Here is a 115343-nt window from a genome sequence, read left to right on the forward strand (position 1 = left end):
GCGGCCAGAAGCGCTGCCTCGTGGCCGCCCGTCGCCTCGCAGACCAGAAGCGCTCCGGCCGGGTCCGGCATCACCTCGGCAAGGGCCCGGCGCAACGCTTTGGGGGTGTTGTCGAGGCAGCGCGTCCGGCCGCTCAGGGTATCGAACAGGATGATGCTGTCCTTGCCGACATCGCAGCCAAGGACGCGCAGGTCGTTGGATTGGTTGGCCATCGGGATTATGCTCCGTCGTGCTTGCGATTGTCTGCGGGCGTTAAACCCTGGCAACACATCAAGCGATTGCGGAAAGCGGACGGGCGACCCGGATGACGGCGGGTGTCTTCACCCGATTGCGAGACGGCCGGCCCATCCGCGCCGGGTCCGGAGCGGCCGCCCCGGACCCGGCATCGCCATCTGCGGCGACACAACAATCCTAACCAACTTCAAACAGACAATTGCGAGGAGGCCGTCAGGCCGACGCGGCAATCCATAGGGCCCTTGTTGCCAATCGCCGACGTCGACATGCGCTGCGAGTGAGCGCAAAAACCCCGCCGGATCGCTCCGGCGGGGTCTCTCTGTCTGCCGTGTTGCAGGGGCCGCTAGCGCCGCTGCGAGATCGACACGTAGTCGCGCTTCGGGGCGCCGGTGTAGAGCTGGCGCGGCCGGCCGATCTTCTGGGACGGATCCTCGACCATCTCCTTCCACTGGGCGATCCAGCCGACGGTCCGGGCGAGCGCAAAGAGCACCGTGAACATGGTGGTCGGGAAGCCGAGCGCGCGGAGCGTGATGCCGGAATAGAAGTCGATGTTCGGGTAGAGCTTCTTGGAGACGAAATACTCGTCGCTGAGGGCGATCTTTTCCAGCTCCATGGCGACTTCCAGCAGCGGATCGTCCTTGACGCCGAGCTCGCCCAGCACCTCGTGGGTGGTCTTCTGCATGATCCGGGCGCGCGGGTCGTAGTTCTTGTAGACCCGGTGGCCGAAGCCCATCAGGCGGAACGGATCGTTCTTGTCCTTGGCCCGCTTGATGTATTCCGGAATGCGGTCGACCGAGCCGATCTCGGCCAGCATGTTGAGCGCCGCCTCGTTGGCGCCGCCATGGGCCGGGCCCCACAGGCACGCAATGCCGGCCGCGATGCAGGCGAACGGGTTGGCGCCCGACGAGCCGGCGAGCCGCACCGTCGAGGTCGAGGCGTTCTGCTCGTGGTCGGCATGGAGGATGAAGATGCGGTCCATCGCCCGCGCCAGCACCGGATTGACCTTGTACTCCTCGCACGGGACGGCAAAGCACATGTGCAGGAAGTTGGCGGCGTAATCGAGGTCGTTGCGCGGATAGATGAAGGGCTGGCCGATGGAATATTTGTAGGCCATCGCCGCGATCGTCGGCATCTTCGCGATCATCCGAAGCGAGGCGACCATGCGCTGGTGCGGATCGGCGATGTCGAGCGAGTCATGGTAGAAGGCCGAAAGCGCGCCGACCGTGCCGACCATGACCGCCATCGGATGGGCGTCGCGGCGGAAGCCGGAGAAGAACCGCGACATCTGCTCGTGGATCATCGTGTGGTAGGTGATCCGGTGGACGAAGTTCTCCTTCTGCGCGAAGGTCGGCAGTTCGCCGTAGAGCAGCAGGTAGCAGGCCTCCAAAAAATCGCCCTGGTCGGCGAGCTGCTCGATCGGATAGCCGCGATAGAGCAGCGTGCCCTCGTCGCCGTCGATATAGGTGATCTCAGAGGAGCAGGCCCCGGTGGAGGTGAAGCCCGGGTCGTAGGTGAAGCAACGGGTGTCTTTGTAGAGATTGGTAATGTCTATGACATCCGGGCCGATCGAGCCCTCATGGATCGGCAGGGAATACTCGTTCTCGCCGAGCGTAAGTTTTGCTTGTTTTTCGTTCATTCACACAATCCCTTCGTCAAAAACCCGGCCGTCGGGCGCATGGCGTCGGCGGTCAACCCCAACCGGCCGTCGCCGGACGCGCACATGCGGGCACAGCTTGTCGGGAATGCGTATCCGATTTGACATAATGCCGCAAGCACGGGGGCGCCGTGCTTTCGCATATGCGAAAAAGACAAACTGAAGGGCGTGCCCGGATTTCTGCGATGTTTTGTGGCGTTTTGGTGTCTCAGGCCGCCTGATCTCGCAGGCGCAGAAGGCTCTCCTCCTTGCCGAGCACGGCAAGCACGTCGAAGATGCCCGGCGAGGTGCCGCGGCCCGTCAGCGCCGCCCGCAAGGGCTGGGCGACCTTGCCGAGTTTCAGCTCTTCGCGTTCGGCAAAGGCGCGCACGACCGCCTCGCAGCCCTCCGCGCTCCACGGCTCGACGCTTTCCAGTTCCGGCACCAGCCCGGCAAGCACGTCGCGGGCCTCGTCGGAGAGGATTTTCGCTGCTTTGTCGTCGAGGTCGAGCGGCCGCTCCGCGAAGAGGAACTGGGAGCCGTCAATGAGTTCCAGGAGCGTCTTTGCGCGCTCCTTGAGGCCGGGCATAGCCGCCAGCAACTGCGCCTTCGTCGCCTCGTCGAGCTTTGCCGCGAGCGCCGGCCCGCCCTCCAGATGGGGGAGGAGATCGACGATAGCGTTCAGCAGGTCGCCGTCATCGGTGGTGCGCATGTAGTGGCCGTTGAGGTTTTCCAGCTTGGCGAAATCGAACCGCGCCGGCGACTTGCCGATGGCCTCCAGTCCGAACCAGGAGACCATCTCCTCGGTCGAGAAGATCTCGTCGTCGCCATGGCTCCAGCCGAGCCGGGCGAGATAGTTGCGCATCGCCGCCGGCAGATAGCCCATCTCGCGATAGGCATCGACGCCGAGCGCGCCGTGGCGCTTGGAAAGTTTCGCCCCGTCCGGCCCGTGGATCAGCGGGATGTGTGCGAATTCCGGTACGTCCCAGCCCATCGCCCTGTAGATCAGTGTCTGGCGCGCGGCATTGGTCAAATGGTCGTCGCCGCGGATGATGTGGGTGATCTCCATGTCGTGGTCGTCGACGACGACGGAGAGCATGTAGGTCGGCGAGCCGTCCGACCTCAGGACGACGAAATCGTCGAGGTCCTTGTTCGGGAAGGTCACCCGGCCCTGGACGTGGTCCTCGACCACCGTGTCGCCGTCGAGCGGCGCCTTGATGCGCACAACGAACGGCGCGTCGGCCGGCGCCTCGCTCGCATCCCGGTCGCGCCAGCGCCCGTCATAGCGCGGCGGCCGGCCCTCGGCGCGGGCCTTCTCGCGCATTTCCGCCAGCTCTTCCGGTGTGGTGTAGCAGCGATAGGCATGGCCCGATGCGATCAGCGCCTCGGCGACCTCCCGGTGCCGGTCGGCGCGCTCATATTGCGAGATCGCCTCGCCATCCCAGTCGATGCCGAGCCAGGTGAGACCGTCGAGGATCGCCGCGACCGCCGCATCCGTGGAGCGCTCGCGGTCCGTGTCTTCGATCCTGAGCAGCATCCGGCCGCCATTCGCCTTGGCATAAAGCCAGTTGAAGAGCGCCGTGCGGGCGCCGCCGATATGCAGGAAGCCGGTCGGCGAGGGGGCGAAGCGGGTGATGACGGGCGAAACCATGAATTGCGTGCCTTTGCCGGTTCAACGGGAATCCGGCTCTGCGCCGGCGGCGATGGTGTAGCATGGCCCGATCGCGGACTGAAGACGAGCCGGACGGGGATGTCGGAGCGGCACGAACGCGGAGAAACGGACGAGCAAAAGACCGGCCGGGGCGCAGCAGACGTCCGGCGGCGGCGGAGACTCGGCCGTTATCGCGGGCCGGGCCGACCCCTTTGGCGCGGCCGGATTGCGGCGCGGTTGGACGTCGCAAGGCTCTGGCTCGGCGCACGGTTCCTGAATGAGATCGAGGCGGGCCGGGGGTTCTTGTGGCTGCCGGTCGGCATGGCCGTCGGCATTGGCATCTATTTCTCGCTGCCGCGCGAGCCGATGCTCTTTGCGCTCGCCGGCCTCGCTCTCGCCGCGGTGCTCGTCGCCCGCCGCCTCAGGGAAAGGCCTTTCGGGTTTCCGATCGCCGCACTCATTGCCGCCATGGCGGCCGGCCTCGTCATCGCCAAGGCGCGCACGGAGCTGGTCGCCGCGCCCCGGCTCGACCGGGAGATGACCGCCACGGTCATCGGCTGGGTGGAGGAGGCGGAGGAGGCAAGCGGCGGCCTGCGGCTCCTCATCCGGGTCTCCTCGATTTCCGATGTCTCCAGCCCCGACCAGCCGGACCGGGTGCGGATGTCGGTCCGCCATACCGGAGACATTCGGCTGCGCGCCGGCGATGGCGTCTCGGTGCGCGGCCGCCTTCGCCCGCCGCGCGGGCCCCCGATCCCCGGCGGCTACGATTTCGCACGGGCGCAGTATTTCGCAGGCATCGGCGCCACCGGCTTTGCCTATGGCGCCCCGAAACCGGCGGGGCCGGGGCTCGGCCCGCCGCCCTGGGACCTGAAGGCGAGGGCAATCCTCAACGGTGCGCGCGGCGCGGTCGCCGCCCGCATCCGCGACGTCCTTTCCGGCGATACCGGGGCCGTTGCCAGCGCGCTCATCGTCGGTCAGCGCCGCGGCATTTCGGAGGAGACGACCGAGGCGCTCCGGACCGCGGGGCTCGCCCACATCCTCGCCATCTCGGGCCTCCATATGGCGCTCGTCGCCGGCACCGTTTTCGGCGTGGTGCGCGGGCTCCTGGCGCTCTTTCCCGGGATCGCGCTCCGCCACCCGGTGCGCCAATGGGCGGCCCTGACGGCGCTTGGGGCCGGCGCCGTTTATCTAGGCCTGTCGGGGGCCGGAATCGCCACCCAGCGCGCCTTCGTCATGGCGGCGATCGTCTTTGCCGCGATCCTTGCCGGACGGCCGGCGTTGACCATGCGATCGGTGGCCGTCGCCGCGCTCATCGTCATGGTCTTGGCGCCGGAGGTCGTCGTCGGGCCCAGCTTCCAGATGTCCTTTGCCGCCGTCGTCGCCTTGATCGCCGCCTACGAGACCCTGTCGGAACGGCGCAATGCGACTGCCTTCGAGCGGCGCGGGATCGCCGGCCTCGCGTTAAAGACCCTCGGTTTTTATGTCGGCGGGCTGGCGCTCACCTCACTGATCGCCGGCCTTGCGACGGCACCCTATGCCGTCTTTCATTTCCAGAGGCTGGCGCCGCTCGGGCTCGTCGCCAATCTCGCCGCCATGCCGCTGGTCGCCTTCGTGGTGATGCCGCTCGGCGTCCTGTCGCTGATCGCCATCCCGTTCGGGCTCGACCCGCTCGTCCTGCCGGCCATGGGCTGGGGCATCGACCGGGTCATCGGCATCGCCGATTGGGTGGCGGCGGCCACCGGAACCGGATCGATCGTCGGCCGGGTGCCCGGCGTCGCCGTCCTTTCCGCAACGGCCGGCCTTCTCTGGCTGGCGCTCTGGAAGACCCGGCTCCGCCTCTTCGGCCTTGCCGGCATTGGCCTCGGGATGGCGCTGGCGCCCCTTGCCGCAACTCCGCACCTTCTCATTTCCGACGACGGCCGGCTGGTGGCGCTCCGCGGTCCCGGCGGAACCCTCCGCTTCGCGCCGGATACCAGGAACGATTTTGTGGTCGGCACCTGGCTGCGCGCCGACGGCGATCCGCGCCCAGTGGACGATCCGTCGCTCGTCGCAGGTGTTCTCTGCGACGACCTCGGCTGTGTTCTGGAAGGGGCAGAGAGGCAGGTCGGAATTTCGGGCAGGGGGCCGCCGACAAAGGAAGCCGCAGAACGATCCGGAGCACCGGCGTCGAATTGGGGTCAGGAGGCAACAGAACGGCAATACCCCAATGGCACCGGCCCACCAGAGGGTAGCCTCGCGGCGAATGACACGGGGGAAAGAGCCACCGCAAACGGCTCGGACTTGGCGCCGCAGCATCCGGAAACGACTGCCCCCGCCCGGCCGCCGCCGTCCGCTGTGACCGACCTTGCCGCCATCGTCGCCAAGGACCGTGCCCGCCAATTCTGGCGCATCGCTTTGGTGCGCCGGTCCCTCGCCTTTGCCGAGGACTGCCACGCCGCGGACATCATCATTGCGTCCTTCGCGGCGCCGAAAGACTGCGCCAGGCACGCCCTCGTCTTCGACCGGGCTGCACTTGCCCGCACCGGCGCGACCGCGATTACCTTCACCGGCGACGGGGACGCGCCCATCAGCATAGAGACGGCACTGTCAAAACTCCGCCGTCCCTGGCATCCGCCGGCACCACCTGAGCGGCGCTGACCGATGCCCGAAGCTCAGTAGCTCCGGAACAGGCCGACGAGCCTGCCCTGGATGCGCACCCGGTCGGGTCCGAAGATGCGGGTTTCATAGGCCGGATTGGCGGCCTCCAGGGCAATGGACGCGCCCTTGCGCCGCAGCCGTTTCAGAGTCGCTTCCTCCTCGTCGACGAGGGCGACGATGATGTCGCCGCTATTGGCCGTGTCGGCGCGCCGGATCACCACCGTGTCGCCGTCCAGGATGCCGGCCTCGATCATGGAGTCGCCTCGCACTTCCAGCGCGTAGTGCTCCCCGGCCCCGAGAAGGTCGGCCGGGACCGGAACGGAATGGGTGCGGTGCTGGATCGCCTCGATCGGGGTGCCGGCGGCGATGCGGCCCATCACGGGAATGGTGACCGAGCGGGCGTCGCTGTCGCCGGCCGGCTTGGCTGCGGCGGGCGCGCGACCCAGCGAGCCCTCGATGACGCTTGGATGAAAGCCTTTGCCGCGGCCGCTGGAAGCGAGACTGGGGGCGACCGACTCCGGCAGCTTGATGACTTCCAGCGCCCGCGCCCGGTTGGGCAGCCGGCGGATGAAGCCGCGTTCTTCCAGCGCCGTGATCAGCCTGTGGATGCCCGATTTGGAGCGAAGGTCGAGCGCCTCCTTCATTTCGTCGAACGACGGCGGGACCCCGGATTCCTTCAAACGTTCGTGAATGAACATCAACAGCTCGTACTGTTTCGGCGTCAGCATCGGTCGAACTCCGCAAGGTCCAAAGCGTGGTACAAACCACGAACGAAACATACACGTTCTATATGTGTTCCGCAACGGTTAAAAAATCGCTGATCTCGGGGAATTGCCCGAAAAGACGGTGTGTTCGGGCATCGCTCGCGGGCATTCGCGGGCAAGGGGATTCGCTTGCCCGTCAACGGCGACCGGCGCCTGGTGATGCAATTGGACGACAGTGCGGCGGCAAGCGCGCCCGAACCTGCAAACTTATTGCATTCAGAAACGAATTCCTTACACAGTTGCGGCTCGCTGGTGGGCGGCGGAAATCAGACGAATCGAGGCAGACAGACGGATGGCAAAGACGGTCCTGCGCAACATCGGAACGGCCGGGCTCCTGGTTGGAATCTTCACCATGGTCCCCGGCGGGCCGGTCCATGCCCAGAGCTTCCTCGACCGCCTGTTCAACCCGAAATATTACAAGGAAGACCGACAGAAGCCGGAGCCGGAGCGCAAGAAGGTGAAGGTGCGGATCAGTTCGCCGCGCTACTACACCTACAAGCCGGACAGCCAGCAGCTTTTTTCCTTTTCGGAACTGACGAAGGTGCCGGAGCGCGCGCCGGCACCGCTGGCGACCCTGCCGGAAGGGCCGGCGGCCGCGCCGGCGCTCCCCGGCGACGAAGCGTTGTCACTCCCGCCCGAGACGTCCGCGCCCGTCGAGACGGAAGCATCGGCCGTTCCGACCGAGGACATGGCCGCCCCGGAAGCGAATGCCGAGGACCTGACGGAAGCCGCGATTGACGACGCCGGTGATGCCGCTTTGCCGGAGACGACCGAGACCATCGGTGCGGCGGATGGCGTTGAAACGGCGCCGCTGCCGGACGTCGAGGCGGACGCTGCCGACACCATTTCCGAGGACGTGCCGGCGGCCGAGGCCGCCGATGCCGCGCCCGTCGACATGAGCGATCCGGGTGTCGCGCTCCTTGCCGCCGCCGCCGCTCTGAGGGGCGACGACGCCGCGTCCGGCGAGACCGTCGCGGCGCCGGCGGCCGTCGCGGAAGCCGATCCGGCGGCCGAAATCGGTCCCGCTGCCGATGCGGACGCCGCTGGCGAAACGCCGCTCGCCGCCGAGCTTGAGCCGGCCGCAACGCAGGCTGGCCCCGTTGCCGATGCCACCCCCACCGGGAGCGACGGCGTCGATACGGAACCGACCGGCTCGACCGTGACCGCAGCACCGGTCGAGACCGCGTCCCCGGCGATCGCCGAAGCGGTCCGTCCGGCCGACTTCGATGCCGCGCGTCCGCTGCTTGCCGACTTCAAGCTGCGTACGCTGCCGGAAGTGGCCAAGGCCATGAAGGCGCACTACGCCGAGGCTGAGCATTTCCTCTGGGTCGACGCGGACGGCGTCAACGAGAAGGCCGAGGCCGCGCTCGCGGCGCTGGCCAAGGCCGACCGCTTCGGCCTGCTGCCGGACGACTATGCGGTCGAGCTTCCGAACCTTGCGGAAAACGCCGACGAAGAAGCGCGCGAGCGCGAGTTGCTGCGCTTTGAATTCGCGCTGACCTCCAAGGTCCTGCTCTATGTGCTGGACGCCGAACGCGGCCGGGTCGACCCCAACCGCATCTCCGGCTACCACGACCTGCCGCGCAAGAAAGTCGACCTTGAAGCCGCGCTTGCGGACATCGAGGGAAGCGATGACGTCTCGACGGCAATCGCCTCGCACCACCCGGACAACGACACGTTCCGGGCGATGGTCGAAAAGCTCGCCGCCCTTCGTGCCGCCGACGAGGCGACGCGCGTCGAGATCGACCCGACCCTGCTCCTGAAGCCGGGTCAGTCGAGCGAGGAAGTCGCCAACATCGTCGCCGCGATCAAGGCTGAGGGTTCCGAGGAGCTTGCCGAAAATCACGCCGCGACGCTCGCCGCCTATGACGGCGGGCCGGACTACACGCCGGAGCTCGTCGCCCTCGTCAAGGACTACCAGAAGGAGCGCAAGCTGACGGTCGACGGCATCGTCGGGCCGAGCACCGTGCGCTCGCTGGTCGGCGTCAGCAATGCGGCCAAGATCGAGAAGATCGAGCTGGCGATGGAGCGTCTGCGCTGGCTGCCGGAGGCCTTCGGCCGCCGCCACGTCTTCATCAACCAGGCCGCCTTCACCGCCACCTACAGCGAGGAAGGCCGCGACCCGCTGACGATGCGCGTCGTCGTCGGCAAGAAGTCGAACCAGACCAGCTTCTTCACCGACAAGATCGAGACGGTGGAATACAACCCCTATTGGGGCGTGCCGCTGTCGATCATCGTCAACGAGATGGTGCCGAAGCTGAACAAGGACCCGTCCTATCTCGACCGCGCCGGCTACGAGGTCTCCACCGTTGGCGGGCGTGCGGTATCGTCGGCTTCGGTCGACTGGTACGCGGTCGCGACCCAGTCCCAGTCGATCAATGTGCGCCAGCGGCCGGGTTCCAGCAACGCACTCGGGGCGGTCAAGATCCTGTTCCCGAACAAGCACCACATCTACATGCACGACACGCCGGCCAAGAGCCTCTTCAAGCATGACCGCCGGGCCTTCAGCCATGGCTGCATCCGCTTGCAGCATCCGCGGCTGATGGCCGCCGCCGTACTCGGCAAGTCGCAGGACTATGTGTCGAGCCGCATCGCTCCGGGCGTCAACGAAAGCGAGAGCGTGCGCGGCGACATCCCGGTCTATGTGGCCTATTTCACGGCCTGGCCGAAGGCGGGCGGCGACATGGGCTATTATTTCGACGTCTATGACCGCGACCTCTACCTGCAGAAGGCGCTTGCCCGCACCCACGAGGAGCGCGACGCCAACGGCTGATCCGGCCGGAACGGTCGATTGAAAAAAGGCGCGGCCCGCCTCGTGGTGGCCGCGCCTTTTGCGTTTCGGGGGAGCCGAATCAGTCCAGCCAGCAGGTCGGCGCCTTGCCGCGCTGCTGCTGGACGATGCCGAGCGAGCGCCGTGTCTTGAAACCGATGAGCCCGTCGGCGCCGCCGACGTCGTGGCCGGCCTTTTCCATCGATAGCTGGAGCTGGCGGACCTTGCCGCGGGTGGTGGTGCGGATCGGGTGCCAGTTGCCGACGAAGCCGACATCGTTGCCGTAGCGGTCGGCGAGATGGCCGACGAAGAGGGCATAGACGTCGGATTCGTTGTACTCCTTGAGGACGTAGAAATTGTCGGTGGCGATGAAGGCCGGCCCAAAGCGCCCGGCCGGCATCAGGAGGTAGCCGGGCAGCTTCAGTTCGAAAGCCGGAAAGTCGCGGCCCTTGACCCGCTTGATCCCCTCGCGCACCCACTTTGCGATCGGCTGGCCGCGGTCGGGTCCCTCGCGCGAGCAGGAAATGTCCGCCGGAACCGTCACCTCATAGCCCCAGTCGCGGCCCGGCACCCAGCCATGGTCCTTCAGGTAGTTGGCGATGGAGGCAAGGACGTCGGGCGCCGAGCGCCAGATGTCGCGCTTGCCGTCGCCGTCGAAGTCGACGGCGTATTTCAGGAAGCTGGTCGGGAGGAACTGCGGCTGGCCGAGGGCGCCGCCCCAGGAGCTTCTCATCTCGCGGCGACTGATATGCCCGTCATCGAGGATCTTTAAAGCGGCCACCGTCTCCTTTTTGAAGAAATCCGGGCGCTGGCCCATGAAGGCGCGGGTGGCAACGACCCTCAGCGCATCCTTCGGGATGCTGGCGCTGCCGTAACCGGATTCCCGCGCCCAGATGGCGAGCACGATGCGCCGCGGCACGCCGAAGCGGCGCTCCACCGCATCGAGGGTGCCCTTGTGGCGGGCCATCAGCGAGCGGCCGCTGCGCACGAGCGCCGTGAAGCGATTGTCGGAGAAGTAGCGGGCCGGGGCGCGGAATTCGGCCTGGTAGTTGACCTTGGGCGGCCCGCCGCCGCCGGGGCGCGTGAGGCCCGGGAGCGAGGTGTCGGGGGTAAGGCCGGACAGTTCGCGGCTGAGCGTTCCGCTGGAGACCCCCGCGGCGCGGGCGGCCGGAACGATCTCACGCTCCAGGAACTTCCGGAACTGGGCGTCATAGGCGCCGGCCGTCGCGTGAGGCGCGGCGAAGGCGAGGCCCATAAAGGTGGCGGCGCCGATGGCGATCAAACGCGAGAGGCGGGGGGATGTTTGGTGCAAGAAAGGCTCCCTTCGGCAGGCCCGGTGGCGCGGCGGATGTTTCGCGAAAGGATAGAGCAACAGCTCGCGCCGTTGAACCGGCAGCGAACCGGTCGGCCGACATCGACGGACATGCCAGCGGGCAGGGACAGGAAGCGCGGGAGGGAAGGGTGCCGACCGGGATAATCCTCAGAATAATCCGAGGGGTCCCCCGGCCGGCAAGCCAGCGCCAAAGGGGGGTGAGAGGACGCCGGCATTCCTGACCGGCTTCCGGCGGCGGTTTGACCGCGACAACCGCACCGGGCGGCAACCGCAGGACAACACCGGCCGGAAGGCCCGGTGCCGCGGAATCTGAAAAAACCGCGGGAATTTTTCACTCAATATACCGCGATGCGGGAAAAGCAAAGATCAAAAGTAGTTCATGCCGGTCCGATGTGGAAAAACCCTGCGAATTTGAATTAAATTAGAAGAAGCTGATTATTATTGTACCGAATCTCGTACTAAACACTTGTTCTGTGGGTTGCGTCGACTGGACTTTGCTTTTTCAAATTGCAGAAATGAAACGGCCCACGGGTTTCCAAGGCCGTTCCCGGCCGGATAGCGGCGCGCGATTCGGCACTGTTTCAAAAAATCGACGCCGGCATGGGTGACATTTCGGGTCCGGCCACCACCGGCAGCCGCAGCGATACCGAATCGGTGCCCGATACCGTAAGAAGACCAAAGATCTTTTTCGGGGAGAGGGCCATGTCCGTCGCCATTTACGGTATCAAGAACTGCAGCACCATGAAGAAGGCGTTCGACTGGCTGGACGCCAACGATATCGATTACGTCTTCCACGATTACAAGAAGGAAGGCGCCGGACAGGCGGCGTTGCAGCGCTGGTGTGCGGCGGCGGGCTGGGAGAAGGTCCTCAACCGTGCCGGCATGACCTTCCGCAAGCTGCCCGACGAGGCCAAGGCCGATCTCGATGAGGCAAAGGCCATCGCGCTGATGCTGGAAAAGCCGTCGATGATCAAGCGCCCGGTTCTTGAGACGGAGGCCACCATCGAACTCGGCTTCAAGCCCGAACGCTACGCGGCGATCTTCGGCAAATAGGCGGCCCCCGGCGCGGGTCGCACAGGTCGCTTTCGGCCATCTCCTTCAGAAGCAATTTTTCTCGCCTCGGCCTGGACGCCCGGGAGGCGGGTGCCGTTGCGCGTGCCGCCGGGAGCCTTTCCGCAAATGCGCGCGGCTAACCCGACGTTTCCCGGGCTCTCTGCTCGCCGCTGGATGCACAGCGCCGAACATATCTCGATATATCTTGACATACGATATATCGGGACTTATATCGGAACCCATGAGAAACCATCGAAACTCCGGCGGCAGAGGCCGCCATTTCACCCAGAACCATCAACACGAGGGCTGCGTGCCCCACGAGCATGCCCACGAACACGGCCATGGCCGAGGCCACGGCGGCGGGCGCGGAAACGGCCGCGGCCGGCTGTTCGACTATGGCGAGCTGCGGCTGCTGGTGCTGGCCATGATCGACGAGACGCCGCGCCACGGCTACGAGCTGATCAAGGCCATCGAGGAGCGCTTCGCCGGCAGCTATTCGCCGAGTCCGGGCGTCATCTACCCGACGCTCGCCTGGCTCGACGACATGGGCTACGCCGACATCGAGGCGGCCGAGGGCGGTCGCAAGCGCTACCACATCACCGAAGAGGGCGCGGCGTTCCTGACCGCCAACCGCGCCGCGGCCGAGGCCCTGATGTCCCGCACGGCCGACGGCCATGGCGGCCGGCATGCCGGCGCTCCGGCGCCGGTGGTCCGCGCCATGGAAAACCTGAAGACCGCGCTGCGCCTGAGGCTGCGCGAAGGGCCGGTCGATCCGGAAGCGGCAAAGGCGATGGCCGCCGCCATCGATCGGGCCGCATCCGAGGTGGAGAACGCGGAATGACCGGAACCTTACAGAACGCTGAGACCGCCCGCGTGCCCGGCGTCCACCGCGTCGCCGACATCGCGACGGAGCGGGCGAGCCGTTACCTGCAGCAGCTCGCCAAGCACTTCGGGCACAAGCTGCCGGTGACCTTCGACGAAACCACCGGGTCGATCGCCTTTGCCGGCGGCACCTGTGCGATGGCCGCCGACGAGCGGGCGCTCACCCTTTACGTGGTCGCGCCCGATGCGGAGGGAGCCGACAGGCTCGCCGACGTCATGGAACGCCATCTCGTCCGCTTCGCCTTTCGCGAGGAGATGGAGATCGCCTGGCGCGCCGCCTGAGGCAAATCGGAAATCTTGAGATAAGGGAGCAGACGCCGGGGCCGACCGCCCCGGCGTTCTGTTTTTCCGGCGTCCTAGAAAAGGTCTTCGATGTCGAAGACGGTGCCGCCGATATTGACGTGTTCGACGCCGATCAGGAGATCGCTGCCGAGATGGCCGACATCGTCGGTGATCCGCGCATTGCCGTCGCCAAGATCGGTGACGGTGTAGCGGTCGGGATCGCCGCCATAGCCCGCTGTGTCAGTGCCGCTGCCGCCGACGAGGCGGTCGTTGCCGCGCCCGCCGCAGAGCCAGTCGTCGCCGCCGCCGCCGAACAGCCGGTCGTCGCCGGTGCCGCCGAGCAGCCGGTCATTGTGGCGGTTTCCGGAGAGCAGATCGTCGCCGCCGCCTCCGAGAAGGAAGTCGCGGCCGTTGCCGCCCTTCAGCGTGTCGTCGTGGCGCCCGCCGTCGAGGGTGTCGCTGCCGACATGGCCGAGCAACTGGTCGCGGCCGCCGTCGCCGTACAGCGCGTCGCCGCCGCGCCCGCCGAGCAGGGTATCGTTCCCCGGGCCGCCATGCGCCTCGTCCGACCCGGTGCCGCCGCCGAGCTTGTCGTTGCCCTTTGCGCCGGTGAGCGTGTCGTTGCCGCCCCGGCCGAAGAGGACGTCGGAGCCGCTGCCGCCGTCGAGGTCGTTGGCCTCGTTGCGGTCATCGGTAAACGAGCCCGGCGTCTGGTAGTTGGCGAAATGCTCCAGATATTCGGTGAGCCGGGTATTGTAGGCGTCGCTGCCGACGTCGGTGCCGCCGGATTCGATGAAGTCCTTGAGCCCGCCGGTGCCGAGCAAATGCGATGCGGCGATCATGCCGCTCTTGGTCAGCGCGACGCCGTTGAGGGTCTGGCCCGCATAGATGTCGAGGCCGAAATACTCGATCCGGTCCCACAGCAGCGAAAACCACTCCTGCGCGGCCGCGTTCTGTGCCGCGGGCGTGGCGAGGAATTCGGCGCGGCTGTCGATGCCGTCCTTGCCGGTGAAGCCGCCGGAAAAGTCGTTGTTGTAGGCGTTGCCGTCGGCGGACACATAGCCGAGGTCGATCAGCGCCGCCTCGCCGAACTGGTAGGCGCCGAGATAGCCGTAGCTGTTGACCGCCGAATAGTTGTTGCTGGATTCGCGTTCCCGCATCGCCAGCATGAAGTCGCCGTAACTGCCTGCAGCACCCATCGAAGATCCCCCGTTCCAAACGCCGGATAGCGGAGACTCTAGGGCAGGGCACATGTCCGGCGGATTAACAGCGCCGGCATCAAGGCCGCGATTGCCGACAGTTTTTCGTGCAGCGTTAATGCCGGGTTAAGCAAGCCGCTGCCGGCGCTGGGGCCGCACGTAAAGACCGGCCGCATGGGGTGGCCGGTCTTTCTCGTCCGGACGATCGGGGATGATCTAGCGCCGGATGACGATCTGGGTGTTGCGCATGCCGTGCTGGCGAATGAGCTGGTAGAGGCGGCGCGCATTGGCCGGGTGCAGGCGCACGCAGCCATGGGAGGCGGGGCGCCCGAGCCGGCGGATGGCGTTGGTACCGTGGATCGCATAGCCGCCGCGGAAGAACACCGAATGGGGCATCGGCGAATTGTGGTACTTCGACGAATAGTGCATCCGCTTCAGCACCTTCGGCCGGTAGGTGCCGGTCGGCGTGCGATAGCCGCGCCGCGCGGTGGAGACAGGCCAGGAATAGGTCTGCCGACCGTTGACGATGACGCGCATTTTCTGCTGCGAAAGATCGATCCTGGCAACGACCGAGGCACTGGAAATGCCCGGGGTCAGCGTGAGAAACAAAAGGGACACAACGGTCAGCAGAATGCGCTTCATAAGACTTCTCCACCCGACGCGACTACTTGGGGGTAATCGCAAGACCTGCCACTCTGCCTAAGAATTGCCATATTTTAGAATGGCTTTCAATAAACTGTCCGTGATTTGGCTTTGGCAGTTGCAGAACGGGGTTAATCGCTCTGGCGGATATCGGTTTTTCCGATGATCTCGGGGCGGATCCGGGAGCGCCTTGCGGGACCGGAAACCTCACCGGTCCCGGCTGCGGGCGCAGTCGACGCAGAGCGTTGCCGACGGGTCGATCTCCAGCCGGCGTTCCACGATGTCCTCGCCGCAGGAAAGACAGTAGCCGTAGTCGCCCCGGCCGAGCCGGTCGAGCGCGGCAGCGATGCGCGAGAGCTCGGCGGCGCGCTGGCGCTCGTTGGCCGCGGCCATCGCCTGGTGCTGCAGGGCGTCCATGCGCGACAGCCGGCCGACGCTCTGCTGGTCGAGTTCCACCGTGCCGCGGCTCTCAGCCGAGGTATCGGAAAGGCCCTGTAATTCGTCGCGCCGGGCAATCAGGAGCGCGCGAAAGTGCTCCAGCCTGTCGTCGTCCATGGCGTCCTCCCTGCCGTCTTTTGGTCTCGAACGAATGGCTGCCAGCCTTGCCGGTTCGCGGCCCCGCGGCAAGGGCTGGCGGCAGGGCTCGGCGGCGGGCCGTCTAAATCGCCCCAGCCCGGGTCGCTTTTCGCGACCGGGAATGCTATCGGCTTGACGCATGTGTTGTTCGCGGGGTGGGGTGAAGTCATGACCATGTTGATCATCGGCCTGGTGGCCTTTCTGGGCGTCCATCTGGTGCCGTCGATGCCGGCGCTGAAGGGCCGCCTGACGGGAACGCTGGGCGATAACGGCTATCGCGCCGTCCATGCGGTCATCGCCCTTGTCGGCTTGGTGCTGATCGTCTGGGGCTATGGCGAGGCGCGGGCCGCCGGCGTGCCGGTGCTCTACGACCCGCCGCTGTTCCTGCGCCACCTCGTGCATCTCCTGATGCTGCCGGTGTTCATTCTTCTGATCAGCGCCTACGCCCATGGTCGCATCACCAGGGCCGTGCGCCACCCGATGGTGCTGGCGGTCAAGCTCTGGGCCTTCGCCCATCTGCTGGTCAATGGCGACCTTGCCTCCGTCGTCCTCTTCGGCTCGTTCCTTGCCTGGGGCGTCATCGCCCGCATTTCGCTGGCGCGGCGCGAGCGGGCGGGACTGGTGACCGTCACCGGCGGCCCGGTGCGCAACGACATCATCGCCATCGTCGGCGGCCTCGTCCTCTACGGCATCTTCGTCATGAAGGCGCATAGCTGGCTGATCGGCGTCCCCGTCTTCTAGGGCTTCGGGCGGGAGCTGCCGACCGGCGGCCGGTCGCCGCCTTTCTGCAACACTTCCCCGGCAACGATGGCGGAAGGGGATTCTTCGGCGCCGCGCCTTGCGCGCCGCCTTGTTCTCGTCCAAAAGGCCGGCCAATGCGTCAGTCGTGCCGCATCTGCGGCCGGTTTCGGGCGCGCGCCCGGGATGCCCATAGCGGCGCCCGTCGCGGCGCCAAAGACGGTTTGCGAGAAAACGGTCAACCGGCTAATGTGGCGCCGCTTTTTCGGGTTCTTGAGTGCACGGGCCGGCAGGTCACGGGGCGGAGGAATATGTCCGACATCTTTCGCGAAGTTGATGAAGAGCTTCGCCACGAAAACTACAAGCGTCTTTGGGACAAATACGGCCTCTATGTCGTCGCCGTCGCCGTTCTCATCGTCGTCGGCACTGCCGGCTATCGCGGCTGGGAGGCCTGGGAGGCCTCGCGCTCCCGAGAAGCGGGCGACCGCTTCGTCTCCGCGCTGGAAGCGGCCGATCAGGGCCAGGCGACGACGGCAGAGGAAGCCCTCAACGGGATCGCCGCCGACGCCCCCTCCGGCTACGCCGCGCTTGCCGAGATGCGCGCCGCATCGCTCGCCGCCGAGACCGACAATATCGAGCAGGCGATCACCTCATTCCGGGCGATCGCCGACAACAGCTCGCTGGCCAAGCCACTGCGCGATGCCGCGCGCATCCGCGCCGGCTATCTGATGGTCGACACGGCGAGCTACGACGACCTCAAGACCTATCTCGCGCCGATGGCCGCGACCGGCGAGCCGTGGCGCCATTCGGCCCGCGAGATCATCGGCCTTGCCGCCTACAAGGCCGACGACGTCGCCGCGGCGAAGGAGAATTTCGAGGAGATCGTCGCCGACCGCGCCGCGCCCCAGGAACTGCGCCAGCGCGCCGAGATCATGCTCGGCCTGATCGGATCGCGCTCGGGCGCGGCGACCGCGGACAGCGCCCCATCTACGGAGAGTTCACCGGCGGCTGACAGCGCACCGGCGACCGACAATGCGGCGGGCGACGAGAGCGCCGATGCGGCCAGCCCCCCGACCCCGCAACAAGGCACCGACGGCAAGGATCAGTAAGCATGGCATCAACGACCCGTCGCGGCCTTCTCGCCGCCTCCCTCGTCCTTGCGCTCGGCACGGTCGCCGGCTGTTCCAGCCTGGAGGACCTCAATCCCTTCCACGAGAAGGAGGAAATCCTTCCCGGCGAGCGCCACACCCTGTTCGAGGGGGCCGACCCGGTAAAGAACGTGTCCAACGGCACCGCCTCGATCGGCGGTGCGCGTGACCTCTCCCAGTGGCCCCAGTCGGGCGGCGATGCCGCCAACAATCCGGGCAACGTCGCCGTTGCCGGCGGCGGCGGCCGGGCCTGGCGGGTCAAGGCCGGCTCGAAGGGCCTGGTCAGCGGCTTCGGCTCACTGACGAGCGAATCCTTACGCGTTGCTGCGCGGCCCATCGTCTATGGCGGTCGCATCTTCACCTACGATCCCAACGGCCAGGTGACGGCCCTGTCGACCGGCGGCGGCCGCGCCTGGAGCGTCTCGGTCCGTCCGGAAGGCGAGGACGACAACGCGGCCGGCGGCGGGCTGGCGGCCGATTCCGGCCGTATCTATGCGGCCACCGCCTTCGGCCAGGTCGTCGCCCTCGATGCCGGCTCCGGCCAGGTGCTGTGGCGGGCGGGGCTCGCCGCGCCGGCGCGCAGCGCCCCGGCGGCGGTCGGCGGCAAGGTCTTCGTCGTCACCCAGACCAACCAGCTCTACGCCCTCAACCAGGCCGACGGCGAGGAGCTGTGGACCTATCGCGGCATTCCCAACACCGGCGGCGTGCTGTCGTCGGCGAGCCCGGCCGTGTCCGGCGACACCGCAATCTTCCCCTCGATCTCCGGCGAAGTGATCGCGATGTCGATCGCCAAGGGCGAGCCGAAATGGACCGATGCCGTCTCCCGGTCCTACCGCATCCATTCGATGTCGGGCCTCTCCGACGTCTCGGCGAGCCCGGTGATCGCCGGCGGCACGGTCTATACGACCGGCATTGCCGGGCGCATCGTCGCGCTGAACCTGTCTGACGGCTCGCGCATCTGGGAGCAGGGGGTCGGCAGCGTGCACACGCCGGTGGTCTCCGGCAACGCGGTCTTCCTCGTCGACCTTGAGGACCGGGCCGTGGCGCTCGACCGCTCCAGCGGCAAGCTGATCTGGGCAACGCAACTGCCGCGCGGCGACGACAAGGACGACCTGAAGATCTGGGCCGGGCCTGTCCTCGCCGGTGGCCGGCTGTGGTTCGCCTCCAATGGCAAGAAGCTGGTCGCCGTCAACGCCACCAACGGCAGCATCGCCGCCACGACCGATATCGGCGAGCCGACCTACATTTCGCCGATTGCGGCGAACGGAACGATCTTCGTGCTTTCCGGCGACGGCACGCTGACCGCGTTCCGATAGAGCCGGAGGGCCGGGACCGCATCATGGTCGCCACAGTCGCTATCGTCGGGCGGCCCAATGTGGGCAAGTCGACGCTCTTCAACCGGCTCGTCGGAAAACGCCTGGCTCTGGTCGACGACCGCCCGGGCGTGACCCGTGACCGCCGCGAGGGCAGGGCAAGGCTCGGCGATCTCACCTTCACCGTCGTCGACACGGCGGGGCTGGAAGAGTCCGATGCCGACAGCCTGACCGGCCGCATGCGCGCCCAGACCGAGGAGGCGGTGAAGGCCGCGGACCTCGTCCTCTTCATGATCGACGCTCGCGCCGGCATCACGCCGCTCGACAAGCATTTCTCCCAGTTCCTGCGCGGCTTCGAGACGCCCGTCACCCTCGTTGCCAACAAGGCCGAGGGCCGGGCCGGTGAGGCCGGGCTCTACGACGCCTTCTCCCTCGGCCATGGCGAGCCGGTGGCGCTGTCGGCGGAGCACGGCGAGGGGATGGCCGATCTGTTCGACGCGCTCGACGAGGCCTTCCGCAACATCGGCATCGACACCGCGCCGGCCACGACGGAGGCCGACGAAGCGGTCGTGGAGGTCGACGTCAGCGACGACGACGAGGGCACCGAGCCGGCGATCGATCCGAAAAGGCCGCTCCGGGTCGCCATCGTCGGGCGCCCGAACGCCGGCAAGTCGACCCTCATCAACGAGATGATCGGCGAGGAGCGGCTGCTGACCGGTCCGGAGGCCGGCATCACCCGCGATTCCATCTCCGTCGACTGGAGCTGGAAGGGCCGCAACATCAAGCTTTTCGACACCGCCGGCATCCGCCGCAAGGCGCGGGTGCAGGAGAAACTGGAAAAGCTCTCCGTCGCCGATGCGCTGAGGGCGATCCGTTTTGCCGAGGTCGTGGTCCTGCTGCTCGACGCCATGAAGCCGTTCGAGAAGCAGGACCTGTCCATCGCCGACCTCGTCGCCCGCGAGGGCCGCGCCGTCGTCATCGCCGTCAACAAGTGGGACCTGGTGGAAGAGCCGCAGCCGGTGCTGAAAGAGCTTCGCACCGAATGCGAGCGGCTGCTGCCGCAGCTTCGCGGCGTGCCGCTGGTGCCGATCTCCGGCATGACCGGAAAGGGCATCGACAAGCTGATGAAGGCCGTCGCCGACGCCTACGAGGTCTGGAACCGGCGCGTTTCCACGGCAAAGCTCAATCGCTGGCTGGAGATCGCCACCGCCCAGCATCCGCCCCCGGCCGTCTCCGGCCGCCGCATCCGCCTGCGCTACATGACGCAGGCCAAGGCCCGGCCGCCCCATTTCGTCGCCTTCTGCTCGCGGCCGGAGTCCCTTCCGGACGCCTACACCCGCTACATGGTCAACAGCCTGCGCGACGCCTTCAAGCTGCCCGGCATCCCGGTCCGCCTGACGCTCAGGAAGGGCGACAACCCCTATGCGTCCAAGAAGAAGAAACGGTCGTAACAGGCTGTTTTAAATAACGTTCCGGCCGTCATTGCGAGCGAGCGCAGCGAGCGCGGCAATCCAGGGCCACGCGCTCCGAGCCAGTGGTTCTGGATCGGCGCCTGAGCCTCCCGATGCTTACGTCATGGGACACATTCACCCGCCAAAAACCCCGCCGTCACCCCGGCCTCCGAGCCGGGGCCTATTGCCCATCTCCATGCGGTATGCCGTCGGTTGACGGAAAACGGCATGTGACCAGACGTCGGCCGAGCCAAGGCCCGATGCGGGCTCCTGCGTTGACAGGGGCAATGGGTCCCGGCTCTCCGCTTCGCTCCGGCCGGGATGACGACGGAGAGCGTGGCGGTCCGCGGAGCCAGTTCCCAAACGCCGTTCTGGATCGCTTCGCTGCGCTCGCGATGACGGCTGAGTGCCGTCACTTATTCTCAATCATAGGCAGAAGCGGTGACTCGCCCGGTTCAAAATCCGATCACAGGTGCCGCGTCGTCCGGCGTCGGCATGCCCGGCGTCAGGAAGGTGCTGGTCGGGTAGTCGTAGATCTTGCCGGTGACGTCGATCGACGGCGAGACGAGGTTGAGGATCGCCGGGGCCAGCTCGCTCGGATGCGGCAGGGTCTCGGGGTCCTCGCCGGGCATGGCGCGGGCGCGCATGCCGGTCCGGACCGGGCCGGGATTGAAGAGGTTGACGCGGGTCGGCGAGTTGCGGGTCTCTTCCGCATAGGTGCGCGCGAGCGCTTCCAGCGCCGCCTTGGAGGCCGAATAGACGCCCCAGAACGCCCGGCACTTGTGGGCGGCGCCCGACGTCAGGAAGGCGAGCCGCGCGGCCTCGGACCGCTTGAACAGCGGATCGAACGAGCGGATCAGCCGCCAGTTGGCGGTGACGTTGACGTTGAACGTCTGCTCCCAGGCCTTGATCTCGATATGGCCGAGCGGGGCGAGTTCGCCGAGGAGCCCGGCATTGCCGACGAGGATGTCGAGCTTGCCCCAGCGCTCGTAGATGGTGGCGCCGAGCCGGTCGAGGGCGTCATAGTCGGTGAGGTCGAGGGGCACCAGCGTCGCGGAATTGCCGGCGGCCCGGATCTCGTCGTCGAGATCGGTGAGGCCGCCCTCGGTGCGGGCAACGGCAATGACGTGGGCGCCGGCCTCGGCCAGCGCCCTGGCGGTGAAATAGCCGATACCGCGCGAGGCGCCGGTAACGACCGCGATCTTGTCGGCAAAAGGCTTGGTCATATTCTGAAGGGTCCGAAAATCTTGTGGTCCGGTCAGCCGGCTTCGGCGAGAAGCGAAAGCTGGCGGACCGTGGTGTTGTTGGAACGATCCGTGAGCCGGGTCGGATAGTCGCCCGTGAAGCAGGCATCGCAGAATTGCGGCTGCTCCGCATTGCGTTTTGTCTCGCCGACGGCGCGATAGAGCCCGTCGATGGTCAGGAACGCCAGGCTGTCGACCTTGATGTAGTCGGCCATCTCCTCGATCGACATGCGCGAGGCGAGCAGCTTGCTCTTTTCCGGCGTGTCGACGCCGTAGAAGCAGGAATTCATGGTCGGCGGGCTGGCGATCCGCATATGCACCTCGCCGGCGCCGGCCTCGCGCACCATCTGCACGATCTTCAGCGACGTGGTGCCGCGGACGATGGAATCGTCGACGAGGACGACGCGCTTGCCTTCGAGCATCTTGCGGTTGGCGTTGTGCTTCAGCTTTACGCCGAGGTGACGGATGTGGTCCGACGGCTCGATGAAGGTGCGGCCCACATAGTGATTGCGGATGATGCCGAGCTCGAAGGGAATGCCGGCCTCCTGGGCGTAGCCGATAGCGGCCGGCGTCCCGGAATCCGGCACCGGGATGACGAGGTCGGCGGGCATGCCGGATTCGCGGGCAAGTTCGGCGCCGATGCTCTTTCGGACCGAATAGACGTTGGTGCCTTCGACGATGGAATCGGGCCGGGAGAAATAGACATACTCGAAGATGCAGAAGCGCGGCTTCTGCTCGATGAACGGCCGGATGCTCTCCAGCCCGCCTTCCTCGGTGATGATGACCATCTCGCCAGGCTCGATGTCGCGCACGAAGCGGGCGCCGATGATGTCGAGCGCGCAGGTTTCCGAGGACAGGACATAGGCGCCGTCGAGGTCGCCGAGGACCAGCGGGCGCACGCCGAGCGGGTCGCGGCAGCCGATCATCTTCTTTTCCGACAGCGCGACGATGGCATAGGCGCCCTCGAGCTGGCGCAGCGCATCGACGAAGCGCTCGACCAGATGGCCCTTGTCGCTGGTGGCGGTGAGGTGGATCAGCGTCTCTGTGTCGGAGGTGGACTGGAAGATCGAGCCGCGCTTCTGCAGCATGCGTTGCAGGGTCAGCGCATTGGTGATGTTGCCGTTATGGGCAACCGCAAAGCCGCCGGCGGCGAATTCGGCGAACAGCGGCTGGACGTTGCGCAGCACCGGCGCGCCGGTGGTGGAATAGCGGGTATGGCCGATCGCCTTATCGCCGGGCAGCCGCTCGATCACCGAGGCCTTGGTGAAATGGTCGCCGACGAGGCCGATATGGCGCTCGGTGTGGAACTGCTGGCCGTCGAAGGAGACGACGCCGGCGGCCTCCTGGCCGCGGTGCTGCAGGGCGTGCAGGCCGAGTGCGGTGAGGGCGGTGGCGTCCGGGTTGCCGAAAACGCCGAAGACGCCGCACTCCTCGTGCAGCTTGTCGTCGTCGAAGGGATTGGTGGACAGTTCCATAGGATCTGGACCGCTCATGGCGTCTCCAAAAAGCCCGACGCCGGCGGAGCGGCCGGCGTCTTTTGCGATGCTGTGTTACTGCGCGGTGCCGTCGGTCGACTGGATCAGTTGGTCGAGGCCCTGGCGCTCGTTATTGCGATAGTTCGCGTCCTGGTCCGCCTCGGCGCCTTCGGCGGCCGGGGTCGTGCTGGTAGTGCGTCCGCGGTTGCGCAGGCGGTCGAGCAGCTTGCGCTCCGGGTCTTCCGGCAGCGCCGCGATCAGCTTCTGGCCGATCGAGTTCAGCAGCGGCATTGACTTGGCGCTCGCCACCCAGCGCGGCTGGGTCTCCGGCGGCACCGCCCAGTTGAAGAACAGCATGGCGACGACGACCAGGAGGAGGCCGCGCACCGCGCCGAAGACGAAACCGAGGGTGCGGTCGAGCGCTCCGATGCGGCTGTCGAGGACGTAGTCGGAGACACGCATGGTGATATAGGACACGACGATCAGCGTGACCAGGAAGATCGCCGCGCCGGCGGCGACCTGGGCGACCATGTCGTGGTTGATATACTGCTTGGCGAAGGGCACGAGCTGTTTATAGAACAGGATCGCGACGACGAAGGCGATCGCCCAGGACGCGATCGACAGTACCTCGCGCACGAAGCCGCGGATCATCGCCAGCAGCGCCGAGATCAGCATCACAAAGATAAGCAGTCCGTCGAAAATGGTGATCGGCATCGTTCGTCGGTCTCCGATGCGCGGGTCCCAGAAGGCGGGACGGGCGCCCGTTCAATCATCCAGATCCTGGCCGGCCGGAAGCGCGTTCCTCGCGCCGTCGCGGACGGGTGGACCGTCAGCCCTGTCGCCTGCCGTGACCACCCGTGCGACCAGGTCGGCGAGATCGTCGACCCCGGTCAGGGCGGCACCGCTGGCAGTGTCGGCATCCGGTTTCGTTGCCGCCGCCGCCACGGCGCGGGCAAAGCCGAGCTTGCGCGCTTCCTTCAGGCGGGCGGTGGCATGCGCAACCGGCCGGACGGCGCCGGACAATGCGACTTCGCCGAAATAGACGGTCTCGGAGGCAAGAGCAACCCCGCTTGCCGAGGAGATCAGCGCCGCGGCAACGGCAAGGTCGGCCGCCGGTTCGTTGATCCTGAGGCCGCCGGCAACTGCCAGATAGACGTCGTGGGTGCCGATCCGGAGCCCGCAGCGCGCCTCCAGGACGGCAAGGATCATGGAAAGCCGGCCGGAATCCCAGCCGACGACCGTGCGCCGCGGATTGCCGAGGGGCGAGGGGGCAACGAGCGCCTGGATCTCAACGAGGAGCGGCCGCGTGCCCTCCATGCCGGCAAAGACGGCGGCGCCCGGCGTCTCGCCATGCCGGTCGCCGAGGAAGAGTTCGGAGGGATTCGGCACCTCGTTGAGGCCGGAACTGGTCATCTCGAAGACGCCGATCTCGTCGGTCGGCCCGAACCGGTTCTTGACGGAGCGGAGGATCCGGAACTGGTGGGCCCCGTCGCCCTCGAAATAAAGGACGGCGTCGACGAGGTGCTCGACGACGCGCGGGCCGGCGATCTGGCCGTCCTTGGTGACGTGGCCGACGAGGACGACGGCAGCGCCCGAGTTCTTGGCGTAGCGCACCAGCGCCTGGGCCGAGGCGCGCACCTGGGTGACCGTACCCGGCGCCGATTCCACCGTGTCGGTCCACAGCGTCTGGATCGAATCGACGATGACGAGGGCCGGCGTCGGCGCATCCTTCAGGGTGGCCAGGATGTCCTCGATATTGGTTTCCGCAGCAAGCTGCACCGGCGCGCCGGCAAGGCCGAGCCGCTCGGCCCGCAGCCGCACCTGGGCGATCGCCTCCTCGCCGGAGATGTAGATGACGGGGGAGCCGGCCGAGGCGAGGGCGGCGCAGGCCTGGAGCAACAGCGTCGACTTGCCGATGCCCGGATCGCCGCCGATGAGGAGGGCAGAGCCGCGCACGAACCCGCCGCCGGTGACCCGGTCGAGTTCGGCGATCCCGGCGGTAATCCGCGGCGCCTCGGCCTCGGTTCCGGCAAGCGGGACCAGCGGGACGACCCGCCCGCGGCCGGAGGCGCCCTTCTTCGGCCCGGCGCCGATGCCGCCGCTCTCCGATTCCTCGACGATCGTGTTCCACTCGCCGCAGGCCTCGCAGCGCCCGGCCCAGCGCGCGGTGACGTTGCCGCAGTTCTGGCAGACATAGCTGAGGGAGCGACGGGCCAACGCGCCTAGCCCTTGCCGCCGAGATAGGAGCGGCGGTAGCGCCGGCCGAGCCCGGTGAGAAGCTCGTAGCCGATGGTCTCGGCCCGCTCCGCGACCTCGTCGACGGGAACGTTCGGTCCGAACATTTCTATCCAGGCGCCGCGACGGGCGATGCTCTCCGGAATGCCGGTGACGTCGACGGCGATGAGGTCCATGGAGACCCGGCCGATGAGCGGCGCATCGAAGCCGGAAAGGTGGACGCGGGCGCCAGGGGCGGCGTCGGTGGAGCCGGCGCGGCGGTGGTAGCCGTCGGCATAGCCGACCGCGACGACGGCGATGCGCGACGGGCGCTTCAGCGTCTCCATGGCGCCGTAGCCGACCGTCTCGCCGGCATTGCCGTTGCGGATCTGGATGATGCGCGCTTCCAGCGTCACCACTGGGCGCATCGGGTTGTCGATGCCGGCAATCGCCTGGCCGCCATAGAGCGCGATGCCGGGGCGCAGCAGGTCGAAATGGGCGCCCGGTTGCCCAAGGACGCCGGCGGAGTTGGCGAGCGAGGCCTTGAGGCCCGGAAACAGCGACCGGATCTCCGAAAAGCGCGTGATCTGCAACGCCGTCAGCTCATGGCCCGGCGCATCGGCACAGGCGAGGTGGCTGATGACGATCTTCGCGCCCATTGCCTCCACGCGCGCCGGATCGCCGGCAAGCGCCCGCGCCTCGTCAAGCGTCAGGCCGAGCCGGTTCATGCCGGTGTCCACATGTATGCCGCAGGGAACGGGGCTGCCGGAGGCGCGGCAGAAGGCTTCCCATTCGCCGATCTCCTCCATGCTGCCGAGGACGGGCCGAATGCCGGCCGCCGCAAGGGCCGGGCCGTTCTTCTCGAAAAGCCCGCCGAGGAGATAGATGGCCGCCTCCGGCGCGACCGCGCGGGCGCGAAGGCCCTCGTCAGGCAGGGCGACGAAGAAGGTCTTGGCGCCGGCGGCTCCGAGCGTTTCCACCGCGCGCTCAAGGCCGATGCCGTAGCCGTCACCCTTGACGACGCCGGCGCATTCCGCTCCGGGGGCTTTTGCGGCCAGCAGCCGCCAGTTGGCGGCGAGGGCGTCGAGGTCGATGGTCAGCCGGCCGCCGGCAAGGTCGTTTGTCGTTTCGGCGTAATTCAAGGGACTAGTCCATGCGGGCCGGCAGGTGGTCGTCGACCATGAGGTTGGAGAAGCGGGTGACGTCGGCGTCGAACTGCAGCTTGATGGTACCGGTGGGGCCGTGGCGCTGCTTGCCGATGATCAGTTCGGCGGTGCCTGCGACTTCCTCCATTTCAGCCTGCCACTTGAAGAACTCCTCGGTGCCTTCCTTAGGCATCTTGTTCTTCAGATAGTACTCCTCGCGAAAGACGAACATGACCACGTCGGCGTCCTGCTCGATCGAGCCCGATTCGCGAAGGTCGGCGAGCTGCGGGCGCTTGTCGTCGCGCGCCTCGACCTGGCGCGAGAGCTGGGAAAGCGCCAGGATCGGCACGTTCAGCTCCTTGGCGAGCGCCTTCAGATTGGTGGTGATTTCGGTGATCTCCTGCACCCGGTTTTCCGAGGCGCGGCGGCTGGAGCCCTGGAGGAGCTGCAGGTAGTCGATGATGATGAAGTCGAGGCCGCGCTGGCGCTTCAGTCGGCGCGCCCGGGCGGCGAGCTGGGCAACGTTGAGGCCGCCGGTCTGGTCGATATGCAGCGGCACCGACTGAATCTCGCGGCTGACGGCGGCGAGCTGGGCGAACTGGTCCTCGTCGATCGCGCCGCGGCGGATCTGGGAGGAGGGGATGCCAGCCTGTTCCGCCAGAATACGGGTGGCGAGCTGTTCCGACGACATTTCCAGCGAGAAGAAGCCGACGACGCCGCCGTCGACGGTCGTGTAGGTGCCGTCCGCCTGCTCCTCGCCGCGATAGGCTCTGGCGACATTGTAGGCGATGTTGGTGGCGAGCGAGGTCTTGCCCATGGCCGGGCGGCCGGCAAGGATGATGAGGTCCGAGGACTGCAGGCCGCCGATCAGCCGGTCGAGGTCGTCGAGGCCGGTGGCAAGGCCGGACAGGTGCCCGTCGCGCTGATAGGCGGCGGCGGCCATGTCGATGGCGGCCGCAAGCGCATCGGTGAAGGTGCTGAAGCCGCCGTCGAACTTGCCGGTCTCGGCGAGCTCGAAGAGCCGCCGTTCGGCCTCCTCGATCTGGGCATTCGGCGGCATGTCGACCGGCGCATCGAACGCCGTGTTGACCATCTCCTCGCCGATGCGGATGAGGTTGCGCCTTGTGGCGAGGTCGGCGATGGAGCGGGCGTAGTCGACGGCGTTGATGACGGTGGTGGCGTCGGCAACGAGGCGCAGGAGATACTGGGTGACCGGCAGCTCACCGATCCGGTGATCGGCCGGAAAGAAGGTCTTGACGGTGATCGGCGAGGCGACCTTGCCGGCGCGGATCAGTTCGGCGACGCGGGTGTAGATTTCCCGGTGCGGCTCCAGGAAGAAATGGCGCACCTCCAGGAAGCTGGAGATGCGGTCGAACGTCTCGTTGTTGACGAGGATCGCACCCAGCAACTGGCGTTCCGCCTCCACATTGTGCGGGGCGACGCGCTGGGTCGGCAGATTGTCGATCGAACGGGCGGTCGAGGCCATGGATGTCCTTCCTTCACACCTCCGTTCGATAGCGCGAATTGGCCCCGGAAAGGACTCGTGCGCATGCGCCAGACAGGGTTATCGCCGGTATCCACAGACGCCAAAGAATCGCAGCGCGAATCCGCATCCGGGCGGGCCCGATCCTTGACTCGGGATTGTCGGTGACAGGCCGCAGAGTCTATCCGATTCGCGGTGAGATTATGTCGCCGTCGGGGTGGCCGGCAGCGGCCTATTCACCGGCAAGGTTGACCGGCAGGCGCTGGTTCTCGCGGGCCCTCAGCTCGTCGACCCGCTGCTCCATATAGCGCCGGGTCAGCGGCAGCACCGTCTGGTCCTTCACCAATTGGATCTGGAACACCATCAGGTCCTGGTAGCGGAACGCGCATTCGGAGCCGGCGAGGTAGAATTCCCACATCCGGCAAAACCGCTCGTCGTAGATCTTGGCGGCCTTGTCCCATTGCTGCATGAAGCGCCGGCGCCATTCCTTCAGGGTCTCGGCGTAGTGCAGGCGCAGGATCTCCACGTCGCTGACCTTGAAGCCGGAGCGCTCGATCACCGGAATGACCTCCGACAGCGCCGGGATGTAGCCGCCCGGGAAGATATATTTGCGGATCCAGGCATTGGTGTAGGACGGCCCGTCGAAGCGGCCGATGGAATGGAGCACGAAGACGCCGTCATCGGCGAGGAGATCGAAGCACTTGGCGAAATATTCCCGGTAGTGGTTGGTGCCCACATGTTCGAACATGCCGACCGAGACGATGCGGTCGAACGTTTCCGTCAGCTTGCGGTAGTCCTGCAGGCGGAAGTCGACATGGTCGGCGGCGCCGTGCTCCTCGGCGCGCCGGCGCGAGACCCGGTGCTGCTCCTCCGACAGGGTGACGCCGGTGACCTCTCCCTGGGCGATCTCGGCGAGATAGAGCCCGAGGCCGCCCCAGCCGGAGCCGATGTCGAGCACGCTGTTGCCGTGATCGAGGGCGAGCTTGGCCGCCAGCCGCCGCTTCTTGTCGAGCTGGGCCTCTTCCAGGCTGGTCTCGGGAGAGGAAAAATAGGCACAGGAATACTGCCAGTCCTCGTCGAGGAAGAGCTCATAGAGCCTGCCGTCGAGGTCATAGTGGTGGGCGACGTTCTCGCGCGCCTTGGTGAAGGTGTTCATCTGGCGCAGCCGCCGCGTGGCGTATTCCAGAGCGCCCTGCAGGCGGGCGAGCGTCGTCGGCCCGGCCTGTTGCATGTTCGACATGACGAGGGCGAGGAAGTCGTAGAGGGAGCCGACTTCCATCACCAGCGTGCCGTCCATATAGGCCTCGCCGATGCGCAGTTCCGGATTGAAGACGAAGGCCTTGTAGGCCGAAGGGTGGGTGAGGCGGATGCGGACAAGCTCGCCGGTGTTGTCCCCGAAGCGGTGGAGGGCGCCCGCCGCGTCGATCACTTCCAGTCGCCCGAACCGGACGACGTAGTCCAAGGCAGCCTTCACCAACCGGAACATGGGCCCCTCCGGTATCCAACGCATCATCTTTGAATCCCCGACATCACACACCCCGTCGCCGCTCCCGCAAGCGTCGCCGGGTCCACTGTAGTCGTTCTAGAACGTGTCACCTGGCAAAAATATAGGGCAAACCTGTATACAGCGGCAAGCCGGCTTCCGACGAAAGGCGGCCCCGAGGCGACGTCGAGGCGATGTCGCCGGGCAGCGGATGCGACGCTATCGGGTCGGGAAAAGGCGGTTTTCGCGGACGGTGCACGACCTCGGCGCCGGCAATGAAAAACGCCGCGCCGGAGGGCCGGCGCGGCGTTCGATTCCGGAACGGAAAGGGAAGAAAGGCTTAGTCCTCGCGGGCCTCTTCCTCGTCCGAAGCTGCCGGCTCTTCGGCCTCGGCAGCCTCGTCGGCGCCTTCCTCGTCCTCGTCCTCATCCTCGACGTCGAGCACGAAGCCCTCGTCGCGCTGGGTCAGGTCCTCGCCGCGGGCCTGGCGTTCGGCCTCGTCGGTGGAGCGGGCGACGTTCATGGTCACCGTGACCTCGACTTCCGGGTGCAGCGCGACAACCACTTCATGCATGCCGATGGTCTTGATCGGCTGGTTGAGGTCGACCTGGCTGCGCCCGATCGTAAAGCCGCCGGCATCGAGCACTTCGGCGACGTCGCGGGTCGACACCGAGCCGTAGAGCTGGCCGGTCTCGCCGGCCTGGCGAATGGCGACGAAGGTGAGGCCGTTGAGCTTTGCAGCGACCGCCTCGGCTTCCTGCTTGCGCTCAAGGTTGCGCGCCTCAAGCTGGGCGCGCTGCGCCTCGAAGCGCTTCTGGTTCGCCTCGGTGGCGCGCAGGGCCTTGCCCTGGGGCAGCAGGAAATTGCGGGCATAGCCCGGGCGGACCTTCACCGTGTCGCCCATCTGGCCGAGCTTGGCGATGCGTTCCAACAGGATGACTTGCATTGGGTTTCTCCTTGCCATCTGTCCCGCGCGGGAAACCGTTTCCCGTCGCGGTTAGAGGCGGGCGCCACCGGGCGCGCCGCCCCAAAGGGAGGTCGGACGATGACCGTCCGTCCTCTTTACTTGATCACGTAGGGCAGAAGCCCGAGGAAGCGGGCCCGCTTGATCGCCTTGGACAGCTCGCGCTGCTTGCGCGCGGAGACCGCGGTGATGCGGCTCGGCACGATCTTGCCGCGCTCAGAGACGTAGCGCTGCAGGAGCTTGATGTCCTTGTAGTCGATCTTCGGCGCATTGGCGCCGGAGAACGGGCAGGTCTTGCGGCGACGGAAGAACGGACGCCGGGTCGGAAGTTGTGCGATGTCAACCATGGTCTGTTCTCCTTACTGCTCGCCGCCGCGCGGGCCGCGATCATCGTCACGGCGCGGTCCGCGATCGTCGTCGCGGCGCGGCCGGTCGCCACGATCGCCTCGGTCCGGACGGTCGCCGCGCTCGGGACGGTCCCGGCGCCGGCGGTCGTCGCGGTCACGCTTCTGCATCATCGCCGAGGGGCCTTCCTCGAACTCTTCAACGCGCACGGTGAGATAGCGCAGGACGTCCTCGTTGAGGCGCATCTGGCGCTCCATCTCGGCGATGGCAGCGTGCGGCGCCTCGATGTTCATCATCGCGTAGTGCGCCTTGCGGTTCTTGTTGATGCGGTAGGCGAGATTGCGGATGCCCCAGTTCTCGACCTTCTTGATGCTGCCGCCATTCTCCTCGATCAGCGTCTTGTACTGGTCGACGAGCTGTTCGGCCTGCTGCCCGGAGATGTCCTGCCGGGCGAGGAACACATGTTCGTAAAGTGGCATGAAGCCGCCTTTCCTTTGCTGCGCAGCCCGGCGCCAAGCCCCTTCGAAGCCTCCAGGAAAGGCTCGATGGTCACCTTCGAGAGCGGGAACACGGGAAGCCGGATCGCTTGATCGATCCTGCCGGCATGACACCGGACCTTCCGTTCAGCCCCCGGCCGAGCGGCTGTTTGAAGCGTGAGCGATATACCCCAATGTTGAGGAAAAGCAAGGCGAAACTGTCGCGGATCGTCGTTTTCGCCGCCGCCGGCCTTGACAGCGCCGGATTGGGCCGTCACTTGACCTGCCAGAATTAACGACAAACAACGACACCGATAAACGGGCAGTCTCAGGAACCCCATGGCAGTTGCATTCACATTTCCCGGCCAGGGCAGCCAGGCCGTCGGCATGGGCAAGGCGCTGGCCGAGGCCTTTCCCGAAGCACGCGCGGTCTTTGAGGAAATCGACGAGGCGCTCGGCGAAAACCTCACCGACATCATGTGGAACGGTCCGGACGACCGGCTGACCCTGACGGCGAACGCCCAGCCGGCGCTGATGGCCGTCAGCCTCGCCGCGATGCGCGCGCTCGAAGCCCGCGGCGTCACCGTCGCCGGCAACGCGTCTTATGTTGCCGGCCATTCGCTCGGCGAATATTCCGCGCTCGCCGCCGCCGGCAGCCTCGGCATCGCCGACACCGCCCGCCTGCTGCGTATCCGCGGCCGGGCCATGCAGGACGCGGTGCCGGTCGGCGAGGGCGCCATGGCGGCCGTCCTCGGCCTCGACCTTGAGGTTCTGAAAGAGGTCGCCGAGCAGGCCTGCCAGGGCGAGGTCTGTTCCGTCGCCAACGACAATGCGCCGGGCCAGGTGGTTATCTCGGGCCGCAAGGCCGCGGTGGAGCGGGCCGCCGACATCGCCAAGGGCAAGGGCGCCAAGCGCGCCATGCTGCTGCCGGTGAGCGCGCCGTTCCATTGCCCGCTGATGGCCCCGGCCGCCGACGTGATGGCCGAGGCGCTCGCCGGCGTGGAGATCGCCGCGCCTGCCGTGCCGCTCGTCGCCAATGTCGTTGCCGGTCCGATCAGCGACCCGGCGGAGATCCGCACCCGGCTCGTCGACCAGGTCACCGGCTCGGTGCGCTGGCGCGAGTCGATCGGCTGGCTCGCCGACAACAGCGTCACCACCCTGGTCGAGATCGGCTCCGGCAAGGTCCTGACCGGCCTTGCCAAGCGCATCGCCAAGGGCGTCGAGGCGATCGCCGTCAACACGCCGGAAGACCTGGAAGCGCTCGCCGAAAAGCTGGCCTGACGCAACTATACTATAAAGAGGACGATCCGATGTTCGATCTGACGGGCAAATATGCATTGGTCACCGGCGCCACCGGTGGCATCGGCGGCGCCACCGCGCGCGCCCTCCATGCCCAGGGCGCGACCGTGGCGATCTCCGGCACCCGCGCCGAGCGGCTCGAGGGGCTCGCCCACGAGCTCGGCGAGCGGGTGCATGTGGTCGCCTGCGACCTTTCCGACCGCGCCGCGGTCGATGCCCTCGTTCCCAAGGCCGAGGACCTGATGGGCCGGCTCGACATCCTCGTCAACAATGCCGGCATCACCCGCGACAACCTTTTCATGCGGATGAAGGACGACGAGTGGGACCAGGTTCTGGAGGTCAACCTGACCGCCAGCTTCCGGCTCACCCGGGCCGCCATCAAGGGTATGATGAAGCGCCGCTACGGCCGCATCGTCGGCATCACCTCCGTCGTCGGCGTCACCGGCAATGCCGGCCAGGGCAACTACGCCGCGACCAAGGCGGGCCTCATCGGCATGTCGAAATCGCTCGCCCAGGAGGTCGCCAGCCGCGGCATTACCGTCAACACGATCGCCCCTGGCTTCATCGAAACGCCGATGACCGATGCGCTGAATGAAAAGCAGCGCGAAGCGATTCTGGGAGGCGTTCCCGCCGGCCGTCTCGGCAGCGGTGCCGACATCGCCTCCGCGGTGGTCTATCTGGCCAGCGACGAAGCCTCTTACGTGACCGGCCAGACACTTCATGTGAATGGCGGTATGGCCATGATTTAAAAGGAAAAACGCCTGCGACGCAAAGCCACTTCCGGAATGCTCCGGGTGGTCTTTCGGCGTCTGGTCAAGCATAGGAAAGTGTGTTACCAACCGCCACGTCAAATGACGGCGTTTTGGTCAGTGAGCGCCGAAAAGCAGCCGATCTGAAGGTCGAAAGCTTCCGGCTCCGATCAACGGATGATCCTCCAGGGAAACCAGGATCGTATTGCGCGCACGGGATTATCCCGTCGACCCAGGAACCGTGAAAGAGACTAGGGACTATTGAAATGAGCGAAATCGCTGAGCGGGTGAAGAAGATTGTCGTCGAGCACCTTGGTGTCGATGCCGAGAAGGTCACTGAGAATGCAAGCTTCATCGACGATCTCGGGGCCGACAGCCTGGATACGGTCGAGCTCGTGATGGCCTTCGAAGAGGAATTCGGCGTCGAAATTCCGGACGATGCCGCCGAGACCATCCTGACCGTCGGCGATGCCGTCAGCTTCCTGGAGAAGAACACCGCCTAAATACGCGGTTTTTCTCTCTCGGAATGGTTGTTGAAACAAGCTGTCGGTAGTTCGTATGAGGCGAGTCGTCGTCACCGGAATCGGAATGGTCACGCCGCTTGGCTGTGGCGTGGATGTCACCTGGGACCGCATTTTGGCCGGCAAGAGCGGCGCCGTGCGGGTCGAGCATTTCGAGGTGTCGGATCTGCCTTGCCAGGTGGCCTGTCTCGTGCCCCGTGGCGACGGATCCGACGGTACGTTCAACCCGGACGACTGGATGGAGCCGAAGGAACAGCGCAAGGTCGATGATTTCATCGTCTATGCGATGGCGGCGGCGGATCAGGCAATCGCGGACTCCGGCTGGTCGCCGAAGGCCTATGAGGACCAGATCCGCACCGGCGTCCTGATCGGCTCCGGCATCGGCGGCCTCAAGGGCATCGAGGACGGCGCCTTCACGGTTCGCGATCGCGGCCCGCGTCGGCTGTCGCCGTTCTTCATTCCCGGCCGGCTGATCAACCTAGCCTCGGGCTACGTCTCCATCCGCCATCAGTTGAAGGGCCCGAACCACGCCGTGGTGACGGCCTGCTCGACGGGCGCGCACGCCATCGGCGATGCGTCCCGGCTGATCGGCCTCGGCGATGCCGAGGTGATGGTGGCGGGCGGCACGGAATCCCCGGTCTGCCGGCTTGCGATGGCGGGCTTTTCGTCCTGCCGGGCGCTGACCACCGGCTTCAACGACCGGCCGCTGGAGGCCTCCCGGCCCTATGACCGGGACCGCGACGGTTTCGTCATGGGCGAGGGCGCCGGCGTCGTCGTGCTTGAGGAATACGAGCACGCCAAGGCACGCGGCGCCAAGATCTACGGCGAGATCATCGGCTACGGCATGTCGGGCGACGCCTACCACATCACGGCGCCGGCCGAGGACGGCGACGGCGCCTATCGCTGCATGAAGGCGGCGATCGAGCGCGCCGGCGTGACGCCGCACGACATCGACTACGTCAACGCCCACGGCACCTCCACGCCGCTCGGTGACGAGATCGAGCTCGGCGCAATCCACCGCCTGGTCGGCGACGCCGCGGACGGCATCACCATGACGTCGACGAAGTCGGCGACCGGCCACCTGCTCGGCGCCGCCGGCGCGGTCGAGGCGATCTTCTCGCTGCTGGCCATGCGCGACAGCGTCGTGCCGCCGACCATCAACCTGGAGAACCCGTCGGTCGAGACCAAGATCGATCTCGTTCCCAAGGTCAAGAAGTCGATGAATGTCGACGTCGCCCTGTCAAATTCCTTCGGTTTCGGCGGCACCAACGCCTCGCTGATCTTCAGGAAGGTCGCGTGAGGGGCGGCGGCGCGACCCGGCATTCGCCCTTTTGCCATATTCGTTCCGGAGTCTTTTTCGCGTGACCGGCTGAACGCCGCGCGGCCGGACAAGGCCGGCGCCAAGGAGGATCCTGCAGGCCATGTCTGACAATCCGGAAACCGGCCATCGCCTCAATCCGCGGAGCCCGCGCGAGGCGATCCAGCCCGAGCCGGCCCCGCCGCCGCCGGGCCGCTCCCGCCACGTCCGCAATCCGGTGGTCATGCTCCTCAACCTGGTGATGACCATCCTCGTCGTCGGCATCGTCATCGGCGGCGCCTTCCTCTACTGGGGCAAGCTGCAGTTCGACGAGCCGGGACCGCTCACCCAGGACAAGACCATCATCGTGCCCCAGGGCGCGACGCTCGATTCCATCACCGGGTCGCTGGAGCGCCAGGGCGTGATCTCCGAAGGCTGGGTGTTCTCCACCGGCGTGCGCATCTACAAGAATGCGGCGAAGCTGAAGGCGGGCGAGTATCTGTTCAAGGCCCGCTCCAGCATGCAGGACGTGATGAACACCATGGTGGAGGGCAAGGCCATCCTCCACGGCGTCACCATTCCCGAAGGCTTCACCAGCGAGCAGGTCGTCGCCCGGCTGAATGCCAACGACATCCTGATCGGCGACCTGACGGCGATCCCGCCGGAGGGCTCGCTCCTGCCGGACACCTACAAGTTCAACCGCGGCACGACGCGCCAGCAGGTCCTCGATCGCATGAAGAATGCACATGATCGGGCGCTCGACGAGATCTGGAACCGGCGCGCGGACGACCTGCCGATCGAGACGCCGGAGGAACTCGTCATCCTCGCCTCGATCGTGGAAAAGGAGACCGGCCGCGCCGACGAGCGCAGCCGGGTCGCCGGCGTCTTCATCAACCGGCTGAAGCGCGGCATGCGCCTGGAATCCGATCCGACGATCCTCTACGGCCTGCATGGCGGCTCGGCCTGGCAGGAATCGCGGACCATCCTGCGCAGCGAACTCAACAAGCCGAACGCCTACAACACCTACCAGATCAACGGCCTGCCGCCGGGTCCGATCGCCAATCCGGGCCGCGCCGCCATGGAGGCCGTCGCCAATCCCTCGCGCACCGACGAGATCTTCTTCGTTGCCGACGGCACCGGCGGCCACCAGTTCTCTTCGACGCTTGAGCAGCACAACCGCAATGTCGCGCGCTGGCGCGAGGTTGAGAAGAAGCGCCGCGAGGAGGCCGAAAAGGCCGCCGCGGAAAAGGCGGCGGAAGACGCGGCGGGCGAGGCAACGGACGGCACCGGAAACGGTGAGGCACCGGCCGCCAACTGACGCGCATCGCGGCGCCCTTGCGATGCGCCGCCGATACCGTCCCAACAGGAGGGCGGCGAAGGCCGCAACACCCCATGGCGCTTGCCAGCATGACCGGGTTTTCCCGGGTCGACGGAACCCATGCCGATGCCCGCTGGACGTGGGAGCTGCGCTCGGTCAACGGCAAGGGCCTCGACGTGCGCCTGCGCGTTCCGCACGGCCGGGAAAGCGTCGATCCCGTGGTTCGGGCGCTGGCGCGTGAGCACCTGACCCGCGGCAACCTCAACGCCACCCTCTCCATCACCCACGACCTGCCACGCACCACCATCCAGCTCAATGAAGAGGTGCTGGACGACGTGCTGGCGATCGCGGCAAAGGTCGCCGAACGCATCGACGCGACGGCGCCGAGCGTCGACGGTCTGCTGGCTCTTCGCGGCGTGCTGGAATTCACCGAAAACGAGGAAACGGACGAGCAGCGGGCGGCGTTCGACGCCGCGCTCGTCGCCGGCTTCGAACGGGCGCTGACCGACCTGGTCGCGGCCCGCGCCGACGAGGGCCGGGCCCTTGCCGAGATCGCCGGGCGCCAGATCGACGAGATCGAGCGGCTGACGGCGGCGGCCGAGGCCTGCCCGGAGCGTAGCGTGGAGGCGATCCGCAAGCGCATCGCCGAACAGATCGCCGTGCTGACCGAGGCCTCCGGAGACCTCGATCCCCAGCGGCTGCACCAGGAGGCGGTGTTCATCGCCAACAAGGCCGACATCCGCGAGGAGCTTGACCGGCTGACGGCCCATGTGGCCGCCGCCCGTTCCCTGCTTGCCGACGGCAAGGTGGTCGGCCGCAAGCTCGACTTCCTCGCCCAGGAATTCAACCGCGAGGTCAACACGCTCTGCTCCAAGTCGAACTCGGTGGAGCTGACCGCCATCGGCCTCGACCTGAAGGCGGTCGTCGACCAGTTGCGCGAGCAGATCCAGAACATCGAATAGGCGACAAGGCGGCGGGGGGAGTCATGGGGACGACGACCAATATCGAACGGCGCGGGGTGATGCTTGTGCTCTCCTCGCCGTCCGGCGCCGGCAAGTCGTCAATCGCCCGCTCGCTGCTGTCGTCGGGCAAGGACGCCGGAGGGCCTGAAGTGACGCTCTCCGTCTCGGTGACCACGCGCCCGCGCCGCGGCAGCGAGGTCGACGGCGTCCACTACCATTTCCTCTCCAAACGCGATTTTGCCGTCATGCGCGATCGTGACGAACTGCTGGAATGGGCAGAGGTCCACGGCAATTTCTACGGCACGCCGCGCGGGCCCGTGGAGGAGGCGCTCGCCGCCGGCCGCGACGTCCTCTTCGACATCGACTGGCAGGGCACCCTGCAGCTCTACGAGAAGGCGCGCGACGACATCGTCAGCATCTTCATCCTGCCGCCCTCCATGGCCGAGCTGAAGTCGCGGCTGGAGCGGCGGGCCGAGGACAGCCCGGAGGTGATCGAACGCCGCCTCGCCAATGCCCGCACCGAGATCGCCCACTGGCAGGAATACGACTACGTCATCGTCAACGACGACCTCGACCGCGCGCTCGCCGACGTCCGCGCCATCCTCGCGGCGGGAAGGCTGAAGCGCGAGCGGCGTCCCGGGTTAGAGGCTTTTGTAAAGACGCTGGTGGAGTAGCGTTTCTGCTCGCTCACGGTGGCGTTGTGGGGTTGCCGTCATTGCGAGCGAGCGAAGCGAGCGTGGCAATCCAGAGCGGCACGCTCCGGGCCAGTGGCTCTGGATCGCCGCGTCGCCTGCGGCTCCTCGCGATGACGCGGAAATTTCTGACGGCATGTCCATTTTTCGTCATTGCGAGCGCAGCGAAGCAATCCAGCATCCGGCGCTTGCATGATGTCGGGAGTCGACGGTTGACGCTCCTCTCCCTGCTACACCCTCGGTCGTCATCCCGGCCTTGAGCCGGGACCCATTGCCTCTTTCCGCACGGTATGTCGGTTATTGGTGGGGAAGGGCAGTAGCCGCGGACGGGCCGCACCCAGGTCGATGCGGGCTACCATGCGGAAAGGGGCAATGGGTCCCGGGTCTGCGCTTCGCTCCGCCCGGGATGACGACGGAGGGGGTGGCGAGCAACGGAGTGAGGCCTCAAGTGCCGCTCTGGATCGCCGCGTCGTCTACCCAGGCTCGCGTCACGCGCCGCTCCCCGTCCTTCGGACCCTCGCGATGATGGACGTTCCTACGCGGCCCCGCTTTCCCGCTCCGGCCTCTATTCCCCGACCGTCAAGACAAGCCGCCCGGACACCTTGCCGGCCCGCAACTCGTCCAGGCACGCATTGGCATCCGACAGCGCGCGCAGCGTCACCGGGATCGCCTCGACATGGCCGCCGCGTACGAGGTCCAGCATGCGCCGCGCCTGGTCGAGAGTGCCGGCGTAGGAGCCGGCGATGGTGATGGCGCGCAAGGGGAACATCGGGATCGGCAGCGAGAACGAGCCGCCGATGAGGCCGGCGACGACCACCGTGCCGCCCTTGAGGACGACGCTCTGGGCGAAGTTGAGCGAGCCTTCCGCGCCGGCAAAGTCCACCGATCCGTAGATCCCGCCGGTCGCCTTGAGAAAAGCCTTGCGGGAATCGGGCGCGGACGGATCGAAGGCGGCCGCGGCGCCGGCCGCCATCGCCGCCTCGCGCTTGGCCGGATCGATGTCGGCCACATAGGGCGCCGTGCCGTAGAGCGCCCTGGCAAAGGAGACGCCCATCATGCCGACGCCGCCGAGGCCGACGATGAGGAGGGGCCCCCGCGCGGCCTCGCGGCCGAGCCGCTCCATGGCGGAAAACGCGGTGAGGCCGGAGCACATATAGGTGCCGGCGATCTCCGGCGGGATGCCGTCGGCCGCAAGCAGGTAGCGCGGATGCGGCACCACCACATGGGTGGCATAGCCGCCGTCGACCTGGATGCCGATCTGCTGCGGGCGGTCGCAGATGTGCTCCTCGCCAGCGCGGCAGGCCGGGCAGTCGTTGCAGCCGATGAAGGGATAGATGACGTAATGGTCGCCGATGGAAACGCCCTCGACCTCAGGGCCGATGGCCGCGACCGATCCCTCGATCTCGTGGCCGAGGGTGAAGGGCAGGGCGCGTCCTCCCTTGACGTCGAGCGTGCGGCCGTTGCCGAGCTCGAAATGGCCCTCGTGCAGGTGCAGGTCGGAGTGGCAGACGCCGCAATGGCGCACGGCAACGACGACTTCCGTGCCCTGCGGCTCCGGCATCGCTGCGCTGGTCTCTTCCAGCGGCTTGCCGTAGTCGATCATGGATTGGCGTTTCATTCCCTCTGAGCCCCGTTGTTTCTTGGACCGTTATGGCGTTGCCGTATTGAGCCCGCCGGCTCCCTCCTTTTCAAGGGCTCTTGCAAGGGCGATGAAGCCGGCAACGGGAATCTCCTCCGCCCGCGCCGTCGGATCGAGGCCGGCCGCGGCGATCAGGCCCGCGGCATCGGCGGCAAGGGACTTGAGGCTGGAGCGCAGCATCTTGCGGCGCTGGCCGAAGGCGGCGGCCGTCACCCGTTCCAGGAGCTTCGGCGACACGTCCTCGGCATCGGACCGCGGGACGAGATGGACCACCGAGGAGACGACCTTCGGCGGCGGGGTGAAGGCGCGCGCCGGGATGTCGAAGAGAAGCCGCGCCTCGGTACGCCAGCCGGCCATGACCGACAGTCGGCCGTAGGTCTTGCTGCCGGGGGCAGCGACGATGCGCTCGGCCACCTCGCGCTGGAACATCAGCGTCGCGGAGCGCCAGAAGGGCGGCCAGGTCTCGGACTGCAGCCAGCCGATGAAGAGCGGGGTCGCGATATTGTAGGGAAGGTTGGCGACGAGGACCGCCGGCCCGTTGAGATGCGCCTTCCAGTCGACCTTGAGGGCGTCCTCGGCGAGCACCTGAAGCCGGTCCGGATAGGCGGCGGAGATCTCGGCAAGCGCCGGCAGGCAGCGCTCGTCGCGCTCCACCGCCAGCACCCGTTTCGCGCCTTCGGCAAGCAGCGCCCGGGTCAGGCCGCCGGGGCCGGGGCCGACCTCGACGGCGGTGACGTCCTCAAGCGGGCCCGCGGCGCGGGCAATCCGGGACGTCAGGTTAAGATCGAGCAGGAAATTCTGGCCGAGCGACTTGCGGGCGCCGAGGTCGTGGGCACGGATGACCTCGCGCAGCGGCGGCAGGTCGTCGATCTGCCCCATCAGGCAGGCGCGCGCGCATCGGCCCGGGCAAGGCGCCCGGCAAGCCTCAGCGACCGCGTCAGGCTGAGCGCCCGCGCCTTACCGGTACCGGCGATGTCAAAGGCGGTGCCGTGGTCCGGCGAGGTGCGCACGAAGGGCAGCCCGAGGGTGACGTTGACGGTCTCGTCGAAGGCGATCGTCTTGACCGGGATCAGCGCCTGGTCGTGGTACATGGCCAGCACCGCATCATAGCCGCGCCTTGCCTCCGGATGGAACAGGGTATCGGCGGAGAGCGGCCCGACGGCGTTGATGCGCTTCCTGACCAGATTGGCGATCGCCGGTGCGATGATGTCCGCTTCTTCCGTCCCGATAGAGCCGGATTCGCCCGCATGGGGGTTGAGGCCGGCGACCGCGATCCTCGGGGCGGCGATGGAAAACCGGCGGATCAGCTCGTTGGCGACCTTCTCGCCGATATCGGTGATCAGCTTCGTCGTCAGCACCTCCGGCACCCTGGCGAGCGGCACATGGACGGTGATCGGCACGGTGCGCAGTTCGGGACCTGCCAGCATCATCACCGGGCTCCACGGCCCGCCATCCCAGATATCGGCGAGGACGCCGAGGAACTCGGTATGGCCGGGATGGATGAAGCCGGCGTCGTAAAGGGTCTTCTTGTGGATCGGATTGGTGACGACGGCGCTGGCAAGGCCTGCCCGGCAATCCTTCACCGCGCGCTCGATCGCCTCGATGACGGCGGGCGCATCGCCCGGATCGGGCGCGCCCGGTTCCGCCTTCACGGCCGCTTCCAGCTGGACAACGGGCAGCGCCTCATTGAACACCATGGCGGCGTCCTCGGGCGTCGTTTCGCGCACCGGCACGTCGAGGCCGAGCCTGTCGGCACGGCGGCGGATGGCGTCGAAGCCGGCCAAAAGGTAAAACGGCGGCACGGCGCGCTGGCGGCGGGCGGCCCAGGCCATCAGCGTGATGTCGAGGCCGACGCCGGCCGGCTCGCCCATGGTCAGGGCAAGCGGCGGCATGGCGGCGTCAAAGGTCGTGGTCATGGCCTATTTTTCGATGATGACGGCGTTGTTGCGCAGTTCGCGGATATATTGCCGGGCAAGGAGGTCGCTTTCCTCGTCCTTCAGCTTGTCCTCGATCAGGCTGCGCTCGGCCGCGTTGCTCTTCAGTTCCTTGCGGTCGCACACGGCGATCATTTCGTAGCCCGAGCCGATCTCCTGCGGCTTGCTGAGCCGGCCGACATCGGTCTCGTTCAGCCGTTCGCGCTGCTCGCCGCGGATCTCGCTTTCCAGCCGGATGCCGATGCGTTTGACGACGATGTCCTTCTTGCCGCGCAGCCCGCCGAGATCGCTGGAGCAGGAGCGGAAGCTCGCCCGCGTGCTGTTGGCGGCGCGGTGCTGCTGGGCCTTGAAGCTGTTGGAGGCGTTCGACGGCACCACATAGATGACCTGATAGAGGTCGTACTGGTAGGTGATCTCGCGCACTTCGTCCGGGTTCTTCTCCTTCAGGGCGCTGATGATCTCCTGCTCGGGGATGTTGACCGTCGAGCGGGCGCGGCCCTGCACGAGCTGGCTCCAGCCGATCTGGGCCTTGAGGCGCGTCTTCAGCGTCTTCGGGGTGATGCCGGACCGGCGCAGCACGGCGGTGAGCTGCTTCGGCGACAGCTTGACGCCGCGGCCGATCGAGGCATAGGCCGCCTCGACGCGCTCGTCTTCGACCTCGTAGCCGCGGCGCTTGGCCTCCTGAAGCTGCAGGGCCTCGTCGATCAGCTCTTCCCTGGCAAGGGCACGTGCGGTGCCGAGGCTCTTGCGGGTGATCAGCCGCAAAAGGCGTGCACGCTGCTCGATCTCGTGGCTGGTGATGACGGTGTCGTTGACGATCACCCGGATCGTCGACTGCGCAGCCGCGCCGATGGGGCCGGCGAAGACGGCGGCGGATGCCAGAACCATTGCGGCGATCGTCACGGTCCCGAGCGAACGGATGCCCGGAAAGCGGGTCGTCATGGGTTCGGTTCCTCCGAAAATGCTCATTCTCGTTCTTGTCCTAGTATGTCTTTTGGGCAGGACAAGGGCGAAAAAGCCCCGGATTCCGGCCCGGCACCGCTGACGCAGCGCTGCGGTCAGTCCAGCGTGTCGGTGCTGACCTGCCCGTCGCCGATGGTCCGCAATCCGAAGCGGAAGAAGATCGTCCGGTCGACGGGATCGCCATCATAGCGGCTGCGGTCCTGGGCATAGGCGAGCGACATAGAAAAGCCCTCGTCGTCATAGGCGATGCCGGCGCCGTCGCTGACCAGGGTCCGGTTGTTCAGATCATAGCGCAGGGCACCGAACAGGCGCCAGTTTTCTGCCACCCGGAGGTTGGTCGCGTTTTGTATTTCCTCGCGGTCGTCGAGGATGCCCGATTCGGGCTGCTGGCGCAGATAGGCATAGGTGACCGTGCTGACCACCGGACCGGCGAAGGCCGTTGCCTGCAGCTCCGTGCGTGCCGGATCGAGGTCGTCCTTGTCGAAGCGGCCGCGGGCGCCGATGAGGAGGCCGCGCGAGGTATCGAGATAGATGCGGCCGACATAGTCCGACTGGTCGCCCTGCAGGCCGGATTCGGCGCCCGTATTGAGGATGTCCGGCGCGGCGTAGGAATTTCGCCCGGCGAGATGGAAGGACTGGCCGGCGAGCATGGAGATGTAGCCGCCGTCCTTGGCGTGGATGTTGTATTCCAGGCCGACATTGGCCCGGGTGCCGCCCTCGGTCCGATCGAAGCCGGAGAACTTGTCGCGGTCGAACAGGGTGGTGTCGTCGAAGACGAGGCTCTGGGCGTCCTCGTTCGGCAGCTTGCCGATGCTCGTCTCATCCGGCCGGCTGACGATCTGGGCCCGCGGGCTGATCACCTGGTTGCCCCAGTCGCTGCTGATCAGGAACGGCCAGCGGTAGTCGAGGCCGACCGCCGGCATGGCGCGGAACACGGCGTCGTCGTTGCTGAACGGCTCGACCGCCGGATTGGTCAGTGCCGTCGCCCTGGTGTGGCGGCGCACATTGTGGTCGGCGTTCGACAGGTTGAACATATCGCCCTGGAAGGCGATGAACGGGGTCACCACGTGGCCCATGGTCGGCTCGATGATCTCGCGCCGCCATTCGGCCTCCACCGTGGTGCGGGTGAAGGTGCCGGAGACGCCGCGGAACCGGGTCAGGCGCCCGCCCGACTTTTTCAGCACCGTATAGGCGTCCGTCGTGTCGCGGGTCAGGCTCGTCAGGTTGGCGCCGAGCTTCAGCTCGCCGCCGGCCACCGGCTTGCCGAAGACGGTCGAATAGTCGAGCACCGGATGGACCACCGGCTGCTTGTCCTGCAGGTCGCGCCAGGGCTGGGAAAAGGCCGCCGGGTTGCGCCAATTCTTGCCGGTGCGCCCGTTGCGGCCGGTGCCTTCCTCCTGGAAGACCTGGAACTTGTAGGTGCTGAGGTCGAAATAGGAGCGCCCGCCGATGCCGCGCAGATAGAGCGAGGAGACCGCCTCGTCGTCGTTCTTGTTCTCCCGGCTGTAGTCCTTGATGAAGCCGCGGTCGGTGACGGCGGTGACGTCCCAGCCCCACTTCCAGCGCGGATTGATGTTGAACTCGCCGAGGGTGCGCACCGAGCCGCGGAAATCGCGGTCGCCGCTGGTGCCGGAAAAGGCGCCGGGGTCGCGCTGGCGGATGCCCGCCGCATTGACGGAGTACATGCCGTTGAGGGTGCGGTGCCGCCATTCGCCCTGGACGAACAGGCCCTGCCGCCACAGCGGCGTGGCGGCAAACGTCACGTCCATGTTGGGCGCGATGACGTAATGATAGGGGATGGTGACGCCGAAGCCGAGTTCGTCGGAATGGACGTAGCTCGGCACCAGGAGGCCGCTCTTTTGCTTCACCGACGGGTCGGGATGCGACAGGAACGGCAGATAGGCGATCGGGGTGCCCCAGAACTCCAGCCGGGCGCCCTCGTAATAGACCATCTTTTCCGACTGCTTGTGGATGATCTTCTTGGCCTTGATCCGCCACAGCGGCGGCTTGCCGTCCTTGCCGACGCATTCCGGATAGGCGGTGTAGATGCCGTCCTCAAAGACGGTCGTCTCGCCCTCGCTTCGCGTCGCCTTTTCGGCGGCAAAGCAGGTGCGCTCGATGGTGCGCACGCGCAGCGAACTGATGAAGCCGTCGCGGAAGCTGTCGTTGAGGTTGATGGTTTCGGCCTCGATGGTGTTGCCGGTCGGCTCCACGAGGCGGGCGCCGCCTTCCGCGATCAGCCGGTTGGTGCGGCGGTCGAGGGTGACGCGGCCGGCTTCCAGCGTGAAGCCGCGATAGTAGATCTGGACGTTGCCGACGGCGCTGACCCGGTCGTTGTCGAAGTCGTAGATCAGCTCGTCGGCCTCCACCAGCATGTCGCTGGCGACCTCCGCATCGGACGGCTTGTCGATGAATTCCTGGATCGTCGAGACCTGGGCAAGGGTGACGGAGACGGGCAGGGCGGCGGCCGAGATCAGGGCCACGGAGGCGAGCAAAAGGGTTCGCAGGCGCGACATACGCCGTCCCACGCTCCCCATTGCGCCGTGTCCGGATGCCCTAGTGATCAACCGTCCTCCCGATACAGCAACACAGTAAAACCCAACAAGGTGGCGATCATTCCCGGCGTCCACGCGGCAACGCTCGGCGGCACGATTCCCGCACCGCCGAGGCCCTTGGCGAATTCCGTCACCACATAAAGCACGAAGCCCGCAACGATTCCACCTAGAATCAGGCGTCCAACTCCCCCTGACCGGGTGAAGCCGAGCGATACCGTTGCGGCCACCAGGACCATTGCGACAAGAAGCAGCGGCCTGGCGAGAAGCATTTGATATTGCAACCGATATTGGTATGCGGGCAGACCCGCGTTCTGGGCCAGCCGGATGAAGGCGGGCAGCTCCCAGACCGAGATCGTGTCGGGCTTGGTGAGGCTCTGGCGGACCTGCGCCGGGTCGAGATAGGTCGACAGGATATAGGACTTGTAGCTGACCGGATCGGCGCCGAGCCGATGCACCGTCGCGTCCTTCATATCCCATCGTCCTTCGCCCAGAAACGCGTCCTTGGCGTCGATGCGCTGCAGGTAGTGGCCCTTGTCATTGAAGGTGTAGACGGTGACGCCGACCAGATGGGTGCCCTGCTTGAGGGCGTATTCGGCGTGCAGCACCGATTCGCCGTCGGTCCCGCTCTGGCGCAGCCAGACCGCCCCGGTGGTCTGCAGCACCACCCGCTGCTCGTTGCCGAACAACAGGATGCCGATCTCGTCGGAGCGCTCCTTCAGCATCGCCGAGATCGGGTTGAAGACGGCGACGCTGAAAAGGCCGATGACCAGCACGGTGATCAGCGCCGGCGCGGTGAACTGCCACACCGAGATGCCGGCCGCGCGCGAGATCACCAGCTCAAGCCGCCGCGACAGGCCGACGAAGGCGGCGATCGCCCCGAACAGCGTCGCAAACGGGATCGCCTGTTCCACGAGGGAGGGCACGCGGAAGGCGGACATGGCGAGCGCCCGCCACAGCGTGAAGGCCTCCTTGTCGGCGGTCCGGCGCACGACCTCCAGGAAGTCGGCCATGAAGATCAAAAGGGTGACGAGGAGGAAGAGGCCGACGATCCACTTGGCGAACCGCAGGGAGAAATAGCGCAGCAGCGTCGGGCCAACCATCATCATCGCCGTCACCCCCGCGCCGACGGGCTGGCGGAGAACCGGCGGGCGAGGCGCGCCGTTGCCTCGTAGAGCAGATCGCCGAGCCGGCTCAGGACACGCGGCAGGACCGGCCGGGTCTCCGTGGCGATGTAGACATAGGCGACGGCCGCCGCCGATATCGGCACCAGATAGACGAACGGAACCGCCAGCGCCGAGCGCACGGCGAGGTTGGCGCTGAAGAACCCGAGGAGGCGCAGGAGGAGGCAGATCGTCAGGATCATGGCGACGCCGACGCCGCGGCTCTGGCGGGTCGTGCGCGCCTCGCCGAGAAACAGGAACGCGATCAGCGCAAAGGCGATCGGGTAGAGGGGCTGGGACAGGCGGTCGTGCAGGTCGCTGCGCATGCGGCCGAGATTCTTGGCCACATAGGCATCGCTCGTGTCCGGCGCGAGCAACTCCGACAGCGGCCGCTCGCTCGCCTTGTAGACCGGGTCCCGGTCCTCGGTCGTCAGATTGGTGAGATCGAACCCGTAGGCCTCGAACTCGACGACGGAGAGGTCGCCATCGGCGGTGCGGCGTTGGATGGTGCCGTCGTTCATGACGATCACGGTGCGCCCGAACGCTTCCAGGATCTGGCCGCGTTCGGCGAGATAGGTGAAGGCCTCGTCGGCCTCGCGCCGGTCGTCGAGCAGGATGCCCTTCAACGAGCCGTCGCCGACCCGGTCGCGGATGTGGAAGGTGAGGCCGTCCTCGATCTCGATGAACCGTCCCGGCTTGACGATGTTGGCGACGAGGTCCGCGCGCACCTTGGTCAGTTCGGTGCGCAGCAACCGCATCCCGGCCGGCGCGATCACCGTCGACAGCGCTGCCGCCGTCAGGCTGACGACCACGGCGAGAATCACGAACGGACGCAGCAGCACGGAGGGCGGGGCGCCGGTGGCGTTGATGACGACCAGCTCGCTGTCGCCGTTCATCTGGTTGAGGACGACGACCATGGCGATGGCGAGCGCAAACGGCATGATCAGGAGCAGAAGCAGGGGCAGGGCGAGCACGGTGATTTCTAGGAACACCCAGAGGGTCTGTCCCTTAACGGTGACGAGGTTGAACTGCCGCAGCGCCTGAGTCGTCCAGACGACGCCGGCAAGCGAGACCGTCGTTCCGACGAAGGCGATCGTCAGCCGCCACAGGACGTAACGCTCAAGTACCCTCATGCACCGTGTCCGGAGGCCGGCCGTTGCCGGTCCGGAAGCCTTCCCCTTGTTGCCGCACCGCGGCCGGTCTCACCGTCCGCCAGGATTGTTGCCCAAGAATGGCTAATAGGATGCGAAAATGTAAGGTTAATCAGGTCTTTCCGCCGCTGCCTCCGCCGCTTCGCCGCCTCCTGTGGCGTTCCCGCATCGTTTTCGCGGCAAATGCCGGGCGGCAGTGTCCGAAAGCTTGGGAGCAAAAGGCGCCTATTCCTCGTATCCATGAAGCCCGGTTAGGACGGCAGCAAGGCCGATTCGTGTCCGCGACTTGCCGTTGGCGCCGCGGCGCGCCATCTTTGCCTCTTCGGGCCGGTGTTCCGCCGGCCACCAACAGCCCTCCTTTTTGAGCGATACCATGGCAAAACTCCCCAGCTTCTCCTTTTCCAAACTGGCCGCGCCGAAAGCCGGCGTCGCGGTCGTTTTCACCGACGATGCGCTTTCCCTCGGCTCGATCGGCGCCGAACTCGATTCGGCAAGCGACGGCCAGATCGCCCGCGCCTTCAAGGCGGCGGATTTCAAGGGCAAGGCCCGCAGCACGCTTGACCTGGTTGCGCCGTCGGGGCTGGCCCTCGACCGCATCGTCGTCGTCGGGCTCGGCAAGCTGGACGAAGTGCCGGACGAGCAGGACTGGATGAAGCTCGGCGGCGTCATTTTCGCCAAGCTCTCGACGCTCGGGGCCGAGGCCGCCGACATCGTGGTCGAGGCGCCGACGGGCAAGGAAATCGCGACGGATGCCGGAGCGGCCATTGCCGCCGGCATGAAGCTGAGGGCCTACAAGTTCGACGCCTACATGACCAAGAAGGACGACGACGGCGCCAAGCCGCTCGCCAAGGTCCAGGTGCTGGTGGAGGACACCCGCAAGGCCAAGAAGGCCTGGGGAATGCTCGACGCGGTGACCGACGGCACCATCCTTGCCCGCGACCTCGTCAACGAGCCGGCCAATGTGCTCGGCCCGGAGGACTTCGCCAAACGCGCCAAGAAGCTGGAAAAGCTCGGCGTTGAGGTGGAGATCCTCACCGACAAGGACATGAAGAAGCTGAAGATGGGCGCGCTTCTCGGCGTTGCCCAGGGCTCGGCCCGCCCGGCCCGCATGGCGATCATGCGCTGGAACGGCGGCAAGGCCAAGGACGCCCCGGTCGCCTTCATCGGCAAGGGCGTCGTCTTCGACACCGGCGGCATTTCCATCAAGCCGGCCGGCGGCATGGAGGACATGAAGGGCGACATGGGCGGCGCCGCCGCCGTCACCGGCCTGATGCATGCCGTTGCCGCGCGCAAGGCCAAGGTCAACGTCGTCGGCGTTATCGGCCTCGTGGAAAACATGCCGGACGGCCTTGCCCAGCGGCCGGGCGACATCGTCACTTCCATGTCGGGCCAGACCATCGAGGTCATCAACACCGACGCGGAAGGCCGGCTCGTGCTCGCCGATGCGCTCTGGTACTGCCAGGACCGCTTCAAACCGCGCTTCATGGTCAATCTGGCAACGCTGACAGGCGCTTGCATCGTCGCCCTCGGCCACGAGCGCGCCGGGCTCTTTTCCAACGACGACGACCTCGCCGCGGCGCTCTCCTCGGCCGGCGAGACCACCGGCGAGAAGCTCTGGCGGATGCCGCTCGGCAAGGAATACGACAAGCTGATCGACACCAAGAACGCCGACATGAAGAACACCGGCGGCCGCTGGGCCGGCTCGATCACGGCGGCGCAGTTCCTGCAGCGCTTCGTCAACGACGTGCCCTGGGCCCATCTCGACGTCGCCGGCACGGCCATGGGCTCGCCCAAGAGCGACATCAGCCAGGGCTGGGCCTCCGGCTTCGGCGTCCGCCTGCTCGACCGGCTGATCGCCGAGAACTACGAATAGGGCGGGGCGGACGCCGGTGCGCCGATGACCGAGGTGCTGTTCTACCATCTGGAGCGCCGGGGGCTCGACGACGTGCTCCCCGGCCTCCTGGAGAAATGCCTGGAACGCGGCTGGCGCACCGTGGTGCAGACTGGCTCGCGCGAGCGCTGCGAGGCGCTGAACCAGCGGCTCTGGGACTATCGCGACGACAGTTTTTTGCCGCACGGCAGCTCCGGCGACGGCTTCGACGCCGACCAGCCGGTCTACCTCACCGATGCGCCTGACAATCCGAACGGCGCCACGGTGCGTTTTCTCGTCGACCGCGCCGATCCGCCGGATCTTGCCGCTTACGAGCGTGCCGTCTTCGTCTTCGACGGCCGCGACGCCGACGAATTGGCCGACGCGCGCGCGCGCTGGAAGGCGGTGAAGGCCGCCGACTTCGACCTCACCTACTGGCAACAGTCCGAAAGCGGGCGCTGGGAGAAGAAGGCATGAGCGACGATTTCGAAGCCCGCCGTTCTGCTGCCCGGGACCGGCTGTCCCACGAGGCCCAGGACGGCAGGACAATCGACGAGCGCCACGCCTTCTTCGAGGCGGTCTATGAGGGCGCCCACCACGATCCGGCGGCTGTGCCGTGGGCCGAATTGCAGCCCAAGCCGGCGCTTGCCGACTGGCTGTCCCGCCTGCCGGAAGGCGAGCGGCAGGGCCGCGCCGTCGACGTCGCCTGCGGCCTTGGCGACAATGCCGTGGCCCTCGCCGATGCCGGCTTTGAGACCGTTGGCTTCGATTTCGCCGAGCACGCGATCTCCTGGGCGCGGGAGCGGTTCCCCGGGGCCGGCGTCCACTTCCGGCTCGCCGACCTGTTCGATCCGCCGGCGGAATGGGTCGGCGCCTTCGATCTCGTCCACGAGTGCTACACCATCCAGTCGTTCCAGGATGACCTGCGCGAGGCGGCCTTTGCCGCCGTCGTCGATCTCGTCGCCCCCGGCGGCCGGCTCCTGGTGATCGCCCGCACGAGGCCGGAGGACGCCGCCCCGGTGGGCCCGCCGGTGCCCTTGACACCGTCGGAACTCGCCCGCTTCGAGGAGCTCGGTTTAAGGCGCGTCTGGTCCGAGGATTATGTGATCACGCGGCCCGACAAGAGCATTCCGCACACGATTGCGGAATATCGGAAAGAGAAATAAAAACAGAATAATAAATAATTTTTCTAATGTTATATATCAGCCTTCGCCGTCGGACGGCGTTGGAGCTCAAATGCGGTCACCTGCCGCTCACTCAGTCGTCATCCCGGGCTTGACCCGGGACCCATTGCCCATCTCCACACGGTATGCCGCTGGCGGGCAGGGGGGGCGCTCGCGTTGGAGCACGGCCTGCTACGGACCCTTGACGGCATACCTTGTGGAGATGGGCAATGGGTCCCGGCTCTCCGCTTCGCTCCGGCCGGGATGACGGGGAGGGGTTGGGCAGGGCAGTGACAAACCTCAGCCGCCATCGCGAGCGCAGCGAAGCGATCCAGGGGTGGCAAGTGAGGGCCGTGGCTTGCACGCGGGCCCGAGGTGCCGCCGCCCCTAAACCTCTGCCATCGCCTCTTCGTAGTCCGCCGATTTCTCCAGCCAGGTTTCCTCCGTCGCCGCAAGGCGGGCGGCCGTATCGGAGCGTTCCTTGGCGAGGCGGGCGCCGGCGTCGGGGTCGCTGGCGAAGAGGTCCGGGTCGGCGAGGCGCCGGTCGAGGTCGGCGATCTTGGCGTTGAGTTTTTCGATATCCTTTTCCAGCCGGTCGATGTCCCGCTTCAGGGGCGCCATCTCTGCCCGGCGGGCGGCCGCGGCCTTGCGCTTTTCCTGGCCGGTCAGCTTGTCGCCGTTTGCCTCGGCGCTGCCGTTGCCCTTCGAGGCGTCGCCCTTGTCGGGCTTCTTCAGCACCTGGCGACGGTAGTCCGCCATGTCGCCGTCGAAGGCTTTCACGGTCCCGTCCGCCACCAGCCACAGCCGGTCGGCGGAGGACTCGATCAGGTGCCGGTCGTGGCTGATGATGAGGACCGCGCCGGAATAGGCGGCGAGCGCCTGGACGAGGGCTTCGCGCGCATCGACGTCGAGATGGTTGGTCGGCTCGTCGAGCACCAGCAGATTAGGGCCGGAAAACGTGGCAAGCCCGAGCAGGAGCCGCGCCTTCTCGCCGCCGGAAAGGTCGCCGGCGGGCGTCTCCATCCGGTCGGTCGGCAGCCCGAAGCGGGCGACCCGCGAGCGCACCTTCGGCTCCGGCGCTTCCGGCATCAGCGCGCGCACATGGTCGACGGCCGACTGGCTCGGCACCAGTTCGTCGAGCTGGTGCTGGGCAAAATAGGCGACATCCAGCTTCGGCGCCGTGGTGATGGTGCCGGACTGCTCTTTCAGGCGCCCGGAAATCAGCTTGGCGAAGGTCGACTTGCCGTTGCCGTTGGGGCCGAGGAGGGCGATGCGGTCGTCGTCGTCGACCCGAAGCGACAACCCCTTCAGGATCGCCTTGCCGGGCTCGTAGCCGACGGCGACGTTCTCCATGGCAATGATCGGCGGCGAGAGCTGCTTGTCCGGGTTGGGGAACTCGAACGGACGCAGGCTGTCGTCGACCATCGCCGCGATCGGCTCCAGTTTCGCGATCATCTTCAGCCGCGACTGGGCCTGGCGCGCCTTGGAGGCCTTGTAGCGGAAGCGCTCCACGAACGCCTCCATGTGCTTCTTCTGCGCCTCGGCCTTTTCCCGCGCCTTTTCGTTGAGGAGCATCTTTTCGCGGCGCTGGCGCTCGAACTGGTCATAGCCGCCGCGATAGGAAAAGAGCTTCAGGGTCTCCAGATGGAGGATACCGTCGACCGCGGAGTTGAGGAGGTCCCGGTCGTGGCTGATGAGCAGGACCGTGTGCGGGTAGCGCGCGATATAGGCCTCAAGCCACAGCGTGCCTTCCAGGTCCAGATAGTTGGTCGGCTCGTCGAGGAGCAAAAGGTCGGGCGCGGCGAACAGCGCCGCGGCGAGCGCCACGCGCATGCGCCAGCCGCCGGAAAAGTCCGAGCAGGGCCGCTGCTGGCCCGCCTCGTCGAAACCGAGGCCGGCAAGGATGGTGGCGGCCCGCGCCTCCGCGCCATGGGCATCGATGTCGGCAAGCCGCGTATGGATGTCGGCGATGCGGTCCGGGTCGGTGGCGGTCTCGGCCTCCGCCATCAGCGCGGCACGCTCGGTGTCGGCGGCGAGAACGAAGTCGATCAGCCGCTCCGGCCCGCCCGGCGCCTCCTGGGCGACGCCGCCGATGCGCGCGCCCTTGCGCAGCACGATCTCGCCGCTCTCCGGCGCAACGTCGCCGGCAACGAGGCGGAACAGCGTCGTCTTGCCGGTGCCGTTCTTGCCGACGAGGCCGATCTTGGCGCCGTCCGGAATCCGCGCCGAGGCGGCGTCCAGAAGCATCCGGCCGGCGATCCGGTAGGTGAGGTCTGTGATGCGCAACATGACGCGCTTGGTGACCTATTTCAGGTCCCAAGGCAAGGGCGCGGAGGTAGCGGCAGGCGGGAAGGGCGATCAGTCCTCTTCGGTCGCCGGCGCCTTGTGGAAATGGATGATGTCGATCGGCCGCGGGCTCTTGCCGAACTGGCGCAGGCACAGATGGATCTGCGAGCGGTGGTGCGTCTGGTGTGTGAAGAAATGGGCGACCGCGACCGGGAACGGCCGGGAGGTCACCGACGGCCGGCGTGCGGTGCGGAACAGGAGCTCGCGGTGAATGTCGTCCTTATCGAGGAGCTGGAAGAAGGCGATGATCCGCTCGTCGAGCACGGCGCGCGCCTCGCGAAGGTCATTGAGGTCCTCGAACAGGATGTCCTCATAGGTCTCGAGCGGCTCGCCCTCGCCGGTGAAGCGGTGCAGCCAGATCGTGTCGGTGGCATAGAGGTGGTTGAGGGTCGCGTGCACCGAGCCGAACACCGCGTTCATGTCGCGGTGGTATTCGTGGTCGGTCAGCGTCGCGCAGTCGTCGAGGAGGCGGGCATTGGCCCAGCGGCCATATTCCGCGTTCATCAGGAAATAGTCTTTCATCGAGGTCTCTCCGCTGCACGGGCCTAGCGCATCGCCGATCGTCGGGGAGACAATAGGGGATTGGTCCCGTCGAGGGGAAGGAAAAGGGATAGCGGCTTTACCGGATTGCGTCGATCCGCCGCTCGGTTCCCCGGATGCTGCAACGGGCGGTTATGCTGCGGGCTTGCGGGAAGCTGGCGCCGTCGCTATACGTCCGGCGACCTTTTTGAAGGCTGACGCCACATTCCCCCATCGAGATTTCAAGGAAAGGATCCGGAGATGGCGATCGAACGCACCTTCTCCATGATCAAGCCGGACGCCACCAAGCGCAACCTCACCGGCAAGATCGTCGACCGTCTGGAGAGCGCGGGCCTGCGCGTCGTCGCGCAGAAGCGCATCTGGATGTCCCGCCGCGAGGCCGAGGGCTTCTACGCGGTCCACAAGGAGCGGCCGTTCTTCGACGAGCTGTGCGAGTTCATGAGCTCCGGCCCGACCGTCGTGCAGGTGCTTGAGGGCGAGAACGCCATCGCCAAGAACCGCGAAGTGATGGGCGCCACCAACCCGGCCGAGGCCGCGGACGGTACCATCCGCAAGGATTTTGCGGAATCGATCGGCGAGAACTCCGTGCACGGCTCCGACGGCCCGGACACGGCCAAGGAAGAGATTTCTTACTTCTTCGCCGCGACGGAAATCGTCGGCTGAACCAGCGTCTCGCTGTCAGGAATTTCGGAACGGGCCGGCCGCTGCGCCGGCCCGTTTTGCGTTCCGGCAACGGCCGGCGTTACTCGTCGCGGACCGGCTGGGTCTTCGGCGCCGGCATCTCGTTGCTCTCGCAGGCTTGCCTGCCGCGGATGGCCGAGAGCGCGAAGGCGCCGCCGAGGATCGCCACGGTGACGATGAGACAGAGCACCGGATCGACCTTGCCGATCAGATGGTCCCAGACGATCTTGCCGCCGATCAGCACCAGGATGGCCGAGAGCGCCGGCTTCAGGTAGCGGCACTTGGAGATCAGCGCGTCGACGACGAAGAAGAGGGCGCGGAGCCCCAGGATCGCGAAAATGTTGCTGGTGTAGACGATGAAGACGTCCTGGGAGAGGGCGAGGACGGCCGGGATGGAATCCACCGCAAAGGCGATGTCGGCGCCCTCGATGATGACGAGGGCGAGGAACAGCGGCGTTGCCTTGATGGCCGTTCCGGAGGCCGATCTCGGGTCGGGCTCGCGGGCAAAGAACCGCTTGCCGTGGATGGTCTTGGTCACCGGCAGGTGGCGGATGACGAAGCGGACGATGCGGTTGCGCTCAAGGTCGGGCTCGTCCTCCTCCTGCATGAACAGGAGCTTGATGCCGGTGAAGACGAGGATGGCAGCAAAGATCAGCAGCAGCCAGTCGAAGGAGGCGACCGCCGCCGTGCCGGCAAAGATCATGATCGCCCGGAAGACGATGGCGCCCAGAATGCCCCAGAACAGCACCCGGTGCCGGTGTTCCGGCGGGATCGCGAAATAGGTGAAGATCACCGACATCACGAAGACGTTGTCGATGGAAAGGCTCTGCTCGATGATCAGCGCGGTGAAGAACAGCGCGCCCGCATCGGTGCCGAACTCCAGCCAGACCCAGACGCCGAAGGCAAAGGCTATCGAGCCGTAGAGGCCGACGAGGAGGAGGCTGTCCTTCAGCTTGATGGCGCGGGCCTGGCGGTGCAGATAGCCGAGGTCAAAGACGAGGATCGCCGACACGACCGCAATGAACACCGCCCATTCCCCGGCGGTGACATCGGCTGCGATCGAGTTGGAGAAATTCATTGCGTCCCGTCGGGTTCGGGGTGTCAGCTTGCCGGAGCCTGCCGGATGAAAGACCGCACGGCGGCGGCATACGTCCTAGGTTGTTGCGCCGCGCCTCCGTTTCAAGCGCATTTGCCATCCATTTTCAACAAAACGGCGTTTCGAAAGACCCTTTGACGCGATATCACTTGTCCGATCCCGCATGTGTCGGCGCTCATTTGTGGAGCAGCCGGCCGCGGCCGGGGCGCTTGCCGGGCCGCACGCCAATCGGAGGCCGAGATGCCGAGCGAGACCTTTCCCCGGACGGTGCCGTCCGCCTGTCCCCACGACTGCCCGTCGACCTGCGCGCTGGAGGTGGAGGTGCTGGCGCCGGACCGGATCGGCCGGGTGCGCGGGGCATCCGACAATCCCTATACGGCCGGCGTCATCTGCGCCAAGGTCGCACGCTACGCCGAGCGGCTGCACCATCCGGACCGGCTGGCAAAGCCGCTGCGCCGCGTCGGCGCGAAAGGCGAGGGGCGGTTCGAGGAGATCTCCTTCGAGGCCGCCCTCGACATCACCGCCGAAGCGCTCCTGAAGGCGGAGAGCCGGCACGGCCCGGAGGCCGTCTGGCCGTACTATTACGCCGGCACCATGGGCCTCGTGCAGCGCGACAGCATCTTCAGGTTCCGCCACGAGAAGCGCTATTCGCGGCAATACGACACGGTCTGCTCCATGGCCGCCCAGACGGGCTATGCGGCGGGCACCGGCCGGGTCGCCGGCCCCGACCCGCGCGAGATGGCGAAATCCGACTGCGTCGTCATCTGGGGCACCAATCCGGTCGCCACCCAGGTCAACGTCATGACCCATGCGATAACGGCCAGGAAGACGCGCGGGGCGAAGATCGCCGTCGTCGACATCTACCGCACCGAGACGGCGAAGCAGGCCGATCTTGCGCTCGTCATCCGGCCTGGCACCGATGCGGCGCTCGCCTGCGCCGTCATGCACATCCTCTTTCGCGACGGCCATGCCGACCGGGACTATCTTTCCCGCTACGCGGACGCGCCGGAGGCCTTCGAGGCGCATCTGGCCGGCAAGACGCCGGAGTGGGCCGCGGATATCTGCGGCGTCACTGTCGAGGAGATCGAGGCTCTCGCTGCGCTGGTCGGGGCTACCAAAAAAACCTATTTCCGCACCGGCTATGGCTTCACCCGAGGCAGAAGCGGCTCCGTCTCCATGCATGCGGTGATTTCGATCCCGACAGTGACCGGCGCCTGGGCGTATGAAGGCGGAGGCGCTTTCCTCTCCAACGGCGCCATCTTCAAGCTCGACAAGTCGATGGTCATGGCAACCGAGCTTCTGGACACCTCGGTGCGCAATCTCGACCAATCGCAGATCGGCCGTGTCCTGACCGGCGATGCCGAGGCGCTGCGCGGCGGCCCGCCCGTCGAGGCGCTCTTCATCCAGAACACCAACCCGGTCTGCATCGCCCCGGAATCGGCACGCGTCCGGGACGGCTTCCTGCGCGAGGACCTGTTCACCTGCGTCCACGAGCAGTTCCTGACCGATACCGCGAAGATGGCTGACATCGTGCTGCCGGCAACCATGTTCCTGGAGCACGACGACATCTACCAGGCCGGCGGCCAGCAGCATCTCCTGTTCGGCGGAAAGCAGGTCGAGGCGCCGGGGGAGTGCCGCTCCAATGTCGAGGTCCTCGCCGGCCTTGCCGAGCGGCTCGGCCTCGAACATCCCGGCTTTGCCATGACCGCCCGGGAGCACATCGACTGGCTCTTGCAGCACTCCGGCCTCGGGACGCTGGAAGAGCTGGAGGAAAACCGCTGGATCGACTGCCAGCCGGCGTTCGAGCGCGCGCATTTCACCGAGGGCTTTGCCCATCCGGACGGCAAGTTCCATTTCCGGCCCGGCTGGGACAATGTCCATTTCGGCCCGGCCGAAGGCCTTCACGGCGCCTGGGACGCGCTGCCGGAATTTCCCGATTTCGTTCCGGTCATCGAGACCACGGACGACGAGCACCCGTTCCGGCTGGCGACGTCCCCCGCGCGCTCCTTCCTCAACACCTCCTTCACCGAGACGCCGTCCTCCAAGAAACGGGAGGGCCGTCCGGAAGTGATGGTCCACGAGGAGGACGCCAAGGGCACAGGCATTGTCGACGGCGACCTCGTCATCCTCGGCAACGGCCGCGGAACGGTGCGGCTCCACGCCCGCATCGCCGATGCGGTGAAGCCGGGCGTCCTCATCGTGGAGAGCATCTGGCCGAATGGCGCCTTCGTCGACGGCATCGGCATCAACGTGCTCATCGGTGCCGACCCGATCGCGCCCCATGGCGGCGCGCCGTTCCACGATGCCAAGGTGTGGCTGAAAAAAGTCGTCGAAAAAGCGGCCTGAGGCGTTTGCGAACCGGTAACCGGTGCCTACCTTAGGGGCTCCGGAGGCGCTGTGGCATGTCGCGCTTCCGGGGATAGGATTCTGGAACGCAACCGGAAGAAGGAGCGGTGGATGCGGCTTTCCCTGTTGGCATTGGGCGGCGCGGCTGTTGTCGGGCTCGCCCTCATCGGCGCCCAAGACGAGGCCCGGGCGGCCGGACGCGAGGACCTTCGCGTCAAGATGGTCGATGAATGCGTGTTCGATCTTTGGAAACGGCCGGACCAGCGGGAATCGGCGGCGACCCGCTGCAAATGCGCGGCGAGCTCTGCCGTCAAGACGCTGTCCGCGGCCGACATCGCCGACGAGCCGTTCTTCGGCGACGGGCTGACCTCGACCCAGAGCGATGCCCTGAAGGCCTCGCTGCAGTCCTGCAAGTAACCATCCCGGACATGGGGACGGCCGCCGCGGTCATCGCCCGTTGGAAACGGAACCTGCTTTCGGCCAGACGAGGGCCGGCGGCGTTGCGTCCTCTTCCGGCTCGACGATGACCCGGTCGCCGACGACCCGCGTGCGCCCGCTGGCAACGAGCGCCAGGGCCGCCGGGTAAAGCTCGTGCTCTGCCGCGAGCACCCGGGCGGCGAGCGTCTCCTCCGTATCGCCGGAAAGCACCGGCACCGCGCCTTGCGCGATCAGCGGCCCGGCATCCATCTCCGGGCGGACGAAATGGACGCTGCAGCCATGCAGCTTGACGCCGGCCGCGAGCGCCCGGACGTGGGTGTCGAGACCCTTGAAGGACGGCAGCAGCGAGGGGTGGATGTTGATAAGCCGGTCGCGCCACTTTTCGGCAAACCCTGACGTCAGCAGCCGCATGAAGCCGGCAAGGCAGACGAGGTCCGGATCGAACGATTCGATCGCCGCGCTGAGCTTTTCTTCGAACGCCTCGCGGCCGTCGAAATCCTTGTGGTCGACGACCGCCGTCGCAATTCCGGCGGCCGCGGCGGTCTCCAGTCCCGCCGCATTCGGCCGGTTGGAGAGGACGGCGACGATCTCGGCCGGATAGGCAGGGTCCTTCGCGGCCTCGATGAGCGCGGCCATGTTGGAGCCGCGCCCGGAAATCAGCACGACGACGCGGGCACGTTTCGTCATTGCGCGGAACCGGTTTCCGGAAAGGAGAGGGCGCCGTCATAGAGGACCGGAACGCCCGCTTGCGCGTCCGGCCCGCCGAGGCAGCGGCCGATCACCTCGGCCCGCTCGCCGGCGATGGTCAGCGCTTCCAGCACGGCATCGGCGGCGCCGGGCGCAACCACCATGACCATGCCGACGCCGCAATTGAAGGTCGTCAGCATCTCGTCCTCGGCGATGGTGCCGAGATCCCTTAGCCAGGAAAAGACGGGAAGGACCGCCACGCGGTCGAGATCGATCCGCGCCGTGATTCCCTCCGGCAGCACCCGCGGCAGGTTCTCCGTCAGCCCGCCGCCGGTGATATGGGCGAGCGCCTTGACGCCGCCGGAAGCGGCATGGATCGCGGCCAGCGCGGAGCGCACATAGATGCGCGTCGGCTCCAGCAGCGCTTCGCCGAGGCTGCGCGAGGGATCGAAGGGGGCAGGATCGTCGAAGGAAAGCCCGTTGTCGGCGACGATCTTGCGCACCAGCGAAAAGCCGTTGGAGTGGACGCCGCTGGAGGCAATGCCGATGAGGACGTCGCCCGATTCGATGTCGGTGCGCGGCAGGAGCGCGTCGCGCTCTGCAGCACCGACCGCAAAGCCGGCCAAGTCGAAATCCTTGGCCGCATACATGCCCGGCATTTCCGCCGTCTCGCCGCCGATCAGCGCGCAGCCGGCCTGGCGGCAACCCTCCGCGATTCCTTCGACGACACTCGCCGCTTCGTCCGTCTCAAGCTTGCCGCAGGCGTAATAGTCTAGGAAGAACAGCGGCTCGGCGCCCTGGACGACGAGGTCGTTGACGCACATGGCGACGAGGTCGACGCCGACGGTCGAAAGCTGTCCGGTCTCAATCGCGATCTTCAGCTTGGTGCCGACGCCGTCCGTGGCGGCGATCAGGACGGGGTCTTTCAGGCCCGTTGCGGCCAGGTCGAAAACGCCGCCGAAACCGCCGATGGAGCCGTCCGCACCGGGGCGCGCGGTGGAGCGCACGGCCGGGCCGATCGCCTTGACGAAGGCGTTGCCGGCCCCGATATCGACCCCTGCGCCGGCATAGGTGTAGGGGCGCTTGCCCCGGCTCGTCTCGCTCATGGCGTCTGGCCGATCCTTGCTGTTGCGCGTTATCGTCGCCGGCCCAAAACAATTGACGCGGCGCCGGGCATCCAAACATATGCTGCCTGGAAAGCAAGCCGCAGATGCACTTTCCCGCCGGCCGCCGTCAAGGGCCTGGCGCGCGGGAGATGAGGGGGCGCAAGGGCGGTGCGGGAGGGGCGGGCGCAAGGCGCCGCAAGGCAGTTGCAGTAATGGATCATGAACACAGCGGATTGACGGTTCCGAACCTGATAACCGTCGCACGGCTCTTCCTGGTGCCGGTGATCGTCTGGCTGATCGGGACAGAGGCCTACGCCGCAGCATTCTGGCTGTTCGTCATCGCCGGCGTCTCCGACGGCGTCGACGGCTTCATCGCCCGCCATTTCGCCTCGCGCTCCGATCTCGGCGCCTATCTCGACCCGATCGCCGACAAGGCGCTGCTGGTCTCCATCTATATCGCGCTCGCCATGGTCAACGAGATCCCGTTCTGGCTGGTGATCGCCGTGGTCAGCCGCGACGTCCTCATCGTCGGCGGTGTCATGCTATCCTGGATGATGGACCGGCCGGTGCCGATGCAGCCGCTTTTGGTCAGCAAGGCCAACACGGTGGCGCAGATCGTGCTCGCCTCCGTGGTGCTCGCCGATCTCGGCCTTTCTTCCGAACTGACGCCGATTCGCAACCTTATGGTCATTGTGACCGCGTTCTTGACACTTCTTTCAGCCGTGGCATATCTCGTTGAGTGGCTGCGGCACATGACCGACGGCGACGATCACGGGCAAGGGGAGCACACATCTTGAGCCTCGGTCGCCAGGTCAGTTTCTGGGTCATCGCGCTCGCCGTCACCGTCCTCGTCCTCTGGGTGCTTCGCGGGATCCTGCTGCCGTTCGTCGCCGGCATGGTGCTCGCCTACCTGCTCGATCCGGTCGCCGACTGGCTGGAAAACCACGGCATCGGGCGGCTGTTCTCCACCGTCATCATCCTCGTCTTCTTCATCATCGGCTTCGTCCTGGCGCTGGTCATCTTCGTGCCGCTGCTCGGCCACCAGCTCTCCGGCTTCGTCGCCAACCTGCCGAGCTATGCGGAAAAGCTGCAGGGGCTTGCGGCCAATTTCCTGGACGGCAGGGCGGCGGAAACCCTCGGCATCACCACCGGCGACCTGCAGGGCCAGCTCGGCGACTTCGTCAAACAGGGCGCAAGCTGGCTCGCCAGCCTCGCCAAGTCGCTGTGGAGCGGCGGCCAGTCGCTGCTGTCCGTGCTGTCCCTCCTGGTGGTGACGCCGGTCGTCGCCTTCTACATGCTGAACGACTGGGACCGCATGGTCGCCACGGTCGATTCCTGGCTGCCGCGCCAGCATCGCGACACCATCCACCGGCTGGCCCGCGACATGGACGCCAGCATCTCCGGCTTCATGCGCGGCCAGATGATGGTCTGCGTCATCCTCGGCACCTATTACAGCGTCTCGCTCAGCGTCGTCGGGCTCAATTTCGGCTTCCTGATCGGCATCATCGCCGGCATCATCAGCTTCATTCCCTATGTCGGCGCAGCGGTCGGCTTCGTACTGTCCGTCGGCGTCGCGCTGATGCAGTTCTGGCCCGACTACACGATGATCGCCGTCGTCGTCGGCGTCTTCGTCGTCGGCCAGTTCCTGGAAGGCAACATCCTGCAGCCGAAGATGATCGGCGAGAGCATCGGCCTGCACCCGGTCTGGCTGATGTTCGCGCTGTTCGCCTTCGGCTCCCTGTTCGGCTTCGTCGGCATGCTCTTGGCCGTCCCGGTCGCGGCCATGGTCGGCGTGCTCGCCCGCTTCGCCATCGAGCAGTACCTGCAGAGTTCCCTTTACCGCGGACCGCCGGGCGCGGGCGGCGGGGAAGGGGAGTGAGCGTGGTCAAACGCCGTCCCGACGAGGCCGCGCAACTGCCTCTGCACTTGCCCCACGAGGCGTCCTTTGCCCGCGACGACTTCCTCGTTGCCGACTGCAACCGCGCCGCCTTCGAGCTTGTCGAGCGCTGGCCGGACTGGCCCTCGAAGCTGGTGGTTCTGGCCGGGCCGACCGGCTCCGGAAAATCGCACCTCGCCGACATCTGGCGGGAGAGGACCGGCGGCACGGTTGTTTCTGCCGATGCCCTGTCGCGCACCGATCCGCTGCGCCTCGTCGAGGCCGGCGCCATCGCGATCGAAGATGCGGACGGCGCCACCGGTTCTGCCGGGCGTTGCGACGACACCGCACTCTTTCATCTCCTCAACGCCGCACGGGCCGCCGGCGCCCATGTCCTCATCACCTGCCGGCACTGGCCGGAGGCCTGGGGCATCCAGCTTGCCGACCTGAAATCGCGGCTGCGGGCGGCAACGCCTGTGGAAATCGGCGAGCCGGACGACGACCTCATCCGCCGCGTGCTTGTCAAACTGTTCGCCGACCGTCAGATTTCCATCGATGCCGCGGTCGTCAACTACCTCCTCGTGCGCATGGAGCGGTCGCTGGCGACCGCCAGCCGCCTGGTCGCAGAACTTGACCGCGAGGCGCTGGCGCGCGGGCGCGCCGTCACCCGGCCGATCGCGGCCGATGTCCTTGCCCGCCTGTCGCACGGCAACGGCACCGAGCTGTAGAGCCACTGCGACGAAACGGTCATATTGACCGGGTAACGGACAGGGATTGCGCGCAAAGGAGAGATCGATGGCCCTTGACCAGACAGCACCGCCGGCGTCCGTTGCCGAGGAACAGCCCCGCGAAGACGCCGAGGCGCTGAAGACCTCGCCGAAGCGGTTTGTCAACCGCGAGCTCTCCTGGCTGCAGTTCAACCGCCGGGTCCTGGAAGAATCCGACAACGCCAGTCACCCGCTGCTGGAGCGGCTGCGGTTCCTGTCGATCTCGGCCAACAACCTCGACGAATTCTTCATGGTCCGCTTCGCCGGCCTCAAGGGCCAGCAGCGCGAGAAGATCGAGACCCTCAGCGCCGACGGCCTGACGCCGACCGAGCAGCTCAACCTGATCACCCAGGAGGTGATGCGCCTGCAGACCGAGCAGCAGGAGCGTTGGGCGGTGTTGCGCCACGAGATCGGCGAGGCCGGCATCGACATCGTCGACGAGGCGGACCTCAGCGACGCCGACATCGACTGGCTCGACGAGTGCTTCCTGACCAGCATCTTTCCGGTGCTGACGCCGCTCGCCATCGATCCGGCGCACCCGTTCCCGTTCATTCCGAATCTCGGCTTCTCGCTGATCCTGGAGCTGGAGCCGACGGGCGGCGGCGAGATGATGATTGCGCTCTTGCGCATCCCCCACAAGCTCGACCGGTTCATCTCCCTGCCGCAGGACGACGCCGGCCCGGTCCGGTTCGTGTCGCGCGAGACCGCGATCAGCCTGTTCACCGCCCGCCTGTTCCCGGGCTACGAGGTCCGCGGCAAGGGCTCGTTCCGGGTCATTCGCGATTCGGAAATGGAAATCGACGAAGAGGCGGAAGACCTGGTGCGGCTGTTCGAGACGGCGCTGAAGCGGCGCCGCCGCGGCTCGGTGATCCGGCTGGAGATCGACCAGGCAACGCCGGAGGGCCTTCGCGCCTTCGTCGCCCAGGCGCTCCAGGTGACGGCGGAGGATATCTTCGACGTCAACGGCGTGCTGGCGCTCAATGAGATCTCCCAGCTCCTCGACGTCGACCGCCCGGACCTGAAGTTCACGCCCTTTGCGGCGCGCTTTCCCGAGCGCATCCGCGAGCATGGCGGCGACTGCTTCGCGGCCATCCGCCAGAAGGACATCGTCGTCCACCACCCCTACGAATCCTTCGACGTGGTCGTCCAGTTCCTGAAGCAGGCGGCCGAAGACCCGGACGTCATGGCGATCAAGCAGACGCTCTACCGCACGTCGAACGACTCGCCGATCGTCAAGGCGCTGGCGGAGGCAGCCGAGGCCGGCAAGTCGGTGACGGCGGTGGTGGAGCTGAAGGCGCGGTTCGACGAGGAGGCCAACATCAAATGGGCCCGCGACCTGGAACGGGCCGGCGCCCAGGTCGTCTACGGCTTCCTAGAGTACAAGACCCACTCCAAGCTTTCCATGGTGGTGCGAAGGGAAAGCGGCCGGCTCGCCACCTACTGCCATATCGGTACCGGCAACTACCACCCGATCACGGCCAAGATCTACACCGACCTGTCGTTCTTCACCGCCGATGCGGTGACCGCCCGCGACGTTGCGCGGGTCTTCAATTTCATCACCGGCTACGCCATGCCGGACCGGCTCGACCGCCTGACCGCGTCTCCGGTGCTGATGCGCAAGACGCTGACCGAATGCATCGATGCGGAGATCGCCCACGCCAAGGCCGGCCGGCCGGCGAAGATCTGGGGCAAGACCAACTCCCTGGTCGACCCCAAGATCATCGACAAGCTCTATGAGGCGAGTTCGGCGGGCGTCGAGATCGTCATGGTCGTGCGCGGCATCTGCTGCCTCAGGCCGGGCGTTCCCGGCATGTCGGACAACATCCGCGTCAAGTCGATCGTCGGCCGCTTCCTGGAGCACAGCCGCATCTACTGCTTCGGCGCCGGCTACGGCCTGCCGTCCAAGGAATCGCTGGTCTATATCGGCTCGGCCGACCTGATGCCGCGCAACCTCGACCGGCGCGTGGAGGTGCTCGTCTCCATCACCAATCCGACGGTGCACGAGCAGGTGCTCGACCAGATCATGGGCGCCAATCTGCGCGACAACGAACAGAGCTGGTGGTTGCTGCCCGATGGCAGCCACCAGCGCATCGAACGGGCGGAAGGCGAGGAACCGTTCAACGCCCACAAGTATTTCATGACAAACCCCTCCCTGTCGGGCCGCGGCAGTGCGATCACCCTGCATTCGCCGAAACCGTTCGCCCGGCGCAAGAAGCGGACATCCAGTTGAGTCCAGACCAAGCTCAGGCCCAGGGCCGGCTCCACGACACCGACCCGGTGGGCATCATCGACATCGGGTCCAATTCCGTCCGGCTCGTCGTCTACGAGCGGCTGACCCGCTCGCCGACGGTGCTGTTCAACGAAAAGGTGCTGGCCGGCCTCGGCCGCGGCGTCGGCGTCACCAACCGGCTGGCGGACGACAGCGTCGAACGGGCGCTGGCCGCGCTCCGGCGCTTCCGGTTCCTCGCCACCCAGGCCGGCGCCGAGACGCTCTATGTGCTGGCGACGGCCGCCGCCCGGGAAGCCGAGAACGGCCCGGACTTCATCCGCGAGGTGCAGAAGATCACCGGCGCCAAGGTCGAGGTCCTGTCCGGCCGCGACGAGGCGGAGAGGTCGGCCTACGGCATCATCTCCGGCATCTGGCGCGCCAACGGCATTGCCGGCGATCTCGGCGGCGGCAGCCTGGAACTGGTCGACGTCCGCGGCGAGGAGATCGGCGACGGCCGCACCTATCCGCTCGGCGGGTTGCGCCTGCAGGACGCGGCGGAGGATTCGGTCCGCAAGGCGGAAAAGATCGCCGCCGACGCGCTCGACGGCTGCTCGCTGCTCGATGGCGGCGCCGGCCGCGCCTTCTACGCCATCGGCGGCACCTGGCGCTCGCTCGCCCGGCTCTACATGTTCGAGACCGGCTATCCGCTGAAGGTGATGCACCACTTCGCCATCCCCGCAGGCGAGGCACTCGACTTCTGCCGCAAAGTCGCGCGCGAGGACCTCGCAGGGTTCGAGCACATAGACGTCATCTCCCGCTCGCGCCGGGCGCTGTTGCCCTATGGTGCGGCAGTGATGGAGCAGATCATCCGGCGGGCCCAGCCGACGGAAGTCGTCATGTCCGCCCTCGGCGTCCGCGAGGGCCATCTCTACAAGCTGCTCTCCAAGAAGGAGCGGGCGCGCGACCCGCTGATTGCGGCGAGCGAGGAGCTGGCGATCCTGCGCTCAAGGTCGCCGAGACACGCCGGCGAACTCGCCGACTGGACCGGCCGCCTGTTCGAGGTGCTGGAGGTGGAGGAGAGCGCCGACGAGCGTCGCCTCAGGACCGCCGCCTGTCTCCTCGCCGATATCGGCTGGCGCGCCCATCCCGACTATCGCGGCGAGCAGAGCCTCAACATCATCGCCCACGCCGCCTTCATCGGCATCGACCATCCGGGCCGGGCCTATCTGGCGCTCGCCAATTTCTACCGCCATGTCGGGCTGATCGAGGAAGAGCTGTCGCCCTGGATACGCAAGCTGGCAACGACCCGGCTGATGGAGCGGGCCCGCATCCTCGGCTCGGCGTTCCGCGTTGCCTACCTGATTTCCGCGGCCATGCCCGGCGTCATGCCGAAGACGACGGTGCGCCGCCGCAACGGCGAGCTGGTCCTGGAACTGCCGAAGGACATCGCCGACCTCGACGGCGAGCGGCTGCGCAAGCGTTTCAGCCAGCTCGGCCGGCTGATGGAACTATCGGCCGACGTCGAGATCGCCTGAGGGCCGGCCCGGCCTACTTCCCGGCGCGCAGCTTTTCGCGGGGGATGCGCTTGCCGTTGCGTTCGGTCGCGATCACCCGCCGCCCGTCGAAGGCGAGCGCCATCTTGCCCTGCTTCAGCGCCAGCGCCGTCTCGCCGAAGAGCTCGCGCCGCCAGCCCTTGAGGGCGGCAACGTCGGCATCGTCGTCGGCGGCGATCTTTTCCAGGTCGTCCACCGTGGCGATGATCTTGGCGGCAACGCCGTTCGCCTCGCTGACGAGCTTCAGGAGCACCTTCAGGAGATCGACGGCAGCGCTCGATCCGTTCGGCGTCGCCTTGCCCTTGGGGATCGCCGGCAGGTCCTTGTCGGGGATCGCGTGCGCCGCCTTCACCGCCTCCAGGATGCCGCCGGCCGCGCGCGAGCGCTCAAAGCCGTTCGGCGTCGTTCGAAGCGCCCCCAGCGCCTGCGGCGTCGTCGGGTGCTGGGCAGCGATCTCGTAGATCGCGTCGTCCTTGATGATGCGGTTGCGCGGCACGTCGCGCTTTTGCGCCTCAAGTTCGCGCCAGGCAGCGACCGCCTGCATGACGGCGAGGTCGCGCGGCTTGCGCACCCGCATCTTGAGCCGCTTCCAGGCGTCCTCCGGATGCAGATTGTAGGTGCCGACGGAGGTCAGCACCTGCATTTCCTCATGCACCCAGTCCGCCCGGTGCTGCTCTTCCAGATTGGCCTTCAGGAACTGGTAGACGTCGCGCAGATGGGTGACGTCGGCGAGCGCGTAGGTGAGCTGCTTGTCGCTGAGCGGGCGCCGGCTCCAATCGGTGAAGCGGTGCGACTTGTCGATCCTGGCGCCGGTGACCTTGTTGACGAGCTGGTCGTAGCTGATCGAGTCGCCGAAGCCGCAGACCATCGCCGCGACCTGGGTGTCGAACACCGGATCCGGCAGGAAGCCGCCGAGGTGGTGGATGATCTCGATGTCCTGGCGCGCGGCGTGAAAGACCTTCATCACCGCGTCGTTGCGCATCAGCTCGAAGAACGGTTCGAGGTCGAGATCGGGGGCGAGCGCGTCGACGAGCACGGCATGATCCGGGCTCGCCATCTGGATGACGCAGAGCTTGGGCCAGAAAGTGGTTTCGCGAAGGAATTCCGTGTCGACGGTGACGAAGTCGGAGCGGGCGAGTTCGCGGCAGCTTTCCGCCAGTTTTTTTGTTGTTATGACGATGTCCATGAGGTTGCTATAGCCCAGCCGGCGGCGCTTGTCTGCCACTCTGATTAAGTCGCGCAGCTATACGCCGCAGTTTTTTGCCGAATCGGCGCGTGCAGCGGGCCGGCGAGGCACTCAGTGGCGCCTCCTGGCCGCGCGGCGGGCAAGCCGGACCATCGACGGCGAGGTTCTCAGCAGCGAAACGAATCGCACCCGCCGCGATGCCGGCGAGGGCGGGGTCGATATCAGCCGCATCAGGCCGACGGCGATCAGCGAGCCGTGCAGCACGCTGGTATAGGTGAAGAAGGCCGGGCCACCGAACCGTTCGATGATCGCCGAGGCCGCTGCCGGGCCGACCGAGGCGCCGATCGAATAGAAGAAGGTGAGGCCGGCCGAGACGAGGATGTAGTCGTCGAAGGAGGCCCGGTCGTTGGCGTGGGCGACGGCCAGCGAATAGAGCGGCATGGCAAAGGCGCCGAAGAAGAACGCGCCGGCATAGACCCTGAGCGGCGTGTCGCCGTCGACGACGGTGAGGTAAAGGCCGGCGACGGTTGCCCCGGCGGTGGCGAAGAGGATCGCCCAGCGCCGGTCGATGCGGTCGGATGCCCAGCCGAGCGGATATTGCAGGATGCTGCCGCCGAAGATGCCGGCGGCCATGAACAGGGCGATGCCGGAAAGATCGAGGCCGATATCGCGCGCATAGAGCGGACCAACGAGCCGGAACGCGCCGTTGGTGAGCCCGATGGTGACACAGACGCTGCAGGCGAGCGGCGACAGCCGCCAGATCAGCGGCAGGTCGAAGCGGAACGCCTCCGGCGGCTTCGGCTGCGAGCGGTCGCCGAGCGAGACCGGCACCAGCGACAGCGCAAAGAGGATCGCCATGATGGCGAAGATCGTGAAGCCGCCGACGCCGGTGGCGCCGATCAGGAACTGGCTGCCGGTGACGACGAGCATGTCGATGATGCGGTAGACGGCAAGCAGCCTTGCCCGGCTGGCATCGTCCGCGCGCTGGCTGAGCCAGCTCTCGATGACGGTGAAGAGCCCGGAAAAGCAGAACCCCATGATGAAGCGCACGACGAGCCAGACGACCGGGTCGGGCGCCATCACCAGCACCAGCGTTCCGGCGGCGGCGATCGCGGCGAGGGCGGAAAAGACGCGGATATGCCCGACAGCCTGGACGAGGCGCGGCCCGTAGATGCAGGCGGTGATGAAGCCGACGAAATAGGCGGTGCCGATGAGGCCGACCGAGGTCGTGCGGAACCCTTCCTCGACCGCGCGAAGGGCGATCAGCGTGCCCTGGATGCCGTTGCCGGCCAGCAGGATCGCGGCAGCAAGCAGGAGTGGGACGAGGGCGGAAAGGTTTTTCATCGGGTAGGCCAGGGGACAGGGATGCCGCTTCGACAACCTTGGGGACGGCGCAAAGGGATAGCAAGCAGGAACGGCAGCGCTCGGCAGAAGGCGACATATTTTCGCCCAAAGCATGGCCACGGACGTCAAAGCCGGCACCAGGGCGCGCGACTTGACAAATCACATGGCCCATGCGCTTTTCGGCGCCGGTTTGCGGCCCTGTCGGTAGGCCCTTGCGGCCGGCCCTTTCGGCCAGTCGCGGCAACCGGCGCGAAGGCCGCCTCAACAGCTATTCCCGGGAAGACCCATGCACCCCTATCGAAGCCATCACTGTGGCCAATTGCGCCAGTCCGACGTCGGCGCCACCGTCCGCCTTTCCGGCTGGGTCCATCGCGTGCGCGACCATGGCGGCCTGTTGTTCATCGATTTGCGCGACCACTACGGCCTCACCCAGATCGTCGCCGACCCGGATTCGCCGGCCTTCACGACGGCCGAGAAGGTGCGCTCCGAATGGGTCATCCGCATCGACGGCACGGTCAAGGCGCGCACCGACGAGACCATCAACGACAAGCTGCCGACGGGCCAGGTCGAGGTCTTTGCGAGCGAGATCGAGGTGCTGTCGGCCGCGCGCGAGCTGCCGCTGCCGGTCTTTGCCGAGCCGGAATATCCGGAAGACATTCGCCTGCGCTACCGGTTCCTGGACCTTCGCCGCGAGACCCTCCACGCCAACATCATGAAGCGCAGCGCGATCATTTCCTCGATCCGCCGGCGCATGGTGGAGGAGGGGTTCTTCGAATTCCAGACGCCGATCCTGACGGCCTCGAGCCCGGAGGGCGCTAGAGACTTCCTCGTCCCCTCGCGCATCCATCCAGGAAAATTCTACGCCCTGCCGCAGGCGCCCCAGCAGTTCAAGCAGCTCACCATGGTCGCCGGCTTCGACCGCTATTTCCAGATCGCGCCGTGCTTCCGCGACGAGGACGCCAGAGCCGACCGCTCGCCGGGCGAGTTCTACCAGCTCGACGTGGAAATGAGCTTCGTCACCCAGGACGACGTCTTTGCCGCCGTGGAACCGGTCCTGCGCGGCGTCTTCGAGGAGTTCGCCGACGGCAAGCCGGTGACCCGGTCCTTCCCGCGCATCCCCTATGCGGAGTCCATGCGCAAATACGGCGTCGACAAGCCGGACCTGCGCAACCCCATCGAAATGGAATCGGTGACCGAGCACTTCCGCGGCTCCGGCTTCAAGATCTTCGCCAAGATGATCGAGGGTGACGACAAGGTCGAGGTCTGGGCGATCCCGGCGCCGGGCGGCGGCAGCCGCGCCTTCTGCGACCGCATGAATTCCTGGGCCCAAGGCGAAGGCCAGCCGGGCCTCGGCTACATCTTCTTCCGCGAGGGAGAGGGCGCCGGCCCGATTGCCAAGAACATCGGGCCGGAGCGCACCGAGGCGATCCGCACTCAGCTCGGCCTGAAGGACGGCGACGCCGTCTTCTTCGTTGCCGGCGTGCCTGCCAAGTTTGCGTCCTTTGCCGGTGCCGCCCGCCAGAAGGCCGGCTTCGATCTGAAGATGATCGACGAGGACCGCTTCGAGTTCTGCTGGATCGTCGACTTCCCGATGTTCGAGTGGAACGAGGACGAAAAGAAGATCGACTTCTCGCACAACCCGTTCTCCATGCCCCAGGGCGGCGAGGAGGTGCTGGACGCCGTCATCGCTGGAACCACCAAGGCCGAGGACGTGCTCGCCTACCAGTACGACATCGTCTGCAACGGCATCGAGCTGTCGTCCGGTGCAATCCGGAACCACCTGCCGGCGATCATGAAGAAGGCCTTCTCCATCGCTGGCTACGACGAGGCAGTGCTGGAGGAAAAATTCGGTGGCATGATGCGGGCGCTGGAATACGGCGCCCCGCCGCATGGCGGCATTGCGCCGGGCATCGACCGCATCGTCATGCTTCTGTGCGGCGAGGAGAACCTGCGCGAAGTCGTCATGTTCCCGATGAACCAGCAGGCCGAGGATTTGATGATGGGCGCGCCGTCGTCCGTCTCGCCGCGCCAGCTTCGCGAGCTGCACATCCGGCTCAACCTGCCGGACGAGAAATAGCCGAAGAAAAGCAGACCCGGCGCCTATCGGCGCCGGGTTTTTTCGTTCCCTAGTTGTTTGCCGAGATGCCGATGCCGAGGAGCTTGATGAGCTGGCTCGGCGCCATCATCGCCACCATGCCGAGGATCTGGGTCGCCGGCACCGGCCGCACCGGCTTGGCGACGATGGTCAGCTTCCGCGGATCGTTGAGGAAGTCGGTAGCGGCGGCAAGCACCTCCTCGGTGAAGGCCTGGTCTTCCACAAGGACAAGCGCCTGGGCCAGTTGCGCGATGACGTAGTCGCGGGCACCGAGCGGGCTCAGGCCCTCCTCCTCGGCGAGCCGTGCAATTGCCGTCTGCACCAGCCGCTCGTTCTCCAATTCAAAGCGGATCGATTTGACCGAAAGGGTGGCCAAGGCCGCCTGCGCCTTTTCGGGATCCTCGAAGATGAAGCGCGGCACGCCGCCGATCGTCGCCTCCAGGCGCACCTTGGCGATCCCGTCGGTGTCGAAGATCATCGGCCCGACGATGAGGTCCTTGGTCGCCTCGTCCCAGCGCAGGCGGAGATCACTGTTGCTGCGCACCTGGCTGAGACCCATCGACCGGAGCAATTCCTGCGTCTCGGGATCGTCGCGGAAGGCCGCAATGGGCAGCACCAGGTTGACGATCCGCTCGTGCCAGTCCGTCGGGATCGGCGCGATGTGGTCGCGCATTTCCGACTTGTAGCGCTCCAGCGACACGGAGATGCCGTTCGGCGCCTTGAAGGAGAACTCGTCGATGCCCGCGCTTGCGAGCATCGGGATCACGTCGAGGACGGCGCGGGCCGGCGGATCGCCCTGGTCGGCAATGGACACCAGATGCAGGATGGCGTCGGCCCCGGGGAACACCAGGCCTTCCAGATAGGCGCGCTTGAGGGACATCTCGCCCTGGTCGCCGCCCTTCATGGCGACCCGTTCGACGGCGAACTCCTCAAGCCCGTCCGGCGTGAGGCCGCGCAGCGCGATGCGCTCCACGCCGACCGATGCCTCTCCCTTGGCGTCGATGCTGATGTCGTCGATCGACATGCGATCGATGCCGATCGAGCCGAGCACGGCAAAGCCGAAGGCGGCCGCATCCTGCTCGCTCGGCTGATCGCCGCGCACGATGCGGTCGAAAAAGGCGAACGGCGATACCGCCGGCTGGCGCATCTTGACGCCGTAAAACGCCTGGCGGGAGATGCGGAAGCTCACATCGTCGCCAACGGTGACGACGGTGTCGGCGATCGTGGTTTCCTCTGCGATCGTCTTCAGGTCAGGATCGGTCTCGCCGAACAGGTAGTTCTCCGGGTCGAGCATCCCGATCAGCGCGCCGATGTCCTGGCCGCGATAGATGACGGGCCCCGTCTCGATGCGCATCTTCTGCGGCGGCTCGGTGTCGAAACCGGGCGTGTCGTGGGGTTGCGCACTGGCGGGCCGGGGCATGGTGGTCACCGACGCCATGCCGCCGATGCGGGCAAAGGCGATCCGGCCGTCCTTCATGCCGGAACTCTCGATGTCCTCGTAGGTCGTCACCTGCGGAGACATGTTCGGCTGCTGCTGCTCGATCGTCAGCTTGGTGACGACCGAGCGGCCGTATTCGAACCGGCTGAACCAGCGCAAGTAAGGGAAATAGCTGGAAACGGGCCGGTTGCTGTCGACCTGCACGCTTGGCATGTAGGGCCAGAAGATGTCGGTGGTGTCGGCACCGGTCACAGTGCTGGTCGCGCGTGCCAGCTTGTCGCCGACGCCGAAACGGAAGCTCATCCGGGTGTTGTCGGCATAGCGGAAGCCGTCCATCCGGAACCCGTCATCGACCTCGCGCAGGTTCCGGATTTCGACCGACGGTGCTTCGACGCGGATATCGAATGCCGCGTCTCCCTGGCCGAACGGCAGCGAGACGGGCAACGCGATGACGATATCGGGGATTGTCAGGATGCCGGTGCCCGGATCGTAGTCGATCGGCCCGTGGTCGGCGGTGGTGGCGCCGGCGATGCGGGCCTCGGAGAAAAAGTCCTCGACGATGCCGATCGGATCGGCCGCAGCGGCGATCGGCCAGGCGACCGCGGCGGCCGAAACGAGGCCCATAGACAGGCGGCGGATGGTGCGGGTCATCAAACCAATACTCCCCGTGAAATGCGAAAGGAGGCGCCGGCTGAAAAATGGGTGCCGCATCCTCCGGTCGTGGCGGCGGGCGGAGGCGCAGCAAGCGTGCCGGCGCCTCCGTCTCTGGTCGTTTTGGCTTTACGGGTTGCTGACCTCGACGGCGAGCACCGACGGCAGCGCCTGCGGCGCCATCATCAGCCCGAAGATCTGCGCAAAGGTGACCGGCTGCGGCGGCTTTGCCTCGATCAGGATCGAGCCCTTTTGGCGCAGGAACGTGCCGGCCGCCTTGGCGACCTGTTCCTCGAATTCCTTGTTCTGCAGGAAGCGCAGCATCATCGGCAGGCCGGCGGCCAGTTGCTCGGCGACCTCATCTGCGCTGGCGCCGCCCATTTCCTTGCCCTGGGCCTTCAGCGCCCGCTCTGTGACGCTGTCGTCGTCGAAGCGGATGGCAAGGTTCTGCACGGACACCCCCTGCAGGGCGCCCATCTGCTGCTGGGCGTTGCCGCCGGACTGGAGCTGGGCGACGACCTCGGGCGTCAGGCCACCGACGCCGCCGGTGATCGTCAGCGTGCCGACATCCTCGCCGGAAAGCTTGACTTCCTTGATCGTCACGTCGCCGGAGGCCGGGTCATAGGCGAAATCGACGACGAGCGACAGGCTGACGGTGTCGTAGTCGAAGCGCTCCAGGGCCTTTTTGCCCTCCTCGCTGAGGGCATCCTTGGCAAACACCACGTCCGAGATCTTGAGGCTGCCCGACGTCGGAATGTCGTTCACCATCTCGCCGACCACGACCTCGATCGCTCCGATCGGGACGGTGATGCCGTCCTCGGTCATGAACTTGGCGTCCGCCAGCAGCATGCGATCGAAGTGCGGCTTCGGTTCGTCGCTGCCGGCGGCCTTGATCGCCGCAGCGCTCGGTATGACCGCACCTTCGGTGATGCCGTTGCCGATGGTCAGCGTGGGGCCGTCGTCTTCGCTGAAGGTGACGCCGTCCATGGCGATCGACTCGGCCTTGATCTCGCCGTCTTCGACGGTCGCGTCCTTGATGACCAGGGTGCCGATGGTCGCCTCTTTCTTGCCGCCGGCCTTGGTGCGGGTGACCTTCAGGTCGCTGATCTCGGTCTGGCTCTCGTCACCGCTGACGCTGCCGGCCATCACGCTCGATTCGCCGCTTGCCTCCAGCGACGCGAACAGTGCATCGGCGACGGGATTTCCCGTGGCTTCGAAGCCGTGGCTCGCCGGGGCGCCGACCACCAGGGCGACGAAGGCGAGGGCCGCTACGCCCGGTGATTTGAAAAACGTCATATGTTTTCTCCGATAAAGGCAGCCCCCGTGCCCCTTGTCCGGCTCCGCGCGATCTGGAAGACGGTGCGTCGTCGGCCGGCGGCGGACAGTGTGCGTGACCCGGCCGGGGACGGCAACCCGTTCCGCTCAACTTCGTAAGTATTTTTGTTTAGCTTTGGTCACGGCTTTGCGAGGACCGGAAAAGACATGGCGAATCCGTGTTTTTTGCATGGTTCACGTGTTGAATGTGACGGCCAATCAGCTTATATCCGCGGCTCTCCGGAAAACATCCCGGGTACATCTGCTGGCAGGTCAGGAGGACGCGATGTCAAACGCCGCCCTCTTCCCGCTGGGGATGGACTTGGACGCTCCAAGCATCGCCCAAAAGGAAGATCACGAAACCCACCCCGAAGGCGCTGCGCCCGAGGAGCAACTCAATCTGGACCGCCCCGATCTGGCGCGCAAAGATCATTTCATCGAGAAGAACGGCGTCCGCTGCGCGGGCTCGCACCTGATCATCGACGTTCACGGGGCCGAGCACCTCGACGATTGCGGCCATATCGAAAAGACCCTGGTCGACTGTGTCGAGGCGGCCGGCGCGACGCTCTTGCACATCCATCTGCACCGCTTCGAGCCGAACGGGGTTTCGGGCGTCGCCGTGCTTGCCGAAAGCCACATCTCGGTCCATTCCTGGCCGGAGAACGGCTATGCGGCGTTCGACGTCTTCATGTGCGGGGACGCCATGCCGGAGCGCTGCGTGGAGGTCATCCGCGCCGCCTTCAAGCCGGACCGCATCGTCGTCAGCGAGATCCTGAGGGGGCGGGGAGCTTGAGCGGGCCTCGCTGGTTTTCCGAGACGCTGCACAACGGCCTCCGGTTCTCGCTCGAAGCCTCCGACGTCCTCTACGAGGAAAAGACGGAGCACCAGCATCTGGCGCTGATCGAGAACCCCGCCTATGGCCGCGTCCTGATGCTCGACGGGGTGGTGCAGGTCACCACCCGCGACGAGTTCGTCTACCACGAGATGATGGCCCATGTGCCGATCCTCGCCCATGGCGCGGCGAAAGAGGTGCTGATCGTCGGCGGCGGCGATTGCGGCATGGCGGAGGAGGCGCTGAAGCACAAGGGCGTCGAGCGGCTCACCCAGGTCGAGATCGACGCCTCGGTGGTCGAATTCTCGCGTGAGCACTTCGCCAGCTTCAATGCGCCCGTCTTCGACGATCCGCGCTTCGACCTGGTGATCGCCGACGGCATGAAGTTCGTCGCCGAGACCGACCGGCGCTTCGATGCCATCCTGATCGATTCCACCGATCCAATCGGGCCCGGCGAGGTGCTTTTCAGCCCGGAATTCTACGCCGGCTGCAAGCGCTGCCTGAAGCCGGGCGGCGTGCTCGTTACCCAGAACGGCGTACCGTTCCTGCAAGGCGGCGAACTCGTCTCCAGCATCGGGCATTTCGCAAAACTCTTTGCCGATGCGAGCGCCTATGTGGTGGCGGTGCCGACCTATATCGGCGGCCACATGTCGCTCGGCTGGGCGAGCGACGACGGGGCCCTTCGCACCGTGCCGCTGGAAACGCTCCAGGAGCGCTTTGAGGCTGCCGCGATCGAGACGCGCTACTATACGCCGGAGGTGCACCGGGCGGCCTTCGCCCTGCCGCGCTATATCGGCGATCTCGTCGAAAAGGGCAGGGGCGGCAAGGTCTGACGACCCTTTGCCAGCGATGATTGCGGGAGTGCCGGACAAACGCCCGGCGCTCCCGTTCGTTTTTGTGCGGCGTTGCGGCAATGTCACTGCGCCGCAGCGAAAGGCGGCTAAAATTACCGCCACGATCCTGTATAAGCGGGCCGGGCAAGTCCTGCTGCAATCCATTCGAAAAGGGGAAAACGGTCTATGGCTAAGAACGCATTTTACGCGCAGTCGGGCGGCGTCACCTCGGTCATCAACGCCTCGGCCTGCGGCGTCATCGAGACCGCGCGCGCCAATGCCGGCAAGATCGGCACCGTCTATGCCGGCCGCAACGGCATCATCGGCGCGCTGACGGAGGACCTGATCGACACCTCCAAGGAATCGGACGCCGACATCGCGGCCCTGCGCCACACGCCGTCCGGCGCCTTCGGCTCCTGCCGCTACAAGATGAAGAGCCTTGAGGACAACCGGCGCGAATACGAGCGCCTGATCGAGGTCTTCAAGGCCCACGACATCGGCTATTTCTTCTACAATGGCGGCGGCGATTCCGCCGACACCTGCCACAAGGTCTCGCAGATATCCGAATCCCTCAGCTTCCCGATCCAGGCCATCCACGTCCCCAAGACCGTCGACAATGACCTGCCGATCACCGACAACTGCCCGGGCTTCGGCTCGGTCGCCAAATACATCGCCGTCTCGACCCGCGAGGCCTCGTTCGACGTCAACTCCATGGCGCTGACCTCCACCAAGGTGTTCGTGCTTGAGGTGATGGGGCGCCACGCCGGCTGGATCGCGGCCGCCGGCGGCCTTGCCGCCGACGCCGACAACGACATCCCTGTCATCATCATCTTCCCCGAAGTGCCGTTCGAGCAGGAAAAGTTCCTCGCCGCCGTCAAGGCCAAGGTGGACTCGCACGGCTACTGCACCGTCGTCGTTTCCGAAGGCGCCCATTGGCAGGACGGCACCTTCCTCGCCGACCAGGGCACCCGCGATGCTTTCGGCCATGCCCAGCTTGGCGGCGCCGCTCCGGTCGTCGCCAACATGGTCAAGGACGCCCACGGCTACAAGTTCCACTGGGCCGTCGCCGACTACCTCCAGCGCGCCGCCCGGCACCTCGCTTCCAAGACCGACGTCGACCAGGCCTATGCGCTTGGCAAGGCGGGAGTGGAAATGGCGTTGGCCGGTGAGAACGCCATCATGCCGACGGTCGTGCGCACCTCTGACGATCCCTACACCTGGGAGATCGGCAAGGCGCCGCTCGCCGACGTTGCCAACGTTGAAAAGATGATGCCGAAGGAGTTCATCTCCGAGGACGGCTTCGGCATCACCGAGGCCTGCCGGAAGTACCTTCTGCCGCTGATCGGCGGCGAGGACTATCCGCCCTACAAGGACGGCATGCCGGTCTTCGTCACGCTGAAGAACGTGGCGGTCGATAAGAAGCTGCCGGAATTCAAGATGTAGCAGCGGCTGCGGCCAGCGACGGCTGGCCCGCGATCGACGGATTATCGGGGCGGCGTTGCCTGGCAGCGCCGCCCCGATGGCGTTTTTGGAAACCCGTTCCGCGGGCGGTATTCGGTTAACCCTGTTCAGCAGTCATTTACCCAAAAACGGCAGACTGTCGGCGTCGAAACCCGTGCACGCGGACAGTGTTCCCTTGTTAGGCCGCAGCCTTCCCTTCCTCCGTGCTTTCCTGACGGCGCTGCTGCTGGCGATCGGGCCGTTCCTGCTCGCCCGCTTCATCCTGCAGAGCCACGCGGAGCGCCGCGGCATGGAAGAGCTGCACGGCGCGGCCCTGCGCTACGTGCACCGGGCCGACCGGGTCATCTCCGAGGCGACGCACGCGCTCCACGTCCTGCACGACAAGAAGCAGACGGACTGCTCGCCGTCCTCCCGCGAAGGCTTCATCGAGGCCGCCCGCGGCTCCGGCTTCATCGATTCGGTCGGCATGGTCGATGAGAAGGGCCTTGCCATGTGCCTGGAGCCGGCCGGTCGCTCGGCCGCCGCGACGCTGCTGCCGCCCTACCGCAAGTCGGCCTCGTCGATCGCCATGGGCATCGTCGGCGACGCCAAGGGCGAGAACGCGGCCGTCATCGGCTGGGCCCTGAAGGACGGGCGCCGGCTGGTCGCCCGCCTCGCGCCCCAGGTCCTCGACATCGATCCCGGCCCGGAAAACCTGCGCGACCGGATGCACGCGGTCGTTCGCCTGAAGGACGGCACGATCTGGCTGGAGGAGGGCAAGTCGCTGCGCGACGAGGGCGGCGACTGGCTGGAAGCGACCCGGACCTCGCGCCATTTCCCCGTCAGCGTCAGCCTTTCCGCGCCCTGGAGCGCGGCCTGGGCGCCGATCCAGCCGCTCAACGTGCTGGTCACCGCCTGTTCCATCGCCTTCGGCCTCATCATCATGATCGTGTCGCTGCGCATGGCCATGGTCGCCGCCCGCAACGACAGCAGCGAGTTCCTGGAGGCGATCGTCAAGCAGGAGTTCGTGCCCTACTACCAGCCGGTCGTCGACATCGAGACCGGGCACCTGCGCGGCTGCGAGGTGCTGGCGCGCTGGGCCAAGCCCGACGGCACCATCGGCTATCCCGGCTCGTTCATGCCGTTTGCCGAAAACAGCGGCCACATCGTGGAAATCACCCGCCAGCTCATGCGCAAGACCCGCGACGAGCTGGGGCCCCTTTACGCAGACCGCCCGGAACTGAAGGTCTCCATCAACCTCTCCGCCATCCACTTCAAGGACCGGAGCACCATCGAGGACATCGAGGAGATCTTCGGCGAAGGGCCGATCAGCTACCGCCAGCTCGTTTTCGAGGTCACCGAGCGCCAGCCGCTCGCCGACATGGACAAGGCGCGCAAGATCATCGCCGAACTCCATGCCCTCGGCGTGCGCATCGCTCTCGACGACGTCGGCACCGGCCACAGCGGGCTCGCCTACCTGCAGATGCTCGGCGTCGACATCGTCAAGATCGACAAGATGTTCATCGACACGCTGCTGACCGACGAGAACGCCGACGCCATCGTCGACAAGCTCGTCCAGCTTGCGGCCAATCTGCACATGGGGATCATCGCCGAGGGCGTCGAGCACGCCGAGCAGGTCGACCGCCTGCGCGAACTCGGCGTCACGGCCGCGCAGGGTTTTCTGTTCGCCCCGGCGCTCCCGGGCAAGGTCTATATCGATCTCGCCAGGGCGATGGCGCCGCCGCCGAAAGCCGAAGCGCGGGCCGACGAGGGCGAGGTGCCGAGCATTGCGGCAAGCGCCTGACGGCGCCGGATACGGCATCGGCACGGCCGGTCCGACACCGTAAAAGACACCGTTCCGGCACCGGTTTTCGCGCACACGGTAAACGCCCCGGGAACGCAAAGGCGAAGCCCCGCAACGCCCCGCAATAGTCTCCGGGAGGCGAATGTGTCGTTGATGCAACACACAGCCTTTGATCGATCGACTATACCCGGCGGGGCGAGAATATGCCGCCGTTCGGCCACAAAGTGGGACGAGGAAGTCTCCCATGCGCGATGCCCTCAAAGGGGATCGTCTGATCGGTCCGAGCGGCGGACAAAAGGAGGCACGGCGCCTGCGCTTTTCAAGGAATTCGACGCAGTAAGCCGCGCTCCAGGACCCGACAACCGAAACCGCACGACCGATAGGGAATTGAGAGATGGACGCCAAGGTTTTTGACAAGTCGCGACTGCCGAGCCGCCATGTGACCGAAGGGCCGCAGCGGGCGCCGCATCGCTCCTATTACTACGCCATGGGCCTTGGTCCGGACCAGATCAACCAGCCCTTCGTCGGCGTCGCCTCGTGCTGGAACGAGGCCGCGCCCTGCAACATTTCGCTGATGCGCCAGGCCCAGGCCGTCAAGCAGGGCGTCGCTGCGGCCCACGGCACGCCGCGCGAGTTCTGCACCATCACCGTCACCGACGGCATCGCAATGGGCCACCAGGGCATGAAGGCCTCGCTGACGAGCCGCGAGGTCATCGCCGACTCCGTCGAGCTGACCATGCGCGGCCACTGCTACGACGCCCTCGTCGGCATGGCCGGCTGCGACAAGTCCCTGCCGGGCATGATGATGGCCATGTGCCGTCTCAACGTGCCCTCGATCTTCATCTATGGCGGCACCATCCTGCCGGGCACCTACCGCGGCAAGGACGTCACCGTGGTCGACGTCTTCGAGGCCGTCGGCCTGCACTCGGTCGGCCGCATGAGCGACAGCGACCTTGAGGAGCTGGAGCAGGTCGCCTGTCCGTCCGCCGGCTCCTGCGGCGGCCAGTTCACCGCCAACACCATGGCCACCGTCTCCGAGGCAATCGGCCTGGCGCTGCCCTATTCGGCCGGCGCGCCGGCGCCTTACGAGATCCGCGACCGCTTCTGCATGGCTGCCGGCGAACAGGTGATGCAACTCATCGCCCACAACATCCGCCCGCGCGACATCGTCACCCGCGAGGCGCTGGAGAATGCCGCGACCGTCGTCGCCGCCTCCGGCGGCTCGACCAATGCGGCCCTGCACCTGCCGGCGATCGCCCATGAATGCGGCATCGAGTTCGACCTCTTCGACGTCGCGGAAATCTTCAAGAAGACCCCGTACATTGCCGACCTGAAGCCGGGCGGCAAATACGTCGCCAAGGACATGTTCGAGGCCGGCGGCATCCCGATGCTGATGAAGACGCTGCTCGACAACGGCTTCCTGCACGGCGACTGCCTCACCGTCACCGGCCGCTCGATCGCTGAGAACCTGGAGAAGGTTCGCTGGAACGAGCACCAGGACGTGATCTACCAGGCCAGTACCCCGATCAAGCCGACGGGCGGCGTCGTCGGCCTCAAGGGCAACCTCGCCACCGACGGCGCGATCGTGAAGGTCGCGGGCATGCAGAACCTGAAGTTCTCCGGCCCGGCGCGCTGCTTCGATTCCGAGGAAGAGTGCTTCGAGGCCGTGTCCAACCGCCGGTACGAGGAGGGCGACGTCCTCGTCATCCGCTATGAGGGGCCGCGCGGCGGTCCCGGCATGCGCGAGATGCTGTCGACCACGGCCGCGCTCTACGGCCAGGGCATGGGCGACAAGGTCGCGCTGATCACCGACGGCCGGTTCTCCGGCGCCACCCGCGGCTTCTGCATCGGCCATGTCGGCCCGGAAGCGGCGGTCGGCGGCCCGATCGGCCTCCTGAAGGACGGCGACATCATCGAAATCGACGCCATCGAGGGCCGGCTCGATGTCAAGCTCGACGACGCGGAACTCCAGAAGCGGCGCGCCGAATGGCAGCCGCGCGAGACCCTGTACACCACCGGCACGTTGTGGAAATACGCCCAGACCGTGGGCCCCGCCTACAAGGGCGCGGTCACCCATCCGGGCGGAGCTGCGGAAAAAATTTGCTATGCGGACCAGTAGTGCGTCACGGTTCCCGGCGGCAGTCGCCGCCGGAGCCGTTGCGGCAAGTCTCCTGACGGCGGCCGTTCCGGCCCTTGCCTTCGACGGGACGACGGCGGTAGCGCCGTCCGACCGCTCGCCGGTCGAGGCGTTCCGGACCGGCGCGCGCGCCTACTACGCCGGCGACAAGGACGCCGCCGTGGATGCGCTCAGCTTCGCTGCCGACAAGGGACATCCGCTGGCGCAATGGAAGCTCGGACGGATGTATGCCTCAGGCGACGGCGTCGCCGAGGACGACATGAAGGCGTTCGAGTATTTCCGCAGTATTGCCAACGCCCACGCCGACGAGGCGCCGTCGTCTCCGGACGCGCCGTTCGTCGCCAATGCCTTCGTGGAGCTCGGCTCCTACTATCTGAGCGGCATCAAGGACACCGCGATCGAGCCGAATGCCCGCCGCGCCCGCGAGATATTCTCCTATGCGGCGTCCTATTTCGGCGACGCCAACGCCCAGTTCCAGCTCGCCCGCATGTATCTGGACGGCAGCGGCGGCAAGCGCGACGGCCGCCAGGCGGCCCGCTGGCTGCAGCTCGCGGCAAAGAAGGGCCACTACCAGGCACAGGCGCTGCTCGGCAAACTGCTGGTCGACGGCGAAGTCGTGCCGCAACGCCCGACGGCGGGCCTGACCTGGCTGACGATCGCCCGCCACCAGGCGGTGCTGCCGAAGGACCAGTGGATCCTCGACAGCCAGGAAGCCGCCTTCGCCGCGGCGACCGAGACCCAGCGCCGCAAGGCCTCGAACCGCGCCGAAAGCTGGATCGCGACCTACGCCTCGGCGCAGTAGGGCAGGGCGCCCGATGCGCTCCGTGGCGGGCCGGACCGGCTGCCGCAAGCGCCGCCCCAGCCGGTAACTTATGGCGCGAGATCGCGCCGTCGTAACAGCTTCAGATTGATGCGTTAAGACCCGTTAGCCGTTGTCCTGTCCTGCCGGATCGGCCCGCCTGTTTGCCGGCGCATCGCGCGTCGCTGCGGCGGGTTTCCTTCCTCCCCGTCCGCCGGGTCGGGCCAACGGCGCCCAGTTCAACACGTAATGTCCCGCGCGCGCCCGGCCGGGCGTTACCGCGAGCGGGCAGCCCTTTTCAAGGAAATGCCAGGACGTGTTGTTGAGAACCATCTCGCAGCGCGCCATCCGTTCGCCTTGCGGCGTCTTCAGGCACACGGTGCTGCCGAGTTGATAGGACTGGCCCTGGTAGCGGCAGGAGCAGGGCACCTTCGGGCCGGCGGCAAGCACCGGGGCCCCGGCCAGTGTGAGGGCAGGGGCCGCAAGGAAGGCTGCCGTCGTGAGTGCGCGAACTATCCCATTGCGGCCAATGTAGCACGCAACGGGCGTTTCTGCGAATGGCTGGCGTGTGGCGCGGCTTCAGTTGAGTTCGATGCGCACCGGCACATGGTCGGACGGCTTTTCCCAGCCGCGCACATGCTTTTCGATGGTGACGCCGGCAAGCCGGTCGGCCGCCTGGGGCGACAGCATCAGATGGTCGATGCGGATGCCGTTGTTTTTCTGCCAGGCGCCGGCCTGGTAGTCCCAAAAGGTGTAGAGCCCGTCGGCATCGCTTGAGGCCCTCAGCGCATCGGTCATGCCGAGATTGGCGAGCCGCCGGAACGCCCCCCGCGATTCGGGCCGAAAGAGCGCATCGCCGACCCAGTCGTCGGGATGCTTTGCGTCGCCCGGCATCGGGATGACGTTGTAGTCGCCGGCAAGGATGAGCGGCTCCTCCAGCGCCAGCCGGTCGCGGGCGAACGCCTCCAGCCGCTCCAACCAGGACAGCTTGTAGGGGAACTTGTCCGAATCGACCGGATTGCCGTTCGGAAGGTACAGGCAGCAGACGCGGAGCGCGCCGCCCTCGACCGAGACGACCGCTTCCAGGAAGCGCGCCTGCTCGTCCTCGTCGTTGCCGGGCAGGCGGGGCGTTGCCTCGTCGATCGGCAGCCGCGACAGGATCGCGACGCCGTTGAAGCCTTTCTGGCCGTGGGTGACGACGTTGTAGCCGATCTCCTCGAAACGCTCCTTCGGGAAGCCCTCGTCGACCGACTTGATCTCCTGCAGGCAGGCAATGTCGGGCTTCGATTCCTCAAGCCATGTCAGGACGTTGTCGATGCGTGCCTTGATCCCGTTGACGTTCCAGGTCGCCACCGAGACCGTCATATGGAAAAGCTCGTGCCGCAGCCGCAGGAGGCCGTCGCCTGCGGGTTCTTGATCTGGAACGACTGGCCCATCAGATCGTCGACGAAGTCGATCTCCGAGCCTTCCAGAAACTGCAGGGAGACCGGATCGATGACGACGGTGGCATCCTGCTTTTCGATGACGATGTCATCGCTGGCGCGCTCGCGCACCAGGTCGTATTTGTATTGGAAGCCGGAGCAGCCGCCGCCCTCGACGCTGACCCGCAGCATCGTGCCTGCGTCTTCCGCGGCAAGGATCTTGGCGATGCGCGTTGCTGCGCGATCGGTTACGACAACGTCTGTTGTGGCGGTCATGCCAGTCTCGCTCATGGGTGTCTCGCTCGTGGCTGGGCGACGGGCGGCCGGCACATCGTTGCCGGGACGTCACCTTGTGTTCGTCGTTGCCAAATAGTTATGAACGACGGCGATTGAGTCAATTGCGCGGTCGCCGCCTGCGGCCATCATCAGAATCGGGGGACAGGGAAGGTGCCGCGTTATTCACCGCCGCCGCGCGCGCCGATTGCCGCCGACCCGAACGCCAGCCGCGGGCGCCTTTTCGACGAGCCGGCAAGCAGCACGCGCACGCCCTTCCAGCGCGACCGCGACCGGGTCATCCATTCCGCCGCGTTCCGGCGCCTGAAGCACAAGACCCAAGTCTTCGTATACCACGAGGACGACCATTTCCGCACAAGGCTGACCCATTCCATCGAAGTCGCCCAGATCGCCCGCTCGCTGGCAAGGACGCTCGGCCTCGACGAAGATTTGGCAGAAGCGCTGGCGCTCGCCCACGACCTCGGCCACACGCCCTTCGGCCACGAGGGCGAGGAGAGGCTCGACGAGTGCATGGCCGGCTATGGCGGCTTCGACCATAACGCCCAGTCGCTCCGCATCGTCACCCGGCTGGAACAGCGCTACGCCGATTTCGACGGCCTCAACCTGACCTGGGAGACACTGGAAGGCCTCGTCAAGCACAACGGCCCGCTGACGGACCGTACGGGAACGCCCATCGGCCGCTATGCCGGCCGCCCGTTGCCCCACGCCATCCGCTCCTACGAGCCCCTGCATGACCTGATGCTGTGGTCCTGGCCGTCGGCCGAGGCGCAGATCGCTGCCATTGCCGACGATATCGCCTACAACGCCCATGACATCGACGATGGCCTGAGGGCCGACCTCTTCACCGCCGCGGATCTCCTCGATGTGCCGCTCGTCGGCCCGACGCTTGCCGACCTCAACCGCGCCTATCCGGGGCTGGAGCGCTCGCGCCTCATCCACGAGACGGTGCGCCGGCTGATCGGCACCTTCGTGCGCGACGTCGCCGAGGAAGTGCGCATGCGGATCGCGCGATCGAAGGTCGACACGCCCGAGGCGGTGCGCCTCCTCGACCACCCGCTCGTCGCCTTTTCGGAACGCATCGCCGGGCCGGAACGGGCGATCAAGAAATTCCTGTTCGAGCGCATGTACCGCCACCCCTCGGTGATGGAGGCGCGGGCACGGGCCGGCAAGGTCGCGCGCGACCTCTTTGCCGCCTTCTTCGCCGATCCCGACCTGATGCCGGAGGAATGGCACCAGGGGCTGGAAGGGGCGGCGCCGGACAAGCTGGCCCGCCGGGTCTGTGATTACATCGCCGGAATGACCGACCGCTACGCCTGGCGCGAGCACGAGCGGCTGTTTGACGATACCCCGGAATTGCGATAGGTGCCGGCCAAATCGCCGGCCGCGCCTCGCGCCCGAACAACCCAGAAAAGCGAAACATGGATATCTTCAAAGACTTCGCATCGCGCATTAAGAAAATCATAGAACAATCTGATATCAAGGCGAAAGATGGTGGTGAGCTTGATCTCGCCAACGTCGTCGTCGAGCCGCCGCGCGACCCGTCTCATGGCGATCTGGCCTCCAACGCGGCCCTGGTGCTGGCAAAGCCGGCAGGTCAAAAGCCCCGCGACATCGCCGAGGCGCTCGCCGCCAAGCTCGGCGAGGACGCGGATGTCGCCGCCGTCGAGGTCGCCGGTCCCGGCTTCATCAACATCCGCCTCGAACCCGGCTTCTGGGCGCGCCACCTGAAGGCCGTGATCGGAGCGGGCGACGCCTACGGCAAGGGTGCCATCGAGACCGACGAGAAGGTCAATATCGAGTACGTTTCGGCCAACCCGACCGGGCCGATGCATGTCGGCCACTGCCGCGGCGCCGTCGTCGGCGACGCGCTCGCCAACCTCCTGGAATATGCCGGCTACGATGTCGGCCGCGAGTACTACATCAACGATGCCGGCGTGCAGGTCGACGTCCTCGCCCGCTCCGCCTATCTGCGCTACAAGGAGGCGATCGGCGAGGAGATCGGCGCGATCCCGGAAGGCCTCTATCCGGGCGACTACCTGAAGCCGGTCGGCCAGGCGATCGCAGAAAGCCATGGCGACAGCCTCCTTGGCATGGACGAGGCGGACTGGCTGCCGGTCGTCCGCGAGACCACCATTTCCATGATGATGGCGATGATCCGCGAGGACCTCAAAGCCCTCAACGTCCGCCACGACATCTTCTTTTCCGAACGCTCGCTGGTCGCCGGCGACCAGGACCGCGTCGCCGATGCGATCGCCTCCCTGCGGGAAAAGGGCCTGATCTATCTCGGCACCCTGCCGCCGCCCAAGGGTCAACTGCCCGACGACTGGGAAGACCGCGAGCAGACGCTGTTCCGCTCCACCGACTTCGGCGACGACATCGACCGCGCGCTCCTGAAGTCCGACGGCAGCTACACCTATTTCGCCTCCGACATCGCCTATCACTACGACAAGTTCCTGCGCGGCTTCACCACGCAGATCGACGTCCTCGGCGCCGACCATGGCGGCTACGTCAAGCGCATGCAGGCGGCCGTCACCGCCGTCACCGGCGGCAAGGCGGCGCTCGACGTCAAGCTCTGCCAGCTCGTCAAGCTGTTCCGGGCCGGCGAGCCGGTCCGTATGTCGAAGCGCTCCGGCGACTTCATCACCCTGCGCGACGTCGTCGAGGAGGTTGGCCGCGACGCCGTGCGCTTCATGATGCTCTACCGCAAGAACGACGCGCCGCTCGATTTCGACTTCCAGAAGGTCACCGAGCAGTCGCGCGACAACCCGGTGTTCTATGTCCAATACGCCCATGCCCGCTGCGCCTCGGTGTTCCGCCAGGCCGCGAACGAGCTGCCGGGCCTCGACCTGACGCCGGCCGCGCTGGAGGCCGCGCCGCTGGACCTTTTGACCGACGAGGGCGAGATCGCGCTCATTGCCAAGATCGCCGAATGGCCGCGCCTGGTGGAGGCGGCAGCCCTCGCCCACGAGCCGCACCGGGTCGCGTTTTATCTTTACGACCTGGCAAGTGCGCTCCACGCCCAGTGGAACAGAGGCAAGGATTTGCCTCAATTACGCTTTATTAACGTTGAAGACAGACAGTCATCCTTAGCCAGACTTGCCCTCGTTCACAGTGTTCAACTGGTCATTCAAGCGGGTCTGGCTATTCTGGGCGCCAGCGCGCCGGATGAAATGCGTTAAGACACGGTGGTCTGATCGGCGAGGGATCATGCGTGTCGTATTCAGCGTAGGAACTCTGCCGAAATGTCCAAAGAAGCCAAGAAACTCGGGCCAGGCTACGAGCGCCATGAGCGGGACGACCGGCCCTATGAGGAAGATCCGCTGGTCGAGCTGGCGCGGATCGTCAGTGGCGGCCCGCTCTATCCGCGGCGCAACAACCCCGCGCCGCAACAGGCGGCATCCGACAACGAGGCCCCTGAGGACGACGCGCCGGAGGCGAGCGATTCCGTAGCGCCCTCCGACGGGCCGCAGCCCACGGCGCGCGAGCCGGAAGACGACGTCTTTGCCGGCGATCCGACGGCCGATCTGGAGCGCGAGCTTCTGGCCGAGTTCGAGGCGAGCTTCTCGCCGCCCGAGCCGGAACCCTATTCGCCCGAAGAGCGCGCGCCGGCTCCGGAAGTCGAGGAAGCTGCGCAAGAGTGGAGCGCGCCGGCGGAAGCCGATGAACCCGCGCCCGCCGAGGATTTTTCGGCCGACGATCCGGCAACGCCCGACGTAGCTGATGACCGCGCCGAGCCGTCATTGGAGGCCGACGAGGCCGAGGACCAGATCGCCGGCTATCCCCTCGATGCCGCGGTTCCCGAACCCGTGGCGCCGGACGACGATATTGCCGAAGAGACTGTGCCGGAAATCGAGCTACCGGGCGAGGACGAGACCCCGACGGCCGAAACCGATGCGCCTGAGGTTTTCGCTGAACCGGACACCGCCGACGCCGAAGCGTCCGGGTCCGAAGGTTTCGAGGTCGGGCCGGCCGAGCCGGATACGGGCGAATCTGAGACGGTCGAGGCCGAGGCCAAAGAGCCGGAGCGCCCGGAGCCGCTCGATCTCGCCAGCCAGCTCAGCGCCATTCTCGGCACCCGCGTGACGCCGACGACGGCTCGTCCGGGCGCGAATCGGGACGAGCCCTCCGAGCCCGCGATCGAGGGCGGGTCGGCCTCGCTGCTGGCGCGCATGCGCCGCGGCTTTGAGGAGACGACGCCGCACCGTGAGCCGTCCGTGCAGGACGAGCCGGTCGCCCGTGACGAGCCGGTCGCCGAAGACGAGGCTCCGGCCGTCACCGCCGCGGAAGACCCCGAAACCGATATCGCGCCGCCGGTCGAGACCGCGTCCCGCGACGAGGAGCCGGCCGAGACGGCGGCCCCTGAAATCGATCTCGACGACCTGGAAGGCGCGCTCGCCGCCGCCGTCGGCGAGGCGATCGCCAACGACCCGGAAATCTCCCAGCCGCGCTTCGAGCCGTCCTTCGCGGACGAGCCGCCGGCCGATCTCGACCTGACGCCGTTGCCGGAAACGCCGGACCCGACCGTCGACGAGACCGAAGCCGATGACGCGCCCGAAGTGATCACCGAGGCGCCGTCGGCGGAAGACGACATCGCCTGGAAGGGCCCCGACGTCAGGTCCGACAGCCGGTACGACGAGGACGACGACGCGGATTATGCCGAGGAGGACCGGATCGAGCCCGGCCTCGGCGTGGACGTCGCTGCCGACGACAGCAGCATCGAGGCGGTAGAAGCGGCGCTGTTCCCGGAAGTGACGTCCGGCGAGCCCTACCGCATCGACGAGCGTTACGCGCCCGAGCCGGACGTGCCCGAAGCGCCGGAAGAGCCGGACGTGGCCGAAACGGCCGCGGAGCCGGAGGAAGGCGACGCCTATCCCGAGGTTTACGCCGCGGCTCCCGCCGACGCTGCGAGTTATGAAGAATCCTACGACGCCGACGGTTATCCGGTTGCCGCAGAGGCTCGCGACGGCGAAGAGGGCCCGGCGGCCTATGCAGAGGACGGGGCCGAAGGCGAAGCGGACTATCCCGTCGAGGGCTATGCCGACGTCGAAGGCTACGAGGACGGCGCGGACGACGACCGCGAGTTCGTGCCGCGTGAATACCGCTCCGACGCCTACGACCCGGCTTTCGACGATGCCGCGCTGGAGCCGCCGCGGGTCGCCGTCGATCTCGACGAGGCCTATGGCGCGCCCGTCGCCGCCGGCTACGAGACCGACCGCTACGCAGAGGACTATCCGGCCGAGGCCTACCATGGCGAGGCCGGCTATGCGCCGGACGGCGACTATTCCGATAGCGACGACATCGCGCTGGCGGCCGAGGAGGCCGCGCCGCAATATTCCGGCGACGACCAGCTGCCGCCGCATACCGAAGAGGAGCTCGAAGCGAGCCCCGCGGACGGAGATCGCGGCCGCGGCATGATGGTCGCTGCCGTCATCGGCGGCATCGTCGTGCTCGGCCTTGCCGGCTTCCTCGGCTACCGGTTCCTGGCCGGCGACGAGGCGAGCGGCCCGCCGCCGATGATCTATGCCGACACCGGCGAGGTGAAGGTGAAGCCCGAAGAGCCGCAGGGCACGGGCGAGCCGGAACGCTCCAAGCTGATCTACGACCGCGTCGGCGGCACCGGCGAGCCCGGCGAGGAGCGCCTGATCGTGCGCACCGAGGAGCCGGTCGACCCGCTGGCGACCGAGGGCGAGACCGGCGTGCCGGAGGCCGAGGCCCGCGGTGCCGTGCCGCGGCGCGTGCGGACCGTCGTTGTCCGCCCGGACGGCACCATCGTCGACCAGTCGGACGAAGAGGCCCCCGCGGCCGCTGCGCCGGTCGACACCGTGCGCATCCGCCCGACCACCGACGATATCGGCGCGACCGCCGATGAGGCTGCGGAAGGCACCGACACGGCCGAGGCCGATGACACCGATCTCCTTGCCGGCAACGCCGATGCGCCAGAGGTCTCCGGCGAGGCCGACGTGCCGCGGCCGAAGCCCGGCACCGAACTTGCCGCGCTCGACACGGGCGAGACGTCCCTCGAGGATACCGAGCCCGTCGAAACGTCGGACGATGTCGTTTCGGCCGCGGACGAGGAGGCGGCCGGCGAGCCGGACACCGCCGAGGATGCGGCAACGGCCGACGAGGCCAGCGACGCGGCTGGAACCGAGGTCGCAAGCCGCGAGCCGGCGCCGCGCCAGATCCAGACCGAAGCCCCGGCGAGCCGGCCGGCAACGCCCGCCGTGCCGCGCAACGCCAGGCGGCCCGAAGCCCGTCCCGCGACACCGGATTCGCCCGTCTCGCCGACCGCCCGCCGGGTCACCACCCAGCCGGTGCGCACGCAAGGCCGGGACGTTCCGCCGACGAATCGCGGCGCCAGCGGTCCGCTCGACCTGACCGCGGCGGCCCGCGCCCCGGCGGTCACCCCGCCGCCGTCGGCACCGCCTGCCAACGCCGCCGAGGCGGCCGCGGCAACGCCCGCTACGGCGGCGACCCCGGCCGGCACCTACAGCGTCCAGGTATCCTCGCAGCGCAGCGAGGCCCAGGCCCAGGAAGCCTACAAGTCGCTGCAGAGCCGTTACCCGCAGCTTTTCAACAACCAGAACGCCATGATCCTGCGCGCCGATCTCGGCGACAAGGGCACCTATTACCGGGTGCGGGTCGGGCCGATGGACCGGGGCGAGGCAAACAGCTTCTGCACCAACCTGAAGAGCGCCGGCGGCGACTGTTTCATCCGTCGCAACTGACGGACGCCGCCGCTTGAAAGCGTCTTGACCCGGCCGACTCTCACGGATAAGGCCGGGTCATGAGCGTTTCTGAGAAGGCCTTCATCTGCGGCGTTTCCGGCCTCGTCCTGAGCGATGCCGAACGCCGTTTCCTGGAAGACGAGCGGCCCTTCGGCCTCATCCTCTTTGCCCGGAACCTGTCCGATCCCGAACAGATCCTCGGCCTCGTCGCCGCGTTTTGCGACGCCGTCGGCAGCGCCGATGCGCCCGTCTTCATCGACCAGGAGGGCGGCCGGGTGCAGCGCCTGAAGCCGCCGCTGGCGCCGATCTATCCGCCGGGCCGGCGCTACGGCGAGATCTTTGAGGCAGACCCGGAAAAGGGCAGGCGGGCCGCATTCCTCGGCGCCAGGCTGATCGCCGGCGACCTCGCCGACCTCGGCATCACCGCCGATTGCCTGCCGGTGCTCGACGTGCCGGTCGCCGGCGCCCACGACGTCATCGGCGACCGCGCCTACGGCACCAACCCGGAAACGGTCGCCGCGCTCGGCCGGGCGGCGGCCGAGGGGCTGATGTCGGAGGGCCTCCTGCCGGTGATCAAGCACATCCCGGGTCACGGCCGCGGCACCGCCGACAGCCACCTGTCGCTGCCGACGGTCGAGGCCTCCCGGGAGGACCTCGCGGCCCACGACTTCCCTCCCTTCAGGGCCCTTGCCGACCTGCCGGCCGCCATGACCGCCCACGTCGTCTACACCGCGCTCGATCCGGACAACGCGGCCACTGTCTCAAAGCGCATCATTGCCGAAATCATCCGCGGTGAACTCGGCTTTTCCGGCCTCCTGATGAGCGACGACGTCTCCATGAAGGCGCTCGGCGGCACCATGACGGAGCGGTGCGAGGCGCTGTTTGCCGCCGGTTGCGATCTTGCCCTACACTGCAACGGCGATCTGGACGAGATGCGCGCGGTTGCCGCGGCAAGTCCGGTGCTGGACGGTGCGGCGAAGGCGCGGGCCGACCGGGCGCTGGCGCTGGTCGGCAGGCGCGTTGCCGGCGATCCGGCGGCAGAACGGGCGGAGTTCATGGAACTGATGGCGGACGGGATGGCCTGATGGGCGTCGGCGGGGACGAAGACGCGGCCTGGGGTGCCGAGCCGGAACGCTCGGTCGTCGACCCGACCCTGCTCGTCGACGTGGACGGCTTTGAGGGGCCCCTCGGCCTCCTCCTGGAACTTGCCCGCACCCAGAAGGTCGATCTCACCAAGATCTCGATACTGGCGCTGTCGGAGCAGTATCTGCGCTTCATCGAGGAGGCGCGCCGGCTGCGCCTCGAGATTGCCGCCGACTATCTGGTGATGGCGGCGTGGCTCGCCTATCTGAAATCGAAGCTGCTGCTGCCCGTCAGCGACGACGACGAGGAGCCGAGCGCGGAGGAACTGGCCGCCGCGCTGGCCTTCCGGTTGCGGCGCCTTGAGGCCATGCGCGAGGCCGCCGCCCGCCTGATGAACCGCGACCGGCTCGGCCGCGACGTCTTTGCCCGCGGCATGCCGGAGGCGCTCGAGGCGGTCCGGCGCACCGAATACGAGGCCGACCTCTACGACCTCTTGTCCGCCTACGCGATCCAGCGCCAGCGCACTTGCGTGCGCCGCGTCGCGGTGCGCCAGCGCGATGTCTGGTCTCTGGAGGAGGCGCGCCAGGTGCTCTCCCGCCTCGTCGGCATGGCCGACGACTGGACCTCGCTCCAAGAGTATCTGATCGCCTATCTGGCGCGCCCGGAAGAGCGGGCGACCGCGATCGCCAGCACCTTTTCGGCAAGCCTGGAAATGGTTCGCGAAGGCAAGGTCGAACTGCGCCAGGCGGATGCCTTCGCGCCGCTCTATGTGCGCCGCCGGGCAACGCCGCGACAGGGCGACGAGACGCCGGAAAAGGGCAAGCCATGATCGCAGGGGCGGTGGGAAGACCGGCATGAACAACGTCACCAGCCTTTCTCCGGAGGACCGGCGCCAGCACCTGCGCATGCTTGAAGCACTGCTGTTCGCCAGCACCGAGCCGCTGTCGGAGGCATTCCTGGCCGAACGGCTGCCCTCCGACGTCGATGTCGGCTCGCTGCTGCGCGAGCTGCAGTCGGCCTATGCCGGGCGCGGCGTCAATCTGGTGCGGGTGGCGGAGAAATGGGCGTTCCGGACCGCCGAGGACCTGTCCTTCCTGCTCGCCCCGGAGGCGGTCGAGCCGCGCAAGCTCTCCCGGGCCGCCCTGGAAACCCTCGCCGTCGTCGCCTACCACCAGCCGGTGACGCGCGCCGAGATCGAGGAGATCCGCGGCGTTTCCATGTCGAAGGGCGTCCTCGACGTGCTCCTTGAGACCGGCTGGATACGCATGCGCGGTCGCCGCCGTTCGCCCGGCCGGCCTGTTACCTACGGCACGACGGACGACTTCCTCGACCATTTCGGCCTGGAGGCCGTTGGCGACCTTCCGGGCCTTGAGGAGTTGAAGGGCGCCGGCCTCCTCGATATCAATGTGCCCGCCGACCTCGCCATTCCGGTGCCCTCCGACAGCGCCGAGCTGCGGGGTGACGAGGACCCCCTCGACGAGGACGAAAGGTAAGCCGCTTGGCCCTATCCGCAGAGCGAGACGGCGAGGACGCCGGTGGCGCCGGCCGCCTCGTCTTCGAAAGCATCACCCATCACTATGACGGCGTTGCCTCCGTCGAGGACGTGTCGCTGGAGGTCGAGCCGGGCGAGGTGCTGTGCCTCCTCGGCCAGTCCGGCAGCGGCAAGACGACGCTTCTGCGGATCGCCGCCGGCATCGAGCGCCAGAGCGCCGGCCGGGTCGTCGTCAACGGCGTGGAGGTCGCCGGCCCGGATGGCTTCCTGCCGCCGGAGCGCCGCGGCGTCGGGCTGATGTTCCAGGACTATGCCCTGTTCCCGCACCTGACGATCGTCCGGAACGTCATGTTCGGCCTCACCGATCTGCCGAAGGCCGAGGCCGAAAGGGTCGCCCGCGAGGCGCTCATTGCCGTCGGCCTTGCCGCCTATGCCGACGATTATCCGCACGCCCTATCCGGCGGCGAGCAGCAGCGCGTGGCGCTCGCCCGGGCAATGGCGCCGAATCCGAGCGTGCTCCTGATGGACGAGCCGTTCTCCGGCCTCGACCGGCGGCTGCGCGAGGACGTGCGCGAAAACGCCCTGACGGCAGTGGAGCGGACCGGGGCGACCTGCATCGTCGTCACCCACGACCCGGAAGAGGCGATGCGCATGGGCGACCGCATCGCGCTGCTGCGCCGCGGCCGCATCGTCCAGGTCGGAACGCCGGAGGATCTCTACCGCCGGCCGGCCGATCTTTTCGTTGGCCGTTTCTTTTCCGATCTCAACGAAATTCCGGGCCGCGTCACGGCCGGCGCCGTCGAAACGCCGATCGGCGACGCGCCGGTGCCAGGATTTTCCGAAGGCGAGGCGGTTGTCGTCGGGCTCAGGCCGCACGATATCAGGGTGACGCGGTCTTCCGACCGGCTCGCCCTCGACAGGACGCCCGGCCGCGTCCTGCGGCGGCGCTTCCTCGGCGAGGTCGACCTGCTCGACATCGCGGTGCGCGGGCTGGAACGGCCGCTTTCGGTGCGCCGGCACGGCTCCGACCTTGCCGCCGGCGAGGACGTGGTGGTCGGTTTCGAGCCCGCTGCCGCACTGGTGTTCGCGGCCGGCGAGGAAGGGTAATCCGGCAGTCCCGAACGAGGGGTTGCGGTCCGTCGAACGGCGTGTTGCGGCCTAGGACCCTTTCTGCAATAGTGCCGCCGAAAAATGACGTGCAGCGCGCGATGCGCTTGAGACGTTTGAGGAGAAGTCATTCATGTCCATAGGTATTTGGCAGATCGTCATCGTCGCGGTGATCGTCGTGCTCCTGTTCGGTCGCGGCAAGATTTCCGAGTTGATGGGCGACGTCGCGAAAGGCATCAAGAGCTTCAAGAAGGGGCTCGCCGAGGACGAGGTCGCGGAAAAGGACGACGCCAAGACGATCGAGCACGACTCCACGACGGCGTCGATGGACAAGGCCAACGATCAGAGCAAGGCGAGCTGACGCCGGCCTTCTTGAAGGCCGCGCCACCCCAGTAGGGCGGACGCCATGTTCGATATCGGCTGGACCGAGATCCTTGTTGTTGCCGTAATCGCAATCCTCGTCGTCGGACCGAAGGAATTGCCGCGGATGCTGCGCACGTTCGGCCAGGTGGTCGGCAAGATGCGCCGCATGGCCGGCGAGTTCCAGACCACCTTCAACGACGCGGTGCGCGAGGCCGAGCGCCAGGCAGACCTGGACGACGCCAAGAAAAGCCTCTCGGAAATGAACAAGTCGTTCAATCCGGTCGCCGACGTCAAGAAGGCGATGAATCCGTTGAGTGCGCTGGACGGCGTCAAGGATCCGACCAAGCCTTACAAGCCGCAGGCCGAGAGCCAGAAGTCCAAGGCGCAAGAAGAAGCGCCGGCACTCGATCCGGTCGACCGGGCGGTCTCGGAGATGAACCCGGATGACGGCATCAGTGAGCCGCGGCCGGCATCCCAGGCCGATGCGGTGCCTGCAGGCCAGGACGCACGCACGGCCGCGGACGCCGACACCGACGTTCCGACGGCCGCCGAGCCGTCCAACAAACAATCATAAATCCGGGGTAGGGGTGCGCTCAAAATGAGCGAAGAGGACGACATCGAATCGACCAAGGCGCCGCTGATCGAGCACCTGATCGAACTGCGGCAGCGCCTGATGTGGTCGGTGCTGGCGATCATGATCGCCTTCGTCGTCTGCTTCTATTTCGCCAGCGACATCTTCAACATCCTGATCATTCCCTATGAGCGGGCCGCCGGCGACCAGCGCGAGATCGAGCTGATCTTCACAGCGCCGCAGGAATATTTCTTCACCCAGTTGAAGCTCGCCCTGTTCGGCGCCCTGTTCCTGGCGTTTCCGGTGCTGGCCAGCCAGCTCTACATGTTCGTGGCGCCTGGCCTCTACAGGAACGAGAGGGGTGCGTTCCTGCCCTATCTGGTGGCGACGCCGGTCCTTTTCGCGATCGGCGCCTCGCTGGTGTTCTTCGTCGTCATGCCGCTCGCCATGCGCTTCTTCCTGGGCATGGAGCAGGCCGGCGGCATGGGCGTTGCCGAGATCAAGCACCTGCCGAAGGTCTCCGAATATCTCGGCCTCGTCATGACGCTGATCTTCGCCTTCGGTCTGGTGTTCCAGTTGCCGGTCGTTTTGACGCTGCTGGCCCGGGCCGGGCTGACCGATTCCAACGGCCTGAAGGCCAAGCGCAAATACGCCATCGTGCTCACCTTCATCGCCGCGGCGGTGCTGACGCCCCCCGATCCGATCAGCCAGATCGGGCTTGCACTCCCAACCCTGCTCCTCTACGAGTTCTCCATTCTTTCCGTGAAGATGGTGGAACGAAAACGGGCTCAGGCCGAGGCACAGGCGGACGAAGCCTCGTAGGCGGTCGGCTTGCGGCCTCTTTCCCCGGTCCGCCGCAAGACACACGACCCGAGGCCACGATGTTCGACATCAAATGGATTCGCGACAACCCGCTGGATTTCGATCGCGGGCTGGAAAAGCGCGGGCTGCCGCCGCTGTCGGCAAAGCTCATCACCATGGACGATGCCCGCCGCGCCCACATCACCAAATTGCAGGACGCCCAGGAGCGCCGCAACGCCGCCTCCAAGGAGATCGGCAAGGCCAAGGGCTCCGGCGATGAGGAGACGGCGAAGGCGTTGATCGACGAGGTCGCCAAGCTGAAGAGCTTCGTGCAGGGCGGCGAGGAGGAGGAGCGCAGGCTCACCGCGGGCCTGGAAGAGGCGCTTTCCGCGATCCCCAACCTGCCGCTCGACGACGTGCCGGTCGGGCCCGACGAGGACGCCAATGTGGAGGTCCGGCGGGTCGGCGACAAGCCGTCCTTCGATTTCGCGCCGAAGGAGCATTTCGAGCTCGGCGAGGCCCTCGGCCTGATGGACTTCGAGGCCGCCGCCAGGATGGCCGGCTCGCGCTTCGTCGTCATGCAAGGGGGTCTTGCGCGCCTGCACCGCGCGCTCGCCCAGTTCATGCTCGATCTGCAGACCCTTGAGCACGGCTACACCGAGACCATCCCGCCGCTGCTGGTGCGCGACGAGGCGGTCTACGGCACCGCCCAGCTTCCGAAATTCGCCGAGGACCTGTTCAAGACGACCGACGGCCGCTGGCTGATCCCGACGGCGGAAGTGCCGCTCACCAACCTGGCCCGCGAGCGCATCTTCGAGGATGCCGACCTGCCGATGCGGGTGACGGCGCTGACCCCGTGCTTCCGCTCCGAGGCCGGCTCGGCGGGGCGCGACGTGCGCGGGATGCTACGCCAGCACCAGTTCGACAAGGTGGAGCTCGTCTCCGTCACCCGCGCCGACGACTCGGTCGACGAACTTGAGCGCATGGTCGGCTGCGCCGAGGAGGTGCTGAAGCGCCTCGGCCTGCACTACCGCGTCGTCACGCTGTCGACCGGCGACATGGGGTTTGGTGCCAGAAAAACCTACGACATCGAGGTCTGGCTGCCTGGCCAGGATATGTTCCGGGAGATCTCGAGCTGCTCGGTCTGCGGCGATTTCCAGGCGCGGCGTATGAATGCGCGCTATCGCCCGGCCGGCGAGAAGGGCCTGAAATTCTGCCACACCCTCAACGGCTCCGGCATCGCCGTCGGCCGCGCGCTGATCGCGGTGATGGAGAACTACCAGACCGCCGACGGCGCGATCGCCGTGCCGGAGGCCCTGAAGCCCTATCTCGGCGGACTTGAGAAGATCGGCGGCCCCCAAAATACCAGCGGAAAGTGACCATGCGTATTCTCGTCACCAATGACGACGGCATCAATGCCCCCGGCCTGAAGGTGCTGCAGAAGATCGCCGGCCAGCTTTCCGATGACGTCTGGACCGTCGCGCCGGAGACCGACCAGAGCGGGCTCTCCCATTCGTTGACCCTGAGCGACCCGCTGCGCCTGCGCCAGCTTTCCGAACGCGAGTTCGCACTGCGCGGCACGCCGACCGACTGCGTCATCATGGGCGTGCGCCAGGTCATGGACACCCCGCCCGACCTGCTGCTGTCCGGCGTCAATGCCGGACAGAACATCGCCGACGACGTCACCTATTCCGGCACCGTCGCCGGCGCCATGGAGGGCGTCATGCTGGGCGTGCGCTCCATCGCCCTCAGCCAGGCCTATGAATGGGACGGCGGCCGGGTGGTGCCCTGGGAAACCGTCGAAGCGCACGGCCCCGACGTCATCCGTCGCATCATCGATGCCGACCTGCCGCTTGACGTTCTGGTCAACGTCAACTTTCCCAATTGCGGACCGGACGAGGTCGCCGGCATGGAGATCACGTCGCAAGGGAAACTGACCCACGGCCTGTTCGTGGAGGAGCGCACCGACGGGCGCGGCAATCCCTATTTCTGGCTCGCCTACCGGCGCCAGCCCTTCAGTCCGAGGCCCGGCTCCGACCTGACGGCGATCCACGAGGGCAAGATCTCGCTGACGCCGCTGCGCCTCGACCTGACGGCGCCGGACATGTTCGACAGGCTGTCGAGTGCCGTCAACCGCGCCTGACCGGCTTTGATACTTGCCGCATCGACGAGGGCAGGGGACCCGGACGATCCCTGCCACGGAAGTGCCTTTTTGTTGATTTTTGTGTAGCCGATCGTTGAAATCGGCGCTTCTCCGCCGGTTGCGGGCCTCGATAGGGATATGAACGACAGCACGGACGACAGTTTCGATTCTTGGGACGACAGCAATGAGGGCGACCGCATCGCGACGGCCGAACTCATCCTCTTGCTGCGCCGCCAGGGCATTCGCGATTCCCGGGTGCTGTCCGCCCTGGAGCGGGTGCCGCGGCGCCTGTTCCTGTCCGCCAACAGCCACACGCTCGCCTATGCCGACCGGGCACTGCCGATCGAATGCGGCCAGACCATCTCCGCGCCGTCCATCGTTGCGCTGATGACGGAAGCGTTGGAGATCGAGCCGGCCCACCGGGTGCTGGAGATCGGCACCGGCTCCGGCTACCAGGCGGCGGTGCTGTCGAAGCTCGCCGACCATGTCGACACCATGGAGCGCTACCGCACGCTAATGGAGCTTGCCGAGCAGCGCATGGCGACCCTCGGCATCACCAATGTGAACTTCCATCTCGCCGACGGCTTTGAGGGCCTGCCGGAACGCGCGCCCTTCGACCGCATCATCGTCACGGCCGCTGCGCCGGAGCTGCCGCAGACGCTCGCCGCCCAGCTCGTCGGCGGCGGCATCATGGTCGTGCCGGTGGGGCCGTCCGGCGGCGTCCAGGACCTGATCAAGGTGACGCGCCGCGGCAGCCGCCTTGAGGAAAAAGTGCTGTGCCAGGTGCGTTTCGTGCCGATGGTGCCGGGCGTCGCCAGCCGCCTCTGAGCCGCGCGGAAAAGCATCTCAGTCGCCCGGCTAACTCCTTATGCGGTAATGGAATGCGCAAAACTGCAACGCCATATTTGTAACAAAAAAGCAGCCGCCGTTTAGTCTTTATCAACGTTACCCAGGTCTAATGATGTCGTCTTTTCAGGTACGACATGAGTAGGCCGATGCGCGTGAAATCAGTAAATTCTCGGTCACAGACGCTCGCCAGACTGGGTGTGGTGGCCATGCTGGCCGGCCTTGCCGCCGGGTGCAGCATGGACGTTTCGCGGTTCACCGACACGATCGTGACGGGGTCCACGAAGAACCAGAAGCAAATCGTCAATGCCGACCGGCAGAGCCCGACCTATGACGAGCTGGTGACCGGGTCGACGACGAAGACGCCGGCAGCCCCCGTCCGCAGGACGGATCCGGGCATGAAGTCGTCGGTGTCCATCTACAATCCGCCCGAGACCAACGCACCGATCTCCAAGGACGGCTGGACGACAGCGGGTGGCACCCGGATCAGCGTGCGCCAGGGCGACACCGTTTCGTCCATGTCGCGCCGCTACGGCGTTCCCAAGGACGCGATCCTTGCCGCCAATCCGGGCATCGGCAATGGCGACAGCCTTGCGGCCGGCCAGCAGGTCATCATCCCGACCTACGTCCATGGCGGCGGCACCCGGTCGAACGTCGCCTCGGCTCCCCTGCCGGCGCAGCAGTCCGCGAATCGCAGCTACGACGACATCATCACCGGGTCAGCCAACCAGAACGCGGCCCGGCCGGCCGGAGCCCAGCCGTTTCCGTCCCGGGCCTCCGCACCGCATCCGGTGCCGAAGCCGCGCCGCGCTCTGGTTGCTCAGCGCCCGGCCGCGCCGCGCGGCGGCACCCACACCGTGCAGGCCGGTGAGACCATCTCCAGCATCTCCCGCACCTATGGCATCTCCCGTGGCGACCTGATCGCCGCCAACGGGCTGGGCGACAGCAACCTCATCAAGATTGGCCAGACACTGACGATCCCTGCCGCCGGCGCGACGAATGTAGCGCGTGCAGCGCCGGCCCGCCGGGACGTCGCCAAGGCCGAGCCGGCCCGCAAGCCGCGGGCCCGCGACCAGGTCGCCACCCACAATCCCGATCCCGACGAGGTCGTCACCGGCTCGCTGCCGGAGGCCGAAGCGCGGGACGAGGCGGGCAGCCAGCAGCCGGAGCCGCGCCAGACCGCGCAGATCCGCTCCTTCCGCTGGCCGGTGCGCGGCCGCATCATCTCCGAGTTCGGGTCGAAGCCGAACGGCCAGCACAATGACGGCATCAATCTCGCCGTGCCGGAGGGCACCTCCGTCAAGGCGGCCGAGAACGGCACCGTCATCTATGCCGGCAACGAGCTGAAGGGCTACGGCAACCTGGTGCTGGTGCGTCACTCCGACGGCTGGGTCACCGCCTACGCCCACAACAGCGAGCTGATGGTCAAGCGCGGCGAATCCGTCAGCCGCGGCCAGATCATCGCCAAGGCCGGCGCGTCGGGCACCGTCACCCAGCCGCAGCTCCACTTCGAACTGCGCAAGGGCTCGCGGCCGGTCGATCCGATGCCATACCTGGCCGGCGCATAAGAGAACAATCGGGCCTCCGGCGGCATTCGCCGGAGGCCTTTTCTTTCGCCGTCCCGGCGAAAATCCAGGCCGAAGACAATGATGCGGCCATGGCAGGAGGAATTGGTCAGCCCTTGTCCCCGCGAGGCGCCTGATCAGGGCGGGGCGGCTCCTACCCAGTCAGTCGTACCTTGAGCCGTCCCGCCAAGTCCTGGATGAACTGCCAGGCAACGCGGCCCGACCGCGCCCCGCGCGAAATCGACCATTCCAGCGCCTCGGCCTTCAGCGTCTCGTCGTCCACCTTAATGCCGTAATGGGCGACATAGCCCCGGACCATCGCCAGATAGTCGTCCTGGCTGCAATTGTGAAATCCCAGCCAGAGCCCGAACCGGTCCGACAGCGACACCTTTTCCTCCACGGCCTCGGCCGGATTGATCGCCGTTGAGCGCTCGTTCTCCATCATGTCGCGCGGCAGCAGGTGGCGCCGGTTCGACGTGGCGTAGAAGAGGACGTTCTCCGGCCGTCCCTCGATGCCGCCTTCCAGCACCGCCTTCAGCGACTTGTAGGAGGTGTCGTCGCCGTCGAAGGAGAGGTCGTCGCAGAACACCAGGAACGGATGCTTCGCCGCCCGCAGGAACTGCATCAGGGCCGGCAGTGTCTCGATGTCCTCGCGGTGGATCTCGATCAGCTTCAGGGACGCCTCGCCGTCCTGTTCCAGCCGTGCATTGACGCTCGCATGGGCCGCCTTGACGAGCGACGACTTGCCCATGCCGCGTGCCCCCCAAAGGAGCGCGTTGTTGGCCGGCAGGCCGCGGGCGAAGCGCTCGGTATTATCGATCAGCGTCTCGCGCATCCGCTCAATCCCCTTGAGGAGGCCGAGATCGACGCGGTTGATCTTGGTGACGGGCACGAAGCGGACCGGATCGGCCTGCCAGACGAAGGCGTCGGCAGCGTCGAAATCCGGCGTCTCAGGTTGAGGCGGAACCGCCCGTTCGACGAGGGCAAGGAGTTTGTCGAGGCGGGAGGCAATGGCGGTAAGGGCAGGGTCTTGCAAGGCGGGTCTCCACTTTGGGGAGTCTTTTCGTTTGAAAGTCGTCTGCCCCTACCACATATGCGGCAAGGCCTGCCACAAGCTAAAGCCGCAGGGCGGGCGATGAGCCGGACCTGCGATCGGTCGCCGTTGCGACACTCGCGCATCCGGCAAACGGTTGGCCCGGCGGCAGGTTTCGGGCACAGTCGCGGCGTCCAAGGGAGTGTTTGCATTGCCTGAGCGGACCGTTATAGTCCGCGCCGAAATCACCGCGACAGTCCGCCGGCCCGGCAAACGGGCGGCCGGACGGTCCGCCACCAAAACCCAGTCAAGGAGTGGTCCATGTTCGTGACCCCGGCATTCGCCCAGTCGGGCACCGCTGCCCCCGGCGGCGATATGCTGATCAGCCTCATCCCGTTCGTGCTGATCTTCGTCATCATGTATTTCCTCATCATCCGGCCGCAGCGCCAGCGGGTGAAGGAACATCAGACGATGGTCTCGGGCCTGCGCCGCGGCGACACGGTCGTCACCGGTGGCGGTCTCATCGGCAAGGTGTCCCGCGTCATCGACGACAACGAGATCCAGCTCGAACTGGCCGAGGGCATGAAGGTCCGCGTTGTGCGGGCCATGATCCACGAAGTCCGCTCCAAGGGCGAGCCGGCCAAGGAATAGACCGGCCAGGGACGACAAGGGGAAGGCAGGCGCCGCGGCGCCGGCTTCCCGTTTTATTTTCGTTGAAAGATCGGACGAGCGGACATGCTCTATTTCGCGCGCTGGAAAATCGCCCTCATCCTGCTGGTCGCCCTCGGCGGCTTCGTGCTGACGGCGCCAAACTTCTTTTCCCGCGAGACGGTGGAAGCCTGGCCGAGCTGGATCCCGGGCAAGCAGCTCGTGCTCGGTCTCGACCTGCAGGGCGGCGTCTATCTGCTCTATGAGGTCGACAGCGAGGACTACAAGGACAAGCGCCTGAAGACCCTCGTCGGCGATATCCGCAAGCTGCTCCGCGACCAGCCGCGCATCGGCTATACCGGCCTCGGCGTGCAGGGCGACAGCGTCCAGGTCCGCATCCGTGACACCGCCAAGGTGGCGGACGCCGAACGGCGCCTGCGCGATCTGCGCAACCCGCTGGAATCCAGCGTCTTCGGCAGCGATCCGGTCGACGAGTTCCAGATGGAGACCGGCGAGGGCGGCCTGATCCGCTTCTCCTTCACCGAAGCGGGTCTTTCCCATCGCATCCGCAGCATCGTCTCGCAGTCGATCGAAGTCATCCGCCGGCGCATCGACGAGCTCGGCACCACCGAGCCGAGCATCCAGCGCCAGGGCGAGGACCGTGTGCTGGTCGAGGCGCCGGGCGAGAAGGACCCTCAGCGCCTGAAGTCGGTGATCGGCCAGACCGCCCAGATGACCTTCCACATGGTCGACGTCTCGACCCCCGTCGAGCAGGCGATCGAAGGCCGTCCGCCCCCGGGCTCCATGGTGATGTACACCACCGACGATCCGCCCGTGCCCTATCTCGTCAACGAGGCGCCGCTGCTGACCGGTGAGGACCTGACCGACGCCCAGACGGGCTTCGACCAGCAGACCAACGAGCCGGTCGTCACCTTCCGCTTCAACACGGCGGGCGCCCGCAAGTTCGGCCTCATCACCCAGCAGAATGTCGGCCGTCCGTTCGCCATCGTGCTCGACGGCGAGATCATTTCCGCGCCGGTGATCCGCGAGCCGATCCTCGGCGGCTCCGGCCAGATTTCCGGCAACTTCACCGTCGAGGGCGCCAACGACCTGGCCGTGCTCCTGCGCGCCGGCGCGCTGCCGGCCAAGATGACCGCGATCGAGGAGCGCACGGTCGGACCGGGCCTTGGCGCCGACTCCATCGAGGCCGGCGAGGTCGCCTCGGTGATCGGCATGCTCGCCGTCGTCGTCTTCATGCTGGTGGCCTACGGGCTGTTCGGCATCTTCGCCAACGCCGCGCTGATCGTGAACATGTTCCTGATCCTCGGCGCGCTGTCGGCGCTGGGGGCGACGCTGACCCTTCCGGGCATCGCCGGCATCGTGCTCACCATCGGCATGGCGGTCGACGCCAACGTGCTGATCTTTGAGCGCATCCGCGAGGAGGCGCGCCAGGGCAGATCGGCGATCGGCGCCATAGACGCCGGCTTCTCGCGGGCGCTCGGCACCATCTTGGACGCCAACATCACCACCTTCATCTCCGCCGTCATCCTGTTCCAGCTCGGCTCCGGCCCGATCCGCGGCTTCGCCGTGACGCTGGCCATCGGTATCGTCACGACGGTGTTCTCCGCCTTCACCTTCACGCGCTTCCTGGTGGCGCAGTGGGTGAAGATGCGGCGTCCGACGGCCGTTCCGCTGTGATCGCCCGGGCACAAAGAGCGAGACTTCTTCCATGAGATACCTTCGCCTGATCCCGGACGATACCAAGCTCCGGTTCATGACCTACCGGTGGATCGCCTTTCCGGTGTCGATCACCGCGATGATCGCCTCGCTGGTGCTGTTCGCCATCCTCGGCCTCAATCTCGGCATCGACTTCAAGGGCGGCAGCCTGATCGAGATCCGCACCATCGACGGACCGGCCGACATCGGCGCCATCCGCTCCAGCCTCGGCGAGCTCAATCTCGGCGACGTCCAGGTGCAGGAATTCGGTGCCCCCGACGACGTCCTCATCCGGATCGAGGACCAGGAGGGCGGCGAGGCCGCGCAGCAGCGTGCCGTGACGCTCATTCGCGGCACCCTCGGGGAGGAGGGCGTGGAATACCGCCGCGTCGAGGTGGTCGGACCGCGCGTCTCCGGCGAACTGGCCGAGGCCGGCACCATCGCCGTCGTCGTCGCGCTGTTTGCCGTTCTGCTCTACATCTGGTTCCGCTTCGAATGGCAGTTCGCGCTCGGCGCCGTTGCCGCCACCATCCACGACGTCGTCCTGACCATCGGCATGTTCTCGGTCCTCAGGCTCGACTTCACGCTCGCCTCGATCGCGGCGATCCTGACCATCGTCGGCTATTCGCTCAACGATACCGTGGTGGTCTATGACCGGGTGCGCGAGAACCTCCGGCGCTACAAGAAGATGCCGCTGCCGCAGCTCCTCGACCTGTCGATCAACAACACCCTGTCGCGCACGGTTCTCACCTCCCTGACGACGCTCCTGGCGCTGTTCGCGCTGTTCATCTTCGGCGGCGAGGTCATCCGCTCCTTCGTCTTTGCGATGATCTGGGGCATTTTCGTCGGCACCTACTCCTCTATATTCATTGCCGCGCCGCTCTTGATCCATCTGAAGCTCAAGCGCGGCGGCAGCAAGGATGGAGGGGCGGAGACGGCAGAGACCGCCGAAGCCACTTAAACAGACATGGTCAACGACGATAGCGGGCTCGTCTTCACGGCCCCGCACTTTCCCGGCCGGGCGCCGATCGACGCCTATGGCGACGGCCGCTTCAAATTTGCCGAAATGGCCCATACCGGCTCGCTGCTGTGCCTGCCGAGCGGTATTGCGCCTTGGCCGTGTTCCGCGCCCGAAAACTTCGATGCCGAGGCCTTTGCCGGGGTCATCGCCGAGGCCGGCGAGATCGACATCCTCCTCGTCGGCACCGGCAACGACCTGCGCCCGCTTGGGCCCGAGCTGAAGGCGCTGTTCCGCTCGCACGCGATCAGCGCCGATGCCATGTCGACCGGTGCGGCCGTGCGCACCTACAACGTCCTCCTTGCCGAAAACCGCGCCGTGGCGGCGGCCCTCATCGCCGTCAAATAGCGTTGGCGCAAGGGATTTTCGCGTGTCGTTCGACAAGGCCTATGACCACTGTTTCGATCTTGTGCGCCGGACCGACAAGGAGCGGTTCGTCAGCGGCCTGTTCGCGCCCGAGGATCGCCGCCGGCACCTCTATGCGCTCTATGCCTTCTACGCCGAGACGGCGGCCATCCGCGACCGGGTGAGCGACCCGCTGCCCGGCGAGATGCGCCTGCAATGGTGGCGCGACGCGATCACCGGCACCTGCCGCGGTGAGATCGAGGGCAATCCGCTGGCCGTCGCGCTCATGGACACCATCGAGCGCTTCGATCTCCCCCGCAACGTCTTCGCCGAGATTCTGGAAGCGCGCAGCTTCGATCTCTACGACGACCCGATGCCGTCCCTCGACGACCTCCACGCCTATGCCCGCGAGACGACGTCGGCGCTGATCCGCCTGGCGGTCCGGATCCTCTGCGGTCGCTGCCGCCTCGACGTCGTCGAGGTCGCCAACCACGCCGGCATCGCCCAGACCGTTACCGAGGTGCTGCGCAATTTCCCCCGCGATGCCGCCCGTGGCCAGATGTTCCTGCCGCTCGACGTGCTCGGCCGCCACGGCGTCGACTGCGTCTCGGTCTGCGCCGGCAATGCCGACGCCGGGTTGCGGCCGGCAATGGCGGATCTCCGCGACGAGGTGCGCTACCACCTTGCCGAGACCCGCAGCGGCATCGTCCGGCTGTCGCGTGACATCGCCCCGGCCTTCCTCACCACCTGCCTAGTGGAGCGCTATCTCGGCATCATGGAGCGTCCCGGCTACGATCCCTTCCGGACCGCCGTGGAACTGCCCCTGTGGCGCCGTCAGTGGATGCTGTGGCGGATGGCGGTCAAGGCACGGCGCCACTACGCCGCCTGATCCTTTTTCCTGACTGCAGCCGCAATCTCGCCCAACCTTGCAAGCAAGGACATTTCGGGCCGGCAGGCGATGCCGGCGAACGGGGAGGGGTTTCATGTCCTGGGTGTCGCGCCAGTTCCAGCAATTGGGGCCGGAGGTCCGGTCCGTCGCGTCGCGCTTTCCGGTCGCCGTCGCCGGTTTCGCCGTGCTCACCGTCCTTGCCATCATGAAGGCCCATGAAGAGGTCCCGGCACCGCTGGTCGATGCCATCGAGAAGGTGCTGTTCGGGCTCGCTGTCGGCGGGCTCTATGCCGTTGCCGGCACGCTCTTCGGCGAGGCGCGGCGGCTGGGCGCGCTTCTTGGGCAGGGAATCGCTTTAGCGCTCTATGCCGGCGCCCTGGCGGTGGTGTTGGGCACCGGCGACCTCGGACCCGGCGATCTCTTCTTCCTCGGCGCTGCCGTCCTCCTCGTCGGCCTGGCGCCCTATCTGGCGAGAAAGGCCGACCTCGACGGCTTCTGGCTGTTCAACCAGCAGGCCTTCATCGGCGCCGTCTTTGCGCTCTTCGGCGCGCTGATGTTCTTCCTCGGCGTGCTCCTGATCGAGCAGAGCATCAAGATCCTGTTCGGCCTCGGCTCCGGCGATCTCGCCTTCAAGATCCTGCTGCCCGTCTCGCTGTGCTTCCTCGCCCCGGTCGCCTGGCTGGCGATGCTGCCGGTGGCCGGCACGCTGGAAAAGGCCGAGGGGCTGTCCGCGCTCGTCGTCTCGCCGGTCCATGTGCTGAACCGCTTCGTGCTGGTGCCACTGCTCACCGTCTATGCCGCCGTGCTCCTTGCCTATGCGGCGCAGATCGTCGTCAGCGGGGAATTGCCGAAGAACCAGATCGGCTGGATGGTCTCCGGCTTCGGCGCGATCGGCGCTCTCTCCTTCCTCGTGCTCTTCGGCGAGCGGGCCACCGTCGGGCCGTTCTTTGCCGGGTTCAGGCGCTTCTGGTTTCCGGCAACGATCATTCCCGTCATCCTCCTCGCCATCGCCGTCTGGCTGCGCGTCGATGCCTACGGCCTGACGCCGGAGCGGATTTTCCTCGTCCTCGTCGCCCTCTGGCTCGCCCTCATGGCGCTCGTCTTCACCGCAACGCTCGGCCGCGCCGACATCCGCCTCATCCCCGGCATCCTCGCCGTCCTCTTTCTCCTCGGCTCCCTCGGTCCCCTGAGCCCGGAGGCGCTGACAGCCCGGAGCCAGACCGCGCGCATCCTTGCCATGCTGACGGAGGCGGGAGCGATCGAGGACGGCCGGCTCGTCGCCGACCACGACGTCGGGGCCGGGATCGATGGCGACACGCGCCGCAACCTCCGCTCCGCGCTGCAGGCCCTGCGCAATGTCGATAGGCTGGACGCCTTGCGGCCGCTGATCGCGGACGCCGACAAGGACGTGCTCGACAATGCCAGGGACAGCGGCGATGCCTATCGCCGGATTTCCACCCTCCTCGACATCGACCCGGCGAGCGTCCAAGCCCGCAGCCGCAAGGAAGCCCGCATCGTCGCAAGGGGAACGCAGCTCTTCAGTGCCGACGGCGTCACCGTCTACGGGCCGTTCGACCTCTGGGCGATGAGCAACCGCGCGATCAAGGTCCGCGGCCTGGCCGTTTCGCGCATCGGCGAAACCGGCTTCCGGGTGGAGCTACGCGGCTCGGCCCCGCTGCGCTTCGATTTCGCCAACGCGATCGAGCGGGCGCTGGACCGGGCCGGCGATAAGGCGCTGAAGGCACCGCTCAGTAGAAGCGCCGTCGCCGGCGAGCGCCGCGTCACCATCACCGTCTATGACGGCCGGTTGCTCAAGGAAAAGGACGGACCCGTGCAGCTCTCGTCGGCGCGTTTCGTCGTCGTGGTGACGCCTCGGGGGCGCTGAGGCGCTATTCCGCCGCTGAACGGGTCGCGGCACCCGCAAGCCAGGCAGAAAAATCGGCCAGCGCCCGCCGGGACAGCGCCTGCTTCTTGGCGCGCGCCTTCTCCTTGCCGCGGAACCGCTTGACGTCTTCCGGCTTGACGATCTCCACCGGCGGGAACAGCCCGAAATTGACATTCATCGGCTGGAACGAGCGCGGTCCGGAGCCGCTCTCGTCGGCAAGATGCCCGCCGGTGATGTGGGAAAGCAGCGCCCCCGTCGCCGTCGTCACCGGCGGCGGGGCAAGCGGAAGGCCGAGGCGCTCGGCCGCGGCGAGGCGACCGGTGAGGAGGCCGATGGACGCCGATTCCACATAGCCCTCGCAGCCGGTGATCTGGCCGGCAAAGCGTAAGCGCGGGTCCGCCTTCAGGCGAAGCGTTTCGTCGAGCAGCTTCGGCGAATTGAGGAAGGTGTTGCGGTGCAGCCCGCCGAGCCGTGCGAACTCCGCATTCTCCAGACCGGGGATCATGCGAAAGACGCCGACCTGCGCGCCGTATTTCAGCTTCGTCTGGAAGCCGACCATGTTGTAGAGCGTGCCCAGCGCATTGTCCTGGCGGAGCTGGACGATCGCATAGGCCTTCACGTCCGGATTGTGCGGATTGGTCAGTCCGACCGGCTTCATCGGCCCGTGGCGCAGCGTCTCGCGGCCGCGCGCGGCCATCACCTCGATCGGCAGGCAGCCGTCGAAATAGGGCGTCGAGGCTTCCCAGTCCTTGAACTCGGTCTTGTCGCCGGCGATCAGCGCATCGACGAAGGCCTCGTATTGCTCCTTGTCCATCGGGCAGTTGAGGTAGTCGGCGCCGGTGCCGCCCGGGCCGGCCTTGTCGTAGCGCGACTGGAACCAGGCGGTGTCGAGGTCGATGCTGTCGAAATGGACGATCGGCGCGATCGCATCGAAGAAGGCGAGGGCGTCCTCGCCGGTCAGTCCCCTCATCGCCTCGGCGAGCGCCGGCGAGGTGAGGGGGCCGGTGGCAAGGATGACGCTGTCCCAGTCCTCCGGCGGCAGGCCGGACACTTCCTCGCGGCGGATCTCGATGAGCGGATGGGCCTGAAGCGCGCCGGTGACAGCGGCGGCAAAGCCCTCCCGGTCAACGGCGAGCGCCCCGCCCGCCGGCACCTGGTGGGCGTCGGCCGCCTCCATGATCAGCGATCCGGCAAGGCGCATTTCGGCATGCAGCACGCCGACGGCGTTGCCCTCCGCATCGTCGGAGCGGAACGAGTTGGAGCAGACCAGTTCGGCGAGATCGCCGGTCTTGTGGGCGTCCGTACCGCGCTCCGGGCGCATCTCGTGGAGGATGACCGGCACGCCGGCGCCGGCGATCTGCCAGGCGGCCTCGCTGCCGGCAAGGCCGCCGCCGACGACATGGACGGGGCTTGGGTGTGTTGGGTTCGACATGGCCGGGAACCTATGGCCGCAGCGCCACGCTTTCAAGCGTTTCGCACGTCGGTCAGGTTTCTGACTTCCTCGTGTTTGGACTTCTTCCAGCGAACCCTTAAATTGCCAGAAGATTCAGTGATTCGGGTGATGCGGCATGACGATTGGAAAGGCAGCGGCTGGCGTCGTCATCGCCGCGATGCTGGCCGGCTGCGCCGGTCAGATGGCGGGCGCACCGACCGCCTGGTACGGCGCCCACAACGCCGTTGCCCCCGGACCGGACCGCTTCGTCGTCTGCCACGCCTTCGGCTGTGCCCGGCGCACCTCGGTGAAGCTGACCCGCCGCGACCTCAATCGCCTGAAACGCATCCTGAGGGCGGGATACCGCTCGCCGGAGCGCGAGAGGAAGGCGATCGGCCGGGCGATCGCCTGGGCGGAGAAGCGCGTCGCGCCGGTGGTCGGATCGGCCAACGATATCGGCGGCCTCGACATGCACAATGCCGGCGTTGCCGGCCAGATGGACTGTCTCGACGAGGCGACCAACACGACGAGCGTCCTCTTGATTGCCCAGAGCCACGGCTATCTGAAGCACCACCGGGTGGCGAGCCCGGTCGCCCGCGGCTTCTTCCTCGACGGGCGCTATCCCCATGCGACGGCGGTGATCGTGGAGAAGAAATCGGGCAGCGGCTATGCCGTTGATTCCTGGCCGCATGGCAACGGGGTCGAGCCCGACATCATGCCGCTGGAGGCCTGGTTTGCCGCATCGCCCGCCTCGGGCTGAGCAGCGCTCTTACAAACATGTTTGCAGAGACAAAAACACCCGCCGGAGGGAGGAGAACCCGGCGGGTGTTAATGGTCCGTCGACTTGGCGACGAACGGTGTCCGTATAGTTCGGTCGCGCGCCACTTAGTGCGAGCACCGGCGAGCGATATACGGAATGTCGGCGCGCGAAATACCGAGATCATGGAGCTCGTGCGAGGAAAGGCGCATCAGCTCGTTATAGGTCGCGTTGTATTTGCGCCACGAACGGTAGTTGCGAACGATGGTGTCGAACATGGCTTCACCCAGTCAGTTAAATCCGAGTATCTCGGGTTAGGTTTCTACTGCGCGCCCGGCGCTCCGCATTCGGTGCGTTGCCGTGGCAAGTGGAGAGGTAAGTGATCCGAGGCGCCGACGGGAGGCGCGAAAATGCATAGCTCTCATGCGGAAAGCACAGAGATTTCCCCTTAGTTATTAGGAGCTTGTAACAATTTGAGATGGATCGTGAGAGGCCTTTTGGCGGCATTAAGGCAGGCGTCGCATTCGTATCCGGAAAGCGACTTCGACTGTCGCAAATACGACGGCCGAAGAGAAAATTATGTCAAAATCGGGGCATTTGCTTGGATACGCCCATTGCCCAGCTTTTGACCCCAGCAAAAAACCGATCAAAAACTAGGCTTTGTCAATAAAGATTTTGGTAAGGAATCCGGTGCGGCAAAGTGGTTTTTTTGCGCTTTTTGGCCGCGAATGCCCCCGGAACAACCCCTGAATGGCCTTGAAAGCCTCCCGAATGCCCCCCGGATGCCGTTGAAAGAGGCGTTCAGTTCGCTCGCCAGCGCTCGCTCAGCCGCTTTGCGACGGATTCGGGCAGGTCGACCGCGCCGCGAAAATCGGTGTCCTCGAAAGTGGCATTCCGGAAGTCGACATTGGACAGCCGCGCCCCGACGAAGGCGGCGGAGATGAGCTGCGCCCCCGACAGCTTGGTGCCGGAAAGGTCGGCGCCGGAGAAATTGACCTCCTCGGCGCTCGCCCCGGTCATGTCGGTGCCGACGAGCCTGGCCCAGCGGAAGTCGGAGCCGATGACGACGCCGCGCAGCATGTAGACGCCGGAAAGGTCGGCGCGGCGGAACCGCGTCGCCTCCATCAGCACGTCCTTCATGTTGGCGCCGGAAAGGTCCGCATCGTCGAGCCGGGCGTAGTTGAGGTCGGTGCCGAACATGAAGGCCTTGTGCAGCGTCGCGCCGGTCATGTCGGCATAGTCGAGCCTGGTGTGGAAGAGGTCGGCGCCGGACATGTCCGCCCGCTTCAAGCGGCAATGGCTGAGATTGGCCCATTTGAAATCGGCGCCTTTCAGATTGGCGCCGGTGAGGTCGCAGCCGGTCATCACGGCATTGCCGAAATCGACGCCGGAAAGGTCGGCGCCATGCAGGTCGACGCCGATGAGCTGGCGCCCCTTGAAGGAGCAGTGGCGCAGGTCGTCGCCCACCTGGGGCGCGTCGCAGTCCGCCGGATCCGCAGCCGCCGCCGGCGCCGAGACGAGGAGGGCGCCGAGAACGGCAGAAGCGGCTGTGAGAGGACAGCCGGCAAGACGGAGCGCAAAGGTCATTGTGGCGGGCCCTTTCGGTACGGCGCGGCCTTTGCCCGTGCAACGGCAGGAGCGGCTCAGGCGAGCCCTCACAGCATTTCTGCCGCCTTCGGAGGCTTGGCGCGGCAAATCGCTCCGCCGCGCGGGTATGCGCCCAAGAATGCCTCTGGGGGCATCATAGGCCACCGACGGCCCACGGCGCCTCCGTAAGAGCGCTTATTCCGCCGCCGTCGACTTCTTGGTCCGGTCGTGCCGGGCCAGCACGTCCTTCAGGAACCGGCCGGTATGGCTGCGGGGCTCGGCAACGATGTCCTCCGGCCGGCCGGTGGCGATGATCTCGCCGCCGCCGTCGCCGCCCTCCGGGCCGAGGTCGACGATCCAGTCGGCCGTCTTGATGACCTCCAGATTGTGCTCGATGACGACCACCGTGTTGCCTTGGTCGACCAGTTCGTGCAGCACTTCCAGGAGTTTGGCGACGTCGTGGAAATGCAGGCCCGTGGTCGGCTCGTCGAGGATGTAGAGCGTGCGGCCCGTTGCCCGCCGCGACAGCTCCTTGGAGAGCTTGACCCGTTGCGCCTCGCCGCCCGACAGCGTCGTCGCCTGCTGGCCGATGTGGATGTAGTCGAGGCCGACGCGGGAAAGGGTGCGCAGCCGGTCGCGGATGGCGGGGACGGCGGAAAAGAACTCCGCGCCTTCCTCCACCGTCATGTCGAGGACGTCGGCGATCGACTTGCCCTTGAACTGGACCTCCAGCGTCTCGCGGTTGTAGCGCCGGCCCTTGCAGACGTCGCAGGTGACGTAAACGTCGGGCAGGAAGTGCATCTCGATCTTGATGACGCCGTCGCCCTGGCAGGCCTCGCAGCGCCCGCCCTTGACGTTGAAGGAAAAGCGCCCCGGCGCGTAGCCGCGGGCCTTGGCCTCCGGCAGGCCGGCGAACCATTCGCGGATCGGCGTGAACGCGCCGGTATAGGTCGCCGGGTTGGAGCGCGGCGTGCGGCCGATCGGCGACTGGTCGATGTCGATGACCTTGTCGAGGAATTCCAGACCCTCGAAGGCCTCGTGCGGCGCCGGCTGCTCGCGGGCGCCGGAGATGCGCCGGGCCGCGGCCTTGAACAGGGTGTCGATGAGCAGCGTCGACTTGCCGGAGCCGGAAACGCCCGTAATGCAGGTGAAGGTGCCGAGCGGGATTTCCGCGGTGACGCCCTTGAGGTTGTTGCCGCGCGCGCCGATCAGCTTCAGCCGCTTTTTCTTCGGCAGCTTGCGGTGGACGGAAGGCAGCGGCACTTCCAGCGCGCCGGAGAGATACTGGCCTGTGAGCGAGGCCGGATCGGCGACGATCTCCTCCGGCGTGCCGTGCGAGACCACCCGGCCGCCATGGACGCCGGCGCCGGGACCCATGTCGAAGACATAGTCGGCGGTGTGGATGGCATCCTCGTCGTGCTCCACGACGATGACGGTGTTGCCGAGATCGCGCAGGTGCTTCAGCGTCTCCAGCAGGCGGGCGTTGTCGCGCTGGTGGAGGCCGATGGAGGGCTCGTCGAGCACGTAGAGGACGCCGGTGAGGCCCGAGCCAATCTGCGAGGCGAGCCGGATGCGCTGGCTCTCGCCGCCGGATAGCGTGCCCGACGCCCGGGCAAGGGTCAGATAGTCGAGGCCGACATCGACGAGGAAGCGCAGGCGCTCGCGGATCTCCTTCAGGATCCGGTAGGCGATCTCGTTCTGCTTGTCGGTGAGGCCGTCCGGCAGGGTCTCGGCCCATTCTGCGGCGCGGCGGATCGACATCGCCGTCACCTCGCCGATATGCCGCCCGTCGATCTTGACGGCGAGCGCCTCCGGCTTCAGCCGGTTACCGCCGCAGGCCTCGCACGGATGGTCGGACTGGAACCGCGACAGCTCCTCGCGGACCCAGGCGGATTCCGTCTCCCGCCAGCGCCGCTCGATATTACCGATGACGCCCTCGAACGGCTTGTTGGTCTGGTAGCGCCTAAGCCCGTCGTCATAGACGAAGGTGATCGGCGTCTTGCCCGAGCCGTGCAGGATGACGTTCTTCACCTCATCCGGCAGCTCGCGCCAGGGCGTTGCCATCGACACCTTGAACTGCCGGCAGATCGCCTCGAAGGTCTGGGTGTAATAGGGCGAGGTGTTGCCGGTCTTGGCCCAGGGAAGCACCGCGCCCTCGCGCAGGGAGAGCGAGGTGTCGGGAACGACCAGGTCCGCCTCGAACTCCAGCGTCGTGCCGAGGCCGTCGCAGGTCGGACAGGCGCCGAACGGATTGTTGAAGGAGAACAGGCGCGGCTCGATCTCGGCGATGGTGAAACCGGAGACCGGACAGGCGAATTTTTCCGAAAACACCAGCCTCTTCGGCGCGCCCTTGTCCTCCGTCTCGTCGGCGAATTCGGCGACCGCCAGCCCGTCGGCAAGGCCGAGCGCGGTTTCAAGCGAGTCCGCCAGCCGGCTGGCGATGTCGCCGGCAACGACGATGCGGTCGACGACGACGTCGATGTCGTGCTTGAACTTTTTGTCGAGGGCAGGGGCCTCGGCGATCTCGTAGAAGGTGCCGTCGATCTTGACCCGCTGGAAGCCCTTCTTCTGCAGCTCCGCCAGCTCCTTGCGGTACTCGCCCTTGCGTCCGCGCACGATCGGCGCGGTGAGATAGAGCCGGGTGCGCTCCGGCAGGGCGAGGATGCGGTCGACCATCTGGCTGACGGTCTGGCTCTCGATCGGCAGGCCCGTCGCCGGCGAATAGGGGATGCCGACGCGCGCGAACAGGAGGCGCAGATAGTCGTAGATCTCCGTCACCGTGCCGACGGTGGAGCGCGGATTGCGCGAGGTCGTCTTCTGCTCGATGGAGATCGCCGGCGACAGCCCGTCGATCTGGTCGACGTCGGGCTTCTGCATCATCTCCAGGAACTGGCGCGCATAGGCCGAGAGGCTCTCCACATAGCGCCGCTGGCCCTCCGCATAGATGGTGTCGAAGGCGAGCGACGACTTGCCGGAGCCGGAGAGCCCGGTCATGACGACGAGCTGGTCGCGCGGAATGTCGAGGTCGACATTCTTCAGATTGTGCTCGCGGGCGCCGCGAATGGAGAGATATTTGGTCGTCATCGGGTCTTCCGTGCCTTGGGGAACGGTTCGGGCGCCGGCAGTCCGGCGAAAACGGAGGTCCTGCCGCCCGCATCGGCGGTCATTGGCGGCCCGGTCGGTTTGGGTAGGCGGATCGGGCCGGCGACAGGCGCCCGATCCTAACGCGATATAGGCCAGAAGCGCAGCCGCGCAACAAGAGGATTACGCCACGCGCCGCGCGCGACCGGATCGGCGGCCTGTAGCATTTGTATAAAGCTTGCGAGTCGGCGTTAAGGACGCTTGGAACATACAATGAACATGCGTCGCTGCCAAGGGGGCGGCCGAGGATGGCATTCCGCGAGAGGACCCTCCAAATTCGCCGGATTTCGGGGATTTCATTGGCGATGGACGGGGTTGAACTTGCCACATGCCCTGTTCTACGGTACAAAGAACAAAAAAGGAACGCGACAGCGACGGCCGATGACGGCCCGACTCGCCTGTGGAAAGGGCGCTGCCCCGCTGGCCCCGGCGCCGGGCGCCCGTTAGGCTGTGCGGCAAAGACGGACACATATTTCAGTACTGGAAAGAACAATGGCTGGATCGGTCAACAAGGTCATCCTGATCGGCAATCTCGGCGCCGATCCGGAGGTGCGC

97 protein-coding genes and 1 pseudogene (1 of these 98 running past the window's edge) are annotated in these 115343 nt (G+C 66.7%); 56 read left to right on the forward strand and 42 right to left on the reverse strand.

Annotated features, from left to right (window positions below; all coding sequences use genetic code 11):
* The 3 genes and pseudogenes from M2319_RS17315 to gltX form a co-directional block, all read right to left on the reverse strand.
* Nucleotides 1-212: pseudogene (locus M2319_RS17315) on the reverse strand (IS110 family transposase); the annotation flags it as partial.
* 365 nt (nt 213-577) lie between these two features.
* Nucleotides 578-1870: a citrate synthase gene (gene gltA, locus M2319_RS17320; RefSeq protein ID WP_264602723.1), complete on the reverse strand. Its 1293-nt coding sequence runs from the start codon at nt 1868-1870 to the stop codon at nt 578-580.
* A gap of 226 nt (nt 1871-2096) precedes the next feature.
* The gene (gene gltX / locus M2319_RS17325) at nt 2097-3518 is read right to left on the reverse strand and encodes a glutamate--tRNA ligase (protein WP_264602724.1); all 1422 of its coding nucleotides are present in this window, start codon (nt 3516-3518) and stop codon (nt 2097-2099) included.
* A 237-nt stretch (nt 3519-3755) separates the two neighbouring features.
* Here gltX and M2319_RS17330 point away from each other — a divergent pair, with 237 nt between their 5' ends.
* Entirely contained in the window at nt 3756-6155 is a 2400-nt protein-coding gene (locus M2319_RS17330) for a ComEC/Rec2 family competence protein (RefSeq protein ID WP_264602725.1), read from the forward strand.
* A 14-nt stretch (nt 6156-6169) separates the two neighbouring features.
* Here M2319_RS17330 and lexA read toward each other — a convergent pair whose 3' ends face one another.
* A complete protein-coding gene (gene lexA, locus M2319_RS17335) occupies nt 6170-6883 on the reverse strand; it encodes a transcriptional repressor LexA (RefSeq protein ID WP_264602726.1) in 714 nt (237 codons plus the stop codon).
* Nucleotides 6884-7211: 328 nt separating this feature from the next.
* Here lexA and M2319_RS17340 point away from each other — a divergent pair, with 328 nt between their 5' ends.
* Entirely contained in the window at nt 7212-9692 is a 2481-nt protein-coding gene (locus M2319_RS17340; protein ID WP_264602727.1) for a L,D-transpeptidase family protein, read from the forward strand.
* Nucleotides 9693-9771: 79 nt separating this feature from the next.
* Here M2319_RS17340 and M2319_RS17345 read toward each other — a convergent pair whose 3' ends face one another.
* Nucleotides 9772-10944, reverse strand: coding sequence for a lytic murein transglycosylase (locus tag M2319_RS17345; protein WP_264602894.1), 1173 nt, complete (start codon nt 10942-10944; stop codon nt 9772-9774).
* 780 nt (nt 10945-11724) lie between these two features.
* Between M2319_RS17345 and M2319_RS17350 the strand changes: the two genes are divergently transcribed.
* From M2319_RS17350 to M2319_RS17360, 3 genes are all read left to right on the forward strand, one after another.
* Nucleotides 11725-12075, forward strand: a complete 351-nt coding sequence (locus M2319_RS17350; protein ID WP_264602728.1) for an arsenate reductase — start codon at nt 11725-11727, stop codon at nt 12073-12075.
* A gap of 241 nt (nt 12076-12316) precedes the next feature.
* Nucleotides 12317-12916 carry a PadR family transcriptional regulator gene (locus M2319_RS17355; RefSeq protein WP_264602729.1) on the forward strand — a complete coding sequence of 200 codons (600 nt, stop codon included), beginning with the start codon at nt 12317-12319 and terminating at the stop codon, nt 12914-12916.
* Entirely contained in the window at nt 12913-13239 is a 327-nt protein-coding gene (locus tag M2319_RS17360; RefSeq protein WP_264602730.1) for a DUF2218 domain-containing protein, read from the forward strand. The genes M2319_RS17355 and M2319_RS17360 overlap by 4 nt, the downstream gene beginning before the upstream one ends.
* Nucleotides 13240-13313: 74 nt before the next feature.
* Here the strand turns inward: M2319_RS17360 and M2319_RS17365 are convergent, their stop codons facing one another.
* The 3 genes from M2319_RS17365 to M2319_RS17375 all read right to left on the reverse strand — a co-directional run bounded on the left by M2319_RS17365 (nt 13314) and on the right by M2319_RS17375 (nt 15635).
* Complete coding sequence (locus M2319_RS17365) at nt 13314-14438, reverse strand: calcium-binding protein (RefSeq protein WP_264602731.1); 1125 nt, start codon at nt 14436-14438, stop codon at nt 13314-13316.
* Between the two features lie 216 nt (nt 14439-14654).
* Nucleotides 14655-15080, reverse strand: a complete 426-nt coding sequence (locus tag M2319_RS17370) for a L,D-transpeptidase (RefSeq protein WP_264602732.1) — start codon at nt 15078-15080, stop codon at nt 14655-14657.
* Nucleotides 15081-15287: 207 nt separating this feature from the next.
* A complete protein-coding gene (locus tag M2319_RS17375) occupies nt 15288-15635 on the reverse strand; it encodes a TraR/DksA family transcriptional regulator (RefSeq protein WP_264602733.1) in 348 nt (115 codons plus the stop codon).
* 189 nt (nt 15636-15824) lie between these two features.
* On the opposite strand from M2319_RS17375, the gene M2319_RS17380 reads away from it, so the two are divergent.
* The 4 genes from M2319_RS17380 to der all read left to right on the forward strand — a co-directional run bounded on the left by M2319_RS17380 (nt 15825) and on the right by der (nt 20306).
* A complete protein-coding gene (locus tag M2319_RS17380; protein ID WP_264602734.1) occupies nt 15825-16397 on the forward strand; it encodes an NnrU family protein in 573 nt (190 codons plus the stop codon).
* Between the two features lie 308 nt (nt 16398-16705).
* Nucleotides 16706-17503 (forward strand): tetratricopeptide repeat protein, encoded by a 798-nt coding sequence (locus tag M2319_RS17385; RefSeq protein WP_264602735.1) that lies wholly within the window; start codon nt 16706-16708, stop codon nt 17501-17503.
* A 2-nt stretch (nt 17504-17505) separates the two neighbouring features.
* Nucleotides 17506-18858, forward strand: coding sequence for an outer membrane protein assembly factor BamB family protein (locus tag M2319_RS17390; RefSeq protein WP_264602736.1), 1353 nt, complete (start codon nt 17506-17508; stop codon nt 18856-18858).
* Between the two features lie 23 nt (nt 18859-18881).
* The gene (gene der, locus M2319_RS17395; RefSeq protein WP_264602737.1) at nt 18882-20306 is read left to right on the forward strand and encodes a ribosome biogenesis GTPase Der; all 1425 of its coding nucleotides are present in this window, start codon (nt 18882-18884) and stop codon (nt 20304-20306) included.
* 455 nt (nt 20307-20761) lie between these two features.
* Here der and M2319_RS17400 read toward each other — a convergent pair whose 3' ends face one another.
* From M2319_RS17400 to rpsF, 10 genes are all read right to left on the reverse strand, one after another.
* Nucleotides 20762-21532 (reverse strand): SDR family NAD(P)-dependent oxidoreductase, encoded by a 771-nt coding sequence (locus M2319_RS17400; protein WP_264602738.1) that lies wholly within the window; start codon nt 21530-21532, stop codon nt 20762-20764.
* A gap of 32 nt (nt 21533-21564) precedes the next feature.
* Nucleotides 21565-23043, reverse strand: coding sequence for an amidophosphoribosyltransferase (gene purF, locus M2319_RS17405; protein ID WP_264602739.1), 1479 nt, complete (start codon nt 23041-23043; stop codon nt 21565-21567).
* Nucleotides 23044-23100: 57 nt separating this feature from the next.
* Nucleotides 23101-23739 carry a CvpA family protein gene (locus M2319_RS17410; RefSeq protein ID WP_264602740.1) on the reverse strand — a complete coding sequence of 213 codons (639 nt, stop codon included), beginning with the start codon at nt 23737-23739 and terminating at the stop codon, nt 23101-23103.
* A 51-nt stretch (nt 23740-23790) separates the two neighbouring features.
* Nucleotides 23791-25242, reverse strand: a complete 1452-nt coding sequence (radA, locus tag M2319_RS17415; protein ID WP_264602741.1) for a DNA repair protein RadA — start codon at nt 25240-25242, stop codon at nt 23791-23793.
* 5 nt (nt 25243-25247) lie between these two features.
* On the reverse strand, nt 25248-26381 hold the full coding sequence (gene alr, locus M2319_RS17420; protein WP_264602742.1) for an alanine racemase: 1134 nt from the start codon (nt 26379-26381) through the stop codon (nt 25248-25250).
* 4 nt (nt 26382-26385) lie between these two features.
* Nucleotides 26386-27870, reverse strand: coding sequence for a replicative DNA helicase (locus M2319_RS17425; protein WP_264602743.1), 1485 nt, complete (start codon nt 27868-27870; stop codon nt 26386-26388).
* Nucleotides 27871-28099: 229 nt separating this feature from the next.
* The gene (locus M2319_RS17430; protein WP_264602744.1) at nt 28100-29353 is read right to left on the reverse strand and encodes an SAM-dependent methyltransferase; all 1254 of its coding nucleotides are present in this window, start codon (nt 29351-29353) and stop codon (nt 28100-28102) included.
* A gap of 337 nt (nt 29354-29690) precedes the next feature.
* A complete protein-coding gene (gene rplI / locus M2319_RS17435; protein WP_264602745.1) occupies nt 29691-30296 on the reverse strand; it encodes a 50S ribosomal protein L9 in 606 nt (201 codons plus the stop codon).
* 116 nt (nt 30297-30412) lie between these two features.
* Nucleotides 30413-30661 (reverse strand): 30S ribosomal protein S18, encoded by a 249-nt coding sequence (gene rpsR / locus M2319_RS17440; protein WP_111433072.1) that lies wholly within the window; start codon nt 30659-30661, stop codon nt 30413-30415.
* Between the two features lie 12 nt (nt 30662-30673).
* On the reverse strand, nt 30674-31138 hold the full coding sequence (gene rpsF / locus M2319_RS17445) for a 30S ribosomal protein S6 (protein WP_264602746.1): 465 nt from the start codon (nt 31136-31138) through the stop codon (nt 30674-30676).
* Nucleotides 31139-31474: 336 nt separating this feature from the next.
* Between rpsF and fabD the strand changes: the two genes are divergently transcribed.
* The 7 genes from fabD to gmk all read left to right on the forward strand — a co-directional run bounded on the left by fabD (nt 31475) and on the right by gmk (nt 37955).
* A complete protein-coding gene (gene fabD, locus M2319_RS17450; RefSeq protein WP_264602747.1) occupies nt 31475-32416 on the forward strand; it encodes an ACP S-malonyltransferase in 942 nt (313 codons plus the stop codon).
* Between the two features lie 29 nt (nt 32417-32445).
* On the forward strand, nt 32446-33183 hold the full coding sequence (gene fabG / locus M2319_RS17455; protein WP_264602748.1) for a 3-oxoacyl-[acyl-carrier-protein] reductase: 738 nt from the start codon (nt 32446-32448) through the stop codon (nt 33181-33183).
* Between the two features lie 266 nt (nt 33184-33449).
* Nucleotides 33450-33686 carry an acyl carrier protein gene (locus tag M2319_RS17460; protein ID WP_264602749.1) on the forward strand — a complete coding sequence of 79 codons (237 nt, stop codon included), beginning with the start codon at nt 33450-33452 and terminating at the stop codon, nt 33684-33686.
* A 55-nt stretch (nt 33687-33741) separates the two neighbouring features.
* Complete coding sequence (fabF, locus tag M2319_RS17465; protein WP_264602750.1) at nt 33742-35004, forward strand: beta-ketoacyl-ACP synthase II; 1263 nt, start codon at nt 33742-33744, stop codon at nt 35002-35004.
* Between the two features lie 121 nt (nt 35005-35125).
* A complete protein-coding gene (gene mltG / locus M2319_RS17470; protein ID WP_264602751.1) occupies nt 35126-36319 on the forward strand; it encodes an endolytic transglycosylase MltG in 1194 nt (397 codons plus the stop codon).
* 74 nt (nt 36320-36393) lie between these two features.
* Nucleotides 36394-37281 (forward strand): YicC/YloC family endoribonuclease, encoded by an 888-nt coding sequence (locus tag M2319_RS17475; protein ID WP_264602752.1) that lies wholly within the window; start codon nt 36394-36396, stop codon nt 37279-37281.
* 23 nt (nt 37282-37304) lie between these two features.
* The gene (gene gmk, locus M2319_RS17480; RefSeq protein WP_264602753.1) at nt 37305-37955 is read left to right on the forward strand and encodes a guanylate kinase; all 651 of its coding nucleotides are present in this window, start codon (nt 37305-37307) and stop codon (nt 37953-37955) included.
* A gap of 583 nt (nt 37956-38538) precedes the next feature.
* On the opposite strand, the gene M2319_RS17485 is transcribed toward gmk, so the two are convergent.
* From M2319_RS17485 to lptF, 7 genes are all read right to left on the reverse strand, one after another.
* The gene (locus tag M2319_RS17485; RefSeq protein WP_264602754.1) at nt 38539-39591 is read right to left on the reverse strand and encodes an alcohol dehydrogenase; all 1053 of its coding nucleotides are present in this window, start codon (nt 39589-39591) and stop codon (nt 38539-38541) included.
* A 30-nt stretch (nt 39592-39621) separates the two neighbouring features.
* Nucleotides 39622-40491, reverse strand: a complete 870-nt coding sequence (gene rsmA, locus M2319_RS17490; protein ID WP_264602755.1) for a 16S rRNA (adenine(1518)-N(6)/adenine(1519)-N(6))-dimethyltransferase RsmA — start codon at nt 40489-40491, stop codon at nt 39622-39624.
* Nucleotides 40491-41528, reverse strand: a complete 1038-nt coding sequence (gene pdxA / locus M2319_RS17495; protein WP_264602756.1) for a 4-hydroxythreonine-4-phosphate dehydrogenase PdxA — start codon at nt 41526-41528, stop codon at nt 40491-40493. Before pdxA ends, rsmA begins: the two co-directional genes overlap by 1 nt.
* A gap of 3 nt (nt 41529-41531) precedes the next feature.
* Nucleotides 41532-42488: a SurA N-terminal domain-containing protein gene (locus M2319_RS17500; RefSeq protein ID WP_264602757.1), complete on the reverse strand. Its 957-nt coding sequence runs from the start codon at nt 42486-42488 to the stop codon at nt 41532-41534.
* 116 nt (nt 42489-42604) lie between these two features.
* Complete coding sequence (locus M2319_RS17505; RefSeq protein ID WP_264602758.1) at nt 42605-45025, reverse strand: LPS-assembly protein LptD; 2421 nt, start codon at nt 45023-45025, stop codon at nt 42605-42607.
* A gap of 47 nt (nt 45026-45072) precedes the next feature.
* Entirely contained in the window at nt 45073-46170 is a 1098-nt protein-coding gene (lptG, locus tag M2319_RS17510) for an LPS export ABC transporter permease LptG (protein ID WP_319801795.1), read from the reverse strand.
* Between the two features lie 5 nt (nt 46171-46175).
* Nucleotides 46176-47357: an LPS export ABC transporter permease LptF gene (lptF, locus tag M2319_RS17515; protein ID WP_264602759.1), complete on the reverse strand. Its 1182-nt coding sequence runs from the start codon at nt 47355-47357 to the stop codon at nt 46176-46178.
* A gap of 391 nt (nt 47358-47748) precedes the next feature.
* Between lptF and M2319_RS17520 the strand changes: the two genes are divergently transcribed.
* The 3 genes from M2319_RS17520 to M2319_RS17530 are packed head-to-tail and all read left to right on the forward strand — an operon-like array spanning nt 47749 to nt 50411.
* The gene (locus tag M2319_RS17520; protein WP_264602760.1) at nt 47749-49248 is read left to right on the forward strand and encodes a leucyl aminopeptidase; all 1500 of its coding nucleotides are present in this window, start codon (nt 47749-47751) and stop codon (nt 49246-49248) included.
* A 24-nt stretch (nt 49249-49272) separates the two neighbouring features.
* On the forward strand, nt 49273-49722 hold the full coding sequence (locus M2319_RS17525) for a DNA polymerase III subunit chi (protein ID WP_264602761.1): 450 nt from the start codon (nt 49273-49275) through the stop codon (nt 49720-49722).
* Entirely contained in the window at nt 49719-50411 is a 693-nt protein-coding gene (locus tag M2319_RS17530) for a class I SAM-dependent methyltransferase (protein WP_264602762.1), read from the forward strand. Before M2319_RS17525 ends, M2319_RS17530 begins: the two co-directional genes overlap by 4 nt.
* Before the next feature lie 384 nt (nt 50412-50795).
* Here the strand turns inward: M2319_RS17530 and M2319_RS17535 are convergent, their stop codons facing one another.
* Together M2319_RS17535 and M2319_RS17540 are read right to left on the reverse strand one after the other, a co-directional pair.
* Nucleotides 50796-52697, reverse strand: coding sequence for an ABC-F family ATP-binding cassette domain-containing protein (locus tag M2319_RS17535; RefSeq protein WP_264602763.1), 1902 nt, complete (start codon nt 52695-52697; stop codon nt 50796-50798).
* A gap of 69 nt (nt 52698-52766) precedes the next feature.
* Nucleotides 52767-53276 carry a DinB family protein gene (locus M2319_RS17540; protein ID WP_264602764.1) on the reverse strand — a complete coding sequence of 170 codons (510 nt, stop codon included), beginning with the start codon at nt 53274-53276 and terminating at the stop codon, nt 52767-52769.
* Nucleotides 53277-53534: 258 nt separating this feature from the next.
* Between M2319_RS17540 and ndk the strand changes: the two genes are divergently transcribed.
* Complete coding sequence (gene ndk / locus M2319_RS17545; RefSeq protein ID WP_264602765.1) at nt 53535-53957, forward strand: nucleoside-diphosphate kinase; 423 nt, start codon at nt 53535-53537, stop codon at nt 53955-53957.
* Between the two features lie 79 nt (nt 53958-54036).
* Here the strand turns inward: ndk and M2319_RS17550 are convergent, their stop codons facing one another.
* Nucleotides 54037-55053: a TerC/Alx family metal homeostasis membrane protein gene (locus M2319_RS17550; RefSeq protein WP_264602766.1), complete on the reverse strand. Its 1017-nt coding sequence runs from the start codon at nt 55051-55053 to the stop codon at nt 54037-54039.
* Nucleotides 55054-55311: 258 nt separating this feature from the next.
* On the opposite strand from M2319_RS17550, the gene M2319_RS17555 reads away from it, so the two are divergent.
* The gene (locus tag M2319_RS17555; protein WP_264602767.1) at nt 55312-57417 is read left to right on the forward strand and encodes a molybdopterin-containing oxidoreductase family protein; all 2106 of its coding nucleotides are present in this window, start codon (nt 55312-55314) and stop codon (nt 57415-57417) included.
* A gap of 111 nt (nt 57418-57528) precedes the next feature.
* A complete protein-coding gene (locus M2319_RS17560) occupies nt 57529-57834 on the forward strand; it encodes a hypothetical protein (RefSeq protein WP_264602768.1) in 306 nt (101 codons plus the stop codon).
* Nucleotides 57835-57864: 30 nt separating this feature from the next.
* On the opposite strand, the gene purN is transcribed toward M2319_RS17560, so the two are convergent.
* Nucleotides 57865-58542 carry a phosphoribosylglycinamide formyltransferase gene (purN, locus tag M2319_RS17565; protein ID WP_264602769.1) on the reverse strand — a complete coding sequence of 226 codons (678 nt, stop codon included), beginning with the start codon at nt 58540-58542 and terminating at the stop codon, nt 57865-57867.
* Complete coding sequence (gene purM / locus M2319_RS17570) at nt 58539-59648, reverse strand: phosphoribosylformylglycinamidine cyclo-ligase (RefSeq protein WP_264602770.1); 1110 nt, start codon at nt 59646-59648, stop codon at nt 58539-58541. The genes purN and purM overlap by 4 nt, the downstream gene beginning before the upstream one ends.
* A gap of 212 nt (nt 59649-59860) precedes the next feature.
* Here purM and M2319_RS17575 point away from each other — a divergent pair, with 212 nt between their 5' ends.
* From M2319_RS17575 to M2319_RS17595, 5 genes are all read left to right on the forward strand, one after another.
* A complete protein-coding gene (locus tag M2319_RS17575; RefSeq protein ID WP_319801796.1) occupies nt 59861-60445 on the forward strand; it encodes a CDP-alcohol phosphatidyltransferase family protein in 585 nt (194 codons plus the stop codon).
* On the forward strand, nt 60442-61527 hold the full coding sequence (locus M2319_RS17580) for an AI-2E family transporter (protein WP_264602771.1): 1086 nt from the start codon (nt 60442-60444) through the stop codon (nt 61525-61527). The genes M2319_RS17575 and M2319_RS17580 overlap by 4 nt, the downstream gene beginning before the upstream one ends.
* Complete coding sequence (locus M2319_RS17585; protein ID WP_264602772.1) at nt 61524-62252, forward strand: HdaA/DnaA family protein; 729 nt, start codon at nt 61524-61526, stop codon at nt 62250-62252. The genes M2319_RS17580 and M2319_RS17585 overlap by 4 nt, the downstream gene beginning before the upstream one ends.
* A gap of 67 nt (nt 62253-62319) precedes the next feature.
* Nucleotides 62320-64521: an RNA degradosome polyphosphate kinase gene (locus M2319_RS17590; RefSeq protein ID WP_264602773.1), complete on the forward strand. Its 2202-nt coding sequence runs from the start codon at nt 62320-62322 to the stop codon at nt 64519-64521.
* The gene (locus tag M2319_RS17595; protein ID WP_264602774.1) at nt 64518-66035 is read left to right on the forward strand and encodes a Ppx/GppA family phosphatase; all 1518 of its coding nucleotides are present in this window, start codon (nt 64518-64520) and stop codon (nt 66033-66035) included. The genes M2319_RS17590 and M2319_RS17595 overlap by 4 nt, the downstream gene beginning before the upstream one ends.
* A 13-nt stretch (nt 66036-66048) precedes the next feature.
* Here M2319_RS17595 and rnd read toward each other — a convergent pair whose 3' ends face one another.
* Nucleotides 66049-67239, reverse strand: coding sequence for a ribonuclease D (rnd, locus tag M2319_RS17600; protein ID WP_264602897.1), 1191 nt, complete (start codon nt 67237-67239; stop codon nt 66049-66051).
* Between the two features lie 111 nt (nt 67240-67350).
* The gene (locus tag M2319_RS17605; protein ID WP_264602775.1) at nt 67351-68583 is read right to left on the reverse strand and encodes an MFS transporter; all 1233 of its coding nucleotides are present in this window, start codon (nt 68581-68583) and stop codon (nt 67351-67353) included.
* A gap of 286 nt (nt 68584-68869) precedes the next feature.
* Here M2319_RS17605 and aspS point away from each other — a divergent pair, with 286 nt between their 5' ends.
* Complete coding sequence (gene aspS, locus M2319_RS17610; protein ID WP_264602776.1) at nt 68870-70660, forward strand: aspartate--tRNA ligase; 1791 nt, start codon at nt 68870-68872, stop codon at nt 70658-70660.
* 49 nt (nt 70661-70709) lie between these two features.
* On the opposite strand, the gene M2319_RS17615 is transcribed toward aspS, so the two are convergent.
* Nucleotides 70710-72767, reverse strand: a complete 2058-nt coding sequence (locus tag M2319_RS17615) for a hypothetical protein (RefSeq protein ID WP_264602777.1) — start codon at nt 72765-72767, stop codon at nt 70710-70712.
* 129 nt (nt 72768-72896) lie between these two features.
* Nucleotides 72897-74063: a hypothetical protein gene (locus tag M2319_RS17620; protein ID WP_264602778.1), complete on the reverse strand. Its 1167-nt coding sequence runs from the start codon at nt 74061-74063 to the stop codon at nt 72897-72899.
* Between the two features lie 304 nt (nt 74064-74367).
* On the opposite strand from M2319_RS17620, the gene speD reads away from it, so the two are divergent.
* The 6 genes from speD to M2319_RS17650 all read left to right on the forward strand — a co-directional run bounded on the left by speD (nt 74368) and on the right by M2319_RS17650 (nt 81929).
* Nucleotides 74368-74874, forward strand: a complete 507-nt coding sequence (gene speD / locus M2319_RS17625; protein ID WP_264602779.1) for an adenosylmethionine decarboxylase — start codon at nt 74368-74370, stop codon at nt 74872-74874.
* Nucleotides 74871-75746, forward strand: coding sequence for a polyamine aminopropyltransferase (speE, locus tag M2319_RS17630; RefSeq protein ID WP_264602780.1), 876 nt, complete (start codon nt 74871-74873; stop codon nt 75744-75746). Before speD ends, speE begins: the two co-directional genes overlap by 4 nt.
* 186 nt (nt 75747-75932) lie before the next feature.
* A complete protein-coding gene (locus M2319_RS17635; protein WP_264602781.1) occupies nt 75933-77189 on the forward strand; it encodes a 6-phosphofructokinase in 1257 nt (418 codons plus the stop codon).
* Between the two features lie 193 nt (nt 77190-77382).
* Complete coding sequence (locus M2319_RS17640) at nt 77383-78990, forward strand: EAL domain-containing protein (RefSeq protein ID WP_264602782.1); 1608 nt, start codon at nt 77383-77385, stop codon at nt 78988-78990.
* Nucleotides 78991-79384: 394 nt separating this feature from the next.
* Entirely contained in the window at nt 79385-81109 is a 1725-nt protein-coding gene (gene ilvD, locus M2319_RS17645) for a dihydroxy-acid dehydratase (protein ID WP_264602783.1), read from the forward strand.
* Nucleotides 81096-81929 (forward strand): tetratricopeptide repeat protein, encoded by an 834-nt coding sequence (locus M2319_RS17650; protein WP_264602784.1) that lies wholly within the window; start codon nt 81096-81098, stop codon nt 81927-81929. Before ilvD ends, M2319_RS17650 begins: the two co-directional genes overlap by 14 nt.
* Before the next feature lie 123 nt (nt 81930-82052).
* Here the strand turns inward: M2319_RS17650 and M2319_RS17655 are convergent, their stop codons facing one another.
* From M2319_RS17655 to erpA, 3 genes are all read right to left on the reverse strand, one after another.
* Entirely contained in the window at nt 82053-82376 is a 324-nt protein-coding gene (locus M2319_RS17655) for a hypothetical protein (protein ID WP_264602785.1), read from the reverse strand.
* A gap of 129 nt (nt 82377-82505) precedes the next feature.
* Nucleotides 82506-83291: an exodeoxyribonuclease III gene (gene xth, locus M2319_RS17660; RefSeq protein WP_264602786.1), complete on the reverse strand. Its 786-nt coding sequence runs from the start codon at nt 83289-83291 to the stop codon at nt 82506-82508.
* Nucleotides 83288-83623 carry an iron-sulfur cluster insertion protein ErpA gene (erpA, locus tag M2319_RS17665; protein WP_264602787.1) on the reverse strand — a complete coding sequence of 112 codons (336 nt, stop codon included), beginning with the start codon at nt 83621-83623 and terminating at the stop codon, nt 83288-83290. The genes xth and erpA overlap by 4 nt, the downstream gene beginning before the upstream one ends.
* Nucleotides 83624-83794: 171 nt before the next feature.
* Here erpA and M2319_RS17670 point away from each other — a divergent pair, with 171 nt between their 5' ends.
* The 14 genes from M2319_RS17670 (at nt 83795) to M2319_RS17735 (ending at nt 100340) form a co-directional block, all read left to right on the forward strand.
* Nucleotides 83795-85003, forward strand: a complete 1209-nt coding sequence (locus M2319_RS17670; RefSeq protein WP_264602788.1) for a deoxyguanosinetriphosphate triphosphohydrolase — start codon at nt 83795-83797, stop codon at nt 85001-85003.
* 56 nt (nt 85004-85059) lie between these two features.
* On the forward strand, nt 85060-86820 hold the full coding sequence (argS, locus tag M2319_RS17675; RefSeq protein ID WP_264602789.1) for an arginine--tRNA ligase: 1761 nt from the start codon (nt 85060-85062) through the stop codon (nt 86818-86820).
* Between the two features lie 63 nt (nt 86821-86883).
* Nucleotides 86884-90366, forward strand: a complete 3483-nt coding sequence (locus tag M2319_RS17680; protein ID WP_264602790.1) for an SPOR domain-containing protein — start codon at nt 86884-86886, stop codon at nt 90364-90366.
* Nucleotides 90367-90425: 59 nt separating this feature from the next.
* On the forward strand, nt 90426-91451 hold the full coding sequence (gene nagZ / locus M2319_RS17685) for a beta-N-acetylhexosaminidase (protein WP_264602791.1): 1026 nt from the start codon (nt 90426-90428) through the stop codon (nt 91449-91451).
* A complete protein-coding gene (locus tag M2319_RS17690) occupies nt 91451-92278 on the forward strand; it encodes a segregation and condensation protein A (RefSeq protein ID WP_264602792.1) in 828 nt (275 codons plus the stop codon). Before nagZ ends, M2319_RS17690 begins: the two co-directional genes overlap by 1 nt.
* 25 nt (nt 92279-92303) lie before the next feature.
* Nucleotides 92304-92942, forward strand: a complete 639-nt coding sequence (scpB, locus tag M2319_RS17695; RefSeq protein ID WP_264602793.1) for an SMC-Scp complex subunit ScpB — start codon at nt 92304-92306, stop codon at nt 92940-92942.
* A gap of 5 nt (nt 92943-92947) precedes the next feature.
* Nucleotides 92948-94048, forward strand: coding sequence for an ABC transporter ATP-binding protein (locus tag M2319_RS17700; RefSeq protein WP_264602794.1), 1101 nt, complete (start codon nt 92948-92950; stop codon nt 94046-94048).
* A gap of 133 nt (nt 94049-94181) precedes the next feature.
* Complete coding sequence (locus tag M2319_RS17705; RefSeq protein ID WP_264602795.1) at nt 94182-94409, forward strand: twin-arginine translocase TatA/TatE family subunit; 228 nt, start codon at nt 94182-94184, stop codon at nt 94407-94409.
* Nucleotides 94410-94454: 45 nt separating this feature from the next.
* Nucleotides 94455-94985: a Sec-independent protein translocase protein TatB gene (tatB, locus tag M2319_RS17710; RefSeq protein WP_264602796.1), complete on the forward strand. Its 531-nt coding sequence runs from the start codon at nt 94455-94457 to the stop codon at nt 94983-94985.
* A gap of 24 nt (nt 94986-95009) precedes the next feature.
* Nucleotides 95010-95804, forward strand: coding sequence for a twin-arginine translocase subunit TatC (gene tatC / locus M2319_RS17715; protein WP_264602797.1), 795 nt, complete (start codon nt 95010-95012; stop codon nt 95802-95804).
* 59 nt (nt 95805-95863) lie between these two features.
* Nucleotides 95864-97162 carry a serine--tRNA ligase gene (gene serS / locus M2319_RS17720; RefSeq protein WP_264602798.1) on the forward strand — a complete coding sequence of 433 codons (1299 nt, stop codon included), beginning with the start codon at nt 95864-95866 and terminating at the stop codon, nt 97160-97162.
* 2 nt (nt 97163-97164) lie between these two features.
* A complete protein-coding gene (gene surE / locus M2319_RS17725) occupies nt 97165-97926 on the forward strand; it encodes a 5'/3'-nucleotidase SurE (RefSeq protein ID WP_264602799.1) in 762 nt (253 codons plus the stop codon).
* Nucleotides 97927-98064: 138 nt separating this feature from the next.
* Nucleotides 98065-98754, forward strand: coding sequence for a protein-L-isoaspartate(D-aspartate) O-methyltransferase (locus tag M2319_RS17730; RefSeq protein WP_264602800.1), 690 nt, complete (start codon nt 98065-98067; stop codon nt 98752-98754).
* A gap of 257 nt (nt 98755-99011) precedes the next feature.
* Complete coding sequence (locus M2319_RS17735) at nt 99012-100340, forward strand: peptidoglycan DD-metalloendopeptidase family protein (protein ID WP_264602801.1); 1329 nt, start codon at nt 99012-99014, stop codon at nt 100338-100340.
* A 151-nt stretch (nt 100341-100491) separates the two neighbouring features.
* On the opposite strand, the gene M2319_RS17740 is transcribed toward M2319_RS17735, so the two are convergent.
* A complete protein-coding gene (locus tag M2319_RS17740; RefSeq protein ID WP_264602802.1) occupies nt 100492-101373 on the reverse strand; it encodes an ATP-binding protein in 882 nt (293 codons plus the stop codon).
* A gap of 318 nt (nt 101374-101691) precedes the next feature.
* Here M2319_RS17740 and yajC point away from each other — a divergent pair, with 318 nt between their 5' ends.
* From yajC to M2319_RS17770, 6 genes are all read left to right on the forward strand, one after another.
* On the forward strand, nt 101692-102021 hold the full coding sequence (gene yajC / locus M2319_RS17745; RefSeq protein ID WP_264602803.1) for a preprotein translocase subunit YajC: 330 nt from the start codon (nt 101692-101694) through the stop codon (nt 102019-102021).
* Nucleotides 102022-102105: 84 nt separating this feature from the next.
* Nucleotides 102106-103716 (forward strand): protein translocase subunit SecD, encoded by a 1611-nt coding sequence (gene secD / locus M2319_RS17750; RefSeq protein ID WP_264602804.1) that lies wholly within the window; start codon nt 102106-102108, stop codon nt 103714-103716.
* 31 nt (nt 103717-103747) lie between these two features.
* Nucleotides 103748-104695 (forward strand): protein translocase subunit SecF, encoded by a 948-nt coding sequence (gene secF / locus M2319_RS17755; RefSeq protein ID WP_264602805.1) that lies wholly within the window; start codon nt 103748-103750, stop codon nt 104693-104695.
* Nucleotides 104696-104701: 6 nt separating this feature from the next.
* The gene (locus M2319_RS17760; RefSeq protein ID WP_264602806.1) at nt 104702-105100 is read left to right on the forward strand and encodes an Mth938-like domain-containing protein; all 399 of its coding nucleotides are present in this window, start codon (nt 104702-104704) and stop codon (nt 105098-105100) included.
* Between the two features lie 22 nt (nt 105101-105122).
* Nucleotides 105123-105986 carry a phytoene/squalene synthase family protein gene (locus tag M2319_RS17765; protein WP_264602807.1) on the forward strand — a complete coding sequence of 288 codons (864 nt, stop codon included), beginning with the start codon at nt 105123-105125 and terminating at the stop codon, nt 105984-105986.
* A gap of 94 nt (nt 105987-106080) precedes the next feature.
* The gene (locus M2319_RS17770) at nt 106081-107871 is read left to right on the forward strand and encodes a DUF4153 domain-containing protein (protein ID WP_264602808.1); all 1791 of its coding nucleotides are present in this window, start codon (nt 106081-106083) and stop codon (nt 107869-107871) included.
* Between the two features lie 4 nt (nt 107872-107875).
* Here M2319_RS17770 and trmFO read toward each other — a convergent pair whose 3' ends face one another.
* The gene (gene trmFO, locus M2319_RS17775) at nt 107876-109303 is read right to left on the reverse strand and encodes a methylenetetrahydrofolate--tRNA-(uracil(54)-C(5))-methyltransferase (FADH(2)-oxidizing) TrmFO (RefSeq protein ID WP_264602809.1); all 1428 of its coding nucleotides are present in this window, start codon (nt 109301-109303) and stop codon (nt 107876-107878) included.
* A 136-nt stretch (nt 109304-109439) separates the two neighbouring features.
* Between trmFO and M2319_RS17780 the strand changes: the two genes are divergently transcribed.
* Complete coding sequence (locus M2319_RS17780) at nt 109440-110063, forward strand: hypothetical protein (RefSeq protein ID WP_264602810.1); 624 nt, start codon at nt 109440-109442, stop codon at nt 110061-110063.
* Nucleotides 110064-110188: 125 nt separating this feature from the next.
* Here M2319_RS17780 and M2319_RS17785 read toward each other — a convergent pair whose 3' ends face one another.
* The 3 genes from M2319_RS17785 to uvrA all read right to left on the reverse strand — a co-directional run bounded on the left by M2319_RS17785 (nt 110189) and on the right by uvrA (nt 114731).
* Nucleotides 110189-110338, reverse strand: a complete 150-nt coding sequence (locus M2319_RS17785) for a DUF1127 domain-containing protein (RefSeq protein ID WP_111433933.1) — start codon at nt 110336-110338, stop codon at nt 110189-110191.
* 523 nt (nt 110339-110861) lie between these two features.
* On the reverse strand, nt 110862-111647 hold the full coding sequence (locus tag M2319_RS17790) for a pentapeptide repeat-containing protein (protein ID WP_264602811.1): 786 nt from the start codon (nt 111645-111647) through the stop codon (nt 110862-110864).
* Between the two features lie 195 nt (nt 111648-111842).
* On the reverse strand, nt 111843-114731 hold the full coding sequence (gene uvrA / locus M2319_RS17795; RefSeq protein WP_264602812.1) for an excinuclease ABC subunit UvrA: 2889 nt from the start codon (nt 114729-114731) through the stop codon (nt 111843-111845).
* Nucleotides 114732-115280: 549 nt separating this feature from the next.
* Here uvrA and M2319_RS17800 point away from each other — a divergent pair.
* Nucleotides 115281-115343: the start of a single-stranded DNA-binding protein gene (locus M2319_RS17800; RefSeq protein ID WP_319801797.1), read on the forward strand. 426 nt of this gene lie beyond the right edge of the window; 63 of the gene's 489 nt are visible here — the first part of the coding sequence; it begins with the start codon at nt 115281-115283; the stop codon falls past the right edge of the window.

It is taken from the genome of Rhodobium gokarnense (assembly GCF_025961475.1).
GTDB classification, from domain to species: domain Bacteria; phylum Pseudomonadota; class Alphaproteobacteria; order Rhizobiales; family Rhodobiaceae; genus Rhodobium; species Rhodobium gokarnense.

Excerpts from the sequence above, each read along its gene's own strand:
- M2319_RS17345 (WP_264602894.1), bottom strand. The coding sequence starts at position 10,944 with ATGGGCCTCGCCTTCGCCGCGCCTCACGCGACGGCCGGCGCCTATGAC.
- M2319_RS17360 (WP_264602730.1), top strand. The coding sequence starts at position 12,913 with ATGACCGGAACCTTACAGAACGCTGAGACCGCCCGCGTGCCCGGCGTC.
- M2319_RS17550 (WP_264602766.1), bottom strand. The coding sequence starts at position 55,053 with ATGAATTTCTCCAACTCGATCGCAGCCGATGTCACCGCCGGGGAATGG.
- xth (WP_264602786.1), bottom strand. The coding sequence starts at position 83,291 with ATGACGGTCTCGGTGGCGACCTGGAACGTCAACGGGATCAAGGCACGC.
- M2319_RS17790 (WP_264602811.1), bottom strand. The coding sequence starts at position 111,647 with ATGACCTTTGCGCTCCGTCTTGCCGGCTGTCCTCTCACAGCCGCTTCT.
- rplI (WP_264602745.1), bottom strand. The coding sequence starts at position 30,296 with ATGCAAGTCATCCTGTTGGAACGCATCGCCAAGCTCGGCCAGATGGGC.
- yajC (WP_264602803.1), top strand. The coding sequence starts at position 101,692 with ATGTTCGTGACCCCGGCATTCGCCCAGTCGGGCACCGCTGCCCCCGGC.
- M2319_RS17370 (WP_264602732.1), bottom strand. The coding sequence starts at position 15,080 with ATGAAGCGCATTCTGCTGACCGTTGTGTCCCTTTTGTTTCTCACGCTG.
- gltX (WP_264602724.1), bottom strand. The coding sequence starts at position 3,518 with ATGGTTTCGCCCGTCATCACCCGCTTCGCCCCCTCGCCGACCGGCTTC.
- purF (WP_264602739.1), bottom strand. The coding sequence starts at position 23,043 with ATGAGCGGTCCAGATCCTATGGAACTGTCCACCAATCCCTTCGACGAC.
- M2319_RS17615 (WP_264602777.1), bottom strand. The coding sequence starts at position 72,767 with ATGACCCGCACCATCCGCCGCCTGTCTATGGGCCTCGTTTCGGCCGCC.
- M2319_RS17375 (WP_264602733.1), bottom strand. The coding sequence starts at position 15,635 with ATGGACGACGACAGGCTGGAGCACTTTCGCGCGCTCCTGATTGCCCGG.
- M2319_RS17505 (WP_264602758.1), bottom strand. The coding sequence starts at position 45,025 with ATGTCGCGCCTGCGAACCCTTTTGCTCGCCTCCGTGGCCCTGATCTCG.
- rsmA (WP_264602755.1), bottom strand. The coding sequence starts at position 40,491 with ATGGGGCAGATCGACGACCTGCCGCCGCTGCGCGAGGTCATCCGTGCC.
- tatC (WP_264602797.1), top strand. The coding sequence starts at position 95,010 with ATGAGCGAAGAGGACGACATCGAATCGACCAAGGCGCCGCTGATCGAG.
- M2319_RS17430 (WP_264602744.1), bottom strand. The coding sequence starts at position 29,353 with ATGTTCCGGTTGGTGAAGGCTGCCTTGGACTACGTCGTCCGGTTCGGG.
- M2319_RS17400 (WP_264602738.1), bottom strand. The coding sequence starts at position 21,532 with ATGACCAAGCCTTTTGCCGACAAGATCGCGGTCGTTACCGGCGCCTCG.
- M2319_RS17540 (WP_264602764.1), bottom strand. The coding sequence starts at position 53,276 with ATGAAAGACTATTTCCTGATGAACGCGGAATATGGCCGCTGGGCCAAT.
- purM (WP_264602770.1), bottom strand. The coding sequence starts at position 59,648 with ATGAGCGAGACGAGCCGGGGCAAGCGCCCCTACACCTATGCCGGCGCA.
- gltA (WP_264602723.1), bottom strand. The coding sequence starts at position 1,870 with ATGAACGAAAAACAAGCAAAACTTACGCTCGGCGAGAACGAGTATTCC.
- speD (WP_264602779.1), top strand. The coding sequence starts at position 74,368 with ATGTCAAACGCCGCCCTCTTCCCGCTGGGGATGGACTTGGACGCTCCA.
- M2319_RS17730 (WP_264602800.1), top strand. The coding sequence starts at position 98,065 with ATGAACGACAGCACGGACGACAGTTTCGATTCTTGGGACGACAGCAAT.
- erpA (WP_264602787.1), bottom strand. The coding sequence starts at position 83,623 with ATGACCGCCACAACAGACGTTGTCGTAACCGATCGCGCAGCAACGCGC.
- M2319_RS17475 (WP_264602752.1), top strand. The coding sequence starts at position 36,394 with ATGGCGCTTGCCAGCATGACCGGGTTTTCCCGGGTCGACGGAACCCAT.
- der (WP_264602737.1), top strand. The coding sequence starts at position 18,882 with ATGGTCGCCACAGTCGCTATCGTCGGGCGGCCCAATGTGGGCAAGTCG.
- serS (WP_264602798.1), top strand. The coding sequence starts at position 95,864 with ATGTTCGACATCAAATGGATTCGCGACAACCCGCTGGATTTCGATCGC.
- fabF (WP_264602750.1), top strand. The coding sequence starts at position 33,742 with ATGAGGCGAGTCGTCGTCACCGGAATCGGAATGGTCACGCCGCTTGGC.
- mltG (WP_264602751.1), top strand. The coding sequence starts at position 35,126 with ATGTCTGACAATCCGGAAACCGGCCATCGCCTCAATCCGCGGAGCCCG.
- secD (WP_264602804.1), top strand. The coding sequence starts at position 102,106 with ATGCTCTATTTCGCGCGCTGGAAAATCGCCCTCATCCTGCTGGTCGCC.
- M2319_RS17410 (WP_264602740.1), bottom strand. The coding sequence starts at position 23,739 with ATGCCGATCACCATTTTCGACGGACTGCTTATCTTTGTGATGCTGATC.
- ndk (WP_264602765.1), top strand. The coding sequence starts at position 53,535 with ATGGCGATCGAACGCACCTTCTCCATGATCAAGCCGGACGCCACCAAG.
- M2319_RS17485 (WP_264602754.1), bottom strand. The coding sequence starts at position 39,591 with ATGAAACGCCAATCCATGATCGACTACGGCAAGCCGCTGGAAGAGACC.
- scpB (WP_264602793.1), top strand. The coding sequence starts at position 92,304 with ATGAACAACGTCACCAGCCTTTCTCCGGAGGACCGGCGCCAGCACCTG.
- lptG (WP_319801795.1), bottom strand. The coding sequence starts at position 46,170 with ATGATGATGGTTGGCCCGACGCTGCTGCGCTATTTCTCCCTGCGGTTC.
- M2319_RS17650 (WP_264602784.1), top strand. The coding sequence starts at position 81,096 with ATGCGGACCAGTAGTGCGTCACGGTTCCCGGCGGCAGTCGCCGCCGGA.
- rnd (WP_264602897.1), bottom strand. The coding sequence starts at position 67,239 with ATGGACATCGTCATAACAACAAAAAAACTGGCGGAAAGCTGCCGCGAA.
- M2319_RS17460 (WP_264602749.1), top strand. The coding sequence starts at position 33,450 with ATGAGCGAAATCGCTGAGCGGGTGAAGAAGATTGTCGTCGAGCACCTT.
- M2319_RS17555 (WP_264602767.1), top strand. The coding sequence starts at position 55,312 with ATGCCGAGCGAGACCTTTCCCCGGACGGTGCCGTCCGCCTGTCCCCAC.
- M2319_RS17390 (WP_264602736.1), top strand. The coding sequence starts at position 17,506 with ATGGCATCAACGACCCGTCGCGGCCTTCTCGCCGCCTCCCTCGTCCTT.
- M2319_RS17560 (WP_264602768.1), top strand. The coding sequence starts at position 57,529 with ATGCGGCTTTCCCTGTTGGCATTGGGCGGCGCGGCTGTTGTCGGGCTC.
- M2319_RS17605 (WP_264602775.1), bottom strand. The coding sequence starts at position 68,583 with ATGAAAAACCTTTCCGCCCTCGTCCCACTCCTGCTTGCTGCCGCGATC.
- nagZ (WP_264602791.1), top strand. The coding sequence starts at position 90,426 with ATGAGCGTTTCTGAGAAGGCCTTCATCTGCGGCGTTTCCGGCCTCGTC.
- fabG (WP_264602748.1), top strand. The coding sequence starts at position 32,446 with ATGTTCGATCTGACGGGCAAATATGCATTGGTCACCGGCGCCACCGGT.
- trmFO (WP_264602809.1), bottom strand. The coding sequence starts at position 109,303 with ATGTCGAACCCAACACACCCAAGCCCCGTCCATGTCGTCGGCGGCGGC.
- M2319_RS17770 (WP_264602808.1), top strand. The coding sequence starts at position 106,081 with ATGTCCTGGGTGTCGCGCCAGTTCCAGCAATTGGGGCCGGAGGTCCGG.
- tatB (WP_264602796.1), top strand. The coding sequence starts at position 94,455 with ATGTTCGATATCGGCTGGACCGAGATCCTTGTTGTTGCCGTAATCGCA.
- rpsR (WP_111433072.1), bottom strand. The coding sequence starts at position 30,661 with ATGGTTGACATCGCACAACTTCCGACCCGGCGTCCGTTCTTCCGTCGC.
- M2319_RS17690 (WP_264602792.1), top strand. The coding sequence starts at position 91,451 with ATGGGCGTCGGCGGGGACGAAGACGCGGCCTGGGGTGCCGAGCCGGAA.
- M2319_RS17575 (WP_319801796.1), top strand. The coding sequence starts at position 59,861 with ATGGATCATGAACACAGCGGATTGACGGTTCCGAACCTGATAACCGTC.
- M2319_RS17500 (WP_264602757.1), bottom strand. The coding sequence starts at position 42,488 with ATGACGACCCGCTTTCCGGGCATCCGTTCGCTCGGGACCGTGACGATC.
- M2319_RS17590 (WP_264602773.1), top strand. The coding sequence starts at position 62,320 with ATGGCCCTTGACCAGACAGCACCGCCGGCGTCCGTTGCCGAGGAACAG.
- fabD (WP_264602747.1), top strand. The coding sequence starts at position 31,475 with ATGGCAGTTGCATTCACATTTCCCGGCCAGGGCAGCCAGGCCGTCGGC.
- M2319_RS17365 (WP_264602731.1), bottom strand. The coding sequence starts at position 14,438 with ATGGGTGCTGCAGGCAGTTACGGCGACTTCATGCTGGCGATGCGGGAA.
- M2319_RS17380 (WP_264602734.1), top strand. The coding sequence starts at position 15,825 with ATGACCATGTTGATCATCGGCCTGGTGGCCTTTCTGGGCGTCCATCTG.
- argS (WP_264602789.1), top strand. The coding sequence starts at position 85,060 with ATGGATATCTTCAAAGACTTCGCATCGCGCATTAAGAAAATCATAGAA.
- M2319_RS17525 (WP_264602761.1), top strand. The coding sequence starts at position 49,273 with ATGACCGAGGTGCTGTTCTACCATCTGGAGCGCCGGGGGCTCGACGAC.
- M2319_RS17735 (WP_264602801.1), top strand. The coding sequence starts at position 99,012 with ATGGACGTTTCGCGGTTCACCGACACGATCGTGACGGGGTCCACGAAG.
- M2319_RS17535 (WP_264602763.1), bottom strand. The coding sequence starts at position 52,697 with ATGTTGCGCATCACAGACCTCACCTACCGGATCGCCGGCCGGATGCTT.
- M2319_RS17340 (WP_264602727.1), top strand. The coding sequence starts at position 7,212 with ATGGCAAAGACGGTCCTGCGCAACATCGGAACGGCCGGGCTCCTGGTT.
- M2319_RS17785 (WP_111433933.1), bottom strand. The coding sequence starts at position 110,338 with ATGTTCGACACCATCGTTCGCAACTACCGTTCGTGGCGCAAATACAAC.
- pdxA (WP_264602756.1), bottom strand. The coding sequence starts at position 41,528 with ATGACCACGACCTTTGACGCCGCCATGCCGCCGCTTGCCCTGACCATG.
- M2319_RS17705 (WP_264602795.1), top strand. The coding sequence starts at position 94,182 with ATGTCCATAGGTATTTGGCAGATCGTCATCGTCGCGGTGATCGTCGTG.
- M2319_RS17760 (WP_264602806.1), top strand. The coding sequence starts at position 104,702 with ATGGTCAACGACGATAGCGGGCTCGTCTTCACGGCCCCGCACTTTCCC.
- M2319_RS17620 (WP_264602778.1), bottom strand. The coding sequence starts at position 74,063 with ATGACGTTTTTCAAATCACCGGGCGTAGCGGCCCTCGCCTTCGTCGCC.
- M2319_RS17355 (WP_264602729.1), top strand. The coding sequence starts at position 12,317 with ATGAGAAACCATCGAAACTCCGGCGGCAGAGGCCGCCATTTCACCCAG.
- surE (WP_264602799.1), top strand. The coding sequence starts at position 97,165 with ATGCGTATTCTCGTCACCAATGACGACGGCATCAATGCCCCCGGCCTG.
- M2319_RS17350 (WP_264602728.1), top strand. The coding sequence starts at position 11,725 with ATGTCCGTCGCCATTTACGGTATCAAGAACTGCAGCACCATGAAGAAG.
- lexA (WP_264602726.1), bottom strand. The coding sequence starts at position 6,883 with ATGCTGACGCCGAAACAGTACGAGCTGTTGATGTTCATTCACGAACGT.
- M2319_RS17780 (WP_264602810.1), top strand. The coding sequence starts at position 109,440 with ATGACGATTGGAAAGGCAGCGGCTGGCGTCGTCATCGCCGCGATGCTG.
- M2319_RS17385 (WP_264602735.1), top strand. The coding sequence starts at position 16,706 with ATGTCCGACATCTTTCGCGAAGTTGATGAAGAGCTTCGCCACGAAAAC.
- aspS (WP_264602776.1), top strand. The coding sequence starts at position 68,870 with ATGCACCCCTATCGAAGCCATCACTGTGGCCAATTGCGCCAGTCCGAC.
- uvrA (WP_264602812.1), bottom strand. The coding sequence starts at position 114,731 with ATGACGACCAAATATCTCTCCATTCGCGGCGCCCGCGAGCACAATCTG.
- ilvD (WP_264602783.1), top strand. The coding sequence starts at position 79,385 with ATGGACGCCAAGGTTTTTGACAAGTCGCGACTGCCGAGCCGCCATGTG.
- gmk (WP_264602753.1), top strand. The coding sequence starts at position 37,305 with ATGGGGACGACGACCAATATCGAACGGCGCGGGGTGATGCTTGTGCTC.
- M2319_RS17680 (WP_264602790.1), top strand. The coding sequence starts at position 86,884 with ATGTCCAAAGAAGCCAAGAAACTCGGGCCAGGCTACGAGCGCCATGAG.
- rpsF (WP_264602746.1), bottom strand. The coding sequence starts at position 31,138 with ATGCCACTTTACGAACATGTGTTCCTCGCCCGGCAGGACATCTCCGGG.
- lptF (WP_264602759.1), bottom strand. The coding sequence starts at position 47,357 with ATGAGGGTACTTGAGCGTTACGTCCTGTGGCGGCTGACGATCGCCTTC.
- M2319_RS17425 (WP_264602743.1), bottom strand. The coding sequence starts at position 27,870 with ATGGCCTCGACCGCCCGTTCGATCGACAATCTGCCGACCCAGCGCGTC.
- M2319_RS17520 (WP_264602760.1), top strand. The coding sequence starts at position 47,749 with ATGGCAAAACTCCCCAGCTTCTCCTTTTCCAAACTGGCCGCGCCGAAA.
- M2319_RS17530 (WP_264602762.1), top strand. The coding sequence starts at position 49,719 with ATGAGCGACGATTTCGAAGCCCGCCGTTCTGCTGCCCGGGACCGGCTG.
- purN (WP_264602769.1), bottom strand. The coding sequence starts at position 58,542 with ATGACGAAACGTGCCCGCGTCGTCGTGCTGATTTCCGGGCGCGGCTCC.
- M2319_RS17635 (WP_264602781.1), top strand. The coding sequence starts at position 75,933 with ATGGCTAAGAACGCATTTTACGCGCAGTCGGGCGGCGTCACCTCGGTC.
- secF (WP_264602805.1), top strand. The coding sequence starts at position 103,748 with ATGAGATACCTTCGCCTGATCCCGGACGATACCAAGCTCCGGTTCATG.